This window comes from Fontimonas sp. FW305-C-3, from assembly GCF_058783185.1.
In genome coordinates, this window is record NZ_JBYSYK010000001.1 from 1,189,165 (window position 1) to 1,304,507 (window position 115,343).

General features: G+C 65.3%; 93 protein-coding genes and 1 riboswitch (2 of these 94 only partly in view). Of the genes, 45 read left to right on the forward strand and 48 right to left on the reverse strand.

Annotated elements, in window-relative coordinates:
• The 3 genes from AC3WUF_RS05510 to AC3WUF_RS05520 all read left to right on the forward strand — a co-directional run.
• Positions 1-160: the 3' portion of a response regulator gene (locus AC3WUF_RS05510; protein ID WP_492423219.1), read on the forward strand. It extends 215 nt beyond the left edge of the window; the window shows 160 of its 375 coding nt (coding positions 216-375); the start codon falls outside the window, past its left edge; its stop codon occupies positions 158-160.
• A 163-nt stretch (positions 161-323) separates the two neighbouring features.
• The gene (locus AC3WUF_RS05515) at positions 324-1,781 is read left to right on the forward strand and encodes a response regulator (protein ID WP_492423221.1); all 1,458 of its coding nucleotides are present in this window, start codon (positions 324-326) and stop codon (positions 1,779-1,781) included.
• The gene (locus AC3WUF_RS05520) at positions 1,778-4,909 is read left to right on the forward strand and encodes a hybrid sensor histidine kinase/response regulator (protein ID WP_492423223.1); all 3,132 of its coding nucleotides are present in this window, start codon (positions 1,778-1,780) and stop codon (positions 4,907-4,909) included. Before AC3WUF_RS05515 ends, AC3WUF_RS05520 begins: the two co-directional genes overlap by 4 nt.
• Here AC3WUF_RS05520 and AC3WUF_RS05525 read toward each other — a convergent pair.
• From AC3WUF_RS05525 to AC3WUF_RS05535, 3 genes are read right to left on the reverse strand one after another with little or no spacing between them, the layout of a single operon-like run.
• The gene (locus tag AC3WUF_RS05525) at positions 4,901-6,004 is read right to left on the reverse strand and encodes a hybrid sensor histidine kinase/response regulator (RefSeq protein ID WP_492423225.1); all 1,104 of its coding nucleotides are present in this window, start codon (positions 6,002-6,004) and stop codon (positions 4,901-4,903) included. The two genes, AC3WUF_RS05520 and AC3WUF_RS05525, sit on opposite strands and share 9 nt — an antisense overlap.
• A gap of 59 nt (positions 6,005-6,063) precedes the next feature.
• Positions 6,064-6,912 carry a CheR family methyltransferase gene (locus AC3WUF_RS05530; RefSeq protein WP_492423227.1) on the reverse strand — a complete coding sequence of 283 codons (849 nt, stop codon included), beginning with the start codon at positions 6,910-6,912 and terminating at the stop codon, positions 6,064-6,066.
• Positions 6,909-9,983 (reverse strand): hybrid sensor histidine kinase/response regulator, encoded by a 3,075-nt coding sequence (locus AC3WUF_RS05535; protein WP_492423229.1) that lies wholly within the window; start codon positions 9,981-9,983, stop codon positions 6,909-6,911. The genes AC3WUF_RS05530 and AC3WUF_RS05535 overlap by 4 nt, the downstream gene beginning before the upstream one ends.
• Positions 9,984-10,173: 190 nt before the next feature.
• Here AC3WUF_RS05535 and AC3WUF_RS05540 point away from each other — a divergent pair, with 190 nt between their 5' ends.
• Both AC3WUF_RS05540 and AC3WUF_RS05545 read left to right on the forward strand, forming a co-directional pair.
• The gene (locus tag AC3WUF_RS05540; protein WP_492423231.1) at positions 10,174-12,084 is read left to right on the forward strand and encodes a translocation/assembly module TamB domain-containing protein; all 1,911 of its coding nucleotides are present in this window, start codon (positions 10,174-10,176) and stop codon (positions 12,082-12,084) included.
• Between the two features lie 58 nt (positions 12,085-12,142).
• On the forward strand, positions 12,143-12,730 hold the full coding sequence (locus AC3WUF_RS05545; RefSeq protein WP_492423233.1) for a YdbL family probable chaperone protein: 588 nt from the start codon (positions 12,143-12,145) through the stop codon (positions 12,728-12,730).
• An 85-nt stretch (positions 12,731-12,815) separates the two neighbouring features.
• On the opposite strand, the gene AC3WUF_RS05550 is transcribed toward AC3WUF_RS05545, so the two are convergent.
• Positions 12,816-13,394 (reverse strand): TMEM165/GDT1 family protein, encoded by a 579-nt coding sequence (locus AC3WUF_RS05550; protein WP_492423235.1) that lies wholly within the window; start codon positions 13,392-13,394, stop codon positions 12,816-12,818.
• Positions 13,395-13,397: 3 nt separating this feature from the next.
• A riboswitch (yybP-ykoY riboswitch) is annotated at positions 13,398-13,571 on the reverse strand.
• Positions 13,572-13,634: 63 nt separating this feature from the next.
• Positions 13,635-14,054: a hypothetical protein gene (locus tag AC3WUF_RS05555; RefSeq protein WP_492423237.1), complete on the reverse strand. Its 420-nt coding sequence runs from the start codon at positions 14,052-14,054 to the stop codon at positions 13,635-13,637.
• A gap of 45 nt (positions 14,055-14,099) precedes the next feature.
• On the opposite strand from AC3WUF_RS05555, the gene AC3WUF_RS05560 reads away from it, so the two are divergent.
• On the forward strand, positions 14,100-14,660 hold the full coding sequence (locus tag AC3WUF_RS05560) for a DinB family protein (RefSeq protein WP_492423239.1): 561 nt from the start codon (positions 14,100-14,102) through the stop codon (positions 14,658-14,660).
• Positions 14,661-14,666: 6 nt separating this feature from the next.
• On the opposite strand, the gene AC3WUF_RS05565 is transcribed toward AC3WUF_RS05560, so the two are convergent.
• The 5 genes from AC3WUF_RS05565 to rpoZ all read right to left on the reverse strand — a co-directional run bounded on the left by AC3WUF_RS05565 (position 14,667) and on the right by rpoZ (position 16,774).
• The gene (locus AC3WUF_RS05565) at positions 14,667-14,825 is read right to left on the reverse strand and encodes a hypothetical protein (protein WP_492423241.1); all 159 of its coding nucleotides are present in this window, start codon (positions 14,823-14,825) and stop codon (positions 14,667-14,669) included.
• Between the two features lie 48 nt (positions 14,826-14,873).
• Positions 14,874-15,737, reverse strand: coding sequence for a transglutaminase family protein (locus AC3WUF_RS05570; RefSeq protein ID WP_492423243.1), 864 nt, complete (start codon positions 15,735-15,737; stop codon positions 14,874-14,876).
• 14 nt (positions 15,738-15,751) lie between these two features.
• The gene (locus AC3WUF_RS05575) at positions 15,752-16,138 is read right to left on the reverse strand and encodes a hypothetical protein (protein ID WP_492423245.1); all 387 of its coding nucleotides are present in this window, start codon (positions 16,136-16,138) and stop codon (positions 15,752-15,754) included.
• Between the two features lie 24 nt (positions 16,139-16,162).
• Positions 16,163-16,396, reverse strand: a complete 234-nt coding sequence (locus AC3WUF_RS05580; protein WP_492423247.1) for a hypothetical protein — start codon at positions 16,394-16,396, stop codon at positions 16,163-16,165.
• A gap of 114 nt (positions 16,397-16,510) precedes the next feature.
• On the reverse strand, positions 16,511-16,774 hold the full coding sequence (rpoZ, locus tag AC3WUF_RS05585) for a DNA-directed RNA polymerase subunit omega (protein ID WP_492423249.1): 264 nt from the start codon (positions 16,772-16,774) through the stop codon (positions 16,511-16,513).
• A 302-nt stretch (positions 16,775-17,076) separates the two neighbouring features.
• Between rpoZ and AC3WUF_RS05590 the strand changes: the two genes are divergently transcribed.
• The 3 genes from AC3WUF_RS05590 to AC3WUF_RS05600 all read left to right on the forward strand — a co-directional run bounded on the left by AC3WUF_RS05590 (position 17,077) and on the right by AC3WUF_RS05600 (position 19,219).
• Positions 17,077-18,186 carry a helix-turn-helix domain-containing protein gene (locus AC3WUF_RS05590; RefSeq protein ID WP_492423251.1) on the forward strand — a complete coding sequence of 370 codons (1,110 nt, stop codon included), beginning with the start codon at positions 17,077-17,079 and terminating at the stop codon, positions 18,184-18,186.
• 152 nt (positions 18,187-18,338) lie between these two features.
• Entirely contained in the window at positions 18,339-18,731 is a 393-nt protein-coding gene (locus AC3WUF_RS05595; RefSeq protein ID WP_492423253.1) for a hypothetical protein, read from the forward strand.
• Positions 18,732-18,808: 77 nt separating this feature from the next.
• The gene (locus AC3WUF_RS05600; RefSeq protein ID WP_492423255.1) at positions 18,809-19,219 is read left to right on the forward strand and encodes a DCC1-like thiol-disulfide oxidoreductase family protein; all 411 of its coding nucleotides are present in this window, start codon (positions 18,809-18,811) and stop codon (positions 19,217-19,219) included.
• A gap of 20 nt (positions 19,220-19,239) precedes the next feature.
• Here the strand turns inward: AC3WUF_RS05600 and AC3WUF_RS05605 are convergent, their stop codons facing one another.
• Positions 19,240-20,004: a TetR/AcrR family transcriptional regulator gene (locus tag AC3WUF_RS05605; RefSeq protein WP_492423257.1), complete on the reverse strand. Its 765-nt coding sequence runs from the start codon at positions 20,002-20,004 to the stop codon at positions 19,240-19,242.
• A 213-nt stretch (positions 20,005-20,217) separates the two neighbouring features.
• Here AC3WUF_RS05605 and AC3WUF_RS05610 point away from each other — a divergent pair, with 213 nt between their 5' ends.
• The 3 genes from AC3WUF_RS05610 (at position 20,218) to AC3WUF_RS05620 (ending at position 27,536) form a co-directional block, all read left to right on the forward strand.
• Positions 20,218-22,626 carry a TonB-dependent receptor gene (locus AC3WUF_RS05610; RefSeq protein ID WP_492423259.1) on the forward strand — a complete coding sequence of 803 codons (2,409 nt, stop codon included), beginning with the start codon at positions 20,218-20,220 and terminating at the stop codon, positions 22,624-22,626.
• A gap of 95 nt (positions 22,627-22,721) precedes the next feature.
• Positions 22,722-23,957, forward strand: a complete 1,236-nt coding sequence (locus AC3WUF_RS05615; protein ID WP_492423261.1) for a serine hydrolase domain-containing protein — start codon at positions 22,722-22,724, stop codon at positions 23,955-23,957.
• Positions 23,958-24,173: 216 nt separating this feature from the next.
• The gene (locus tag AC3WUF_RS05620) at positions 24,174-27,536 is read left to right on the forward strand and encodes a choice-of-anchor Q domain-containing protein (protein ID WP_492423263.1); all 3,363 of its coding nucleotides are present in this window, start codon (positions 24,174-24,176) and stop codon (positions 27,534-27,536) included.
• 154 nt (positions 27,537-27,690) lie between these two features.
• Here AC3WUF_RS05620 and AC3WUF_RS05625 read toward each other — a convergent pair whose 3' ends face one another.
• A complete protein-coding gene (locus AC3WUF_RS05625) occupies positions 27,691-28,131 on the reverse strand; it encodes a YqaA family protein (RefSeq protein WP_492423265.1) in 441 nt (146 codons plus the stop codon).
• Positions 28,132-28,374: 243 nt separating this feature from the next.
• On the opposite strand from AC3WUF_RS05625, the gene AC3WUF_RS05630 reads away from it, so the two are divergent.
• Together AC3WUF_RS05630 and AC3WUF_RS05635 are read left to right on the forward strand one after the other, a co-directional pair.
• A complete protein-coding gene (locus tag AC3WUF_RS05630; RefSeq protein ID WP_492423267.1) occupies positions 28,375-28,581 on the forward strand; it encodes a hypothetical protein in 207 nt (68 codons plus the stop codon).
• Entirely contained in the window at positions 28,568-31,660 is a 3,093-nt protein-coding gene (locus tag AC3WUF_RS05635) for a choice-of-anchor Q domain-containing protein (RefSeq protein WP_492423269.1), read from the forward strand. Before AC3WUF_RS05630 ends, AC3WUF_RS05635 begins: the two co-directional genes overlap by 14 nt.
• 127 nt (positions 31,661-31,787) lie before the next feature.
• On the opposite strand, the gene AC3WUF_RS05640 is transcribed toward AC3WUF_RS05635, so the two are convergent.
• Together AC3WUF_RS05640 and AC3WUF_RS05645 are read right to left on the reverse strand one after the other, a co-directional pair.
• Entirely contained in the window at positions 31,788-32,243 is a 456-nt protein-coding gene (locus AC3WUF_RS05640; RefSeq protein ID WP_492423271.1) for a carboxymuconolactone decarboxylase family protein, read from the reverse strand.
• A 57-nt stretch (positions 32,244-32,300) separates the two neighbouring features.
• Positions 32,301-33,056, reverse strand: coding sequence for an SDR family oxidoreductase (locus AC3WUF_RS05645; protein WP_492423273.1), 756 nt, complete (start codon positions 33,054-33,056; stop codon positions 32,301-32,303).
• Between the two features lie 147 nt (positions 33,057-33,203).
• Between AC3WUF_RS05645 and AC3WUF_RS05650 the strand changes: the two genes are divergently transcribed.
• Positions 33,204-34,787, forward strand: coding sequence for a winged helix-turn-helix domain-containing tetratricopeptide repeat protein (locus tag AC3WUF_RS05650; RefSeq protein WP_492423275.1), 1,584 nt, complete (start codon positions 33,204-33,206; stop codon positions 34,785-34,787).
• Between the two features lie 461 nt (positions 34,788-35,248).
• Here the strand turns inward: AC3WUF_RS05650 and AC3WUF_RS05655 are convergent, their stop codons facing one another.
• From AC3WUF_RS05655 to AC3WUF_RS05675, 5 genes are all read right to left on the reverse strand, one after another.
• Positions 35,249-35,551, reverse strand: coding sequence for a putative quinol monooxygenase (locus AC3WUF_RS05655; protein WP_492423277.1), 303 nt, complete (start codon positions 35,549-35,551; stop codon positions 35,249-35,251).
• 441 nt (positions 35,552-35,992) lie between these two features.
• Positions 35,993-36,292, reverse strand: a complete 300-nt coding sequence (locus tag AC3WUF_RS05660; protein WP_492423279.1) for a hypothetical protein — start codon at positions 36,290-36,292, stop codon at positions 35,993-35,995.
• Positions 36,293-36,663: 371 nt separating this feature from the next.
• Positions 36,664-37,194: a hypothetical protein gene (locus tag AC3WUF_RS05665; protein WP_492423281.1), complete on the reverse strand. Its 531-nt coding sequence runs from the start codon at positions 37,192-37,194 to the stop codon at positions 36,664-36,666.
• A gap of 336 nt (positions 37,195-37,530) precedes the next feature.
• On the reverse strand, positions 37,531-38,994 hold the full coding sequence (locus AC3WUF_RS05670) for an adenylate/guanylate cyclase domain-containing protein (protein ID WP_492423283.1): 1,464 nt from the start codon (positions 38,992-38,994) through the stop codon (positions 37,531-37,533).
• Between the two features lie 217 nt (positions 38,995-39,211).
• Positions 39,212-39,691, reverse strand: a complete 480-nt coding sequence (locus AC3WUF_RS05675) for a lipocalin family protein (RefSeq protein ID WP_492423285.1) — start codon at positions 39,689-39,691, stop codon at positions 39,212-39,214.
• A 550-nt stretch (positions 39,692-40,241) separates the two neighbouring features.
• Between AC3WUF_RS05675 and AC3WUF_RS05680 the strand changes: the two genes are divergently transcribed.
• From AC3WUF_RS05680 to AC3WUF_RS05690, 3 genes are all read left to right on the forward strand, one after another.
• A complete protein-coding gene (locus AC3WUF_RS05680) occupies positions 40,242-41,642 on the forward strand; it encodes a thrombospondin type 3 repeat-containing protein (protein WP_492423286.1) in 1,401 nt (466 codons plus the stop codon).
• A 271-nt stretch (positions 41,643-41,913) separates the two neighbouring features.
• Positions 41,914-42,609, forward strand: coding sequence for a 2OG-Fe(II) oxygenase (locus tag AC3WUF_RS05685; RefSeq protein WP_492423288.1), 696 nt, complete (start codon positions 41,914-41,916; stop codon positions 42,607-42,609).
• A 107-nt stretch (positions 42,610-42,716) separates the two neighbouring features.
• On the forward strand, positions 42,717-43,580 hold the full coding sequence (locus AC3WUF_RS05690) for a dihydrodipicolinate synthase family protein (RefSeq protein ID WP_492423290.1): 864 nt from the start codon (positions 42,717-42,719) through the stop codon (positions 43,578-43,580).
• 39 nt (positions 43,581-43,619) lie between these two features.
• On the opposite strand, the gene AC3WUF_RS05695 is transcribed toward AC3WUF_RS05690, so the two are convergent.
• Positions 43,620-44,993 carry a flavin monoamine oxidase family protein gene (locus tag AC3WUF_RS05695; protein ID WP_492423292.1) on the reverse strand — a complete coding sequence of 458 codons (1,374 nt, stop codon included), beginning with the start codon at positions 44,991-44,993 and terminating at the stop codon, positions 43,620-43,622.
• A 155-nt stretch (positions 44,994-45,148) separates the two neighbouring features.
• Here AC3WUF_RS05695 and AC3WUF_RS05700 point away from each other — a divergent pair, with 155 nt between their 5' ends.
• On the forward strand, positions 45,149-45,712 hold the full coding sequence (locus AC3WUF_RS05700) for a TetR/AcrR family transcriptional regulator (protein ID WP_492423294.1): 564 nt from the start codon (positions 45,149-45,151) through the stop codon (positions 45,710-45,712).
• 33 nt (positions 45,713-45,745) lie between these two features.
• Here the strand turns inward: AC3WUF_RS05700 and AC3WUF_RS05705 are convergent, their stop codons facing one another.
• Together AC3WUF_RS05705 and AC3WUF_RS05710 are read right to left on the reverse strand one after the other, a co-directional pair.
• Entirely contained in the window at positions 45,746-46,768 is a 1,023-nt protein-coding gene (locus AC3WUF_RS05705) for an alpha/beta hydrolase (protein WP_492423296.1), read from the reverse strand.
• Positions 46,769-46,893: 125 nt separating this feature from the next.
• On the reverse strand, positions 46,894-48,069 hold the full coding sequence (locus tag AC3WUF_RS05710) for a glycoside hydrolase family 1 protein (protein WP_492423298.1): 1,176 nt from the start codon (positions 48,067-48,069) through the stop codon (positions 46,894-46,896).
• Positions 48,070-48,312: 243 nt separating this feature from the next.
• Here AC3WUF_RS05710 and AC3WUF_RS05715 point away from each other — a divergent pair, with 243 nt between their 5' ends.
• The 11 genes from AC3WUF_RS05715 (at position 48,313) to AC3WUF_RS05765 (ending at position 62,360) form a co-directional block, all read left to right on the forward strand.
• On the forward strand, positions 48,313-49,500 hold the full coding sequence (locus tag AC3WUF_RS05715; protein WP_492423300.1) for a lipid-transfer protein: 1,188 nt from the start codon (positions 48,313-48,315) through the stop codon (positions 49,498-49,500).
• 20 nt (positions 49,501-49,520) lie between these two features.
• Positions 49,521-49,967 (forward strand): MaoC family dehydratase N-terminal domain-containing protein, encoded by a 447-nt coding sequence (locus tag AC3WUF_RS05720; RefSeq protein ID WP_492423302.1) that lies wholly within the window; start codon positions 49,521-49,523, stop codon positions 49,965-49,967.
• Positions 49,968-49,976: 9 nt separating this feature from the next.
• Positions 49,977-50,396, forward strand: coding sequence for a MaoC/PaaZ C-terminal domain-containing protein (locus tag AC3WUF_RS05725; RefSeq protein WP_492423304.1), 420 nt, complete (start codon positions 49,977-49,979; stop codon positions 50,394-50,396).
• A gap of 27 nt (positions 50,397-50,423) precedes the next feature.
• Complete coding sequence (locus AC3WUF_RS05730) at positions 50,424-51,248, forward strand: SDR family NAD(P)-dependent oxidoreductase (protein WP_492423306.1); 825 nt, start codon at positions 50,424-50,426, stop codon at positions 51,246-51,248.
• 65 nt (positions 51,249-51,313) lie between these two features.
• Complete coding sequence (locus AC3WUF_RS05735) at positions 51,314-52,984, forward strand: tannase/feruloyl esterase family alpha/beta hydrolase (RefSeq protein ID WP_492423308.1); 1,671 nt, start codon at positions 51,314-51,316, stop codon at positions 52,982-52,984.
• Entirely contained in the window at positions 52,981-55,452 is a 2,472-nt protein-coding gene (locus AC3WUF_RS05740) for a TonB-dependent receptor (protein WP_492423310.1), read from the forward strand. Before AC3WUF_RS05735 ends, AC3WUF_RS05740 begins: the two co-directional genes overlap by 4 nt.
• 26 nt (positions 55,453-55,478) lie before the next feature.
• Positions 55,479-56,498: a helix-turn-helix domain-containing protein gene (locus AC3WUF_RS05745; RefSeq protein WP_492423312.1), complete on the forward strand. Its 1,020-nt coding sequence runs from the start codon at positions 55,479-55,481 to the stop codon at positions 56,496-56,498.
• A 229-nt stretch (positions 56,499-56,727) separates the two neighbouring features.
• Positions 56,728-57,903: a serine hydrolase domain-containing protein gene (locus AC3WUF_RS05750; protein ID WP_492423314.1), complete on the forward strand. Its 1,176-nt coding sequence runs from the start codon at positions 56,728-56,730 to the stop codon at positions 57,901-57,903.
• A 144-nt stretch (positions 57,904-58,047) separates the two neighbouring features.
• Positions 58,048-58,734, forward strand: a complete 687-nt coding sequence (locus AC3WUF_RS05755; protein ID WP_492423316.1) for an Hpt domain-containing protein — start codon at positions 58,048-58,050, stop codon at positions 58,732-58,734.
• Positions 58,724-61,657: a response regulator gene (locus tag AC3WUF_RS05760; RefSeq protein ID WP_492423318.1), complete on the forward strand. Its 2,934-nt coding sequence runs from the start codon at positions 58,724-58,726 to the stop codon at positions 61,655-61,657. Before AC3WUF_RS05755 ends, AC3WUF_RS05760 begins: the two co-directional genes overlap by 11 nt.
• A 67-nt stretch (positions 61,658-61,724) precedes the next feature.
• Positions 61,725-62,360 (forward strand): LuxR C-terminal-related transcriptional regulator, encoded by a 636-nt coding sequence (locus AC3WUF_RS05765; protein WP_492423320.1) that lies wholly within the window; start codon positions 61,725-61,727, stop codon positions 62,358-62,360.
• On the opposite strand, the gene AC3WUF_RS05770 is transcribed toward AC3WUF_RS05765, so the two are convergent.
• Both AC3WUF_RS05770 and AC3WUF_RS05775 read right to left on the reverse strand, forming a co-directional pair.
• Positions 62,357-62,914, reverse strand: coding sequence for a winged helix-turn-helix domain-containing protein (locus tag AC3WUF_RS05770; protein WP_492423322.1), 558 nt, complete (start codon positions 62,912-62,914; stop codon positions 62,357-62,359). The two genes, AC3WUF_RS05765 and AC3WUF_RS05770, sit on opposite strands and share 4 nt — an antisense overlap.
• Before the next feature lie 6 nt (positions 62,915-62,920).
• The gene (locus AC3WUF_RS05775) at positions 62,921-67,066 is read right to left on the reverse strand and encodes a YadA family autotransporter adhesin (protein WP_492423324.1); all 4,146 of its coding nucleotides are present in this window, start codon (positions 67,064-67,066) and stop codon (positions 62,921-62,923) included.
• Positions 67,067-67,278: 212 nt separating this feature from the next.
• Here AC3WUF_RS05775 and AC3WUF_RS05780 point away from each other — a divergent pair, with 212 nt between their 5' ends.
• Both AC3WUF_RS05780 and dgcA read left to right on the forward strand, forming a co-directional pair.
• Positions 67,279-68,358: an N-acetyltransferase DgcN family protein gene (locus AC3WUF_RS05780; protein WP_492423326.1), complete on the forward strand. Its 1,080-nt coding sequence runs from the start codon at positions 67,279-67,281 to the stop codon at positions 68,356-68,358.
• The gene (gene dgcA, locus AC3WUF_RS05785; RefSeq protein ID WP_492423328.1) at positions 68,355-69,338 is read left to right on the forward strand and encodes an N-acetyl-D-Glu racemase DgcA; all 984 of its coding nucleotides are present in this window, start codon (positions 68,355-68,357) and stop codon (positions 69,336-69,338) included. The genes AC3WUF_RS05780 and dgcA overlap by 4 nt, the downstream gene beginning before the upstream one ends.
• Before the next feature lie 96 nt (positions 69,339-69,434).
• Here dgcA and AC3WUF_RS05790 read toward each other — a convergent pair whose 3' ends face one another.
• Positions 69,435-69,818 carry a RidA family protein gene (locus AC3WUF_RS05790; protein WP_492423330.1) on the reverse strand — a complete coding sequence of 128 codons (384 nt, stop codon included), beginning with the start codon at positions 69,816-69,818 and terminating at the stop codon, positions 69,435-69,437.
• A gap of 154 nt (positions 69,819-69,972) precedes the next feature.
• Between AC3WUF_RS05790 and AC3WUF_RS05795 the strand changes: the two genes are divergently transcribed.
• From AC3WUF_RS05795 to AC3WUF_RS05810, 4 genes are all read left to right on the forward strand, one after another.
• Complete coding sequence (locus AC3WUF_RS05795; protein WP_492423332.1) at positions 69,973-70,866, forward strand: alpha/beta fold hydrolase; 894 nt, start codon at positions 69,973-69,975, stop codon at positions 70,864-70,866.
• The gene (locus AC3WUF_RS05800) at positions 70,863-72,239 is read left to right on the forward strand and encodes an MFS transporter (RefSeq protein WP_492423334.1); all 1,377 of its coding nucleotides are present in this window, start codon (positions 70,863-70,865) and stop codon (positions 72,237-72,239) included. The genes AC3WUF_RS05795 and AC3WUF_RS05800 overlap by 4 nt, the downstream gene beginning before the upstream one ends.
• Before the next feature lie 193 nt (positions 72,240-72,432).
• On the forward strand, positions 72,433-73,782 hold the full coding sequence (locus tag AC3WUF_RS05805) for an MFS transporter (RefSeq protein ID WP_492423336.1): 1,350 nt from the start codon (positions 72,433-72,435) through the stop codon (positions 73,780-73,782).
• A 28-nt stretch (positions 73,783-73,810) separates the two neighbouring features.
• Positions 73,811-74,950 (forward strand): helix-turn-helix transcriptional regulator, encoded by a 1,140-nt coding sequence (locus AC3WUF_RS05810; RefSeq protein ID WP_492423338.1) that lies wholly within the window; start codon positions 73,811-73,813, stop codon positions 74,948-74,950.
• Between the two features lie 133 nt (positions 74,951-75,083).
• On the opposite strand, the gene AC3WUF_RS05815 is transcribed toward AC3WUF_RS05810, so the two are convergent.
• From AC3WUF_RS05815 to AC3WUF_RS05825, 3 genes are read right to left on the reverse strand one after another with little or no spacing between them, the layout of a single operon-like run.
• Entirely contained in the window at positions 75,084-76,583 is a 1,500-nt protein-coding gene (locus AC3WUF_RS05815) for a M81 family metallopeptidase (RefSeq protein WP_492423340.1), read from the reverse strand.
• Between the two features lie 14 nt (positions 76,584-76,597).
• Positions 76,598-77,737, reverse strand: coding sequence for an NAD(P)/FAD-dependent oxidoreductase (locus AC3WUF_RS05820; protein WP_492423342.1), 1,140 nt, complete (start codon positions 77,735-77,737; stop codon positions 76,598-76,600).
• 11 nt (positions 77,738-77,748) lie between these two features.
• Complete coding sequence (locus AC3WUF_RS05825; protein ID WP_492423344.1) at positions 77,749-80,196, reverse strand: TonB-dependent receptor; 2,448 nt, start codon at positions 80,194-80,196, stop codon at positions 77,749-77,751.
• A gap of 161 nt (positions 80,197-80,357) precedes the next feature.
• On the opposite strand from AC3WUF_RS05825, the gene AC3WUF_RS05830 reads away from it, so the two are divergent.
• Positions 80,358-81,503 carry an NAD(P)/FAD-dependent oxidoreductase gene (locus AC3WUF_RS05830; RefSeq protein WP_492423346.1) on the forward strand — a complete coding sequence of 382 codons (1,146 nt, stop codon included), beginning with the start codon at positions 80,358-80,360 and terminating at the stop codon, positions 81,501-81,503.
• Between the two features lie 90 nt (positions 81,504-81,593).
• Here the strand turns inward: AC3WUF_RS05830 and AC3WUF_RS05835 are convergent, their stop codons facing one another.
• A complete protein-coding gene (locus tag AC3WUF_RS05835; RefSeq protein WP_492423348.1) occupies positions 81,594-81,851 on the reverse strand; it encodes a hypothetical protein in 258 nt (85 codons plus the stop codon).
• A gap of 101 nt (positions 81,852-81,952) precedes the next feature.
• A complete protein-coding gene (locus AC3WUF_RS05840) occupies positions 81,953-82,603 on the reverse strand; it encodes a TetR/AcrR family transcriptional regulator (protein WP_492423350.1) in 651 nt (216 codons plus the stop codon).
• Between the two features lie 121 nt (positions 82,604-82,724).
• On the opposite strand from AC3WUF_RS05840, the gene AC3WUF_RS05845 reads away from it, so the two are divergent.
• Entirely contained in the window at positions 82,725-84,209 is a 1,485-nt protein-coding gene (locus AC3WUF_RS05845) for a flavin-containing monooxygenase (protein WP_492423352.1), read from the forward strand.
• Positions 84,210-84,341: 132 nt separating this feature from the next.
• On the opposite strand, the gene AC3WUF_RS05850 is transcribed toward AC3WUF_RS05845, so the two are convergent.
• Complete coding sequence (locus AC3WUF_RS05850; RefSeq protein ID WP_492423354.1) at positions 84,342-86,018, reverse strand: AMP-binding protein; 1,677 nt, start codon at positions 86,016-86,018, stop codon at positions 84,342-84,344.
• Positions 86,019-86,221: 203 nt separating this feature from the next.
• Here AC3WUF_RS05850 and AC3WUF_RS05855 point away from each other — a divergent pair, with 203 nt between their 5' ends.
• The 6 genes from AC3WUF_RS05855 (at position 86,222) to AC3WUF_RS05880 (ending at position 96,335) form a co-directional block, all read left to right on the forward strand.
• Positions 86,222-88,534, forward strand: a complete 2,313-nt coding sequence (locus AC3WUF_RS05855) for a TRAFs-binding domain-containing protein (RefSeq protein ID WP_492423356.1) — start codon at positions 86,222-86,224, stop codon at positions 88,532-88,534.
• Between the two features lie 56 nt (positions 88,535-88,590).
• The gene (locus tag AC3WUF_RS05860; protein WP_492423358.1) at positions 88,591-88,938 is read left to right on the forward strand and encodes a DUF1820 family protein; all 348 of its coding nucleotides are present in this window, start codon (positions 88,591-88,593) and stop codon (positions 88,936-88,938) included.
• A complete protein-coding gene (locus AC3WUF_RS05865) occupies positions 88,938-89,705 on the forward strand; it encodes an MBL fold metallo-hydrolase (RefSeq protein ID WP_492423360.1) in 768 nt (255 codons plus the stop codon). Before AC3WUF_RS05860 ends, AC3WUF_RS05865 begins: the two co-directional genes overlap by 1 nt.
• A 121-nt stretch (positions 89,706-89,826) precedes the next feature.
• Positions 89,827-91,578: a TonB family protein gene (locus AC3WUF_RS05870; RefSeq protein WP_492423362.1), complete on the forward strand. Its 1,752-nt coding sequence runs from the start codon at positions 89,827-89,829 to the stop codon at positions 91,576-91,578.
• Positions 91,579-91,729: 151 nt separating this feature from the next.
• Positions 91,730-95,596 carry a phosphoribosylformylglycinamidine synthase gene (gene purL / locus AC3WUF_RS05875; RefSeq protein ID WP_492423364.1) on the forward strand — a complete coding sequence of 1,289 codons (3,867 nt, stop codon included), beginning with the start codon at positions 91,730-91,732 and terminating at the stop codon, positions 95,594-95,596.
• 133 nt (positions 95,597-95,729) lie between these two features.
• The gene (locus AC3WUF_RS05880; RefSeq protein ID WP_492423366.1) at positions 95,730-96,335 is read left to right on the forward strand and encodes a hypothetical protein; all 606 of its coding nucleotides are present in this window, start codon (positions 95,730-95,732) and stop codon (positions 96,333-96,335) included.
• Between the two features lie 71 nt (positions 96,336-96,406).
• Here AC3WUF_RS05880 and AC3WUF_RS05885 read toward each other — a convergent pair whose 3' ends face one another.
• Both AC3WUF_RS05885 and AC3WUF_RS05890 read right to left on the reverse strand, forming a co-directional pair.
• Entirely contained in the window at positions 96,407-99,451 is a 3,045-nt protein-coding gene (locus tag AC3WUF_RS05885; RefSeq protein ID WP_492423368.1) for a toll/interleukin-1 receptor domain-containing protein, read from the reverse strand.
• Between the two features lie 95 nt (positions 99,452-99,546).
• Positions 99,547-99,888, reverse strand: a complete 342-nt coding sequence (locus AC3WUF_RS05890; RefSeq protein WP_492423370.1) for a hypothetical protein — start codon at positions 99,886-99,888, stop codon at positions 99,547-99,549.
• Positions 99,889-100,131: 243 nt separating this feature from the next.
• Here AC3WUF_RS05890 and AC3WUF_RS05895 point away from each other — a divergent pair, with 243 nt between their 5' ends.
• Entirely contained in the window at positions 100,132-100,755 is a 624-nt protein-coding gene (locus AC3WUF_RS05895; protein WP_492423372.1) for a cyclic nucleotide-binding domain-containing protein, read from the forward strand.
• Positions 100,756-100,761: 6 nt separating this feature from the next.
• On the opposite strand, the gene AC3WUF_RS05900 is transcribed toward AC3WUF_RS05895, so the two are convergent.
• From AC3WUF_RS05900 to mreD, 15 genes are all read right to left on the reverse strand, one after another.
• Complete coding sequence (locus tag AC3WUF_RS05900; RefSeq protein WP_492423575.1) at positions 100,762-102,468, reverse strand: tetratricopeptide repeat-containing protein; 1,707 nt, start codon at positions 102,466-102,468, stop codon at positions 100,762-100,764.
• Between the two features lie 164 nt (positions 102,469-102,632).
• The gene (locus AC3WUF_RS05905; protein WP_492423374.1) at positions 102,633-104,138 is read right to left on the reverse strand and encodes a ShlB/FhaC/HecB family hemolysin secretion/activation protein; all 1,506 of its coding nucleotides are present in this window, start codon (positions 104,136-104,138) and stop codon (positions 102,633-102,635) included.
• A 76-nt stretch (positions 104,139-104,214) separates the two neighbouring features.
• The gene (locus AC3WUF_RS05910; protein ID WP_492423376.1) at positions 104,215-104,922 is read right to left on the reverse strand and encodes an MlaA family lipoprotein; all 708 of its coding nucleotides are present in this window, start codon (positions 104,920-104,922) and stop codon (positions 104,215-104,217) included.
• Between the two features lie 23 nt (positions 104,923-104,945).
• On the reverse strand, positions 104,946-105,215 hold the full coding sequence (locus tag AC3WUF_RS05915; RefSeq protein ID WP_492423378.1) for an STAS domain-containing protein: 270 nt from the start codon (positions 105,213-105,215) through the stop codon (positions 104,946-104,948).
• 11 nt (positions 105,216-105,226) lie between these two features.
• Positions 105,227-105,862, reverse strand: coding sequence for an MlaC/ttg2D family ABC transporter substrate-binding protein (locus AC3WUF_RS05920; protein WP_492423380.1), 636 nt, complete (start codon positions 105,860-105,862; stop codon positions 105,227-105,229).
• Positions 105,859-106,404, reverse strand: coding sequence for an outer membrane lipid asymmetry maintenance protein MlaD (gene mlaD, locus AC3WUF_RS05925; RefSeq protein WP_492423381.1), 546 nt, complete (start codon positions 106,402-106,404; stop codon positions 105,859-105,861). The genes AC3WUF_RS05920 and mlaD overlap by 4 nt, the downstream gene beginning before the upstream one ends.
• 21 nt (positions 106,405-106,425) lie before the next feature.
• Positions 106,426-107,193 (reverse strand): lipid asymmetry maintenance ABC transporter permease subunit MlaE, encoded by a 768-nt coding sequence (gene mlaE / locus AC3WUF_RS05930; protein WP_492423383.1) that lies wholly within the window; start codon positions 107,191-107,193, stop codon positions 106,426-106,428.
• The gene (locus AC3WUF_RS05935) at positions 107,190-108,014 is read right to left on the reverse strand and encodes an ABC transporter ATP-binding protein (RefSeq protein WP_492423385.1); all 825 of its coding nucleotides are present in this window, start codon (positions 108,012-108,014) and stop codon (positions 107,190-107,192) included. Before AC3WUF_RS05935 ends, mlaE begins: the two co-directional genes overlap by 4 nt.
• A gap of 88 nt (positions 108,015-108,102) precedes the next feature.
• The gene (gene lipB / locus AC3WUF_RS05940) at positions 108,103-108,756 is read right to left on the reverse strand and encodes a lipoyl(octanoyl) transferase LipB (protein ID WP_492423387.1); all 654 of its coding nucleotides are present in this window, start codon (positions 108,754-108,756) and stop codon (positions 108,103-108,105) included.
• Complete coding sequence (locus AC3WUF_RS05945; protein ID WP_492423389.1) at positions 108,757-109,908, reverse strand: D-alanyl-D-alanine carboxypeptidase family protein; 1,152 nt, start codon at positions 109,906-109,908, stop codon at positions 108,757-108,759.
• 75 nt (positions 109,909-109,983) lie between these two features.
• Complete coding sequence (locus AC3WUF_RS05950) at positions 109,984-110,934, reverse strand: septal ring lytic transglycosylase RlpA family protein (protein ID WP_492423391.1); 951 nt, start codon at positions 110,932-110,934, stop codon at positions 109,984-109,986.
• Positions 110,931-111,950, reverse strand: coding sequence for a lytic murein transglycosylase (locus AC3WUF_RS05955; protein WP_492423393.1), 1,020 nt, complete (start codon positions 111,948-111,950; stop codon positions 110,931-110,933). The genes AC3WUF_RS05950 and AC3WUF_RS05955 overlap by 4 nt, the downstream gene beginning before the upstream one ends.
• A gap of 20 nt (positions 111,951-111,970) precedes the next feature.
• Positions 111,971-113,056, reverse strand: a complete 1,086-nt coding sequence (gene rodA / locus AC3WUF_RS05960; protein ID WP_492423395.1) for a rod shape-determining protein RodA — start codon at positions 113,054-113,056, stop codon at positions 111,971-111,973.
• A 47-nt stretch (positions 113,057-113,103) separates the two neighbouring features.
• The gene (gene mrdA, locus AC3WUF_RS05965) at positions 113,104-115,161 is read right to left on the reverse strand and encodes a penicillin-binding protein 2 (RefSeq protein ID WP_492423397.1); all 2,058 of its coding nucleotides are present in this window, start codon (positions 115,159-115,161) and stop codon (positions 113,104-113,106) included.
• A gap of 36 nt (positions 115,162-115,197) precedes the next feature.
• Positions 115,198-115,343, reverse strand: partial view of a rod shape-determining protein MreD gene (gene mreD, locus AC3WUF_RS05970; protein ID WP_492423399.1) — the end only. 340 nt of this gene lie beyond the right edge of the window; the window shows 146 of its 486 coding nt (coding positions 341-486); its start codon lies off the right edge, out of view; its stop codon occupies positions 115,198-115,200.

Here is a 115,343-nt window from a genome sequence, read left to right on the forward strand (position 1 = left end):
TCGCGGTATCCCGGCGATCGCGATCACCGAGCTGTCCCGCGCGCAGGATCGCGTCGCCTTGCTGCGCGCCGGTTTCCAGGCGCACCTGACCAAACCCATCGAGCCCGCCGAGCTGACGGCGCTCATCTCGGCGATCTCCCGCCAAGGATCGATCCGATGACGAGGGCCTGACTTCGCAGCACTGGCCGCAGTTCAGCCTCAGTTCAGGGCTTGAGTTGCCTCCTAATCGCAGTGATACCGAAAGCGATCAGCGCTTTCTCTGGGGGAGCAACGTGATTCCGGCGCAAGACCGACCTTCGCATGGCCCGACGGCGGAGCAGGCCGTGCCTGTGATTTGCCTGCCGGTGCTGCTGGACGCTCCCGCCGTGCGCACGCTCGCAGAGGCCTTGCGCAACTGCGCGCATCAGCCGGCCCTGCGGGATGCCGGTGTGGCCGAGACGGTTCGAGCGGCGGCAACGATCGTCCAGCAGCACAAGCCGGACGTGATCGTTGCTGGGTTCGCGCCGGACGACGCTACCGGTGCCGGACTGCTGGGCGCGCTGCACACGGCGGCGCCCGATGCGCAGATCATTTTCTACGTGCAGCAATGCAGCGATGCAGCGGCGGCATCCGCGCTGCGCGCGGGCGCGTTCGACGTGATCCAGGCGCCGGCGCCGGAACGCCTGGCCGCGGCGATCGACCGTGCGATCGATCGGGCTGCGATGCGGCGTTATCTGGAGCAGGCGCAGAGAGATCTCGTCGGCGCGCATCACGCTGAATTTCTGCCGATGATGATGGACGCATTGGCACACGATCTGCGCAACATGCTGCAGCCGCTCACTTACTCGGCGCAGATTCTCAAGCGATCTGCCGATGCCGGCATGCAATCTTTGCAGGAATCGCTCGAAGGCAGCACGCAGCGCGGCCTCGACGTCGTCGCGGCGATGCTTGCCTTTGGCAGCGACCGCTCGCGCGGTCGCGGCGTCATGGATGTGCAGGAGCTGATCCGCACGGTGCGCCTGCTGCTGCCGACCAGTTTGGCGCGCAGGGTCGCGATCTCCTGCGACTCGCCCCTGGTCACGGTCCGTTGTGGTCCGCACCAGATCGAGCTTGAGCAGTGTCTGCTGGCCTTGGCCAGGCGAGCGCTGCGGCATCTGCCCAACGGCAGCAAGCTCGCGATTCGAGTCGAACGACGCGAAGAGGCGGGCAAGCCTTTCGTCTGCTTTGGCGTCGAGGCGAGCGGGGCCGGCCCCGCCTGGCCTCCCGCCGCGGACAATCGCGAACTGTTGCTGTGCCGTGTGCTGGCGGCCCGCCATGGCGGCAGCGTGCGCGTGGACCAGACCTCGTCCGGCAAGGAGAGCATCGAAGTCCTGCTGCCGCAGCTGGAAAGGGCGCGCAGCGGCGAAGCGGGCGAGCGCAGGGTGCTCATCGCCGCCGACGATGAGACCGCTCCGGCACTGATGGAGGCCGGCGTCGCCGCCGGCTTCAAGGTTGCGCCCGTCGCCAACAGCGGGGCTGCGGAGGAATACCTGCTCGGCGCGTCGATGCCGGAGTTCGCGATCATCGATGCGGACCTGTCGCAGCTGGAAGGCGCCCGCGTGTTTTCCCTGCTTCGAGCGCGCGGCTTCAGCGGCCGCATGGTCCTGCTCACGTCGCCGGGTTCCGAGCTGGGCCTCAACAGCGCCGACGAGTCGGTCTTCTACATGACCAAGCCGGCGCATGGCGATCGCATATTCGGCGTCCTCGACGATGAGAACCTGACCTCACACGCCTCGCCGAAGGCCGACGGGGTCGTGGCGTGACGACCGGAGCCCCGCTGCGTCGGCGCATCTTGACGGTGGCGATTGTCGTCATCGTTCCGCTGCTGGCCGCGTCGGCTTACATGCTCTGGAAGAGCGACGAGGAACGCCAGGCTGAAGCACTGCGCACCAGCCTCGACGCCGCTCGCATGGTGGGTGCCGCCATGGACGTGGAAGTCGAGAAATCCCTGTCCGTGCTGCAGGGCCTCGCCGCGCTGCCCCAGCTCGACGACGCCGACCCCAGCGATCTCAGCGAGGTGCTCACCCGCACGCTCGCCAAGATGCCCAGCTGGTACGCCATCACGCTCGCCGCGCCGGATCGCAGTGCGCTGGTGCATGCCGTCGAGCCTGAAGGCGAATTCGTGTCGGATGGCGTGGAGACGTTCAGCCGTGTCATCGCGACGCAGAAGGCGGTTGTGGGTTTGCTGGCACGCGATGCGGATGGCCGCTGGGGCTTGCCGATTCGAGTGCCCGTCATCCGTGAGGGAACACTGCGCTACGTGCTGACCGCCGTCCTCAAACCCGATGCGGTGCAGGCCCTGCTGTTTGCCCAAGAACTGCCGCAGGACTGGATCGTCTCCATCTTCGATGGCGGCGACAACCGCCTCGCGAGGACGCGTGACCATCTGACGTCGATCGGTGGAATGCCGTCGCCCTCGCTCACGAAGCTGATGATCGGCGGGAAAAAGGAAGGAACCGGCGTTACCGAGTCGATCGACTCGGTCGAGATGGTCACCGCTTTCCGCCATCTTCCCGTTTCGGGCTGGACGGTCGCGGTCGGTATTCCCACCGAGCCCATCGCGCTGATCGCGCTGCAGGATGTCAGGCTGTTCGCGGCCGGTCTGGGCGGCTCGCTGCTCGCCATGTTGCTCGCGAGCTGGATTGTCGGCGGCGGCATCGGCCGACCGCTGAGTGCCCTGCGGCGGGCCGTGGAGCAGACCGGGCGCGACGAGCCGCCGTCGTTCCAGCCCTCCGGCATCCGCGAGATCGACGCGATCGGTGAAGCTCTCTTGCTGTCCTCGCACGGCCAGCGGCACATCCAGGCGGAACGCCTGCGCACCCAACAGGAACTCGTGTCCACGCAGGAAGGCCTGCGTCAGCAGCTCGACGATCTGCAGCGGGTTCATGGGCTCAGCAGCGAGCTGCTGCAGCACGACACGCTCGATGGTCAGCTCCTCGCCGTGCTGTATTCCATGTGCGAGCTGCACGGCAGTTCCCGCGGCCTCGCATCGCTTGCGGCACAGGGCGCCGACGGCCTGCAGCTGCGCGCCGTCCTCGGCTTCTCCGACACCCTGTCCGAGAAGCTTGCGCATGTGCGCGCCGGCAAGGGCGCGTGCGCACTCGCGCTGCTCAGCGGCCGGCGCATCATCATTTCGAATACCGAATCCGATCCGGCCTACGCCGATCTTCGCGACTGGTGTCAGGCTGAAGACGTCCGCGCCGTTCACAGCACGCCGATCCGCAGCAGCGACGATCGTGTGCTGGGCGTGCTCACCGTCTACCTGGACACGCCGCGCGCGCCGACCGCGCGCGAACGCCAGCTTTCCGACCTCTGTGCCCAGCTCAGCGCCCAGTTCGTCGAGCGCACGCTCGCGAGGGGTGAGGCGGTCCGATCGGAACAGAATCTGCACATCGCGCTCGATTCGGCGTCGGTGCCGTTCAGTATTTTGAGCCCGCAGCACGACGCCGATGGCGCGGTCACCGACTTCACCTGGGACTACGTCAATCTGGCCGCCGCCGAGATGCTGCAGAGCAGCGCGGCGGAGATCGCCGGGAAAGGCCTGCGTGAGGTGACCTCGGAGCACTGGCCGGATGCCGGCATCTTCGAATCCTGTGCCGACGTGGTCGCAAACGATGCGCCGCGCACCTGGGAATTCTCAACGACCACGAAGAACCAGCCGCAGTGGCTGCACATCGTCGCCACGCCGTTCAGCGGACGCATCGCCGTCTGGTGGTCGGATATCACCGAACGCAAGGCGCAGGAGCAGAATCTCCAGGAAGCGGATCGGCGAAAGGACGAGTTCATCGCGATCCTCGCGCATGAACTGCGCAATCCGCTGGCGCCGATCCAGCAGGCCACCAAGATTGCCCGTTCGACGGCTTCCAATGAAGCGCAGAAGCGCTGGAGCCACGATGTCATTGAGCGGCAGGTCGGCCAGATGGCGGTGCTCCTCGACGATCTGCTCGACGTTTCCCGGATCACGCGCGGGCATCTCGAGTTGAGGCGAGCGCGGATCGAGCTGCGCAGCGTCATCGACAGCGCGCTGGAAACCGCGATGCCGCACATCGACTCGCGCAAACATCAGATCCGGATCGACATCCCCGATCGTTCGATTCCGGTCGACGCGGACTCGATGCGGCTGGCGCAGGCGATCACCAATCTGCTGACCAATGCGGCGCGCTACACCGATGCCGGCGGCAAGATCGTTCTGTCCGTCACGGTCGACAACGACGAGGCCACTATCAGCGTCGAGGACAACGGTATCGGCATTCCCGCCGAGCACCTTGGCAAGTTGTTTGAAATGTTTTCGCAGGTGCACGCCAAGCGTTCGACGACCAACAGCGGCCTGGGCATCGGCCTCGCGCTTTCGCGCGCCGTTGTCACGATGCATGGCGGCACGCTGACCGCCGAAAGTCGGGGCAACGGGCTCGGCAGCCGCTTCCTGCTGAAGCTGCCGGTGGCCGCGACGGCCAAGGCGCCGCTTTCGCTGGTGAAGCCGCAGCGTGCGCGGGAACAGTTGCGCGTACTCGTTGCAGACGACAATCGCGACGCTGCGGATACGCTGATGAGCCTGCTGCAGCTCGAAGGCCACGACGTGATCGTTGCCTACGACGGCGAACAGGCCGCGACGCTGTACGAACAGACGTACCCCAACGTGGTACTGCTCGACATCGGCATGCCGCGGCTCAATGGCTACGAGGTCGCGCGCCGGATCCGGGCAGCCGTGCCGAAAGACGAACCGCCGGTGTTGATTGCATTGACCGGCTGGGGGCAGGATCAGGACAAGCAGCAGGCGCGCGACGCCGGCTTCGATCATCACCTGACCAAGCCGGTCGATCCCGACAAGCTGCTCGAACTGCTCGGCCGTCTGCGCGACGGCGACAGTCCGGGCCTGGCGCGCCTAGCCTGAAGCCCGCTTCGCGACCGCTTGCCGCGGCAGGAACAAGCTGAACTCGGTACCTTTCTCGGCATCGGAACTGACCTTCACCTCGCCGCCGTGCCGCTGCGTCAGTTCGCGCACGATATAGAGCCCCAGTCCGAGGCGTTCCGCCGAATCGCCGTCACCGCGGAACGGCTCGAAGATCTGCGGCAGCAGTTCCTTGCGGATGGTGCCCGCGTTGGCGACGCGAATCCGGATGGCTGCCGGATCCTGTCCGTCGATGACGACGCGGATCGGCTGCGACAGGTCGCCGTGATGCGCGGCATTGCCGAGCAGGTTGCCGAGGACTTGCCCCACGCGTGCGCGGTCCCAGGCACCGACGGTGTCGCCTCGCGCATCGAGTTCGATATGGCAGCGATAGACCTGCTGAACCTCGTCCAGCAGCGAGTCGGCGAGTTCGCGCATGTCCATCGTGTCGACGTTGAGCGCCATCGAACCGCTGCGCAGGCGCACCATTTCGAGCAGCTGCTCGATCATCTGCGACATGCGGCGCGTGCTGTTGCCGATTCGCTCGCCGGCTTCCTTGGCCTGCGGATCCGAAGCGGTGCGCGCGAGCAGGCGCGCGTTGAGTGCAATCGCGTTGAGCGGTCCGCGCAGGTCGTGGCCCAACGCGGCGGTGAAGATTTCGTTGAGGCGCAGGGACTCCTGCAGCGCGACCAGCTGTTCGCCCAGCACCGCCTGCTGCCGATAGAGCTTGACGAAGACATCGACCTTGCTGCGCAGCTCGTGAAGATCGAGCGGCTTATGCAGGAAATCGACGGCGCCGGCTTCGTAGCCGCGGAACGTGCGATGTTCGCTGGGCTCGCTGGCGGTGAGGAAGATGATCGGGATGTCGCGCGTGCGCGGGCTGCCGCGCATCAGCTCGGCGAGCTCGAAGCCATCCATCTCCGGCATCCGCACATCCACCAACGCCAGCGCGACCTGCTCCTGCAGCAGCAGCTCCAGCGCCTGGCGGCCGGATCTGGCCGTGATCAAACGCAGGTCCGGACGATCGAGCGCGGCGCCGAGCAGCAGCAGGTTCTGCTCCACGTCGTCGACGGCAAGTACCGACACTGTGCGTTTCATCGCCTCGTCCCCACCGGTCCCATGCAGCGCATCTTCTCCCCCTGTTCTGCCTTGTCTCTTCAGTGACGGCGGTACAGGCGCTCGCGCGCCGCCACCGTTTCGAATGCCGAGCCGTGCGCCGAAAGGCGCAGCGACTCGTGACTGCCCAACCCCAGAAAGCCGTGGCGCACCAGGGCTTCGCGAAACAGGCCGATCGCGCGATCCTGCAGCGAGCGGCCGAAATAGATCAGCACATTGCGACACGAGGTGAAATGCACCTCGGAGAAAACCGAGTCGGTCGCCAGGCTGTGATCGGCGAAGACCGCGCGGACCTGCAGGCTGCGTGCGAACGTCGCCGCGCCGTACGCCGCGACATAGTAGTCCGACAGCGAGCCGCGGCCGCCGGCAGCCAGATAATTGCGGCTGAAAGTCGCGACGCGATCGACCGGATAGATGCCGCTCTCCGCGGTGCGCAGGGCGTTCGCGTTGATGTCGGTGGCATAGAACCGCGTGCGGTCGAGCAGGCCTTCCTCATGAAACATGATCGCGAGCGACCAGAGCTCTTCGCCAGTGCTGCATCCGGCGACCCAGACCTTCACCGATGGATAGGTCTTCAAGGCCGGGACGACGTGCTTGCGCACGGCGGCGTAGTACTCGGGGTTGCGGAACATGTCGCTCACCTGGATGGTGAGATGGCGCAGCAGACGATCGAAGATGCCCGGTTCCGCCAGGACGCGATCCTGCAGCTGCCGCACGCTGTCCAGGCCCAGCGACGCCGACAGCATGTCGACGCGGCGCTGCAGCATCGCCGGTGCGTAGTCGCGGAAGTCGTGCTGATAACGCACGTACACGGCCTCGAGCAGGTCGCGGACGTCCGGAGCGATTTCCGGATCCATGGACGGATCGCTGCTCGACTCGGCACCGCTCATTGACGCAGCCACACCCGGCACAGCGACAGCAGCTTGTCGACGTCGATCGGCTTGGCGATGTAGTCGCTGGCGCCGGCATCGAGGCAGCGCTGGCGGTCCTCGGGCATCGCCTTCGCCGTCAGCGCGATGATGGGCAGCCGGGCCAATGCCGGCCGCGAACGGATTTCCTGTATCGCGGTGATGCCATCCATTTCCGGCATCATGATGTCCATCAGCACGAGGTCGTAGCCGCTGTCGTGCTCGAGCATCTCCAGCACCTCGCGCCCATTGCGCGCGATCTCGAGCTTGGCGCCGAGCGGTTCGATGACCTGCGAAAGCGCGAAGACATTGCGCACATCGTCCTCGGCGAGCAGCACCCGCCGGTTCTCGAAGGCGGCATCGCGCTGGCGTACTTCGCGCAGCATCGTTTGCTGATCCTGCGGCAGCTCGGCCTCGACGCTGTGCAGGAACAGGGTCACTTCGCTGAGCAGCCGCTCGGGCGACTTGGCGCCCTTGATGATGATCGACTTCGACAAGCGCCGGAGTTCCTGTTCGTCCGATTCCGACAGTGCCCTGCCGGTATAGACGATCACCGGCGGGAACGCGTGGCGGCCGCTGTCCGACATCTGCTGCAGCAGTTCGTAACCGGAACCGTCGGGCAGCGACAGGTCCATCACCACGCAATCGAACGGAGCTCCGGAGAGCTGCGTGAGCGCTTCGGCCATCGTGCCGGTGCCGACGATCTCGACATCGCTGCCGCGCAGCAGCAATGTCAGGGTCTCGCGCAGGGTGATGTCGTCCTCGACGAGCAGCAGGCGGCGCAGGCGCTTTTGCATGCGCCGCGTCAGGCCGAGTACCACGCGCTCGAGGTCTTCCCGCGCCGTCGGCTTGAAGGTGTAGCCGATCGCGCCGAGCTGCAGTGCCGTCTGCGCGTGGTCGGTCACCGAGATGATGTGCACCGGAATATGCCGCGTGTGCGGGTCCTGCTTCAGCCGGTCGAGCACGGTGAGTCCGGAGTCGTCCGGTAGACCCATGTCGAGCAGGATGCCGCAGGGGCGCATCTTGCGCGCGAGATTCAAGGCGTCGGCCGCGGTCGCGGCGAGGACGGCGTCGAAGTCGAGATCGTGGACCAGATCGTAGAGGATGCGCGCGAACGGCAGATCGTCCTCGACGATCAGGATCAGGCGGTCGCTGCGCGCATGCTCGCGATCGTCCGCGATCGGCGCGGCGTGCGTGATGACCGGCGCCGGCGAAGATTCCGCCGGCATCGCCGGCGCGGTCGGCGTACGCGAGCGCCATTGCGGCGGCGACAACACGCTGCTGTCTTCGATCGCCAATGGCAGCTCGAGACGGAAGCAACTGCCGCGGCCGACTTCGCTGCGGACATTGATCGTGCCCTGCAGGGCGCCGGCGAGTTGTCTGCAGATCGAAAGCCCCAGGCCGGTGCCGCCGTACTTGCGCGACGTCGTGCCGTCCGCCTGCATGAAAGCTTCGAAGATGACTTCCCGTTGTGAATCGGCAATGCCGATGCCGCTGTCCTGCACCTCGAAGGCGAGCATGCCGTCGCCGGCAGGCAGCACCCTCACGCGAATCTCGCCGCGTTCGGTGAACTTCAGCGCGTTGGACAGGAGATTGCGGAGAATCTGCTGCAGACAGCGGCGGTCGGAGACGAAGGATTGCGGCGCGGACGGCGCGGTCTCGAAGACCAGCGTCAGTTTCTTCTGCATCGCCAGCGGCCGGAACGTCATGTCCACTTCGTCGAACGCCGCGGCGATGTCGATCACTTCGACCTGCACGTCCAGACGCCCCGCCTCGATCTTGGACAGGTCGAGAATGTCGTTGATCAGCGTCAGCAACTCGGTGTTGGTGCTGTGGATCGACTGGGCATAGCGCACCTGTTCCGCGGTCAGCGTGCCGTGGCGGTTTTCCGCGAGCAGCTTGGCGAGGATCATCGAGCTATTGAGCGGCGTGCGCAGCTCATGCGACATGTTCGCCAGAAACTCGGACTTGTAGCGATTGGCCCGCTCGAGCAGATCGGCGTTCTCGGTCAGTCGCAGCTGAGCCGTCAGCAGCGCCTGCCGCTGCGCATCGAGATCGCTGGCGACCTCTTCAAGATTCCTGTTGCTCTGCTCCAGCTCGACCTGCTGCAGTTCGAGCCGCTCCTGCGAGGCCCGCAACTCCTGGCTCTGCGCTTCAAGCTCATCGAAGTTCTGCTCAAGCTCTGCCTGCTGGGCCTGCAGTTCTTCGCTCTGGCGCTGCGTCTCCTCCAGCAGTTCCTGCAGCCGCTGACGGTCGATGGCCGCGCGCATCGCCATGCCGATCGTCTCGGCCGACTGCGTCATCAGCTCGCTCGCCTCGCTGGTGGATGTGAGCGATGCGATGAAGCCCAGCTCGATCACGCCGACGACGCTGCCTTCGGCGGTCAGCGGCACGGCCAGTACGTTCTCTGGCGTGGATTGTCCCAACGCAGAGGCGACCTGCAGATGCCCCGAAGGCAGCCCCGCGGCGACCAGCACGCGCTTTTCGCGCAGGGCCTCGCCAAGCAGGCCCGCTGCGTCGACCGGCAAGCGTTCGCTCGGAACCTGATCCTCGCGCGCTCCCCAGACCGCCATCCGCAGCAGCTGGCCGCTTTCGAGGTTGTACAGCACGGCCGCACGCGCATCGAGATAACGGACCAGCGTCTTGAGGACCGCGGCCGCGACGACTTCGGGCGCCTGCTCGCCGCGTACGCCTTCGGACAGCGCCGATACGCCGGCCTGCAGCCAGGCGAAACGTCGCAGGCGTTCACGGTCGCGAAGCACGATGTACGCGGTGATGGCGACGAGCCAGACCGCCAGGACGCCCATCGAGCGGTTGACCGCGGCTGAAAATGGGTCGAGTCCCGGCGGCGAAAGCAGGAAGCCGAAGACGATCAGCGCCGTCGCGACTGCCGCCACCAGCAGTGGCGCCCGATGCTCGCGCGCGAACAGGCAAGCGGCACAAGGGACGAGATAGAGAACCCACTCGGTGGCCCCGAGCGGAGTCTGCAGATCAATCAAAAATACCGCCGCCAGCAGGCCGCTGACGATTCCAACAAAGAGACGGGTCGGCAACGGTTTCCCCCCTTGCAGAGGGGACATGGTACACAATTCCTTTTTTAGGACTCACGTGCCAGCGCGCGCTTTTTAGGTGCCGCGACGCTCCAGTTTTTTTGCACGAATGCGGGCTGCCGATCGTTGCGGCAACGATCGGGTTCTGCGTAGGAGAATTGAGAATCGCCGTGGACGCCGCCTGCAATATGCAATGAGCATCCCAACAATGCATGCGATTATCCCGACCATGTTGAGGCTCGCCGGACCGCTGCTTGCGCTGCTTGTCATGCTGGGACAGCCCGCGTTGGGTGCTGATCTGGGCCTGTCGGTCGGCGCCATCCGGGCATCGGGGTGGACGGTGCGCGGCGTGCAGTTCGACTTTGTTCCGCCCGACGATGTCGGTCTGACGATTGCGTCCATCGAAGTTGCCGGCCAGCCGCCGCTGCAAAAATTCCAGATGCGCTGCAAGCCGCTGCAATCGAGCGAAGGCATCCGGTGCGATCGCGCGGAGTTCACCGCGCTGCTGCCCGGCTGGGGCAAGGTGCAGGGAAAACTGCAAGGGCATTTCTACAGCGCCGAGCGCTGGCATGCCGAGCTGGAAATTCCGGCGCGCAAGCTGCGGGTGTCTCTGGATCAGAGCGGTGCGACATTGAGTGCGGCCTTGAGCGTCAAGGGGTTCACCTTCAGCGATGCCGCCGGCAAGTACGCCGCGGAAAACCTCGATCTCGACGCCAGGCTGCGCTGGCGCGGCGAACGCTGGGAGATTGATCTCGCGGCGCCGGGCGGGCAGGCGTACGCGGAGCCGCTGTTCTTCGATTTCGCGGCGCTGCCGCTGCGAGCGTCGGCCGTGCTCCGGCAGTTGCCGGACGGTTGGCGTATCGAGCAGGCGCATGCCACGCAGAGTGGGGTGGGCACGCTTGACGCCAATGGGCTGATCAACAAGCGCTACAAGCCGCGGCAGCTCGACGTCAATGTCGACGCGAGCGACCTGTCGGCAGCGCTGGCAACCTATGTGCAGCCCTTGCTCATCGGCACGAAGCTCGATGGCGCAGCCGCGAGCGGTCGGGCACAGGCACGGATTTCCTGGCGCGACGGTGCGCTGCAGAAGCTCGCCGCCAGGCTGGACAAGGTCGGCATCGGCTCCGACAAGCTCGGCCTGGAGATCGCCGGCCTCTCCGGCAACGTCGAGTGGGCGGGTGACACGGCTGCCGCGTCGAGGTTGAACTGGACCGGTGGCGCCTTGCGGCGCGTCCCGCTGGGGCCGTCGGAGATCGAGTTCCGCGCGCAGGCGAAGAGCCTCGAACTGCTGCAGGCCTGGCGCCAGCCGCTGCTCAACGGCGCACTCGGCGTGACCCGTCTGGCGCTGGACAATCTGGGGACGGCGCAGCTGAGCGCAGACTTCGAAGGGGAGGTCGAGCCGATCGATCTCGCGGCCCTGTGCAAGGCGCTGGGGTGGCCGGTGTTTTCCGGCACGCTCAGCGGCAAGCTGCCTGGCCTGAAGGTGCGCGACGACGTGTGGACCATCGATGGTGCACTGGAGGCGCGGGTCTTCGACGGCAACATCCGCATCGACAATCTGCGTGCGCTGCAGCCGATGGGCGCATTGCCGCGAGTGATGGCCGATCTGCAGATCCGGCGGCTCGATCTCGAACGTCTCACCAGTGCGTTCTCGTTCGGCCGCATCACCGGCAGGCTCGATGGCGACATCAGCGGCCTGCGCCTGCTCAACTGGAGCCCGGTGGCGTTCGATGGCCGCATCTATTCCACGCCGCGTGACAAGACCAGCAAGCGCATTTCGCAGCGCGCCATCGACAGCATCTCCTCGATCGGCGGCGGCCCTACCGGCGTGCTTGCGCGCGGCTTTCTGAGTGTGTTCGACGACTTCGCCTACGATCGCCTGGGCCTGAGCTGCGTCCTGCGCGACGGCGTCTGCACGATGGACGGCGTGGAACCTGCAGCGAGCAAAAGCGATCAAAGGGCCTACTACATCGTCAAAGGCCGGCTGCTGCCGCGCATCGACGTCGTCGGCTATGCTCAGAAGGTGTCGTGGGACAATCTGCTCTACCAGCTGAAAGCGGCGCAGGCCTCGGGTGGTCCGCAACTCGGACAGGAGGCGAAATGACTTGCTCGCCATGCGGGCGGCGAGTCTGCAATTTGATGAAGCTCAGAGGAGAAGTGACATGCTGAAGAAGACATCCGCCTGGCTTTTGGGCGCCACGTTCCTGGTCACGGCCTGCGTCACGATCAACGTCTACTTCCCGGCCGCCGCCGCGGAGAAGGCCGCGGACCGGATCATCGATGACGTCTGGCAGCAGCCTGCGGGCAAGGCCGCGACTCCGCCGCCGCCAACGTCGAGTCTTCCCGTTCGCGTGCTGGTCGCTGTCGCGGACTTCGTGATTCCGCGTGCCGAAGCGCAGCAGCCCAATATCGACATCAGCTCGCCGGAAGTGCAACGCATCACGGATTCGATGCAAACGCGCTTCGACCGGCTGAAGCCGTTCCTCGACTCCGGCGCCGCGGGATTGACGGGCGATGGCCTGATTGCCCTGCGCGACGCGAATGCCGTGCCGTTGGCACAGCGCAACGCCGCGAAGAGCGTCATCGCCGACGAGAACGCAGACCGCGCCGCGCTCTACCGGGAAATCGCCAGCGCCAACGGGCAGCCGCAGTGGGCCGGCCAGATCCAGAGCGTGTTCGCGCAGCGCTGGGTTGCCAAGGCACAGAGCGGTTGGTGGTATCAGGATTCGGCTGGCTGGAAGCAGAAGTAGCCGCCTGAAAAAAGCCCCGCGGAAGCGGGGCTTTTTCTTGCCGTGCGATCACGGCTGAATCCGGCAGCGAGTGGCGCGGCCTTGCTCAGAAACCCAAGCCGGCGCCAGCGCCCAGCAGCGTCGCGATGCCCAGCACCGCGAAGACTGCGGCGGCGATGGAATGCATCAGCCTCATCGGAATCTGCTTGGCCAGCCGCTCGCCGATGAATACCGCCGGCACGTCGGCGATCAGCATGCCCAGCGTCGTGCCGATCACGACCAGCAGCGGCGTTGCGTAGTGCGCCGCCATCGCGACCGTTGCGATCTGCGTCTTGTCGCCCATCTCGGCGAGGAAGAAGGTCACCAGCGTTGCTCCGAAGACGCCGAGGCGGGTCGCGACCCTGGCTTCGCTTTCTTCGAACTGGTCGGGGATCAGGGTCCAGGCTGCCATGCCGATGAACGAGATGCCGAGTACCCAGCGCAGCAACTCGGGACTCAAGGCCGTGGTGATCCAGGCGCCCAGCGCGCCGGCGATCCCGTGATTGACGATCGTCGCCAGCAGGATGCCGGCAATGATCGGCAAGGGCTTCTTGAATCGGGCGGCGAGGATGAACGCGAGGAGCTGGGTCTTGTCGCCGATTTCAGCGAGGGCGACGACACCGGTCGAGACGAATAGCGATTCCATCAGGGGTTCCACGGCCGGCTGCAGACGAATGACCACAACGCATCCCCGGCCAGCGGAGGCGATGTGGTCAAAGGTCTTGCCAAGCGAGAAACTGTTTACGCCATGACCTGCGGGTCAAGTGTGTTGACGTAAACCTCTTCGGGTCGAAGAGCGGCTACTCCCCAGTGACGGCGCAAGCATAACCGAACCGGCGGGAGCGGGGCCACCGGGGCCGTGGCCTTTGGCGGCGCCGTCGACAATCTAGTCTCTGCAGAATCCCTCGCCGGTCTTGACAGTCAGGCAATTGGATTTCTCCAGCAGCCACTTCATTCCGGTTTCCTTGCCGTCGGTGGCACGGATCAGTTCGGTCTGGCCGTTGCGCTCGAAGCTGAGCTGATCGCCCGCGGCCACGGCCTCGTAACGCTTGGGGCCGTCGAGATCGGCGATCTCCAGCGTGTAGCCGTTGCCGTTCTTCTCGATCGAGAGGTAGGTTCCTTCCGGACCGTTCCATCGGCCGATCCATTGGTCGACCGTGCTCGGCTTCTGCGCTTGCGCTTCGGCGCTGGGCAGTGGCGCCTCAGTCGCCAGTGGCGAGCGCACTTCAGCCGGCTCTCGCTGTTCGGTGCAGGCGCTCAGGAACAAGGCCGCCGCGAAAACTGCTTGCCATCTCTTGACGATCATCGGATTCTCGCTCTCGATTGCTCACACAGCCGTGAGGATATCGAGTTGCCGCTGTACCAGAGATTTACCAGAGCCGCAGCAGAGGGAGGTCGATCCGGGATGATCAATTGCGCTTACGTCCAGAAGATGGCCAGTTACAACGCCTGGATGAATGTCGGCATCTACGAGGCTTGCGCCAAATTGTCCGATGCAGATCGCAAGCGCGATATGGGCGCGTTCTTCAAGTCCATCCACGGAACCCTGAATCATCTGCTGCTCGCGGACAGCGTCTGGATCGCGCGATTCCGCAACCAGAGCTTGAATATTTCATCGCTCGATCAGGAGCTGCATTCGAGCTTCGAAACGCTCAGCGAGGAACGCAAGAAGACCGATCGGGAGATCGCAGCGTGGGCTGCCGGGCTGACCGAGAAGCAGCTCGCCGGCGTTTTTACCTACACGCCCATCACGAATCCGACGCCGCGCACGGCGTCCATGGCGCTCTCGGTGATGCATATGTTCAATCATCAGGCCCACCATCGCGGTCAGGTCACGACCTTGCTCATGCAGGCCGGTGTCGATCCGGGCGTGACGGATCTGCTCGCCATGCCGGCTTCAGCCAATCGATAACGCGCGCTAGCTGTCCGTCGCCTTCGGCGCAGCTTCGTCGTCGCTCGAGGCGGGGGTTGCCTCAGCGGCTTGCTGCGCCTGCTTCTTGAGCCGCTTCGCTTCCTGCTCTTTTGCTTTCTTCAGCTCGCGCTGGCGTTTGTCGAAACTGTAATTGGGTTTGGCCACGGTGAATTGTCCGATGTGGATTTGAGGGGAGTTTGGAAACGGGGTGCTTCACGAACCGACGGGCAGCTCGGTGACCCAGACACCGACTTCGAGGCGCGAGTCCGCGGTGCCGGAGAAGGAGCCCGATATCGGCGGCACGGCGTCCGCCGTGCGCCCGACGGCGACTGCAAAGTGATCCGGCCCCGCCAGCTGCGCAAGGGTCGGATCGAAACCCTTCCAGCCGGCGCCGGGCAGATAGACCTCCGCCCAGGCATGTGTCGCGCCGAGGTTGTCGATGGCGGCATCTGCGCGCAGGTAACCACTGACGAAGCGCGCCGCGAATCCCATGTCGCGCGCGGTGGCCATGAACAGTGCGGCGAAGTCGCGACAGGAGCCGCTGCCCAGGTTTACTGTGGATTGAGGATCCTGTACGCCGGCTTCATCGCGCACGCGGTAGGAGAGGCTGTTGCGGATCTTTTCATTGAGAGACTGCAGACGCGCAAAGGTCTCAGCGCCGGCTGTGTCAGCGCAGTCGCCGAGCCACTGCGACATGCTTGGCGAGTGCGCATGCGCATTGGAGGCCTGCAGATAGGGCGCCAGCACCGCAGCGTCGGTGGCCGAGTACTGAAACGGCCAGCGCGTCGCGGATTCGTCGAGCAGGAAGTCGTAGGGATTGACGTTCCACTGCTGGACGATGACGTCGCTCTCGATGGCGAGTTGCTGCGCCGGCTGGCTGAAAGCGGCGATCGCCACCGAGTTGTTTTCCGCGTCGCGCCGCCAGCGCAGCGAAGCCGCGGGTTCCACGTTCAAGGCCGACGCTTCGATGCGCAGCTCGTGGCTTTCTCGCGGACGCAGGCGCAACTCGTGCGCACCCAGGCTGACGGGCGCCGAGAAGTTGTAATAGGTTCGATGCAGGATCCGGAAGCGCTTCATGCGCAGCTTCGAGGCTAGTCGCGCCGGGCGCAGTCGATGTCGAAGCTCAGCGTTACCGGACAAGCATCGCCGCGCTTGGGAGAAACCGCGACCGCGCCGGTGCACGACGCTGTCCCGCTCGCGGTGCCGGAAGGGCTCTTCGCAGCGCCCGTAATCGCCTTGGTCAGGTCGAAGCCGCCGCCCTCGCAGTCTTTCGACGGACACTGCAGGATGAAATAAGCCTGCATGTCGCCGGTGTAGATCTGCGTGTACGGCGACAGGCGATCGGCACCGCTGAAACGCACCTTCAGGGAAATGTGCTCAAGCGCAGGAAAGCTGGACGAGATCGTTCGCGCCGTTTGATAGATCTGCAGGCGCTGCTCGCGCAGTTTCAGATCGACGGCGCGCGGTTTGTAGGCCATGACACTGTAGCTCGCATGAAGTGATTAGCCGGCGGTGCCGATGACCGGTGCCGAAGGGGGTGCCGTACGCAAGGCAAGCGCCCAGCCTGTGTTGAGGCCTTTGCGCAGTACCGTGCCGCAGGTGTTGCAGGCATACAGCTTCTGGTTTCCGGAGGATGCGTAACCAGAGGTGCTTGCCGAGCCGGGGCGCCCCAGGCGGGCGTGCGCATCCCAGGTCGAGGGAAGGCCGATCTGATCCGAGCATCTCTGACAGGTCACGGGGAATTCCTTCGATAGATGCCGCGTGATCGGAGATGCTGCGTTTACGAGTACACCGGGATGACGCGGCAATCGATCCAGGCCGGAACGGCCGATCGCCTCAGACCTGCCGCGTCAGACCTCGTTGCCGATCTCGGGGAAATCGAGCGTCGAGATCGTGGTGCGGACTTCGGGAAGGTCGGCTTCAACGAGCACGGACATTCCGACGAATCCAGCGGCCACTTCCTTGAGCGTCAGCACCGTCGACTTGTGATCCTGCCAGGGCAGGTGGGCAGGTGCGCCACGGGCCAGCTGGCGTGCGCGCTTGGACGCTACCAGACACAGGTCGAATTGATTGGGGATCCGGACGAGACAGTCTTCTACAGTGACGCGTGCCATGGGACTTGCCCTGATTTGCCGCAATAGCACGGTAAGCCACTATATAGCCATTTGCCCTTCTTCACCGGGCCCGGGCCGGAATCCTGCGCTTTGAGCGCGGTGCGCGGCAGCGCTTCCGCGGGACGGTTCTCCCCAGCTACAGCCTTCGGGCGGGCGGCGTTTCGTGGGCCGCGGTTTGGGTGCAGCAGACGCAGGGAAGTTCGCCAGCGCAGCGCTCGAGGTTGCGCATAACGAACCTCGGCCGGTGAAGTCGAGTCGATGCGCCATCCCGCCTGGCAAGACCTACGCCCGCTACACTTCCGATGCTGCGGCCAGCGGCCGAGGCCCGCCAAGCTGCAGGAATCTGCCCAAGGAACGGACCTGGATACATGATCGCTGTTCATGACGTGCTTCAGACGACGACGCTTCTGCTGATCGGGTTTTCTGTTTTCAGCCTCGCCATCCTGCTGGTTGCACACGTCTTCTATCTGAACTCGCGCAAGACAGCGCCGGGAATGTTCGCCTGCGCGATGCTGTGCGTCTCGCTCGCCGGCCTGCAGATGGCGCATCTCCAGCATTTGCAGACGGGATCGGATCTGTTCCAGTCGCTTGCGTATGTCGTCATGCTGTTCGCGACGCCGCCGGCGTTCTACTTTTTCAGTCGCGACCTGCTGTTGCCGGAGACCAGGTTCTCCGCGGTGGACCTGCTGCATCTGCTGCCGCCAGTGTGCGGGCTTCTGCTGCCGTCAGGCTGGATTGCCCCGATGGCTTTTGCCCTGGGCACGGCTTACTCGTTGTGGCTGGCGAGAATCGTCTATGGCATGCGGCGGCATGTCGGCCGCTTCAAGTTCGAGATGTTCTTTTTTGGATTGTTCGCGGCGCTGGCTGTCGTGGTGCTCGCACTCGTCTGTTCCGTGCCGTGGATTGGCGCGTCCGCCTTCCATATGGCGTATGCGAACGCCATCGGCATTGCCTTGGTGCTGATCACTGCGGCGCTGCTGATCTTCCCGGAGATCGTCGCCGACATTGCCGAAACCGCCAAGCTGGCCTACGCCAACTCGACGCTCAAGAGCGTCAATGCGCAAGCCAAGCTGGCGATGCTCGACGCCTTGATGAGCACCGACAAGCTCTACACGAATGAAAACCTGAGCCTAGCGCTGCTCGCGGAAACCATGGAGCTGAGCCCTCATCAGCTGTCGGAGCTGATCAACTCCAAATTCGGTGTCGGCTTCTCGCGATACATCCGCGAGCGGCGGGTGGAGGAAGCCAAGCGCATTCTGAGCGAGGATCAGCGATCCTCGGCGCTGTCGGTCGGGATGATGTGCGGGTTCGGGTCTCAATCGAACTTCTACGCGGCTTTCCGGGAAGTCACCGGAATGTCGCCCGCCGCCTTCCGCAAAGGCCGGCTCAAGCCGGGATCGATTCCCGAATGATGATTCCGGAAACCCACAAGTCCCTGATAACAAAGGATCGAAAAAATATCTGTTCCAGATTGATGAGCCTGGAAGATTGAGCCGCATCGGCGCTCCACAGTGGCCTGGCGAATCCGCGCCGCGGGTTCACCCAGCCCATCAGGAGACAGGTCGTGCTCAACTCAATCACCTACATCATTTATCTCGGTCTCAGCATCTTCGTCACGGTCTTTGTGTCGCGCACCCTCAGCAGGAACGGCCTGCCGTTCCTGGTGCGGGGGTTCAAGGGCGACGAGGAACTGGCGGCTTCGATCAACCACTTGCTGGTCGTCGGCTTCTACTTGGTCAATCTGGGCTTCGTCTTGCTGAAGATGAAGACCGGTGTCGACATCGACGGCATCGAGCAGCTCATCATCTACCTGGCTTCGGGCATCGGCGTCGTCTTGTTCGTCCTGGGCCTGGCGCACTTCTTCAACATGTACGTCATCCATCGGCTGGGGCGCAGCGGCATCCAGTTCGGCAGCCCGGCGGCGGAGGTTCAGCCGGTGCGCCCGACGGGCAAGTAAGCATCGCTCTCGATCACAAGGGGCGCAGCTCGCCAGACCAGCGGGCTGTCGCCCCGGAGACACAAAGGAATATCGCTATGAACAGCCATGCTGAAGTCTTGGTGATCTACGACAAGGAATGCCCCGCGTGCAATTTCTACTGCAACATGGTGCGCATCCGCGAATCTGTCGGCCGGCTTGTCCTCGTCGATGCGCGGGCCGGCGGCCCGGTCATGGCGGATATCTCGGCCCGCGGCCTGGATGTCGATCAGGGCATGATCGTGATCGTCGGCAAGCAGATGTACTACGGCGCCGACGCGATTCATGCGCTGGCGCTCATGGGCACAAATCAAGGCGCCTTCAATCGGCTGGCCTACTGGTCCTTCCGGTCACGCGCGCTCTCCAGGGTTCTTTATCCCCTGCTGAGAGGCTGCCGAAATCTGCTGCTCAAGATCCTGCGCAAGAGCAAGATCAACAATCTTCAAGTCGCCGGGAACGATCGCTTCTGAGGCTCAATCCTGCGCTGAGATCAGCTTGCGGTTCTGCGACGAGCCGGTCGCTTTGCGACTTTCCGCGCGGCCTTGGTCTTCGCATGGCGCGCGCGCAGATCCTTGAAGCTGCTGGTGTAGGCCTGCATCATGGATTCGAGAATCGACGGAAGGTCCGAGGAGTTGCAGCGTCCTTCCGAGAGTTCGTCGATGCGTCCGGTCTGCGCGAAGCTCAAGGTCAGGCTGCCGGAGATCAGGTGGTAGAACCAGTAGATCTTCGCCTTAGGGACTTCTGGTGCCAGCTGGATCAGCAGCTCGATGAAGCGATGCACCGTGCTGTTGAAGGTGTAGCTCATGTAGTCGCGGCTGTGCGCGCGCGAGGAGTTGATGCTGCTGACGATGGCCGCGTAGTGCCCCCAGTAGGCCGTGTTGCCATGAATCGTTTCGAACGCCGGCCGCAGGAACACATCGAACGCGCCGTCGATCGTCGGCCGGCCGCCATGCGCGGCGAGGTAAGCGTCCATGGCCTTGTTGCGGATTGCGTTGATCTCCGCCGACTTGCGCAGCAGCACTGCACGGAACACGCCCTCCAGATCGCCGAAGTAGTAATGCACCAGTGAAGTGTCGACGTGCGACTCGACGGCGATCGCCCGCAGCGTGACCCCCTCGCGGCCATGCAGTGCAAAAAGCTGCTCCGCCACATCGAGAATGGCGGCCATCGTCTCTTCGCGCCGCTCGGCTTTGGGGCGGTTTCGAGGCTTCTTCGCCTTGGGGGTTCGGGCGGTACGCAGATCGTTGAGATCCATTTCAGGCAGGGCGGACAGTCGGTGAAGTAGGGCGATTTACAGTAGCAGCAGCCTGGCGCGCATGCCGCATCGTGCCTCGCCGGCGCGGGCCGGCGCGGCGGCTTTGCTTTTGCCAGCCTTGGCATTATATTAATAATTGATTCATTAATAAATAAACATCGCGTCCGGCAGCCCGCCATGACAGTGATGGAACCGCGGATCGAGGAGAGTGCAGTGCGCAGTTCAATCACCCAGGGCAGCGCGTGGCTGCTGGTTGCGATGGCGGTCGTCGTCGGCCCCGCCGTTGCGCAAGAGGCCGTCGAGCCTGCAGAACCTGCTGCGGAAGACACGCAGCCCGTCAACGCTCCACTGCCTGTCGAAGCCACGGTGGATACCATCGACGTGGATCCGCTGCGTGCCCCTGAGCCCCAGGCCGATCTGGCCGAGAACAGCGACGTCGTGAGGATCGAGGAGATCGTCGTCACCGCGACCAAACGCGAAAAGCCGCTGCGCGACATTCCCGCCTCCATCAGCGCGATCAGCGGTGAGAAACTCGAGCACGAGGGTCACCTGAACCTGATCGACTACATCCAGGACACGCCGGGGGTCACCGTCACCCAGTCGACGCCGGGCCTGACCCGGTTTTCGATGCGCGGCGTCAGTACCGACACCGCGCCGAGCTCGATCATTCCTTCCGCGGTCGGCTTCTTCATCGGCGATACGTCCTTCACCGATCCCTACGTCGCCAATGTCATTCCCGACCTGTCAGCGTTCGATCTGTTCGGCGTGCAGGTGCTCAAGGGGCCGCAGGGCACCCTGTTCGGCGGCTCGGCATTGTCCGGTGCCCTGCGCTATGAACTGCAGGACCCGGTTCTCGGCGAGTGGCAGCTGCGTGCCTTCGGCCAGGTGAGCCAGCCCAAGGGCGGCAGCCAGGCAGTCACCGAAGGTCTGGCGGTCAATGTTCCACTGTTCGGCAATGACGAGATGGCGATGCGCCTGACCTATCTGCGCCGCCAGTATCCGGGCACGATCGACGATACCTACGGCGATCAGGAAGACGTCAACGAAGGCGACGGTGATCAGATCCGCGGCATCCTGCTCTGGCAGCCGGGCAACTGGAAGATGAAGTTCACGCACCTCAGCCAGGACTACGACGCGGAGAACGAGATCAACGCGACGGATGCGATCGACGATTCGCGCAGCAACGGCCTCAACGTGATCGCGTCACCCGCCTCCAATGAGTTCGGTCTGGACTCGCTGGAACTGGGGTACGACTTCGACAGCATGCGCCTCGTGTCGCTCAGCTCGCGGCTGTTCAAGAGCTACAACGCAGTGAGCGACGGAACCTCGGCGCTGTTCGGGCCTCCGCCGCGCGGCTATCCGCCGGCGCTGACGGTTTTCAACAGCGTCGATGTCGATTCTCGGCAGTTCTCCCAGGAGCTGCGTCTGCAGTCGACGGATTCGGGTCCGTTCGAATGGCTGGTGGGCGCCTACTACTACACCTACAAGATCGATTTCGCGCTGGGCAACGAGCTTTCGTTGCTGCGCGACCTGACCAACGACGACACGCTGCTCATTACGCTGCTGAACCAGATCGGACTTGGCGAGCCGCTGACCAGCAACACGACACTGCTCAACGCGACGACGCATTCGAAGTCCGATGAAAAAGCCCTCTTCTTCGATCTAACCTGGAAGCCCTGGGAACCGCTGGAACTGGAAGCCGGCGCGCGCCTTTACGAAACCTCGGTGGACGGCGACCTCTACGGCTACGGCATTCTGGTGCGCGCGATCAACCAGGGGCCGAACGTCAATCAGAGTGCCGATATCGTCGAGCGCGGCGTCAATCCGCGCTTCACCGCGACCTGGCACTTCAGCGACAGTGCACTGACCTACGCGCAGGTGGCCAAGGGTTTCCGCTTCGGCGGCATCCAGATCGCGCCGTCCACCGCGACCAACGGCATTCCGCCAACCTTCAAATCCGATTCGCTGTGGAACTACGAACTCGGTCTGCGCACCAGCTGGCTGGACCGCACGCTCAACGCCGACATCACCGCTTTCTATATCCAGTACAAGAATCCGATCCTGCAGCAGAACGCGCAGAGCTCGCAGGGCGGCCTGCCCACCGGCTACCTGGACAACGTTGCCTCGTCGACCAGCAAGGGACTGGAGACCAGCCTGCTGTGGTACACGCCGATCAACGGATTGAGCCTGTCGCTCAGTGCCGCCTTCACGACCGCATTCAACACGGCGCCCTACACAGCGGCGAACGGTGAGTTGATCGAGCCGGGCGACCAGATGCCGGGCGTTGCTCCGCAGCAATACAACGGCAGCATCCAGTACGTGCGGCCGATGGGCGCGTTCACCCTCGGCATGAGCACCGGCTACAACTACATCGGCAAGGGCTACAGCAATCTGCAGCACGACGTGGAGATCAATGGCTACGGCACGCTCAAGGCCGGTGTCATTCTCAGCAGCGATGCCTGGCGCTGGCGCCCCAAGCTGGCGTTCAATGTCGACAATCTGCTGGACACCGTTGCCGCGACCGGCGGGCAGATCAACATGCCGGTGGCGGCTTCGCCGTTCTACACTTACTTTCTCAATGCGCCGCGCACCTACACGGTGCGCCTGAGCGTTGACTTCTAGCGCCTGAGCCTTGACTTCCAGTGCCAGGTCACTCGACGCTGGCCCTGGATCGATATCATCGCGGACTCGTTACACAAGCGCAGAAGAGGTCAGGGATGGGCAAGGTTGAAGGCTGGGTTGCACCGGGTTTCGAGCGGGTCCGAGAGACCATCGAGGCGATGCCCGCACCGTGGGCGCGTGGCGGCGGCAGCCTCGCGGCCTACGTCCGCGGCAAACCGGTCGTGGACCTGTGGGGCGGCCAGGCGCGGCCGGGCCAGGCCTGGCAGCAGGATTCGCTGGCTTGTGTCGCGTCGATCACCAAGGCCTGGGCCGCCATTGTCGTCGAGCGACTCGTCGAACAAGGTCTGCTTGATCACACGAGCCCGGTCAGCACCTGGTGGCCGGAGTTCGCCGCCAACGGCAAGGAGCGGGTCACGCTCCACCAACTCTTCACCCACTCGTCCGGCGTCCTCGGCTTTGACGGCAGCCAGGCGTTTCTTGACGCCGACAGCTGCAATGGCTGGAAAGACCTCGACGGCATTGCCGCGCGCCTCGCCGCCTCGACACCGTCATGGACGCCTGGAACGCGCACCGGCTACCACGCGGTCTCGTACGGCTGGTTGCTCAACGAACTGGTGCGGCGCGTGTCGGGCAGCACCATCGGCGAATTGTTCGATCGCGACATCGCCAAGCCGCTCGGCCTCGACCTGCACCTCGGGACTTCGATCGCAGACCAGCAGCGCGTTGCCTTTGCGATATCGCCCGACCCTAGCAAGGGGCCCTGGTTGATGCGCAAGTTGCTCGCCTCCGCCAGGCGCAACGGCTCCGACCCGCAGACCCTGTTCGGGCGGGCGCTGATCGGCGATGGGGAAACGACCATCCTCGACCGCGCCCCTGCATACATCCAGATTCCGGCGTGGCTAGAGTCCGAGGTGCCGGCCAGCAACGGCACGGCGACGGCCCGCTCGCTGGCGCGGCTGTTCGCGACACTCGCCGGTGGTGGCGAACTCGACGGCGTGCGCATTCTCAAGCCGGCAACGATCGAGGTCATGCGCGAAGTGCGCGGGCACGTCGCCGATTTCGTGATGAGCGAGCCGCTACCCGCGTTTCTCAAGCCGCTGCTGCCCAAGGTGAAGACGACGTACGGCCTGTACCCGAACAACAAGCGCCAGCGCAAGCTCCAGCTGGGACCGAATCCCGCGTCCTTCGCGGCAATGGGCTTCGGCGGTCAGCTCGTGATGGGCGATCCCGACGCGCAGCTGTCTCTTGCGAGCGTCGTCACCGACTTCACCCCCGGCGTCGACGCCGCGCTGCAGCAGCCGGCGCTGGCGGCGCTCTATCGCTGTCTGTAAGCGGGCAAAAGCGGCTGTTCTGCTCAGGGTTTACTAAGGACTCGACCGGCAATCCCGTATCTACTGCGTACCTGCATGCTGCGCCGCGCCATCCGCACCCGGCTCTGATGGTTTCGTGACAACATCCGCAGGGTGCGCGGGGGGACTCGCGTATCGGCGTCGGCGGCTTATAAGCCGGTTCAGTTGTATCGCGCGGGTTCAGAAGTGGGGCTCAACATGTTTCGCAATCCATGCCGGATGCTGCTGGCTGTCGTTTTGTTTTCGGGCGCAGTGCCCACGGTAACGGCGGCAACAACGACGACGTTCAATTTCACGACGGCCAACGCGATCCAGACCTGGACAGTGCCGGCCGGCGCCACGCAGGCGGTCTTCAACGTACAAGGCGCCGCGGGCGGTGAGCGTGCGGGTGGCTTCGCCGGCGCGGTGGGCGGACATACCCGGGCTACGCTGACGGTGACGCCGGGGCAGGTCTTCCGGATCGTTGTCGGCCAACAGGGCTTCAGCAACATCAGTTCCAATCCAAGGGCGGGTGGTGTGCCCGGGGGCGGCGCCGGCGGCGTGACCTGTCAGCAGTCAGGCGACGGAGCCATCTGCTCGGAAAGCGGTGGTGGCGGCGGTGCGTCGATCGTCAGTGTTCCCAACACGACGCTCGTCCTGACGTCGGCCGGCTCCGCGAGCTGGGCCATCGTCGCCGGTGGTGGCGGCGGCGGGGCAGGCGAGGGATCTGCAGGTGCCGGTGGCGGTCTGACCGGCGGCAATGGCACCGGTGCGGCTTGCCTGCATGCCGGCGGCAACCAGAATGGCAGCACGGGCAGCGGCAGCCGACTCGACGGTAGCGGCAACGCCAGCGACGGCGGCGGCGGCGGCGGCGGTTACTACGGCGGGGCCGGCGGCGCAGGCAGCTGCGGCGGCGGCGGCGGCTCCGGGTTTGCGACGCCTGCGGCATCGTCTGCCAGTTTCCCGACGCCCGCGCGAACCGGCAACGGCTTGGTGACCGTCACCTACAACTCGCCGTATGTGGTCAACAGCCTGGCCGATACGGACGACGGCACCTGCAATGCGTCCAACTGCACCCTGCGCGAGGCGATCACCGCTGCCGTCGCGGACTCGGCGAGCGACACCATCAACTTCAGTGTCAGCGGCACGATCGCGCTCGGCAGCCGCCTGCCGGACATTGTCAGCAGCGGCGGCGCGCTGACGATCGACGGCTCGGGGCAGGCCATTACGATCGATGGGCAGTCGCTGTATCGCCCCATCACGACTTTCCCTGGTGGTGCGCCGACGCTGACGCTGATCGAGCTGACGTTTGCCAACGGCAATGCCAATGGGGCCGGCAACGACGGAACCGGTGGCGTGATCTTCTGCACAGGCTCCGAGCCGCTGACGATCCGTCGCAGTACCTTCCGCAATAACAACGCAAGCGCCTCAGGCGGAGCAATCCGCACCATTTGCCCGACCACCATCGAGCAATCCACGTTTGTAGGCAACAGCAGCCAAACCGGCGGAGCGATTACCGGAAGCACATACTCGTTGATCGTGAGCAACAGCACGTTCAGCGGCAACAGCGCTGCGTTAAGGGGCGCGGCGATCTCGTACTCGTACGCCGTAAATTTCACCGGCGCGCTGGAGCTGTACAACAACAGCTTCGTGAACCATTCGGGCAGCAGATTGCTCGATATCGAAGGGTCCGCGACCTTGCGCAACAACCTGATCAGCGGAAGCCCAGCGGGCACGAACTGCGTCAGCGTGAGGGACTCGAATGATCCGGCGTACAACTCGGGTGCATCCTCCCTGATCGACGCCGGCGGCAACATCGCCGACAACGCGACCGGCTGCAACTTCACAACGAGCCAAGTCAGGACCAACGCGCAGATCAAGGTCGGCCCGCTGGCCAACAACGGCGGGCTGACGCTGACGCATGCGCTGCTGCCGGGCAGTGCGGCGATCGACGCCGGGCTGAACTGCAGCACGGCGCCGGTCAATGACGTGGACCAACGCGGTATCGCACGCACGCAGAATGGCATCGGTGCCGGCGCGCCGGACGAGACCGACAGCAGCTGCGACGTCGGCGCTTACGAAGCCAACGAGTCTTACGACTTCGGCGATGCGCCGGACACCGTGGCGACCCCGCGTTACCCGACGCTGGTCGTCAACGACGGCGCTGCGCACGCCATTGGCTCAGGCGCTCCGTACCTGGGCGACACCGCCCCGGACGCGGATGACGGCCTCGAAGCGGACGACGAAGCGAACGGCGATGACGTCAACCAGGCGAGCAACGACGAGGACGGCATCGTCGGCACGCCGACGCTGGTTGCCGGCGCCACGGCCTCGATCGACGTGGACGTTACCGGCAGCGGCCGGCTCAACGCCTGGATCGATTTCGATCGCGATGGCAGCTGGTCCGACAGCGGCGAACAGATTGCGAGCGACCAGAGCGTCACGTCGGGAACGGTGACGCTGACGCCGGCTGTGCCGCTGACGGCCGGCGTGGGTGACAGCTACCTGCGCCTGCGCGTCTGCTCGGCGGTCGATGCCTGCGATACGCCGAACGGTGTCGCCGCCAATGGTGAAGTCGAGGACCACGAGGTCACGATTGCGCAACCGACGATCACCTTGTCGGCAAACCCGACAACGATCACCGAAGGCGGCACCGCCACGATCACGGCGACGACCTCGACGGCGATCGGCAGTAGCATCACGGTGGCGCTCGGCACCAGCGGTTCGGCCTCTGCGGGTTCTGATTTCAGCCTGCCGGCGAATATCGTCATTCCGGCGAACCAGACGCAGGCCAGCGTGACGCTGACGGCGGTCAACAACTTTGTCGTCGAACCTATCGAATCGCTGACGATAGAAATCACCGGTGTGACCAATGCGGTCGAGTCGGGCACGCAGCAGGTGACGATCACGATCAATGACAACGATGTCGCCTCCACGCCGCTACCCAGCGCAACACCGACGCCGACCCCGACCCCGACACCCACCGCGACGCCAACGGTGATCCCGAGCCCGACGCCGACCGCGACGCCAACGGCCAGTCCGACCGCCACCGTTGCGCCGACCCCGAGTGCAACGCCGACGCCAACGCCCGCTCCGACGCCGACGCCAGGCCCGAGCACCGCGGTAACGACCGATCCCGACGGCCGCGAAGTCGTGCTGAATCTCTCGGGTGGTCGTATCGAGCGCTTCGAGCGCACGCCGCCGCCGGCGGGCACTGAAGAGGATTTCCGCAACGGCTTCTATGCGCTTGAGATCGATCGCCTGACGCCGGGATCGAGCGTGACGGCGATCATCGACTTCCCGGAAGGTGTCGACATTCGCGACTACCTCGGCTGCACGAACGACGCGTGCGACGAGATTCCCGGCATCGACATCGACGGCAACACGGTGACCGTGACGCTGACCGATGGCGGCGTCGGCGACAGTGACGGCGTCGCCAATGGCGTGATCGTGTTCGAAGGCGGACCGGATGTGCGTCGCGGCGGTGGCGGCGGTGCGATCGATCCCCGGCTCCTGATGCTGCTCGCCGCGTTCGCCGCACTTCGACGGCGCGGCTTCCAGCGGGTCGGGCAGGAGTCTTGATGCGCGCGGCCTGAGCGAATTGCGAGAGCGCTCAGTTCGGATGCTAATGGCCGCCTTCGGGCGGCCGTTTGGCGACATCGGTCGACGACTCCGGGCTGGTCGTCGTTCGCCGATCCAGAAGCGGAAGTTCACCAGTTCAGCGGATCGAGGACGGCTAGGTTGCCGTTGACAGCATCGCCATGAGCGCAAGGTAGCGTCCAGCCTTCGCTGCAACAACCAAGGGCAAGAAAATCGACAGCGGTGTTCGCATCAAGCCGGCGGCAAGGGTCAAGGCGTCGCCGATGACAGGAACCCAGGACAGCAGAAGCGACCATTTGCCCCATTTCGCATACCAACGTCTACCGCGCTCGACGGACGCTTCGCTGAAGGGAAACCAACGACGCGTTCCGAGATGCTCGAAGAACCGTCCCAGCAGCCAATTCACCGTCGAACCCAGGCTGTTTCCCGTCGTTGCCGCGAGAAGCAACAGCCACGGATCGTAACGATCGCTGACGAGCATCGCGGCCATCACGACCTCGGATTGGCCTGGCAAGAGCGTGGCGGATGCAAACGCCGTAATGAACATCCCGGCATAGGGTGTGAGTGACGAAAGCATCAACTGCGAAGTCCGGCGCCGAGGGTGGCGATGTCAATGTATCAGCTTGGCGGGATTGCTCCGGCGCGCCCACCGCGGATGAAGTCTGCATTCGGGCGGCCATTTCTCATTTCCGAGCCGGCCGATTCGGACGGCATGCCAATCCGCGAGTTCGAGTGCGCCGGGCATTGCCCGATGCACATCAATTGCCCGATCTAAGAGTTTGCTAAGGACTCGCCGCTGCGCAGTGGGCTAAATAGCAGCGTGAACCACAAGCCCATGGATGGACTGACGCCGGATCGGGCGTTCGTCGTGCAACTGCGGGAAAACGCCAGCCTGGAGGCTGGCGTGATCGCGAGGCGCGTCGAGCACGTCGTCTCCGGGCGTTCCGCGCGGTTCAGCACGCTCGCCGAACTGGCGGGATTCATGGGCGCAGTGATCGAGGGGCGTCAACGTGATGACGAGCAATGAAACCCGTGGCCTGATCGCAGTCCTCGTCGGACTGGCCGGCATCACGACAGCGTCGGCCGGTACGCAGACCTACAACTTCAACGGCAGCACGCCGCAGACCTGGACCGTCCCGGACGGCGTGACCCGTGCGACATTCGCACTGCAGGGCGGTGGCGGAGGAAGTGGCGGCAGCGGGGGCGGCGCAGGCGGTCTCGCGGGACGTACGACGGCAACATTCGCGGTCAGCGCGGGCCAGGTGTACCAGATCGCGGTCGCCGGGAAGGGCCAGGACGGGACGGCCTCCGGTCGTGGTGACAGCACGCTGGGTGGATGGCCCGGCGGCGGCAGGGGCTACTGCTCGACCAATATCGCCACCGGGACGTGCATCGCGAACAGCGGCGGCGGTGGTGGTGGCGGCGCGTCGATCGTCAGTGTCGCCGACACGGCACTCGGTCTGGTGCCGGCGGTGCCGGCCACTTGGCTGATCGTCGCTGGCGGTGGCGGTGCAGGCGGTGGTGGCAACACGAGTACTTCGGGCGGTGATGGGGGTGGCCTGGCGGGCAACGCTGCAGCGGATGCCGGTGCGGGCTGTGCGTCTGCCGGCACCGGAGGAGGCGCCGTCGGTGGTGGCAGCGGGGTGCCGCTTCAAGGTGGCGACGGACAGCCGGGTTTCGGGTCGAAGGCCGGCGGCGGCGGCGGCTGGTACGGCGGTGGGCTGGGAGGCAGCGGCTGTGGCGCCGGTGGCGGCTCCGGTTTTGTCCGCGATACGGCAGAGACATCGAGTTTTCCGACGCCGTCCGGCACCGGCAACGGCAGCGTGACGATCACCTGGGACAATCCGCCGCTGGTCGTCAACAGCACGGCGGACAGCGACGACGGAAGTTGCGATACGACGAACTGCACGCTGCGCGAGGCGATCCTGGCAGCCAACGCCTCTGCCGGCGATGACGAGATCCGGTTCGACCTTCCTGCAGGGGCGACGATCGCGCTGGCGAGCGATCTGCCCGTTGCCTCCGGCGGCTATGCGCCGACTGGCACCGACACCCTGACGATCGACGGCAGTGGCAAGCGCGTCACGATCGACGGCGTCGACAGCCATTCCATGTTCGGCGTTAGCTCGGGCAGCTTGTCGTTGATCGAACTGACGATGACCAGAGCATTCGCACCGGGCATCGGCGCCGCGCTGAACACGGGCGCCGGTGCAGTGAGAGTCGACATCGACCGTTGCAGTTTCGTGAACAATCGAGCGACGGTTCAGGGCGGTGCGATCGGCCATCTGGGCCCCGAGCTTTTCATTTCGAACAGCAGCTTCGTCGGCAATGTCAGCGACTTCGGTGGCGCGATCCAGTCCTACAGCCCGCTGACTATCAGCAACACGACGTTCTATGCGAATCGGGCCGAGGGTACGGTCAACAAAGCGGGCGGCGCGTTGCTGCTGACGGGCGCTACCAGCATTTCGAATTCGACATTCGTCGACAACACTGCAGAGAACGGCGGCGCCATGCGCAGTATCTCCGGTACCGACCTGGTTCTGCGCAATGTACTGTTCTCGGGCAACACCGCGATCTCAGGCCCGACTTGCGATTTCCTTTATGCGTCAGGCCCCACAGATCAGGGCGGCAACCTTGCGAGCGACGCGAGCTGCGGATTCACGGCGCCAACGTCGCGTGTCAAGAGCGTTGCCGAAATCAATGTCGCCGCGCTGGCCGACAATGGCGGTCCGACGCAGACCGTAGCGCTGCTGCCCGGCAGCACTGCGATCGACGCGGGAGTGAGTTGCAGCGCCGCGCCTGTCGGCAATCTCGATCAGCGTGGCGTGCCGCGTCCGAGGGACAGCGTCGGTGCCGGCAGCGGCGAGGTAGACAACACTTGCGACATCGGTGCGTTCGAAGCAGGCCCGTACGATTTTGGCGATGCGTCGGACGACGCGACGACACCCGGCTATCCGACCCTGCTCGTGAACAACGGCGCGCTGCACGCCATCGTCGCGGGCGCCCCGTACCTGGGCAGCACTGCCCCCGATGGCGAAAGCAGCATCAACGCCGCCGCGGGCGCGGTCGGCGACGACAACAACCAGACGGTGAACGACGAGGACGGCATGGGCAGCCCACTCGTGTTGCGGGTGGGGCAGAACGCGAGCATCCCGGTGATCGTCAGCGGCGTTGGCGTGCTCAATGCCTGGCTCGACAAGGACCGTGGCGGCAGCTTTGGCGCCGGCGAGCAGATCGCCAGCGACCGTGCGGCGAACAACCAGACGGTGACACTCACGCCGAGCCTGATCGGCGCGACGGCGGGCACCAGCATCCTGCGCATGCGGGTTTGCAGCACGGCGGGACAGTGCAACACGCCGGGCGGCGTCGCCGCGGATGGCGAGGTCGAGGATCATCAGGTCACGCTGACGACGCCAACGCCGGCTCCGACGGTGGCACCGACACCAGTGCCCACCGCGACGCCAACCGCGGCGGCGAGTCCAACTCCAGTACCGACCGCGACGCCAACAGCCACGATCGTCCCGACTACGGTACCGACACCGACACCGACACCGACTGCGACACCGAACGTGACGGCCAGCCCATCGCCGACACCGACCGCCACATCAAGCGCTACACCGACGGCCGGCCCGACGCCAGGCCCGAGCACGGCGGTGACCACGGATCCCGACGGTCGCGAAGTCGTGCTGACGCTCTCCGGCGGCCGCATCGAGCGCTTCGAGCGCACGCCGCCGCCGGCAAGTGAAGACTTCCCGAGTGGCTTTTACACGCTTGAGATCGATCGTCTCACGCCGGGATCAAGTGTGACCGCGATCTTCGATTTTCCGGAAGGCACCGACATCCGCGAATACATCGGCTGCACGAACGACGAGTGCGACGAGATTCCCGGTATCGACATCGACGGCAGCACGGTGACCGTGACGCTGACCGATGGCGGCGTCGGTGACAGCGACGGCATCGCCAACGGCGCGATCGGCCTCCGCGGCGGACCTTCGGTTCGACGCGGCGATGGGGGTGGCGCGCTCGACTTGCTTGGCTTGCTGCTATTGCTCAGCGCGGCAGCGACACGTTGTCGTACGACGCGCTGGCGCGACATATCGCCGCGGTAGACCCCTGACCAGGTGTTCCGCGCGCTCGCCGGGCCGCTTTGTGCCAGAAGCGGTCTCCCACGATTGACCGCTCTCGGGCGCCCTAGTCAGACTAGGCTGAGCCACCCCATCAGCAATCGTCAGCGCACTAGGCGTCGGCCTTGGCGCGCGGCTTCAAACGGAAGCTGATACCCAAACGATTAATGGCATTCATCGCTGAAATGGTCAGAGTGAGGTCCACCAGATCTCTTTCTGAGAAGGCTGCAGCCGCAGCCGAGTAGGCTTCGTCGGAGGCGTGTGTTTCGCTCACACGGGTCACTTCTTCAGACCAGGCCAGCGCGGCGCGCTCCTGATCCGAAAACAGATACGCCGCCTCATGCCACACCGGCACAAGTACGACTGTGTCGATCGACATGCCTTCCTTAATAAGATCGCGTGTATGAATGTCGATGCAATGAGCGCAGCCGTTGATCTGCGAAACCCGCAGGAAAACGAGGTGGATCAACCTGGCCGGCAGTGCCGTACCTGTCGTGACGAAGTGATGGAGGGCGCCCACCGCCTTAGCTCCCTCTGGAGAAACTGCAAACCAGTTAGCACGTTTCATGATTTCATGGTCCTTTCTGAGAATTTGATTGCCAGCGATTCAGGCTGCGACAAAGACTCAGCGCTTCGTCGAGGCGAGGCTGAGCCAGTTGTGGAAGCGGGTCGGGCCGATCAGTGCGCCATCGCTCGTTACCAGCGAACGATCATCGAGCTTGGCCCCGAAGTATCCCGCGCGCACATCCGCGATGACCTCACGCTGATCGGCACGCGAAGACAGGAACTTGCGCGCCAGCTCGTCAAGCGGGAAGCGATCCGGCCCCCCAAGCTCTGCAACCCGATTCAGCGCCGCCCCCACCGTTAGGTCGGCAAGCACCGCGGACACATCATCAGCAGCAATGGGTTGGATCAGCGCAGGGGACAGCCGAAACTTGTCGCCGTCGGCGCTCGATTGCACGATCGCTTCGACAAACTCGAAGAACTGAGTTGCCCGCAAGATCGTGTAGGGGATTTTCGAGGCCTTGATCAATGCCTCCTGCGCCAATTTGGCGCGAAAGTAGCCGCTGTCCGGCAGCCTCTCTAGACCGACGACAGATAGTGCAACATGGTGCTCGACGCCGGCCGCCAGCTCAGCCCGGTTCAGATTGCGACCCGAGGCTTCGAAGAACTCCAGCACCGCACGGTCCTCGAATGAAGGCGCGTTCGAGACGTCAACAACGACCTGAGCCCCGCTCAGTGCTTCGGCAAGCCCCTCTCCGGTGACGGTATTGACGCCCGTTCTCGGCGACGCTGGCAGGACCTCGTGGCCGTTGCCGCGCAGCCTGCCTACAATGTTTGAGCCGATCAGCCCGTTGCCACCAATAACGACGATTTTCATGTCCTGCTCCCCGGTTCGGTTTGTCATCGGAGACTGCTGCTGCCGATAGATGCAGGATGCTGTTTGCTGATGGACGATACTTTCCCGATACCTTGGGTTTTCCTTGTTTTTTCCTTGGGTCTCTGCCCAGGCCCCGCGGAGCGCTGAATGCAGCTGGTCTTCAACGACTGCGTAATCGACCTGGCCCGCCGCGAACTCACTCGGGGTTCCAAGGTTGTCGCAACGCCTCCCCAGGTTTTCGACCTGCTCGCTCATCTCGTGCAGAGCCGTGAGCGTGTCGTCAGCAGGGATGATCTGATGCGCGTGATTTGGGCCGGCCGGATTGTTTCGGATTCGACCCTGGACAGCCACATCAATGCAGTGCGCAAGTCGGTCGGCGACAGCGGCCAGGCACAACAGATCATCAAGACGGTCGCCCGAAAGGGATTTCGCTTCGTCGCCGAGGTCAGCGAGTTAGCCGCGCCAGAAGCGATCGCGGACGCCGTTGCCGAACCTGCAGCGGTGCCGCAAATTGACGCTCCGCTGCCGACCTTGCCGACCAAGCCCTCGATCGCAGTTCTGCCGTTCGTGAATCTCAGCGGCGACCCCGAGCAGGATTACCTTTGCGACGGCGTCGTCGAGGATGTTATCGCTGCGTTATCGCGACATCGTTGGCTGTTCGTCGTCGCACGGAATTCAAGCTTCACTTACAAGGGCCGCTCCGTCGATGTAAAGCAGGTCGGTCGCGAACTCGGTGTGCGCTATGTACTGGAGGGTAGCTGGCGCACTTCCAATCAGCGCGTCCGCATCACCGGTCAGCTCATCGACGCAGCCACCGGCGCCCACCACTGGGCTGGTCGTTTCGAAGGCGTGCTCGGCGACATTTTCGAGCTACAGGACCAGATCACCTCGAGCGTGGTCGGAACCATTGCGCCGGAGCTTGAGCGTGCAGAACTTGAGCGCGCAATCCGCAAGCCAACCGAGAGCCTCGACGCCTACGACTATTACCTGCGTGGAACAGCCCAGCTGCATCGCGGCACGCGCGATGCCATCGATGAGGCGCTGCCGCTGCTCCAGAAAGCGATGGAGATCGATCCCGGTTTCGCATCGGCATACGCGATGGCCGCCTGGTGCCATTGCTGGCGAAAGATCAATGGCTGGTTGGCGAACCCATCGTTCGAGATAGCCGAGGGCATGCGACTCGCGCGCCGCGCAGCTGATCTCGACAGAGGTGATGCCGTTGCCCTCACGCGCAGCGGCCATGCTCTTGCCTACTTGTCCAACGACATTCCAGGCGGCCTTGCGCTGATCGACAAAGCACTCGCACTCAATCCCAATCTCGCCGCAGCCTGGTTTCTGGGCGGGTTCCTCAAGATATGGCACGGCGAACCGGCGTTCGCGCTCGACTACCTTGAACGCGCGATGCGATTGAGTCCGGTCGATCCCGAGCTGTACAGGATGCAGGCCGGCATGGCCGTAGCGAATCTTCTCCTGGGTCGTCTGGACGCTTCTTCCTCATGGGCTGAGAAAGCGCTTCGGGAGCTTCCGAGTTTCCTGCTGGCTGCTGCTGTCCTATCTGCGAGCTACGCGCTGGCCGAAAAGACCGCCGAAGCGCATCGGGCAATGAAGAGACTGCGGCTACTCGACCCCAATCTGCGTCTCAACAACATCAATGAGTGGCTGCCGATTCAGTTGCCGACGCATCTCGACACCATTCTTGACGGACTGCGCAAAGCGGGTCTGCCAGGGTAAGTCCGTTCCGTGCCAGAAGCAGCCCATCGCGAGTGGCCACTATCGGGACTGTTATCGCCCGAACTGGGGTGCAGCGGAGTTACGCGCACACGTTCGTTGAAGTGTGCTGGATCCGGTTAGCATTTTCTGCAGCTCGGACACGCTGCGGTTGACTCTTGGGCAACCGGCCTATTCCAGCCCCGCAGACCAATGCATGCTGAAGAGTGATTGCGTCTGGCGGATCAATCGGAAGTGAGACCGTCGCTGGTGTACTAAAAGTCGTCCATCGCGACTGTCGACCTACGTGTAGCTCAACGCACAGGCTCGAACGCCCGCTTGCCTTCTCTTAGCTACGGCAAGACGGTCGGCTGGAATGTTGGAATGGACTGCTCCCGTTTTAGCTGATGATCACTAACCACCAACCTGGCACTTCGATGTTGCCTAAACAGCGGGAGGAGTCATATACGTCTTGTTGAGCTTGGTTAGCCGGGTAGCTTTGCCGCAAGCACGTCGATCTTCTCGATGGACGGCGGTTCAGAGAACAGTTCTGCGGCCCTTGCCATCAAGGCCGCCGCAACCTTGCCAGAGAGGTGCGCTTGCCGGCCCGCGTCATCGGGGAAGACATCAAAAATTCCGAAGGTCGTTGGCCCAAGGCGAATCCCAAACCACGCAGTCGTTGCGGGCTCCTCCATAACGAGGGGGAGACCACTTTTAAGGAAGCTCTCAACCTCGCTCTCTTTTCCTGGTTTTGCTTCGAGGCGAACGAACAATGCGACTTTGACCATGATGTGTCTCCTGCTGTTACAGCGGGATCACGAGCCTACACGCTTTATCGGTCTGCGCCGGTTTAAGGGAAAAGATAGTTCAGAGGCTCCTCAGACCGCTCAATGGAGGACTTCCTTAGCAGAGGCTCATTCTCGAACGTCCACGCTACCTGTGCAGTTGCTCCGGTCAATTCTCTAAACGGCGTCCACACGCCTGGTCGATAGAAAGCGCCTTCCCACGCCTTTGGTGATGCTTGCTTGCCAAGTCAGGGGTCGTCATGTGCATTGGAATCTCAGGAGCAATTCGTAGGTAGCAGGCTGTCGCGCCTTGCGAACCCTGATGACGACCCAAACTGTTCCACCCGGCAGCAAAGTGCCAGTTGCAGTCTGTCGCGAACGGCCGCTCTTGCGAAAACCGACGTGAGGGCTCAGCTGCGTGGGATGTTCCGCTGAAGAGAGGTGTCAGCCGTCCTCCTTGCAAACACGAAACTCGCCAACCTTAGCGACCTTGTACTTAGTGGCAAAGTTGCCCATGGAGTCTGTGCCGCCATCAATTCTCACGTAAACACTCTGAACCCCGACGGTTGCAGGAGCAGATATGCACTTCCCATCTTTCAGCAGCTCGGGAGGCACATTAAAAATTTTTGTAAGGCAACTGTGATCGCCATCGAGGCACGCTGGAATGTTGAAAGAGATACCACCGTCGAAAGGCGCAGCTACCTCTGCCTCCGGGCCGATAAACGTAGGAAGCGTGTCGTACATTGGATCGTTCTGTATGACGATCTCTCCTGAGTACGTTGCGGACCCAGAGAAAAGGAAATCTCCTTGCGCCTTCTCGATATCCCCATCCTCCGCGAGATAGTCGCAAGCGGCTACGAGTTTCAGTCCGGGGTAAGGAGATTGGAGCTGGAGTGCATCCGCACTATCCCCGCATTTACACGACTCGGGAGGGGCGGCGGTTAGGGGCACATTTGCAGGGACACTTATCTCAGGACACGCCCCGGTTCCCGCTTGCGCAAACGCCGGAAGGACCGCTACACAGAAGGCGACTAGGCTGGATGCATTTCTCATAGATAAGGCAAAGCGAAGGAGTGGGCTCGCGGCGGCCATCCAGCCTGAGCGTGTTGTGGGCATCATCCGTCCCACCACTTGGACCAGGCGATGGATACGATCGTGGCGTCTGCATAGCAGAAAGTCACTTCGTCCTGAGTCTCTTCGCTCGCATAGTCGGCGCAGGAGGCAGCCGCCGGCCTGGAGCCCAGTAAGCGCTCAACGTCGGTTCGCTTGCTGCCGACACGCAGCCCGTGCATCACAGGCCAGCGCGCGTCAGTGACGACGACGTGCACGATATGAGGATGCGAGTAGGGATTGGAGTGAGGCTTCCCGGCATAGGCGAGCGTATACACAAGACCTACTTCCAGTCCGTCGAATGTAAGTTGACGCTCTTCGACCAGATTGTCGTTGCCAGTTTCTCGGGTTTCCTTCTCGGATCTAAGCGCCGGATGTCCTCCGCACTGCTTTGGAAGCTCGCAGCCGGCCAAGGTGATTGCGAATCCATCCGCTGCGAACTGAGCCGCGGCATTTGGGTCAGCTGCCTCCTCGCCGGAAGCGGCTCCGCACACACACGTAAGGCCGAACAATATGATGGTGCTCAGGCGATTCATCTCATTGTCCTGTCAGACGCCAGTACTGAGTTGAGTAGGTCGACCATGAGGCTCTCACTTCCCCGAGTCGCAGCCAATCCTAGCCGAATGTCCGGTTTAGAGAGGCATTTCAGCGAGGTTGTACGACTGCTATGGGCTGAAAGCTGAACCCGCTTTCAGCGCTGGCACTCAAATCGCCAATCCGCTGTGCACTTGCTTCAGGCGATCCGCCGCTCCATTCGCCGAAGCGCTCGTCACAAACGAACTTGGCGAGATCGACCCCTTTCTCACCGATGCGTGTGGACGTCGTCCAGAGACAGGTGTGGTAAGTCGGCGGGTACGGTGATTCACTCTTGGCTAGTTGACTGCCGGCACATCCACAACAGCTGTCACCGGTGCTGCAAGGCTGCCGGCCTGCTGATCCGGCAATTCGTGACGTCGTGCATGTGGCGCTTCTGCGGCGTGGTCAGCGTTGCCGGTCACGAGGGCATAGACCGACACCGGGTAATGCACGCCTTTGCACTCGACTTCTCCGCGCGGTTCCAAGGCGAATGCGTATCTCGCCAGGTGATAGGTTGATTCGCTGACCAGAACGGTTCCCGGCTCGGCCACCTTCTCGATTCTCGAGGTGATGTTGGTCTGCAGGCCAAGCGCGGTATAGGTCATGCGACCGCGGGAGCCGTAACTGCCGACGCTGACAGTCCCGGTGTTGATGCCGACGCGCATCCGCAGCGGTCTGGCGATGCCGAGTCTCAGCCAGCGTGCGTTGAGCTGCAGCATATGGGCCTGCATTGCGCGCGCGGCCGAGATGGCCTGCCGGGCTTGCAGCTCGGGTTCCATAACGTCGGGCGCACCGAACAGGGCCATCACGCCATCGCCGGCGAACTCATTGAGAGTGCCGCCGAACTCCTCGACTTTCTCGGCCATGCCCGAGAGGTATTCGCCCAGCAAGGCTGTCAGATCTTCGGGGTCGAGGCGATCCGACACTTCGGTAAAGCCGACGATGTCGGCAAACAGGATGGTGACGCGCCGTCGCACCGGCGTATTGAGGCCCTGCGCCTGACCCTTGATGATCAGGTCGGCCACGGACGGCGGTACATAGCAGCGGATCGCATCCCGGCTCTCTTCGAGCTGGACGCGTTGCTGCTCGATAATCTGGTCCTTGCGGAAGGTGCGTCGATTGTTGAACTCGATCACCGACGATACAAACACGCCGGTATTGCATGCGATGAACTGCATCGCAGCCAGGCTCCCGGCGATCGTGACTGAAATCTGGCCCAACTTGAAGTCGTGGTACAGGAGGCTCAGGGACACGGCAATGAAGGGCATGGTCGCAAGCACTGCGAGCGTCGGCCGGAGCTGGTAGACGCAGTAGCCGAACATCACTGGAATCAGGACCGCGGTCGCTGCCAGCGCGAATCGATCGGGTGAGTCCGGAACCTCGTGGATTTGCCAGGCCAGAAGCAGGCCCGAAATGCAGTTCGCCGCGACGGTCATGGGCACCCAAAGCAGACGCAGTTTTGCGAAATAAGTCGACAGGAAGATGATCGTCAGGAGACCAAGGAAGGCAAACACCGCATGAGAGATGCTGCCCAGGCTCGCGGGCTGAAGCAGGAAGAATGCGAGCAGGTACACAGCGTATCCCGCCGCCGAAGCGATCATCCCCACGCGAATGAGCGGAATTCTGCGGCCGATGATCCAGTCGTGATAGACGCGTTCGACGCCTGCATCGGCAAACCGGAATCCAAAGCCTTGTAGCCTCAGGTTCGGCATGCCATTGCCCAGGAACGGTGGAACGAAAGCGTCTTCGTGACGAGTCATGGCTCGTGGGCGAATTCCTTGTAGCCCTTGTGGAATCTAAAGTTGCTTGCCGGTCTGCACTGAATGTGTTTTCAGGAATACACGGTGCACTTTATGTGCCAGAAGAACTGTGATGCGTTCGCTACATCCGGTGAATAGTGTCAAGCAGTTGGCAAATATCGCACCGTATCCGCCGTTGTCCCTTGCTTGAGGGGGCGTCGCAGTTTGCGTGAAGCCGTCAGCGAGCCGCGGTGCCACCCGCCCTTACCATGTGAATCTTGCGAGTGTCGTATCCCATGAGCTCGATCCGCCGCTTCGCCGTTGCGATCTGCTCGGGACTGGCGCCGGGCTTGCGGGTCATGTACCAGACATAGTCCCTCTTGTTGCGCGCAACAATGACTTCCGAATAGTCATCGGCAAGCCATGCAATCAGATACTCCGACTTGAAGGGCTGGAACCAGAAGAACTTCACGCCCCATTCGGCATTGGACTCGCGGTTAACGACATAGGCTTTGGATTCGAGCGTTTTGAGCTCTCCGTTCGCCGAACCTTTGTTATAGGTAAACCGGGTCGGAATGTTGCCGTCCTTGTCGAGCTCGTAGTGCTCCACCGAGTTGTAGGCGTCTTTTTCGACCGAGGGTGGAATGTTCATGATGGGATACCAAGTCCCGACATAGCGCGCCAGATCGACGTGTTCCACGGTCTTGATGTCAGTCATCGCGGATGGCGCCGAAGCGCACCCCGAAAGCACTGCACCGACGAGGATGACGAGGTACTTCGATCTTGTATTCATGGAGCTCTGTCGGTCGCCTGGGAGTCGGACTCTGCTGCGCTTGTTGGCCTGCACCAAACATCGGAGTCATGGCTATTCTCCGTTCTGTTCCGGCGAGTGCCGGCATGCCTGCCGCCGCAAGCGCCGTGCCCGAACGCTCCAGGTCACCGATCCGCGTGCATCTTCAGGAGAGCCGTTCGAGAGCGCTTGCGCTTCTAGGCGCAATCCGAGCGTGTGACTTCCGCATCTTGCAATTGTCCCGACCGTTCCATCAGCAGCCGTGGATCATCGTCTGACGGATGTGGCCATCCGACAAATCGTGCCATCATCGCTTGCAGGGGGAGCGCGAAGCCGGTGCAGGGACTCGCGCTTCACACAGGGATTGTGAACCGGGGGCTCTATGTTTCGTGCAGTGATTGGATTTGTCGGATGCTTGGTCATCGGCGGCTTCGTAACCGCTTGCGACAACGGCGGCGAGAGAGATACCCGCGTATCGATGGATCGCGGATTCGAAGTGATGGTGGACGAGGTGCCGGCTGCCAGTGACGTCGTCGGACAGCCGCAGCTTGCCGGCCCCAGCGAGGCCGTCTCAATGAATGCCGCGGGGGTTGTCCGCATCCCGGTGACCGTGAATCTGTCGCCCGGCGCGGTGCTGGATTCCCTGTACGTCAAGTTCAATGGCCGCGCGTTCCGAGTGGCCCCGCGGCAGCGCAGCGTGGCAAAGGATGACGCCGAAGCGCCGCAGACCATCAGCGAGGACGTGGAATTTTCCATCGCCGATGTCGCAGCCCTGACGCCTGACGACGATGAGGAAGAAGTCGAGATCGAAATCCAGGCCACGGACAGTCTCGGCCTCACTTCGACCAGCGAGAGCACGGACGTCAAGGTCAACAATTCATTCGGGTTCGACTTCGGAGCTGCTTCACTCAACCCTCTGCCCTCGCAGACTGTGCAGCAGCAGCAGATTTTTTTCTTCACGCCCAGCTTCTCGTCGCCGCCCTATAGCGGCGCCAATTCAAATCCTTTCGTGGCCTACAACGTTCAGCAGGTCGGGTTTCCGACGCGCTACTCGCCGTTTGCTGACGTCGTTTATTCCAAGAGCGCGGCAGCCGGCCAGGGCAAGGCAGAAGTCGGCGACACATTTTCCTTTGTTGCCCCCGACGTAACGGCGGAAGCGGAATTGACCTTCCAGGTCACGGCCACGGCGCTCAACGGTGCGTTCAGCACGCAAACCGTCACGGTGACGGTGACGAATCCCAATTCCGCCCCGTCGGTCACGATTGCCGCGCAGCCTTTCGACGCCAGCGGTCTGCAGCTCGAATTGCGCGGCACAGGGCAGGATGCCGACACGGATTCGCTCGCATTTGAATGGCAGCGGCGGCTCGGCCCCACCGAGGCGACGATCGAATCGCCCAACGCGCCGACGACGATGGTCAGCTTCCCGGCAGAGGCGCGCGGCGAAGACTTTGTCTTCACGCTGACGGCGACCGATCCGAGCGGCGCGCAGGGGAGTGCGAATGTCGTGGTCCGCGTACCGGCACCGGCCGCAACGCCGACACCATCGCCCACGCCGACTGCGACCGCGACGCCTACGGCGGCGCCGACTGCAACGCCCACGTCGACTCCGTCCGCAACACCCGCTCCGGCCACGCCGACGCCGACGCCCACTGCGACGGCAACTCCGGAGCCTACCGCTACGCCGACGCCAACACCGACGTTGATGCCGACATCAACGCCGACTCCGACGCCAACCCCAACACCGGAAGACACGCCGCCGCCTTCACAGGACGAGGACGGCGATGATGTTCCCAACGACATCGACAACTGCCCGACCGTTTCCAATCCCGGCCAGGAAGACGGTGACGATGACGGCGTGGGTGACGCTTGCGAGATTTAGTACCGGCGTTGGCGCGTTGATCGAACGACTCGTGCGTCCGCTCCGCTGCGGTGCGTCCGACGCCTTGTTCCCGCGACCGGTGATCGGAACAGAAAGGCCCGCCGCAAGGCGGGCCTTTCGAGCGTGTTCGCAAGAACCGGATAGGTCCCACGGACGGTGATCCCGGACACTGAGTCCCTTCCACAAGACGGACCCGGCCTATGTCTACGCTCACGCTGCATCACCGCTGCCTGACGATCGCTTCGCCAGTTCCGAATCTGCGGACACTGGCATGAACATCGCGGATATCGACTGGGCCGCAGTCGGTGCTCAACTCGACAGCGATGGCGTTGCGGTGATCCCGCAGCTGATCGACGAGGCGCGGTGCGCCGAGCTGCGTGCCTGCTACGACGATGGCGGAAGATTTCGTTCGCGCGTCGTCATGCAAAGGCACAACTTCGGACGCGGCGAGTATCAGTATTTTTCCTATCCACTGCCCGACGAGGTCGAGCGGTTGCGCACCTCGGTGTATCCAAAGCTGCAGCCGATCGCGACTGCCTGGGAAGTGAGGATGGGCGGCAACTCGGTTTATCCGGCGACCCACGCAGCGTATATCGCGCAGTGCCATACGGCCGGACAAAACCGTCCAACGCCGCTGCTGTTGCGTTACCGGGCGCACGACTACAACTGCCTGCATCAGGACCTGTACGGCGATCTGCACTTTCCGTTTCAGATGGTGATTCTGCTCAGTGAGCCGGGCACGGACTTTCAGGGCGGCGAACTGGTGCTCGTGGAGCAGCGGCCGCGGATGCAGTCGCGCCCGCAGGTCGTGCCGCTGCGTCGTGGCGATGCCGCGATCTTCGCCGTCCGCCATCGTCCGGTCGCGGGTACACGCGGCGATTACAAGGTGGCGCTCCGGCACGGTGTCAGCCGGATCACCTCCGGGGAGCGCTACACGCTGGGAATCGTGTTCCACGATGCTTCGTGAGGTCTGGGCCGCATTCGGGCACTCTGCCGTTCAGGCTTTCCGCCATCGCCGGAGAGGCCGCACGCCGTTGCTATACTCCGGGCCTCGCTCACGTCAGGGAGATTCGCATGATCAAGGGCAGCATCGTCGAACTGGTTGCACCGACCGATCCCAACGGCGCGATCAAGTATGAAAGCCTGGAAGCCTTGGTCGACTGGCATGTGGTCGAAGGCAGCGCGGCGCTGCTGGTGGGCGATATGCTCGATGCCGGGCTGAATCTGAGCGCGGAAGAGCGCCTGGAGCTGTGGCGCCGGGTGATCTGGCAGGCCGAGGGCCGCATTGCGGTCATTGCCGGCATCAGTGCCGACCGCTTCGAGACCTCGCTTGAGTTCGCGCAGATCGCCGACGAGGCAGGCACCCAGGCGGTGCTGCTCACGCTGCCGGCCGGGTCTTCTCTGTCCGCCGACAAGCTGCTGCATCACGTGCAGGCCATTGCCAGTGAAGTGAAGCAGCCGCTGCTCGTGCGCTCGCCCGCCGAGCGGATTGCGCCGGCCGTCGTCGAAGCGCTCGCGCAGATCGACGGCATCAGCGGCTTCGTCGATTACGCGCCGGACGTCGCGCGGGCGCGCGAGCTGCTTGCGCTGCGACTGCCGGCGGGTTTCGCGTTGTACGCCAGCGACTTCACCGCGGCGCACTTCGTTCTGGAAGGCTTCGCGGGCGGTATATCGACCGCCGGCAATCTGGTTCCGCGTCTGGTCAGAACGCTGCATGACGCGGCGCTGTCGGGCGATCGCGCGGCAGCCGAGGCATTGCAGCCGCGCTTGCGGGCGCTGCTGGAGGCGCAGCCGGAGAACAACCTGCCCCGAGCGGTGCAGTGGGCGCTGATCGAAATGGGCCGGGTGGAAGAAAGCACACCGCCGCTCGCGCTGTCGCAGGCGCGCGACTACTCCAATCTGCGGCGCGCCCTGCGTTCGGCCGGCTGCGGGATCTGACGGCGGAGCGGCAAGCCCGATGCGGGCGTTGCTGTCAGATCAGCTTCTCGGTGCGTTGTGCAGTGAGATCACTTCGCCAGCCGCGCGCTCTGCCGATTCGATGGCGCCATCGATATAGGCAGTCCAGCGCGTCGCGGTTTCGGCGCCGGCCCAGTGGATGCGTCCGCAGGGCGCGCGCAACGCTGAGCCGCAAGCGGTCAGGGTGCCTGGCGCGGTGATCCCCGCGTAACCGCCCAGGCTCCAGGGATCGGAGATCCAATCCTTGTCCACATATCCGATCGGCGCGGCCGCGGCTGCGCCGAAGTAACGTTGCAGCGAGCGCACCGCCGCATCGCGCCGCACCGACATCTCGGCGCCCGCCAAGGCGCGACCATGCTTGCCGGCGAAGAAGCCGACGAGGAAGCCGCGCGAACTGCCCGCCGGCGTGGCATCGGCGATGGGGCCGAAGGGTCCTTCGTCGCTGATCGCTTCGCCGGAGTAACCCTGTTCCTTCCAGAACGGCCGCTCGTAAGCGACCAATGCCTTGATCACCGATCCCATCGGCATGCGCGAGTGCAGTTGCAGCCGCGCCGGTGGCAGCGCCGGGCCGAAATCGATGCGAGCGGCGAGCGCGGGCGGCAAGGCAACGATCAGGCGCGAAGCCCGCACGTCGCCACGCGCATGCCGCACGACGATGCCGGACTCGGACTGTTCGACGGCATGTACCGGAGCATTCAGCATCAGGCTGTCGGGCGGCAGACGTTGCGCCAGGCCTTGCGCGATCTGGAAGGCGCCGCCGCGCACGCGCAGCCGCTGCGCGCCATCGCCGCGCACTTCAACCTGGTTCTCGAGGCTGCCCGCGGCCGCGACGTGCGTCAGCACGCAGAGCAGCGACACTTCATGCGGCTCGCTGGTGTAAAGCGCCCGCATGACGATGTCCATCAGGCGCCGTGCGCCGCGGGTATGCAGCGTGCGCTGCAGCCATTGGTCCATGGTCATCCGGTCCCAGCCTGCCGCTTTGGCACTTGCCCAGGCTGCCGCCGGATCGACCTGCTTCGCCGCCTGATTGAGGCGATGCATCGCCCAGCCCGAGTCCAGCAAGCCCAGCAGCGACATCGGCGGCACGGTGCCTGTGTAGCTGCGCAGCTTGCCGGCGATCTCCATCAGCCGCCGACCGTCGGCGTATTGCTCGTAGGTCTCCAGGCCGAGTTCCTTGCACACCGCCAGTGCGCGGGTCTGCCCCAGGCCCAGCCATTGGCCGCCCAGATCGACCGCTTCGCCGCAGAGCGTGCCGCCGAAGGTGCGGCCGCCGGTCCGGTCGCGCGCTTCAAGTATGCGGACGCTCAGGCCCTGGGCCGTCAGGCGCTGGGCGGCTCTGAGCCCAGATACGCCGGCGCCGATGATGCAGACATCGGTGTTTTCCGAGAGGCTCATGCTAGGGTCTCGGCCTGTCGCGGGACTCGTCGAAAAACGCGGCTTGTCACAAGGAACTCCATTAATTCATATACGCGTATATATTAATATACATGACTCGACCCGAAAGCAAACCCCGCGGGCGCCCGCGTCAAGCCGCCGCCGACGAAAGCGAGATGAAAGGGCGCATCGTCGCGGCCGCGCGCAAGCTGTTTCTGCGCGATGGCGTGGAAGCCGTTTCGATGCGCAATCTTGCGAGCGAGGTCGGCTGCACGCCGATGTGGCTGTACCGCTATTTCGGCAACAAGCAGGAGATCCTCGCGCAGGTCTGGGATGTGTTTTTCGACGAGCTGTTCGCGCGCCTGCAGCGCATCAAGGCGACGTCGCCGAAGGCTCGTCTCGAAAAACTGGCGCTGAGCTACTTCGGATACTGGATGGAGCATCCCGACCGTTTCATGATCGTCTTCCTGCAGAAGGATCTCGTGCCCGGCGGCACGCGCAACTACGTGGAAGGGTCCGAGACGGTCAAGCGCTTCGATCTGTTCACGCAGGTTGTGGAAGAGGCGAAGGCGAAGGGCGAAATCGCCGGCCCCGATGCGGCAGCCATCGCGCAGGGGCTGCTATGCATCGTCCAGGGCCTGGCGCTGAACCTGATCACGGTCAGCGAATACCCCTGGCGCGATGCGACCTCGCTCAGCCGCCTGACCGTGAGGAGCTATCTGGCCGGATTGGCGGCCTGACGCGAGCGTCGCGTCAGCGCCTCGCGTCGCACGCTACGGCGAAACAGCTTCGATGCCGAAGCCTCTTGCGATGTAGTCGTCCCTGGCCTTGAGCGCCTGCTGCGAGATCTGCGCTTCGGGGATCAGGTATTCGAATCCGTGAATACCGCCCGGGAAAACATGCGACTCGGTAGGCACGCCGGCATCGACCAATTTTTGCGCGAAGCCGACGTCCTCGACCATGAACAGGTCCAGCGAACCTACCGAGATGAAGGTCGGCGGCAGGCCGGAAAGATCTTTCACGCGCATCGGTACCGCAGCGCTGGGAACGTTGTCGCCACCGGGCTTCATGCCAAGCAAGGCCGTCCAGCCTTCGCGGTTGCTGTCGCGCGTCCAGACCAGATGGCCGAGCGTCGGCCCTGGGTCCAAGGTCGAACCGGTGCGGTCGTCGAGCATGGGACACAGCAGCAGCTGGAAACGGATGGGAATCTCGCCGCGGTCGCGGGCCAGTATTCCCAGTGCCGCGGCGTGGCCGCCGCCCGCGCTGATGCCCATGATGGCGATGCGCGCCGGGTCCACGCCCATGTCATTGGCATTGGCGTGGAACCATTTGAGCGCGGCATAGTTGTCGTGGAGCGATCCGGGATAGCGGGTGCCGGGAGCGAGGCGATAGTCCACCGACACGATGGTGATCCCGAATTTGACGACGAGCTTCTTCAGGTACGTCGCCGACATCTCCGGCGAGCCGTACATGTAGCCGCCGCCATGCATGTCGAGGATGCCGGGCCTGCCGGCTGCCGGTTTCCTCGGTTCGATGATCAGCACCCGCACCGCCGGTTCGCCGTCCATTCCGGGAACGAACCGTTCGCTGTAACTCAGCGGACCATCTTCATTCTGAAGCTCGGCCAAGGAGGGCGGCGGAGCGAGGATGCCGCCGATGGCTCCAGGGATTCTGTTCCGGAAGTCGGCATCGATCAGCTTGTAGGTGTCGGTCGTCATCGCATAGCCGGTCAGGCCGATGCAGGCGACGACGAGAAGTCCGATCAACCAACAGGCCGCGCGTATCAATGTCTTCACTGGATGCCTGCTTCGGTGCTGTCGCTGATGTGGGACGTCTCCGCATGCATTCTGCCGGTCGTTGCGTCTTCGAGCGAAGCTAATACTTCTTATGGCTCATATAACGCCGCTTTATGGGCGGCCTGTCAGCCAGCCACCGGCCGGTAGCCCGCTTCGACGCCGCCGTTGCGAATGATCTCCCGGTACGCGGCGACGGCCGCAGTGGGAATGCGCGTCAGCGCCGGGTCGGTCAGCACGTTGACGGTGAACAGGCCGAAGCGTGGTGAGTAGCGGCCCCACTCGAAATTGTCGGTCAGGCTCCAGTACATGTAGCCGATGACATTGACGCCCTTCGCAGCCGCCTGCTGCGTCCAGTACAGGCTGTCGCGCAACACGGCCTCGCGGGTGAGGCCATCCGCTCTGGGTTTGGCGTCCTGCGTCGGCATGCCGTTTTCCGCGATCAGGATCGGCAACTTCGGGAAACGCCGCGACAGCTTCATCAGCGCGCGCCCCAGGCCTTCCGGGTGGGGTTCGGCGTCCCAGAGATTGCCGCTCAGAACGTCGGTCGATATTCCGCGGTAGTAGTAGTCGAAAGCCAGGCAATCGATCTTGTCGGTGACTGAATTCAGGAACAGCCAGTCCGTGAAAAGCTGCAACGCCCACGAACGAAAGCCGCGGCCCATCCAGACGATGTTTGACGAAACCATGGCCTGCGGATCCAGCGCATGTATCAGGTCGTAGATCTCGCGATGCGCGCCGACGATGTGCTTCTTGCACAGCCGGACCTGCTTCCACGACAGCTTGCGATATCCCTGTTCGATCAGGATGAAGAAGGCAGCTTCGTTGAAGGTCAGCCACAGCTTCACGTCCGCTCGATACCGCTGCGCAACCATCCGCGAGAAGGCGACAAAGTCGGCCTGCGTCTTCGGATTCGTCCAGCCGCCCTGGTCGGCCACCCAGCCGGGATACACGAAGTGATCGAGTGTGATCAGCGGGGCGATCCCCGCTTCCTTCATGGCCAGTATCAGGTCGTCGTAGTAAGCCAACTCGGCGGCATCGAACTCGCCTTCCTTCTGCTCGACGCGCGCCCAGTTGATGCCGATTCGAAACGTGTTGACGCCCATCTCGCGTGCCAGATTCACGTCCTCGCGATAGCGATGACGGAAATCGACCGACGTGCCGTAGCGATCCTGGGTCGGCGTCGCGGCGTTGTAGCGATCCCAGTTGGAATCTACATTGCCGCCCTCGCTTTGATAGCCGGATGCGGAAACGCCCCAGATAAAGCTGGCGGGGAATGGCGAGAGCCGGTGGCTGTTGGTCATCGTGTCACGCTCGGGAGTTGGAGCTGAAGGCGGCGATTAGATCACGCGAGAAATGCCGCACCTGTCAAAACCGCGACACTGCGCGCGCCGTTTCGACCGGCTGCCCCGATTTCCCCTCCCTGCTGGACAGGGTGGGGCGGGCCATCGATGCGATCCGGCCTCCACCCCTGTCTTCCGGGCAGGGACACAGCACCGGTGCCGCTCGCCACAATCGGTCCGTCCCCATTCAATCTGGAGCACAGCATGTCCAATCGCGTCATCGTCGCAGGCGTGGGGATGATCCCCTTCGCCAAGCCGGGAGCCAGCGAACCGTACGACGTCATGGGTGCCAGTGCCGCGGCTAAGGCGCTGGAAGATGCCGGGCTCTCGCATGCGGACGTCCAGCAGGCCGTCGTCGGCTACGTCTACGGCGATTCGACCTGCGGCCAGGCGGCGGTCTATCGCGTCGGCATGAGCGGCATTCCGATCGTCAACGTCAACAACAACTGCTCGACCGGTTCGTCGGCGCTGTACCTCGCGCGCCAGATGGTCGAGTCCGGCATGGCCGACTGCGTGATGGCGCTCGGCTTCGAGCAGATGCTGCCCGGCGCGCTGGGTTCGCACTGGAGCGACCGGCCGTCGCCGTTCGCGCGCTTCGACGAGATCGTCGATCGCCTGCTCGGCCATGACGCACCGCTCGCGCTGAAGTATTTCGGCGGCGCCGGCAAGGAATACATGGACACCTACGGCACGACGCCGAACCTGTTCGCCAAGGTCCGCGCCAAGGCCAGCCGCCACGCGGCGAACAATCCGCTCGCGCTGTTCCGCAAGGTCGTCACCGAGGAAGAAGTCATGGCGGCGCCAATGGTCTTTGCCGAAGTCGGCATGACGCGCCTGATGGCCTGCCCGCCGACCTGCGGCGCCGCCGCCGCGATCCTGGTGTCCGAAGACTTCGCGCGCCGTCGCGGCATCGACCGCAGCGTCGCGATCGTCGCGCAGGCGATGACGACCGATCGCGACGAGGTCTTCGGCACGCCGAGCCTGATCGGCCTGGTCGGCGCCGGCATGGCGCATGACGCCGCGCAGCAGGTCTACCAGCGCGCCGGCATCGGCCCCGAGGAGATCGATGTCGTCGAACTGCACGACTGCTTCGCGCAGAACGAAGTGCTGAGCTACGAGGCGCTGGGCCTGTGCCCGGTCGGCGGTGCCGAGAAGTTTGTCGCCGACGGCGACAACACCTACGGCGGACGCTACGTGACCAATCCTTCCGGCGGTCTGCTGTCGAAGGGGCATCCGCTCGGCGCCACCGGCCTCGCGCAATGCACCGAACTGGTCCAGCAGCTGCGCGGCACTTCCGGTGCGCGTCAGGTCGCCGGCGCCAAGGTCGCGCTGCAGCACAACCTCGGCCTCGGCGGCGCCTGCGTCGTGACGATGTACCAGCGCAACGCCTGAATCCAGACAAAGAGAATCCCATGATCGACAAGAAATGGATCGGCCACAAATTCCCCTCGGTGCAGTGGGAGGTCGAGAAGGGCCGCCTGCGCTTCTTCGCCAAGGCGATGGGTGAGACCCGCCCGGAGTACATCGATGAAGCGGCAGCCAAGGCCGCCGGCTATCCATCGCTGCTCGCGCCGCCGACGATCTTCTTCAGCGGCCCGCTCGACAACGGCTCCATCGAAGGGATGCTCGAGCTGATGAGCATCAACATCAACAACATCCTGCACGGCGAGCAGGGCTATACCTATCACGCGCCGGTGTTTGCCGGCGACGTGCTGACCTTCGAAGAGCAGGTCACCGACATCGTTTCGAAGAAGGGCGGCGCGCTGGAACTGGTGACGCGCGAGGCGCGCGTGACCAATCAGCGCGGTGAACTGGTCGCGGTGGCGCGCAACGTCGTCGCCGTCGTCAACAAGTCCTAGGAACATCTCATGACCATGCCAGAGAAAATCCCCGTCCAGCTGGGCGACGTGCTGCCCGAGATGCGCCTGCCGCCGGTCAGCCGCGCGATGCTCGCGCTGTATGCCGGCGCTTCCGGCGATCACGTGCCGCTGCATATCGATACCGACTTCGCGCGCGCCGCCGGCATGCCCGATGTGTTTGCCCAAGGCATGCTCGGCATGGCCTGGCTGTCGCGCTTGCTGACCCACTGGGCGCCGCAGAGCGCACTGCGCAGCTACAACGTGCGCTTCATGGCGATCACGCACCTCGGCAATGCGCCGATCCTGAGCGGCAAGGTCATCGAGCTGTTCGAGCACGACGGCGAGCGTCGCGCGCGGCTCGAAGTGCAGATGGCCAACCAGTACGGCCAGGTCAAGATTCTCGGCGAAGCGGTTGTCGCGCTCGCCTGATCACGTTCATTCAAACAGGGAACTCAGATGGCAAAGCTGCAGGGAAAAATCGCATTGATCACGGGCTCGGGTCGCGGCATCGGCCGTGAGGTTGCGCTCAAGCTCGCATCGGAAGGCGCAGCGATCGTCGTCAACGATCTCGACATCGCGCCGGCCGAAGAAACCGTCGCGGCGATCCAGGCCGCCGGCGGCAAGGCCGTCGCCTGCGTCGGCAGCGTGACGGCAGTGGATTTCGCTGAGCGCTTCGTCAAGACCGCGCTCGATCATTTCGGCGGCATCGACATCATCGTCAACAACGCCGGCTACACCTGGGACAGCACCGTCCAGAAGATGACCGACGAGCAGTGGTACGCCATGATCGACGTACATCTGACGGCACCGTTCCGCATCCTGCGCGCCGCTGCCGGCTTCATCCGCGAAGCCGCGAAGAAGGAAGCCGAGGCGGGCATCGAGAACTTCCGCAAGGTCGTCAACATCTCGTCGATCGCCGGCACCAGCGGCAATCCCGGCCAGATCAACTACTCGGCCGGCAAGGCCGGCATCCTCGGCATGACCAAGACCATGGCCAAGGAGTGGGGCCGCTTCAAGGTCAACGTCAACGCGGTCGCCTTCGGCCTGATCAAGACGCGCTTGACCGAAGCGCAGGCCGGCACTGGCGCGGCGGTGGATATCGAAGGCCGCAAGATCAAGGTCGGCGTCAGCGCCGATCTGATGAAGGCGCTCGAAACGCAGATTCCGCTGGGCCGCGGCGGCACGCCGGCGGAAGCGGCCGGCGCGGTCGCGCTGTTCTGCTATCCGGAATCGAACTACGTCAGCGGTGAAACCCTGGTCTGCGGCGGCGGCTTCCGTTGATCTCGTTGTGAACGGCATCGCCTGTCGCAAAGCACGGCAGGCGACCGTCAATCTGGAGAAGAACGATGCGCGGAAATCCGTCGAGGATGATCCTTGTGCTGGCCAGCCTGTGGTGCGTGAGCGCCCAGGCTGCGCCCGAGTGTTCGGTGGCGGCGCTGGCCAAGGCTTCTCCGGAAGGCGTGCGAGTACTGGCCGCGAAGCTGGACAGCTTCGAGGGTGCCGGCTTCTGCAACGTCGAAGGCACGATGCAGACCTTGGGCAACAGCCTGCGCTTCGTGCTCGGCCTGCCGGAAAAATGGAACGGCAAGTTCCTTTTCGAGGCGACCGGCGGCGGCGTCGGTGTGCTCACCGACGTGCGCACCGCGGTGAAGCGCGGCTACGCCACCGCAACGACTGACGCAGGACACACGGCGGCTTTCGCCAGTGACTTCTCGTACTGGTTCAATCCCGAGCAGCTGACCGACTGGATTCACCGCGGCGTGCACACCGCCACGGTCGGCTCCAAGGCGCTCGTCTCCGCCTACTACGATCGTGCCGCGGAGAAATCCTACTTGCGCGGTTGCTCCAACGGTGGACGCGCCGGCCTGATGGAGGCACAGCGCTATCCCGAGGACTACGACGGCATCCTCTCCGGCGCACCGGCGGCCGACGCCGGCACGATCACGCTCAACTGGATCTGGAACTCGCAGACGCTGATCGACACGCCGCTGTCGGAAGACGAGTGGAAGCTGATCGGCCGCACGGTGCGCGAGGCCTGCGATGCCAAGGACGGCCTCAAGGATGGACTGATCCAGGACGATCGCCGCTGCGAATTGCCGCGCGATCAGCTTCTCTGCAAGTCCGACGGCCAGAGCGATTGCCTGGACACCGCCAGGTTCAAGATCTACGAGCGCATCTGGAACAAGCCGGTGCTCAGCGATGGCAGCGTGCTGCCGCCGGAGGGCCGTGGTTACGAGGACACGATGGCGTCGCGCGCCTTCTACGCCGGTGCATCGCAGACGACCCTGGTGCGGGAGATGATCGCCGGACGCCATGGCTCGGGCCGGGAGCTGGAGATGCGCGCGCCGGAGCCGGGGCCACCGGTCGGCATGCTGCTGAAGTGGTTGCTGCTCGGGGCGCCGTCGGCGGTCGAGCAGATGTCGGCCGCCTATGCGCAGGGCATCCTGCTGCCGCCCGACCGTCGCGTCGACGTGCGCAGCTTCGATGTCGTCAAGGACGGCCCGGAACTGGCGCGGCAGGTTCGCGCGCTGATCGACGTCACCCACCAGCCCGATCTGAACGCCTTTCTTCAGCGCGGCTCGAAGCTGCTGCTGTGGCACGGACTCGCCGATACCACGCTGGCCCCCGGCGGCACCTACCGCTATTTCGATCTCGCCCGCGACAAGGCGCTGCAGGCCGGCCAGGCCGCGGAGGCCTTCGATCAGGCAGTGCGCCTCTACACCTCGCCGACGATCGGCCACTGCACCGGCGGTGGCGGCCCCAACGAAGCGGACCTGCTGGGCGTGCTCGACGAGTGGGTTACGCAGAACAAGACGCCAGGTGCGATCACGGTCGTGCGTCGCGACGAAGAGCGCCGCGTCGTGCGCTCGCGACTGATCTGTCCGATGCCTGAAGAGCCGCGTTACAACGGCCAGGGTCCGGTCGACGATGCGGGTTCGTTCGTCTGCGCGGTGCCGGCCGACCGCATCGGCATCACCGGACTGGCATCGCCGTCAGCGACGGGGTCCGCACAATGAGGACGACACTGACCACCACGCTGTTGCTGCTGGCGCTGAACGGTACGGTCGCCGCGCAGGACTCGCCGGGACCGGACGCCGCCGGCGACAAGGCGGGCGATGCGGAGGTGCTCGAGTTCGATCTCGACGCGCTGCTCGCCGATGAGGACGGCCCTGTCTCTGAGCAAGCCGACGCAAGCGCCGAAGCCGCGCAACCGGCGGACGCCCCACTACCGAGTCCGACACCGTCTGCGGCGCCTGTCGAAGTCCCAGCTGCCGATGAAGTGCTGCCGACGATTGCCGTCGCACAGCAGCCGGAGCCGGTACCCGAACTCAAGGAGCGCAGGCCGCCGGCGCAGATCGAGGAGATCGTCGTCACGGCGACCAAGCGCGAGCAGTCGCTGCGCGAGATTCCGGCGAGCATCTCGGCGCTGACCGGCGACGCGCTGGAGCGCAGCGGCGCGCAGGGCGTGCAGGACATGACGCGCATGGTGCCCGGCATGACCTTCAGCGCCGATGCGACCAATGCATCGAAGGTGACGATCCGCGGCATCTCGACGACCACGCTCGGCAATCCGACGACCGGCGTGCTGTTCAACGACGTGTCGTTCACCGATGCCTACCTTCCGCGCGTGACACTGGACCCCAATCCCTTCGACATGCAGACCGTCGAAGTGCTGAAGGGGCCGCAGGGCACGCTGTTCGGTTCATCGGCGCTCAATGGCGCGGTGCGCTATGTGCCGCAGGCGCCGAAGTTCGGCGAATGGGAAACCCGCTGGTTCGCGCAGTACAGCGCGGTTGAGCAGGGCGGTGAAGGTTCGATGTACGGCGCGGCGCTGAACGTGCCGTTCGGCGAGGAGCTGGCGTTCCGCGGTATGGCCTTCAGCAGCGAAGCGCCGGGCTGGATCGACAACACCCGCACCGGCAAGCGCGACGTCAACAGCATCGACCAGCGTGGCGCGCGCGGTCAGCTCGGCTGGCGCCCCGACGAGGCCTGGGATATCCGCCTGACCTACGTCTGGCAGCAGACCGAGGTCAACGACGTGCCGTATGCCGACAATCCCGATGGCGAGCTGTCGCGCGACCTCAATCGATTCGGCGGTTTCAGCGACAGTGAATACCAGCTCGCCGATCTGGTCGTGCGCTACGCCTTCGACAGTGTCGAACTGGTATCGGACACCGCCTGGGTCAACAAGAACGCGCACAAGCTCAACGATGCGTCGAACGATCTGCTCGGCGACATCGGGCCGATCCTGCTGCTCGACGACATCAGCGACTCCGACACGCTGAGCCAGGAGTTACGCCTGGTGTCGAAGGACAGCGGCTCGCCGTGGCGCTGGGTCATCGGCGCCGTCGGCTCGACGCAAGATCTGTTCTTCGTGCCGGAGTACTCGACGGACCCGCTGCCAGGCGTCGACCTGTCCGCCCTTGCCGACCTGTTCGGCCCGCTCGGCCGCCTGATCTTCGCGCAGCAGGACTCGGTGAACGTGCTGCGTGTCGTCACCGATGTCCAGGTCGAGGATGTCGCGCTGTTCGGCGACCTCACGCGCGAACTCGGCGACTCGGTCGAGCTGAGCATCGGCGGACGCTATTACCGGTCGCGTCTCGAAGGCAGTGCCGTGCAGAACGGCGCGCTGGTGCTGCTGAAGGGCAGTCCGGAGGTGGTGATCGCCGGCATCGTCAGGGACAGCGGCTTCAATCCCAAGGCATCGCTGCTGTGGCGCTACAGCGATGACGTTACCTACTACGCTGCCACCTCGCGCGGCTTCCGCAGCGGCGGCCTGCAGCCCGGCTTCACCAGCGCCCTGTCGGCCAAGCAGGCGCCGGAGCGATTCACGTCGGATACCTTGTGGAACTACGAGATCGGCACGCGCACGCAGTGGCTCGACAACACACTGCATGCGGACGCAACGGTGTTCTACATCGACTGGACCGATCCGCAGATCCTGCTCGCCGATTCGGTGCTCGGCATTCCGTATCTCGACAACACCGGCAGCGTCACGAGTACCGGCGTCGAGGGTTCGCTGATGTGGTTGCCACCGGTCGTCGAAGGCCTGTCCTTGAATGTGTCGGCCGCCTGGATTCGCACCGAGACCGCGGAACCGTTTGTCGGACAGTCGGGAGACACGATTCCGGAAGGCACGCAGTGGCCCTACGCGGCGCGCTGGCAGACGGCGGCGACGCTGGCATATACGCACGGCTTCGGCAACTGGGTCGCCGGTGCCAGCCTGAGTCACAGCTCGCTGAGCGGCGCCTATGGTGATCTTGAACAGACGAAACCCTTGTTCGACTACCAGCAGTGGGATACGCAGCTGACCCTCGCGAATCCGGCGATCCGCTGGCTGCCGGAAATGAGCGTGACCGTGAACAACCTGAGCGATGAACGCGGCATCACCAACTACGACAGGGCCGGCGTTGTGACCAAGGTCGACAAGTACGTCTATAACCAGCCGCGCACCTTGTTGCTGCGCCTGAGCGGCAGTTTCTGATCGGCGGCAAGGACGCGGAACCGACAATGAGAACACAGCACGTCTTCGACCGGCGCAATCTCGACCGCGGCAGGAATGCCTGCTGCGGTCCCTGGAATCACGAGTCCTACAAGGGCGACTACCTGATCGAGCTTGCCTCGGTCATCGACGTGCAGATGCATCGCAAGGCGATCGGCGCCTGCTCGGTCATCCACGCGCGTTCGCGTACGCGCCAGTCCTTCCGCCGCTCTCGTGCGCACATCCGCGAGGACGCCACCGATGTCGTCGTACTGTGCTTCATCAAGCACGGGCGCCTGCGGCTGGAACACGAGGGTGGCGAAGTCGAGGCCAAGCCCGGCGACTTCCTGGTCGCGACGTCGATCGCGCCGTTCTTTGTCGAATGCGGCGTCGATCATGAAGAGACCTACGAAGCGCTGCACCTGATCGTTCCGACGCATGTCGTGCGCGAGCACCTCGGCCGCGACCTGGCCGCCGGCTTCTGCATTCCGGCCGCCGGGCGCAACTTCGGCATTGCCGCGCGCATCCTCGCCGAACTGGTCGAGGACCAGGGCGACATCGGCGAGATCGCCGCGCAGCGCCTGGTCGACGCGGCGCTGGCGACGATTGCCGATGCGATCAGGCGCGATGGTTCCTGCAGCCTGCAGCCGCCCAGTCGCGCCGATCTGCGGATGCGCGCGGTGCTGCGTCATATCGAACTGCATCTGTCCGATCCCGCATTGAGCGTCAGCTCGGTTGCCCGCGCATGCTGCGTGTCGCCGCGCTACATCTTCTCGCTGTTCCAGCGGCAGGGCATGACGTTCTCCACCGTGCTCTGGAGCAAGCGCCTGAATGCCGCCGCGCAGCGCCTGTCAACATCCAGCGCGGCGAGCACGACGATCAGCGAGATCGCCTATCGCGCCGGCTTCAAGAGCGCCGCGCATTTCACGCGGATGTTCAAGCGCGAATACAAGAAGTCTCCACGGGCGTTTCGCGCCAGTGCGGTGCGAACGGACGACGCGCACAGCGCGCCGGTGCGCGTGCAGCCGGCCAGCATGTCGCGCCACTGACCGGCCTCGGTCGCGTACCTGCGATATGCAGGTATGGCGCGACGGACAATGCAGGCTGCACGCAACGCTGCGGTCTCATCGCAATTGCCTGGATGAAACCAGGGCGCATAGCACGACGTTGCGCGCAGATCGGGCGCGAAGCCTGATCGGCCCCATTTTCCTGCATCGACGGCACGTCGCTTGCTGCCCGCCAACATCGAGCGCCGAGGCGCGGATATTGGAGAATGCAATGAAGGCGAATGCTTTCAATGCCGCGGGCGAGGGCCAGAGCGACGCCGGCGTTGGGCGTTGTCTGATGAAGATGCGATCGCTGCTGCTGGTGCTGAGTCTCGGGCTGGCCTCGGGGTGCGGTGGTGGTGGCGGAGGCGATGTCGATGAGGACGTCGGCGTCGATCCCGGTCAGGGTGGTTCCGGCAGTGCCTCGCTATCGCCGGTCTGCGACACGTTGGATGAATTCGTCGCCGCCAGCCCGGACACTGCGGCATTGCAGGTCAGCGGCTACAGCTTCGTGCTCTTCAATCGCGAGCGCACTGTGCTCACCTGCAGTGGCGGCGATCAGACGCAGTCGACCGCATTGCCGATCGCATCCGCGAGCAAGCTGGCTTCGGCCTCCGCGATCATGAGCCTCGTCGGCGAAGGCGCGCTCGACCTCGACGTGCCTGTGGCCACCTATCTTTCCGCGGGCGATGTGAGCCTGCCGGCGGACAAGGCGACGATCACGATGCGCATGCTGTTGTCGCACACCTCGGGCCTGCCGGGCCTGGCGGACGCCTCGAATCCGGCCTGCTCGTATACGGCAACCCAGTTGACGCTGCAGGCCTGCGCACAGCAGATCGCCGATACGCCGCTGGTCAGGACACCCGGCACCGCGTTCAACTATGGCGCGGCGGGCTATCAGCTCGCCGGCTACATCGCGACCGTCATCTCGGGCCAGAACTGGCAGGTTTTCTTCCGCACGCGCATCGCCGGCCCTCTGAACATGCCGACGTTCACCTACGGCGATCCGTCGACAGTGACCAATCCCGGCGTTTCCGGCGGCGCCTACAGCAATGCCGCGGACTACGCGAAGCTGCTCAAGGTGCTTCTGGCGGGCGGCGATGAGAGCGTGCTGCCGGCCTCGTCGGTCGAGAAGATGCAGACCGACCAGGTCAGCGGAGTGCCGCGCAGCTACACGCCGGTGACGCCGCGTCTGTATCCGGGATACACCCTCGGATTCTTCGTCTCCTCGCCATCGCTGCATCCCGGCAGCCTCGGCCCCGAGCTCAGCGATCCCGGGCTGTATGGCACGGTTCCCTGGATCGATCTCGATACGGGCTATGGCGCGGTGCTGCTGATCCGCAGCGATACGGCAACCGGTCTGGCGATGTGGAACGCGGTGCGCCCGCTGATCATCGAGGCCATGTAGGCGCGGCTGTTTCAGCGGCGCGGATTCTTGCAAAACTGACGGCCCGGCAAGGCGGCGCTTGCCGGGATGTTAAGCTCGCGACCGACGGTCCGGCAGTGGTTCGGGGGCATGGGGGCAACAACAGACAGGGATGTCGTAACAGGCGTGCAGCCGGATGCCGCGCGGGTGGCTATCGTGTGCTCCGATCCGGTTACACGAGTCCTCGCTTTGCGCTCGATCGAACGCTTGGGCCGGCCCTCGCCGCAACTGTGCGCGAGCCTGTCCGAGGCCTTGGCGAGTTCCTGCGGCACGCTGCTGATCGACGACGGCGATCTGCCGGATGGCAGCGATGCGCTGCTGGCCGCGGCACCGCGTCGGCCCTATCTGATCGTGATGTCGGCGCAGGATGACGGGACGACGGCCGGTGCCGATACATCCCTGCGCAAACCGCTGACCCAGCCTGCGCTCGCCGCCGCTCTTGAAGCGGCCGACGGGTCCGGAGCCGGGCGCGGATTCGATCCCGCAATATGGGATGAGCTGCTGCGCCTGTTCGGCTGCGATGGGATTGCCGAGATGGTCGCCGCCCTTGAAGGCGATCTGCCGCAACAACGCCAACGCCTTGCCGATGCACTGCCTGCGCAGGATCGTGTCGCGATCAAGCGTCTGGCGCACAGCCTGCGCGGCGTCGCGCTGCAGTTCGGCGCCAACCAGCTGGCGGACGACTTTGCCGCGCTCGAGCGCGCCGCAGTGGGCGACGAGCCAATGGCATCGCTGGGCCGCAACGCCGCGGCGATGCTCGATCGTCAGGCCCGCTTGATCCGGCAACTCAGGAGCGCGCTGGGTGACGCCTGACATCCGCACGCCGAAATACAGCCTGGCGCTGTGCGCGCTGGTGTTTTCCGGCAGCCTGCTGTTCGCCTGGCAGACGGCGAGCAGTATCGAGCAGCACCAGCAGGCGCGCTTCGACTACGAGGTGCGGCGCATCGAGGCCGCGATCGAACAGCGCGCGAACGCCTATATGCAGATTCTTCGCGGCGGCCGTGGCCTGTTCGATGCCTCGACCGAAGTCACCCGCGAAGACTGGCGCTTCTATACGGGCCAGCTGCAGCTGAAGGCCCGCTATCCCGGCATCCGCTCGATGACGTTCGCGCCGAAGGTGCCGCTGGACGAGTTGCCGGCGTTCATCGAGCGCGTGCGCAGCGAAGACGCGAGCGCGTTCACGAATCCGCTGGTGCTCAGGAACTTCGAGCTGCGTGCGCCGCCTTCGCCGATCAAGCCCAGCGTTCCGGCGGTGCATGCACCGGTGCTTTACACCGAGCCGATGAACGCCGAGAACGAACGCGCGGTCGGCATCGACATGATGCGCGACGTTGACCGCCGCCTGGCGATGGAAGGGGCGCTCGCGATCGACGACGCGGTGCTGACGCCGCGCCTGCGAATTCTGCGCCCGGGCGGAACGCAGGTCGGCTTCATCGCCTACATGCCGGTGCATCGGCAACAGAAAAATCTGGGTTGGCTGACCGCGACCTTCTATGCCGAGGGCTTCATGCAGGACCTGCTCGGCGATGACGACAGCCCGCTGGCCTTTGAAGTGTTCTGCGATACCACGACGAATCCCGATGCCATGCTGTATTCGACCGCGGGCGTGACGGAGGACGGCGCGCCGGTGCCGCTGCCGGAAATCGATTACCCGGTGCGACGGACCGTCATGACACTGGCGATGCCCGGCCGGCAGTGGACTGCACAGTTTCGTACCAAGCCTGGTTTCGCGACGCTGAGCGAGCGGGCGATGCCCTGGCTGGTGGCCTTCGGCGGTTTGATGGCGAGCCTGCTGCTGTACGTTTTTGCGCGTGGCGGCGCGCGCTGGCGCGCGCAGGCGGCGGCGCTCGAGAGCGCGCAGGCCGCGGTGGAATCCGCCAATCGCGCGAAGAGCGATTTCCTCGCCAACATGAGTCACGAGATCCGCACGCCGCTCAACGCCATCCTCGGCACCGCGGAACTGCTCGGCGATACCCGGCTCGATGCCGATCAGCGCCAGAGCCTGGACACGATCCAGCAGAGCGGCGATCACCTGCTCGGCGTCATCAACGACATTCTCGACTTCACCAAGGTCGAGGCCGGACTGCTGGAACTGGAAGACGAAATCTTCGATCTGCGTCGCGTGATCGAAGAGGCGCTGGAGCTGGTGGCCTACCGCGCCGCGCAGAAGCGCCTCGACCTCAGCTGCGATTTCGCGCCGGGTGCCCCGGAAATGGCGCGCGGCGACGCGGCCCGCGTCCGCCAGATTCTCGTCAACTATCTGTCGAACGCGATCAAGTTCACCGAGCGCGGCGATGTCGCGGTCGAAGTCAGCGCGCAGCCGATCGACGGCGGCAAGCACCGCTTCCGCATCGCGGTGCGCGACACCGGCATCGGCATTCCGCACGAACGCATCGATCGCCTGTTCAAGTCCTTCAGCCAGGTCGATGCCTCGACGACGCGCCGTTATGGCGGCAGCGGGCTCGGCCTGGCGATCTGCAAGCGGCTCGCCGAGCACATGGGCGGCGAGGTCGGCGTCGACAGTCATCCGGGGCGCGGTTCGACTTTCCGTTTCAGCTTCGTCGCCGCGACCGATCCGGCTTGGCAGCCGCCGCAGCGGCCGGACCTCGGCGTGCTGCAGGGCAAGCGCGTGCTGATCGTCGACGACAACGACACCAACCGCCGCATCCTGCGCGTCACCGCGGGCGACTGGGGCATGCAGGTCGTCGACACGCCGTCGCCGATCGAAGCGCTGGCGCTGATCGAGCGGGGCGATCATTTCGACCTGGCAGTGCTCGACTACCTGATGCCGGAGATGGACGGCCTTGCGCTGGCCGCCGGCATCCGCCGTCATCGCGACAACGCCAGGTTGCCGCTGCTGCTGCTGAGCAGCGCGCGCCAGCAGGGCGATGCGCTCGGCGATTTCAATCTCGTCCGCGTCAAGCCCTTGCGGCGCAGCGGTCTGCTCGACGCGTTTCTCGATCTGCTGGCGCCGACGCTGGAGCGTGTCAGCAAGCCCTCGCTGCCGGCCTTGGCGCGCCCCGGCGATATTGCGCCGCTGCGGATCCTGCTGATCGAGGACAACGCGGTGAACCGCCAGGTCGGCACCCGCATGCTCGAATCCCTGGGCTATCGCGCCGATGTGGTCGAGAACGGCGCCGAGGCCGTCGATGCCGTGCGGCGCAAGCCTTACGACTTGCTGTTGATGGATATCCACATGCCGGTGATGGACGGCCTGGAAGCGACGCGGCAGATCCGCGCGATGGCCGACATCCGCCAGCCGCGCATCTTCGCGATGACCGCCAGCGTGCTCGACGACGAACGACAGGCTTGCAGCGACGCCGGCATGGACCGGCACCTGCCCAAGCCGCTGCGGCGTCATGAGCTGGCTGCCGCGCTCGCAAGCGCCGTCGTCAAGGATGGCGAACCCGATCCGTTGCAGGGCATGGTCGATGAGCTTGGCGTCGAGGCGGTTGGCGAGATCGTCGCCGCGATGACGCAGGGCGCGGACGCGCTGCTCGCCGAGCTGCACGCCGCGATCGATGCGCAGGATCAGGCGAGGCTGCGGCGCGTTGCGGCGACCGTCCGCGCCAACTGCGAGCTGGTCGGCGCCCAGGCATTGGGCGCGCGCAGCGCCGCGGTGGTCGACGCTGCAGACGCGGATGTCGCGCGCACCGCCGCGCGGCTGCTCGACGAGCGATATCGTGCATTGTGCAGCGAGCTGGCGCAGTGGCGCGTCAGATCCGGCGCCGCTTGATACACACTACGCTGCGGCGGGCTTGAAGCCGGCCTGGCATGCAGGACCATTGGGGGCAACACAGCAGATGGGCAACGCCGTAACAACCGTCATCATCGCGGATGACCATCCGCTGTTCAGCGTGGCCCTGCGCCTCGGCGTGCAGCGTGTCGCGCCGGACGCGGCTGTGATCGAGGTTGCCTCGTTCGCCGCCCTGCGCGAGGCGGTGCGCAGCCATCCGCAGGCCAGTCTGGTGCTGCTGGATCTGATGATGCCGGACGTCGAGGGTCTGTCGGCGCTGCAGTTCCTGCGCGACGAATTCAACACGCTGCGGGTCTCGATCGTCTCCGGCGCGCCGGCGCGGACCTGGGTGCGCGCCGCCGAGGCGCTCGGCGCGGTCGGCTTCATTCCCAAGTCGACATCGCCCGAACAGATACAGCAGATCCTCGGCTCCTTGCTGCGCGGCGGGACCTGGTGGCCGTTGCCGGAACCGGGCGCGGCGCAGGACGACAGCGTCGATGCACGCATCGAACGCCTGTCGCCCCAGGAACTGCGCATCCTGCTGCGCATCAAGGACGGCCGGCTCAACAAGCAGATTGCCGACGAACTCGGCATTGCCGAGTCCACCGTAAAGACCCATATCACGATGCTGCTGCGCAAGCTCGACCTGCAGAGCCGTACGCAGGCCGCGGTCCTCGCGCAGAAGGTGATGACCGGCGGTTAGCCGGTCACGTCCGCCGCGGCGTTGAACACGTAGCCGTGGCCGCGCGCGGATGCCAGCGGCAGCCGCATGCCGCACAGCGACTCAACCTTCTTGCGCAGGCGCGAGATCGTGACGTCGAGATTGCGCCGGAACGATTCCAGCTGCGGCCGGCTCAGCGCGACCAGCAGTTCCTCGCGGCTGACCACCTCGCGCTTGCGGCTGAACAGGCAGCGGATCAGCTGCGATTCCGCCAGCGAAAGCTGCGCTTCGCGACCGTTCGGCGCTAGCAGGCGCCAGCGCGCCTGATCGTAGCTCCACAGTTCGACCGGTGCCGGCTGGAATTCCGCCGTCAGCCGGCGTTGCAGGCCGTGCAGCAGATCGTTGAGCGTATTCGGATCGACGGTCTCGGCCTGATGATCCAGGCCGTTGACGTCGAGCCCCAGGCCGACGAGCAGCTTGTACAGCGTCGTGCGCAGGCTTTGGTTGTCGTCCATCGGCAGTAGGGGTTGCAGCGTGTCCCGGTCTGCCGCGTGCGTGGCGTAGTTGGAGGTATTCATGTTGGTCGTGGATTCCATGATGATTTACCAGCTGATTCCCATACCGGCACCGACCATGCTTTCTCCGCCTTCGGCGTAGGAACCGCCGATGCGTACGGAGCTGCGTTCGGTCAGCATGCCGCTGAATGTGGCGCCGATTGCCTGGCTGTCGGCGTAGTGACCGACGCCAACGTTCAACTGCATGCCACCCTGCAGTCGATAATCCGGTGAAGCCATTGCCAGCGCTGCGCTCATTGCGCCGACGGCGTTGGTCTGACGGTTCTGTGCACGCAGGCGCGCATCTGTGTTCTCGCGATAGGCGTCGAGCTGGCCCAGATTCACCGCATCGGTGGGATCGATGCCGGCGGCCACATTCGTGATGCGCCGCTGCTGCGTCGACGAGCCGACCGAGACCGTGTTGGCCTGATCCGCGACCGAGCCGTTGCCGAGTGCAACGCTGTTGCTTGCGCTGGCCTGCGCGCCGTTGCCCAGAGCGACGGCGAACTCACCCGCGGCAGCGGCGTTGTCGCCGACGGCGGTCGTGTTGGTGCCGGTGGCCTGCGCGCCGGTGCCGACGGCAACCGAGGAGCGTGCGACCGCGCCGGCGCCGATCGCCACCGAGTTGGCCTGCACCGCGGTGGCGTTCTGACCCAGCGCAATGCCGCCGGCGGACTGCGCCAGCGCGCCGCTGCCGATTGCGATGGCGTTCGCCGCGCCGCTGCTGACCTCGGCGTCGTGGCCGATCGCGAGGCCGTTGTCGGCACCGCTGCCGACGCGCGCCGAGCTGTTCGCATCGTCGCCGGCGCCGATGGCGATCGCGTTGGTGGCACTGGCGGTGCTGTTGACACCGATCGCGCTGGCGTTGCGACCGTTCGCCAGATTGCCGGCGCCAACGGCGACACTGCTGAGAGACGTCGACAGGTTCAGCCGGCCGACCGCCGTGCTGCCGCTGCCGCTGGCGCGGTTGTCGGTGCCGATCGCGTTGGCCGCGGTGCCGCTGGCTTGGTTGCGCACACCGCAGCGCATCGCATCGGTCGCACCGGACGGACCGCAGAAAGCGATTGCTTCCTCGGCGCGCGCCAACGCGGTATCGGCAGTGGCCTGTGCACCGGTGACGCGAACGTCGAGCTCGGCGATGTCGGCGGTGTTCGTCGCAACGGTCGCCTCGACGCCGTCCACGCGGTTGTCGAGCGCCGCGATGGCGACGGTGTTCTGGCCGGACTGGACCAGTGCGGCGTTGGCGTCCTGCTGCGCTTCGGCAACGCCGCTGTCGAGGCTTTCGAGCGCCGAGCCGACGTTGCTGAAGTTCTGTCCCTGCACCGCGTAGCTCGGCGCGGTGACATTGCCCTGCGCATCGACGGCGGCACCGCCGCCCAGTGCCGCGGCAAAGCCGGTGCCCTGGTTGTTGGCCTGGGTCTGCACTGCATCGATATCGGCCTCCGCCGTATCGAGGCGGTCTTCGGCGTCATCGAGGCGGCCTTCCGTTGCATCGACGCGGGTGTCGAGCGTCGCGATGTCGGTCTCCGCCGTATCGAGCCGGTCCTCGGCATCGTCGAGACGGCCTTCGGTTGCATCGACGCGGGTGTCGAGTGCAGCGATGTCGGTCTCCGCTGTATCGAGGCGGTCCTCGGCATCGTCGAGGCGGCCTTCGGTTGCGTCGACGCGGGTGTCGAGTGCAGCGATATCGGTCTCCGCTGTATCGAGGCGGTCTTCGGCATCGTCGAGGCGGCCTTCGGTTGCATCGACGCGGGTGCCGAGTGCATCGATGTCCGCTTCGGCGGTGTCGAGGCGATCCTCTGCGGCATCGGCCCGATCGCCGAGCGTGTCGATCGCGGTCTCGGCAGTATCCAGGCGGTCTTCCGTTGCATCGACGCGATCATCGAGCGCATCGATATCCGCTTCGGCGCCATCCAGGCGGCCGTCCAGTCCGCTGATCAGTGTTGTCTGGTTGGCGAGGGTGGCTTCGGCCGTGTCCAGGCGATCGTCGAGCGCGCCGATCTGCGAGGTGTGCGTGGTCAGCGTGGTTTCAGCAGTATCAAGACGACCATCGAGCGCATTGATCTGCGAGGTATGCGTCGTCAGCGTGGCTTCGGCGGTATCGAGGCGACCGTCGAGTGCATTGATCTGCGAGGTGTGCGTCGTCAGTGTTGCCTCGGCAGTGTCGAGCCGGCCATCGAGCGCGCCGATCGCATTGGTATTCGCCGTGACGTTCGCGTTGGTCGCAAACAGCTGCGAGCCATTGACGGCAGCGGTGCTGGTCGCGCTCAACGTGCCGGCGGCGACATTGACGATGCTGCGCTCGGCGCCGACGGCGCCGACCGACACGGTGTTGGCGACGCTGGCGAGCGAGCCCGCGCCGATCGCGACGCTGTTGGTGGCCGTCACGCGGGCGTCCGTGCCCAGCGAGATGCTGTCGACGCCGGCCGCGGTGACCGAGGCGTTGCGGCCGATCGCGATGCCGTTGGTGGCGCCAGCGGCGACGCGCGTGCCGGCATCGCTGTTGTTGGAATTGCCGATCGCGAGCGAGTAGTCGCCCGCCGCAAAGCCGTTGGCGCCGACGGCGGTGGCGTAGTCGCCGCTCGCATCGCTCTGGTAGCCGATGGCGCTGCTCGCGGTGCCGCTGGCGGCGTTCTGGTGACCCATCGCGCTGCTGTCGACGCCGGAGGCGGTGTTGTCGAAGCCCATCGCACTGCTGTCTTCGCCGGAGGCGCTGTTGCTGATGCCGACCGCGGTGGAGTCGTCTCCGGAGGCGCTGTTGCTGACGCCGACCGCGGTGGAGTCGTCGCCGGTCGCGCGGTTGTTGCTGCCGACCGCCGTGCTCTGCTCCTGAGAGGCGAGGTTGTAGGCGCCGAGCGCGGTGCTGCCGATGCCGGATGCGGTGTTGGTGGCTCCGAGGGCGGTGCTTTCGATGGCGGAAGCGATGCTGTCGCTGCCGATCGCCGTGCTGTCGTTGCCGTCCGCGGTGTTGTTGTAGCCCATACTCGTGCTTCGCTCGCCGTTGGACTCGCCGGAGCGGCCGATAGCCGTGCTGTCGACCGCGGTCGCGCGGGTTTCGCTGCCGATGGCGGTGCTGCTGGCGCCCGATGCGACGTTGCCGAAGCCCAGCGCCGTGCTGCGTGAAGCGGTGGCGTTGCTGATGTGGCCGATCGCGGTGCTGGAGTCGCCGGTTGCCTGGCTCGAGCGGCCGACGGCGGTGCTGTCCGCGCGGGTGGCATGGGTGTCGTAGCCGATCGCGGTGCTGTAGGCGCCGCTCGCGACGTTCGCGCGGCCGAAGGCACCGCTGGCCAGGCCCGATGCGGTGTTCTGGTGGCCGACGGCCGTGCTGAGGCCGCCGCTCGCGGCATTGTCGAAACCGACCGCGGTGCTGCTGTCGCCGGTGGCGCGACTGCCGCGGCCAAAGGCGCTGCTGTCGTTCGCCGACGCCGTGTTGTCGTGACCGACGGCGGTCGAACGATCGCCCTCGGCAAGATTCGAGTATCCGGTGGCGGTGCTTTCAGCGCCGGAGGCAATGTTGCTGACGCCGATCGACGTGGCGCGGTCGGCGGTGGCCTGGCTGCTGGAGCCGAAGGCGTTGCTGAAAAGATGGCTCGCGACATTGCCGGCGCCGAACGCCGAGCTGTTGTCGCCGCTCGCGTTGCTGCCGTAGCCGACCGCGGTGCTGCGATCGCCGGTGGCGTTGCTGCCAAGGCCGAAGGCACTGCTGTCGTGCCCTGACGCCGTGTTGTCGTAACCGACAGCGCTCGAATGAGTGCCCTGGGCGAGGTTCGAGTATCCAATGGCGTTGCTCTCGACGCCGGAGGCAATGTTGCTGACGCCGATCGACGTGGTGCGGTCGGCGGTGGCCTGGCTGCTGGAGCCGAACGCATTGCTGAACAGGCCGGCGGCGTCATTGTCGTAACCGAACGCACTGCTGTTGGCGCCCGACGTGAAGTTGCCGAAACCGATCGCTGAACTGTTGGTGGCCGACGCGTTGTTGCTGTTGCCGACCGCCGCGCCGCCGGCGCCGTTGGCGATGTTGAAGTGCCCGCAACCGAGGGAATTGGCGCCCGTTCCGGTCGTGCTGCCGGTGCCGCCGCCAGACAGTTCACAGGTGCTCGCCTGCACCGTCGGCATCCCCAGCAACAGGATCGCGCTGGCGTAAAGGGTGCGGACAAAGACCGGGCGGGGCGATTCGTTGAACTTGCGCTTCATGGGGGCTTCCTTGCGTTCGATGCGTGAACGCAAGAATCCGCCAGCCCGGCAATGGCCGGTATCCATGAGTAGGACTACGACTTTGGTCGGAGGTCTTTGGTCGGAGTGACAGCGGCGGCGGGCTGCTGGCCGGTTTCCGGCATTTTTACGGATGTAGGGCTGGCGGCCCGGCTGGTCTACTACGCCGGTCGAATATCACTGCCGAGACTGAAATGAGCACGCTGCCTTCCACGCTGCAAACCACTGCGGAAACGCCCGCAGGCAACAGCGAGAAGTTTGCCACGACGGTGGTGCTGCGCCAGCCGTACCTGCTGTTTCTCGGCGAGGCCACGCATTTCTCCCAGGCCAAGACCGCCTTCGGCCTGCGCGACTGGGCGCCCGAGGCCTGTGTCGGCCAGTGGAGCCTGCCGGGCTGCGCGGTGACGCTGGACCTGCCGGAGATGACGCCGGCGCAGGCCGTCGCCAAGGGTGCGGGTTCGCTGCTGATCGGTATCGCGCCGGTCGGCGGCCGTGTGGCGCCGAGCTGGATCGCCAGCCTGTTCGCCGGCATCGAGGCCGGCCTCGACATCGTCAGCGGCATGCATACGCCGCTGGCGGAGATTCCCGGCCTGGCCGATGCCGCCAAGGCGCGCGGCGTGCGTCTGGTCGATGTGCGCCGGCCGCCGGCGAACCTGCCGATCGGCACCGGCCGCAAGCGCAGCGGCAAGCGCGTGCTGACCGTTGGCACCGACTGCGCGCTCGGCAAGAAGTACACCGCACTGGCGCTGACTCAGGCGCTGCGCGGCAAGGGTATTGCCGCGGATTTCCGCGCCAGCGGCCAGACCGGCATCATGATCGCCGGCAGCGGCATCCCGATGGATTCCGTCGTTGCCGACTTCACCGCCGGCGCCGCCGAATGCCTGTCGCCGGATGCGGCAGCCGATCACTGGGACGTCGTCGAGGGCCAGGGCTCGCTGTTCCATCCCGCCTACGCCGGCGTGACCCTGGGCCTGCTGCACGGTTCGCAGCCGGATGCGATGGTGCTGTGTCACGACCCGCATCGCACGCATATCTTCGCCGCACCGACATTCCCGACGCCGACGCTGAAGGTCGCCATCGAACAGTATCTGCAGGCCGCGCGCCTGACCAATCCGGACGCGCGCATGGTCGGCATCAGCTTCAACACCTCGGCACTCAACGACGGCGAACGCGCCAAGCTGTTTGCCGACACCGAGCGCGAACTCGGCCTGCCGTGCTTCGATCCGCTGAAGACGCCGCTCGACGCCGTGATTGACCGGATGCTCGCAGCATGAGGCACACGCTCAAGGCTTACGCGCAGTCCTGGCCGATGATCGAGCCGTTCACGATCGCGCGCGGCACGCAGACCACGGCCGATGTCGTTGCCGTCGAGATCTCGGCCAACGGCGTCACCGGTCGCGGCGAAGCAGCCGGCGTGCCGTATGCCGGCGAGACGCAGGAAACGCTGCTGCGCGACATCGAAGGCGTGCGCGCCGCGGTCGAGGCCGGCGTCACGCGTCAGGATCTGCTCACGCTGCTGCCGGCCGGCGGCGCACGCAACGCGCTGGATGGTGCGCTGTGGGATCTCGAGGCCAAGCTCAGCGGCGTGCCGGTCTGGCAGCGCGCCGGAGTTGAGCGCGGCGGCGCGATCACGACGGCGATCACGATCGGCATCCGCGGCATCGCCGAGTACGAGAAGGCCGCGCTCGCCCTCGCCAACAATCCCTGGATCAAGATCAAGGTCGACAAGACCGAGCCGCTGGCCGCCGTGCGCGCCGTGCGCCGTGTCGCGCCGCACGCGAAGCTCGTCGTCGATGCCAACCAGGCCTGGACGGTGGAAGACCTGAAGCGCCTCATGCCGGAACTCGTCGAGATCGGCGTCGATCTGCTGGAACAGCCGGTCAAGGTCGGTCACGACGACGGCCTGCAGGGCTACGACAGCCCGATCCCGATCTGCGCCGACGAGTCGATCAACACCGCGGCGGACCTGCCGGGTCTGGTCGGCCGCTACAGCTTCATCAACATCAAGCTCGACAAGACCGGCGGCCTGACGACCGCGCTGGAACTTGCACGCGCCGCGCAGAAGCTCGGCCTGCGCCTGATGAGCGGCTGCATGTGCGGCGGCTCGCTGGCGATGGCGCCGGCGATGGTGCTCGGCCAGCTCTGCGAGATCAACGACCTCGACGGCCCGATGCTGCAGGTCGGCGACTGGGACGGCGGCATCGTCTACAACCGCGGCGTGATGACCCCGCCGTGGCCGGCATTCTGGGGCTAAGCGCTGCAGCCGTAGCCCGGGTGAAACCCGGGGGCCGCAGGCCTCATTCCTGGCAAGCCCCCGGGTTTCACCCGGGCTACGTGGCCTGATTCGTGATTACCCGACGTATGCGATCGCGTCGATCTCGACCTTCGCGCCCGGAATCAGCAGATCACTGACGACGGTCGAGCGCGCCGGCGGACGATCCGGGAAGAACTCGCGATAGGCGGCGTTGAACGCGGCGAAGTCGGCCTTGTCGGTGATCCACACAGAAACCTTCACGATGGAGTTCAGATCCGTGCCGGCCTGCTGCAGAATCGCGCGGATGTTGGCAATCGCCTGACGCGCCTGCGCCGCGATGTCTTCGGAGACGACGGCGCGCTGCTCGTTGATGCCGAGCTGGCCGGAGACGAAGACGAAGTCGCCGGCGCGGATCGCCGGGGTGAGGGGAATGGTCGCGCCGTTGGCGAGGACCATGGGCTTGCCGATGGACTGGATCATGCTGGGCTCCGATGATGAGTCGGCGCATCCTAGTCGCCCGTCAGGCGCTGCAAAAGCCGCCGCGTGCGGACTTCGGGCATTCAGGTGGTTTCACTGACTCCGCAGTTCATCGTGGACTGTTGTACTCGCTGCCGTGCTTTTACTCGACCAACGCATGAACACGATTGCCAGCGAAGGAACCATTGCCGAGCTCGGCGCCAGCCGGATTCTCTACCGGGTTTCCGGAACCCCGAGCGCGTTGCCGGACTTCGTCCTCGAGCACGGCGGCGCCGGCAGCGCCGACCACTGGAGCGAACTGGCGCCGATGCTGGCCCGGCATGCACGCGTGCTGAGCTACGACCGCGCCGGCATGGGCGAGAGCCCGGCGGACGGGCTCGGTTACGGTGCGCCGGCCGTCAACCAACGTCTCGCGCAGCTGGTCGATCATGTCGGCGTGCGCAAGCCTTTCATCCTCGTCGGCTATTCGCTCGGCGGCCTGTATGCGCGGCACTACGCGTACACGCATGCCGAGGATCTGGCGGGACTGGTGCTGGTGGATGCCAGCCCGACCGCGATGGAAATTCCGCCGGATGCGCATCGCAAGCTGATGCGGCTGTTGCGCAAGTTTCACTGGCTGGCACGCTCGGGCCTCGGCGCGCTGTATCTGCGCTTTCTGGGCCAGCGCAGCGACACGGCGAAGGCGAAACGCGGCCTGCGGCGCTTTGCCGAGCGCGACTTCCTCGAATGCATGAGCGCCGAGTTCCTGGCGATCCCGGTCATCCAGGCCGAGGTCGAACGCGTTGCGGCGCAACCGCGCCATCCGACGCTGGCCGTGCTCGCCGGCACCGCGCCTGCGGGCATGCCGCCCAAGGTGTTTGCCGGCTTGCGCCGCATGCATGACGCGCTGGCGCAGAGCGCGCCGGCGCCGCTGAGCCGGCAGTTGGTCATCGAAGAAGCGCATCACGGCAACATCGTCGGCGATGCGGCGAATGCAGCGCAGCTTGCCGATCACATTCTCGCGTTCGCGCGCAGCCTGGGTCAGAGACCGGATGCGGGGCGCGCCGCTTGAGCGCGACCGCAACGGCGGTTGGCGCCGCGCCGCCTCTGCGCCGCGGCCTGCTGGTCCTCTTCGCACTGCCGGCGATCCTGCAGGCGTTCATGCTCGCGCCGGCGGGCGCCATCCTGCAGACCGTGTACGCGAAGGAGTCGGGCATCGCGCTCGTGACGCTGGGTCTGGCGATCATGGCGGTGAGGCTGCTGGATATCTGCAGCGATCTGCTGATCGGCTACCTGTCCGACTACACCGCACAGCGCGGTACCAGCCGCAAGCTCTGGATGGTGGCCGGCACCTTCGTCACCGTGCTGGCGCTGTGGTTCCTGTTCCGCCCGGCCGTGCCGGTGTCGGTCTGGTACTTCGGCTTCTGGTTCTGGCTGGCGAACATCGGCTGGTCGCTGGTCGAGATTCCGTACCGGTCATGGACCATCGAGTTCACGTCGGACGCGGCGCAACGCACGCGCATCGTGACGTACACCGCGGCGTTCTCGTTCATCGGCGGCATGCTGTTCTACGGCGTGGCCCCGATCGGCAAGGCGGTGGGTCTGCTGGAGACCGCCGAACTCAATCTGCAGATGCTCGGCCTGACCGCGATCCTGATCCTGCTGTTCCTGCCGGCGCTGAGCTTCCTCAGCTTTGCGCGCGTGCCGGACACGCAGTTTCCGCAGCCAGTGCAGCCAGCCAGTACGCTGCCCAGGGAAAGCTGGTCCTTGCTGTGGCGGACCATCATCGGCAACACGCTGCTGTTGCGCCTGATGGGCTGCGTCGTGATGGCCAATCTGGTGGTCGGCCTGGGCGGCAGCGTCTCGCTGCTCTACATGACCAACTATCTGCTGCTCGGCAGTGCCGCCAACACGGTCATGGCGATGAGCCTGCCGCTGACCATGCTCGGCATTCCGTTCTGGGGCTGGGTGGCAACGAAGTATCCGCGGCAGAAGATCTGGGCGGTCGGCATGGCGCTCAGCGGCCTGGCCTACGGCGCGCTGGGCCTGTTTCCGCCGCAGCCGAATCTCGTCCTGTTCTCGATGACCATCTCGCTGATGCTGTTCTGCGTGCTGTCCGGTCTGGTGGCGGTGCCAGTGCTGATGGGCGATGTCATCGACCACGGCCGGGCGAAATTCGGCGTCGAACGCGCCGGCCTCTACCAGGCGGTCCGCGTCCAGGTGATGAAGGGCGTTGCCGCGGTGTCCGCGGGCAGCGGCCTGATCCTGCTGGGCTGGCTGGGTTTCGACGCCGCGAAGTCCGGTGCCGATCTGACGCCGCAGGCGGTGTTCGCGCTGAAGTCGGTGGCGGCCTGGGTGCCGGCGCTTGGCTTTCTCGTCAGTGCCGCGCTGATCTGGCTGGTGCCCATCGGCAGCGGCATGCAGAAGCCGCCGGCGCGCCGCTGATTCAGAATCGTCGCCCGGATGCAATCCGGGGCTTGTGCCTTGTGGCGAGCTTGGATCGCGGATTGCATCCGGGCTACGCTCATTCTGGTGGTTTCACTGAGGGTGCCGGGCGCTGCGGGCTGTTGTACTGCGACCGTACCCATCCATAGCCTCAGGTCCGCGATTGAGCCAGGAAGCCGCTTTGAAGCGCAGCATGCTGTTCGCGTTCGCGCTGCCGGCGATCATGCTCGGTTTCACGCACGCGCCGGAATCCAGCGTGCAGGGCATCTACGCCAAGCACACGGGCCTGTCGCTGTCGGCGCTGGCCGGCGCGTATCTGATCTCGCGGCTGTTCGATGCGATCACCTATCCGCTGATCGGCCATCTGTCCGATCTGACGTATCGCAGGACCGGCACGCGCAAGCCCTGGATCATCGCCGGCACGCTGGCGATGGTGGTCGGCCTGTGGTTCCTGTACCGGCCGCCGGCGGATGTGTCGATCGTCTATTACACGGCCTGGTTCACCGTCACCTACATCGGCTGGAAGCTCACCGAGATTCCTTACGCCGCCTGGAGCTTCAACCTGTCGGGCGACTACGTGCAGCGGGCGCGCATCCAGCTGTGGCGCAGCATGGCGATGGTCATCGGCGGCATGGTCTTCTTCGTCGTTCCTTATCTCGCGAAGCAGCTGGGGCTGACGATGACGACGGAACTGAATCTGGAGACGCTGGGGATCACCGCCATCGTCATCGCCGTCTGCGTGCCGTTGCTCAATGCCTATGCGCTGGCGCGGGTGCCGGATGGCGCGGCGCCGCTGCCGTCCAGCAACAGCACCGGATTCGGCGACTGGCGCGGCATGGTGCAGGCGGTCACGCAGAGCCGCGCGATGCTGCAGCTGATGGCGGCCTATGTGCCGATCACCTTCCTCGCCGGCATGGCGGCGGGCGTCAACTACCTGTTCATCGATCGCTACCTGGGTCTGTCCGAACAGCTGCCGATGATCATGCTGGTGTCCGCGCCTTGCGCCTTGCTCGGCCTGCCGTTCTGGGGTTGGCTGTTCCTGAAGTTTGAACGCCACCGGGTGCTGGCGATTTCGCTGGTGCTGAGTGCGCTGGCCTACAGCTGCATCGGCTTTGCGCCGGTCGGCCAGGAAGGGTTCTGGCTGGTGATCGTCATGAACGCGCTGGCCACCTTCGGCCTGATGGGTCTGCCGATCGCCGCGCCGGCAATGACCGGCGATGTCGCCGACGACGAGCGCCTGCGCACCGGCGAGGATCGCGGCGGCCTGTACTCCGGCATGCTTGCGTTCACCGCCAAGTCGCTGGCCGGCGTTGCCGGCGCGACCGGCCTGTTCATGCTCGATGTGCTCGGCTTCGACGCCAAGGCCGCCGTTCAGAGCGGCGAGGGTGCATTGGCGATCCGCCTGATCGGCGCCTGGCTGCCGGCCGTCGGCATTGCCTTCGGCGTCGGCCTGATCTGGAACTTCCCCATCACACGCGCCAGACAGGAGGCCACGCATGCCGCACTCAAGGCCCGCGAAGCTGCAGCAACGAACGCCGGCTAGGCCGCGCGCCGCTTGTTATCCTTGCGGCATGAGTCCGCTGAGTCCGCTGAGTCCGCAGAACCTTCCCGCAAGCGATCCCGATCACGCGCTGATCGTCGATCTGCAGAGCGCGCTGGACCTCGAAAGCGTCTGGAAGACCTGCCTGAAGCTGGTCGCCAGCAAGCTGCCGCATCGCTCGTGCAGCCTGATGTTCAACATCATCAACTACGAGCCGACCGACGCGCGCCATCACGTGACGACGCCGCGCAATCCGGACTATGTGCCAGCGACCAGCCTGACGATTTCCGGGCCGTATCTGGCGCGCCATCCGCAGATCAAGCTGTATACCTACTCGCAGATCGTCTCCGAGGATCCGGACGCGCACCGCCGGCGCCTCGACCAGGAGCCCGATCCGGAATGGACCGAGTTCATCCATCTGGCGTTCTGGCATGACGCGACGCCGGAAGCGGTGCTGAGCATTCACCGGCCGCCGGAGCAGTCGCACATCAGCGCCGAGGAGCATGCGTTTCTCGAGCAGCTGCACCCGATGATCGAAGCCGCGCTGCGTCGCGTGCGCGCGGTCGAGGGCGAGCGCTCGCGGCGCGCGAGCTACGAGCACTTCCTGCGCCAGGTGCCGCTGACCCTGATGTTCGTCAACGCCGACGGCGAGACGCTGTTCGCCAACAACGAGGCGGAGAAGCAGTGCGGGCGCTGGAATCGCGGCCTGCGCAGCGCCGTCGTCGCCGACGCGGAATTCCGGCTGCCGGAGAGCGTCGGCGCGATGTTCGAGAACGTCACGCGCCGCGCTGGCGGCACGGAAGTGGTGTTGAGCGGCCGCCCCGGCAGCGTGCGCCTCGCGCATCCGACGCTCGAAGGCCTGTCGGTGAAGATCGACTGCAACTGGCAGTTCTCCGGGCTGCGGATGAGCCCGAGCTATGTCGTGACCTTCCTCGACGAGCCGACCGCCGGCGAGGAGTCCGCCGAACTGTCGCCGGCGGCGCTGCTGGTGCTGCAGAAGCTGACGCCGACCGAACGCCGCGTCGCGCAGCTGGTCGCCAAGGGTCTGCGCAACGACAAGATCGCCGAGCATCTGTCGCGTTCGCGGCGGACGATCGAGTTCCAGCTGAACTCGATTTATCGCAAGCTGGATATCAGTTCGCGGACGGAACTGGTGCGGGCGTTGAGCTGAAATTCTCCTCCCTCTCCCCGCGAGCGGGGAGAGGGCCGGGGTGAGGGGCGGTCCCGACACGAAAACGCTGGAACTCTGCAGAACTGCAGGACGACGTTCAGTCGATGCGGAGCACCGTCTGAAAAGACGCCCCTCACCCCAACCCTCTCCCCGCAGGCGGGGAGAGGGAGACCGTAGCAGCCCAGGGATCCGCGACCCGCGGCCAGTAATTCAGATCCCGCTTCCTGAACGGCACATTCGCAAAATCCTGTGCCGTCGACCCCGGCGTCGCGACGTACAGCACCTCCGCCGCGATCGGCGCGAACGTCGCATGAAAATGCTGCGTCGATTTCACGACGATCAGCCGTTTGCCGCTCAAGCGGATACCCAGATCTTCAAACGCACCCGGCGCAAGCACCTGCGCTCTCTGGGTGATCAGCACGATGTCGACGCCGTTGACGGCTTCCACCCAGACGCCGGTGCCGAGCGCATAGCGACTGCCGAGGCCGAGCTGCGTGTGCTGGTCGACGATCGCGCGCACCGTGACGCGCACATCGACCGGCGCGCCGGATAGCGGGCCGCATTTGCCGCCGATGCGCAGGGCTAGCGTCGCGCCGACCCCGGCGCTGCGGCACAGGGCCACTGCGCCGAGATCCCAGAACAGCCCGATCGCAAAGTTGCCGATGCCGGCATCGAGCAGCGCGCGCAGCAGGTAGGTGCTGTCGCCCATCGCGCCGCCGCCGGGGTTGTCGCCAGTGTCGGCCATGACCAGCGGCCCAGTTCCGGCGGCGCGCGCCTTGGAGATAGCTTCGTCGACGCTCAGCATTCCGTGCGCGCTCTGATCGCGCATCGCCCAGAACTCGCGGCCCAGCTGCTGGGCGAGCGCGGCCGCCTTCGCAGGATCGTTGTCGGTGATGACCCAGACCTTGGCGCCGCTGTCGGCAACGTCGCCGCGCGGGAAGCCGTGGCCCAGCGAGACCGACAGCACGCCATCTTTGCCTTCCAGCGCCTGCATGCGGGCGACGAAGGATTTCAGCGGATCGCGCGTCGTGTGCCAGAGACCGACCATGCGGCAGTCGTAGACCGCGGTGACGGGGCGGATCGTGCCGGCCGCGATCTGCATCGTCAGTCGATACAGCTCGCGCAGACGATCGATGCCGTCGACGTGCGGATATTCCTTGAAGCAGATGATCAGGTTGGCGCTGCTGCGCATCCGCTCGGTGAAATGGCAGTGCAGATCGAGCTCGACGCCGATCGGCACCGCGGCGCCGACGATCTCGCGGATCGCCTGGCACAGATCGCCTTCGCAGTCGTCGTAGCCCTGCGCGACCATCGCGCCATGCAGGTAGAGCTGCACCGCGTCGACCGGTGACGCGGCACGCAGGTCTTCGAGAATCTGATGGCGATAGTCCTCGTACAGCGCACGCTGGGTCGGCCCGGCGGGCTGGGCGAAGGCCGCGAGGCTTTCGACGACGCTGTGGCCGTCGCGCTCGGCGAGCTTCCGCAGTTCGGCATGCGAGGCGCCGATGCCGGCAACGCCCCGGGTGCCGCCGTCGCCGCGATAGACGCCGTTGGATTCGAAATCGACCCTGCCGGTCGGCACCGCGGTGAAGGTGTTGGTTTCGGTGACCAGCGTCGCGGCGAAGATCTTCATGGCGAGGGCTCGCGTCAGGCGGGACCGCTTGCCCCTGAATCTACCGCAGCGCGTAGCCGTTGCGGGGCGAACGCCGCGGCATCGATGCCGGCGTCGATGAAGTCGCGGCTTGCCGCCTGGCGCAGCGCCAGTGTTGCGGCCAGCATCGACAGCGCCGGCGCGGTCTGCACGCCGTAACCGCCGAGTCCGGCGAGCCAGAAGAAATCGTCGCGGGTGTCGTCGTAGCCGACCACCGGCGAGCGGTCCGCGGCAAACGAGCGCAGGCCGGCCCAGGAACGCGTGACGCGGCGGATGTCGAGGGTGGTCACCGTCTCGATGCGATCGACCGCGATGGCGATATCCAGCTCCTCCGGCTGCGCATCGCAAGGCGGTGTCAGCGTTTCGTCGCAGGGCGACGCGAGGATCAGCCCGGCGTCCGGCTTGAAGTAGTAGGACGCATCGGCGGCGATGACCGCCGGCCAGTCGGCGCTGCCGACGGCATTCGGACAGTCCATCAGAATCGCAGTGCGCCGCAGCGGCTGGATGTCGAGCGGTGCAATGCCGGCCAGCCCGGCAACGCGATCCGCCCAGGCGCCCGCTGCATTGACGATGACGCGCGCACGAAACTCAGCATGCGCGGTGACGATGCGCCAACCCTGCGACGGCTCCAGCGCCTGCACGTCGGCATTGCAGACCAGCGTCGCGCCGGCGGCCTTGGCCATGCGCAGGAAACCGAGGTGCAGTGCGTTGACGTCGATGTCCTGCGCGCTGGTGTCGAGCACCGCATGCGCCGCAGCCTCCGGCCGCAGAACCGGCACCCATTCACGCGCCTGCGTCGAGCTCATCGGCTTCGCCAGCGGCGACGCGCCGATGGCCTCGATGGTTTCGCGGTCCCGCTCGCTGCCGACATACAGACGGCCGCGCGGCTTGAGCAACGCGTAGTCGGCGAAACCCGGCGGCGGGTTTTCAAGAAAGCCGAGACTCGCGCGCGACAGCGCACGCACCCGGTCGTTGCCGTACAGCGAGGTGTACAGCGCGGCCGAGCGGCCGGTACTGTGGTAGCCGGGATGCGGTTCGCTCTCCAGCAGCAGGACGCTGGCGTGCGGCGCGAGGCGGGCGGCGAGGGCAGCGCCGGCAATGCCGGCGCCAATCACGGCGTAGTCGTAGCTGGACATCGGACTCGGCCCTAGAACTCCGCCGACAGACGCACGACAAACGAGCGCGGCTGGGTATACACGTACGATGAATTGCCGAGGATGTCGTCGATCGCGCCCTGGGCGCCGTTCGGGTCGGGACCGAAGCCGGCGACGACCTTCTGCACGTTGGTGATGTTGTTGACCGACAGGTTCAGCGACGGCGCCCACGACAGATCGCTGCGCGTGATGTTGAAGTTGAAGCCCAGCAGCGAGAAGTCGCCGACTTCGACACGGTGCGTGATGTCGGCAAAGTTCTTGTCGACCAGAGAATTGATCAGCGAGGTCTGCGTCATCCAGTTGCCGACCGGCCGCACGTAGGCCAGCGTTGTCACCGACTGCACGAGTGGCGAGCTCGGCATCAGCGTGCCCTTCGGCACGGTGACGCCAGAGGCGTCGTCGAAGGCCTCGGTCGTGCGCGCTTCGATGTAGGAAGCGGCCTGCTCGATGCTCAGGCCGTCGATCGGCGTCAGCCAGCGGATGGTGGTTTCGACGCCGATGTTGTGCGTGCCGCCGACGTTGTCGACATAACTGGTGGTGCCGATGCTGTCGATCTGCTTGACCTGCGGGTTCTTCCAGTCGATGAAGAAGGCCGTCAGGTCGAAGCGCAGCGTGCGGTCGAACCAGTCGGTGCGCGTGCCGATCTCGTAGTTCCACAGGGTGCTGGATTCGAAACTCAGCGGCACGTTCGGCGCCGGCAGGGTCGGCAGGTTGAAGCCGCCGAACTGGAAGCCGCGCGAGACCGTGGCGTAGAACATCAGGTCGTTCGACGGCTTGTAGGTCAGCGCGATCTTCGGGCTCCAGCCTTTCTCCTCGGTGCCCGGCGTCGCGCCGTTGTTGCCGGCGGTTGCGCCGCTGGACTCCAGCGTGCCGGTGACCTCGGTGCTGTACAGGCGGCTGCCGAGCGTCAGGCGCAGGCTGTCGGTGAAGTCGTAATTGGCTTCGCCGAACAGCGCCTGCTCGTTGGCTTCGAGCGGATCGTAGCCGCTGCTGGATGCCGCGATGCCGTCGCCGCCGAGCAGCGCCAGCAGGGGCGGCGGCAGCAGCGGAGTCAGCGGGCCGAGCGCGCCGATCTTCAGTAGAAGTTGCGACTGGATGGTGGCGTCGTAGGTGCTGTAGAAGCCGCCGATCAGCCAGCTCAGCTTGCTGCCATCGTCCGGCGAGACCAGCCGCAGTTCCTGCAGCACGCCCTCGGTCTGCACGCTGCGGGCCGCGCGCAGGTAGCTGATGCCCAGGCGCGCGACCGGCACCAGCAGGTTGCTGGCATCGATGTCGGTATCGCTGGATTTCTCCTGATAGCCCGTCAGCGACACCAGCGTCGCCCAGTCGAAGGCATAGCGCAGGTCGAGGGTGGCCAGCTTGTATTCGTTGGTCGTCGGCGATGCAGTGGGCGCGTCGTCGCGCGTGTAGTTGCCTTCGCGGAACGTCGTGAAGTTGATGTCGTCGGAGTTGCGTTCTTCCTGGGTGTACCAGGCGTTGACTGTCAGCCGGTCGCTGGCCTGCCAGAGGCCCATGACGCGGCCGTTCCAGCTGCGGCCGGTATCGATATCCTTTTCGCGGCGCGCCGGATTGTCGCTGTCGAGCAGACCCGGCAGTTCCTGGAAGATGCCCGAGGCGCGCAGCGCCACCGAGTCACCCAGCGGCACATTGAGCGCGGCGCCATAGGTCGAGGCCGTGCCGCCGCGATCGACTGAGGTGTAGTCGTAGAAGGCCTTGCCCTGCCACAGCCCGAGCTCCGGGTTGTTCGGCACGTAGCGGATCAGGCCGGCCAGCGAGGTCGCGCCGAACAGCGTGCCCTGCGGACCCTTGAGGATTTCGACCGTGCGCATGTCCCAGGGGTTGGGATCGACGACCGTCGATGCACCGTAGGGATCGGAGATCGGGATGTCGCCCATCACCGAGCCGACGGTCTGGTTGGTGCCGGTCTGCGGGCCGACGCCGCGCACCGAAATCTTGCGCTGGTGGCCGGCGATCTCGTCCTGCATGTTGACGCCGGGCACCAGCGTGAAGATGTCCTTGAGCTTGCGGATGCCGAGCTGTTCGAGCTTCTCGCCGCCGAGCACGGTCATGCTGCTCGGAATGTCGCGCGAGACCTGCGCGCGCTTGGTGACGGTGACGACGACGTCCTCGAGCTGCGTGGCGTCGGTGGGCGTTTCCGTCAGCGTGTCGGGATTCTCCGGGCGGCCGAGCGGCTCGACCGGAATCTCGGCGAGCGCCGGTTCGCTGTTTGCGTTGGCATCGGTCGTGATCGCGGCTTCGCTGCTCTCTGCCGCGGGCGGTTCGGCGAACAGTGCGTCGGCCGTTGCACCGGCATTGGTTTCTTCGGGCTGTTCTTCGAACTGAGCCGGCGGCTCGGCGACCGGTTCGTCGGACTGAGCGCTCAGCTGCAGCGGCAACAGGCCAAGCACGACCCACAGACTTCGGGTGCAAACGTTTTTCATGGCCCGTCCGGCAAGATGAACTGCGTGTTGCAGCTCCGTGTCCCGATTATTTCCGCATGACTGGCGCAATTGAGTCAGTGATATCACCTGAAACCGCTTGGGGATCGGGCTTCAGTGGAAGCACAGATATTTATGAACGGGGCCGTCGGCTAGCATGGGGCATGACCACATCTGTACAGAAATCCGACGTCATCGTCGTCGGTGCCGGCATGGCCGGCGTAGGCATCGCCGCCCAGCTCGGCGCTGCGCAGTGCGTTGTCGTGCTGGAGCAGGAATCCCAGCCTGGCTATCACACGACCGGACGTTCGGCGGCGGTGTTCGCCGAAAGTTATGGCGGCACGACGGTGCGCCAGCTGACGCGCGGCAGCCGCGGTTTCTTCGCGCAGCCGCCGGCGGGCTTTGCCGAGCATCCGCTGCTGACGCCGCGCGGCTTCCTGTTCATCGCCCGCCAGGATCAGCACGAGGCGCTCGATGCCTTCGCGTCGTTGCCGGACATGCGCGCGACCGCGCGCAGACTCGACTCCGCGGCAGCCTGCGAACACATGCCGCTGTTGCGGCGCGAATACGTTGCCGACGCGCTGCTCGATCATGGCGCCAGCGATATCGATGTGCATGCCTTGCTGCAGGGTTATGCGGCGATGCTGCGGCGTAACGGCGGCCGCATCGTCGGCAACGCGCGCGTGACCGCGATCGAGAAGCAGCCGGGCGGCTGGCTGGTGCGCAGCGAGGCGGGGCTTTTCGAAGCCCCGCTGATCGTCAACGCCGCCGGCGCCTGGGCCGACGAGCTGGCAGTGCTGGCCGGCGTCGCGAAGATCGGCCTGCAGCCGCTGCGTCGCACCGCGGCGCTGGTCGATGTGCCGTCGAGCGAAGGCATGGCGCAGTGGCCGCTGACGATCGATATCGACGAGACGTTCTACTTCAAGCCGGACGCCGGGCGTCTGATGATTTCGCCGGGCGATGAAACGCCCAGCGAGCCCTGCGATGCGACGCCGGACGATCTGGACCTGGCGATCGCGGTCGAGCGCATCGAAACCGCGACCACGCTGGACATCCGCCGCATGCACAGTCGCTGGGCCGGACTGCGCAGCTTCGTCGGCGATCGCTCGCCGGTGGCCGGCTTTGCGCCCGATGCCCCGGGATTCTTCTGGCTGGCCGGGCAGGGCGGTTACGGCATCCAGACCGCACCGGCCTTGTCGCGCGCCGCCGCGGCGTTGTTGCTGGGTGATGCCTTGCCTGCGGATTTGATCGACCTGGGGGTCACCGCCGAAGCGCTTTCCGCGCAGCGGCTCCAGACCGTCGATTCTTAGGGTCCGGCCGTCGTTTTCTATTCGCGGCGAGAGGCATCTTTCCAGCACGCAAAAAAAGAGCCCCATCCGGGGCTCTCGTTTCGCGGGCTGTTAATGCCTGCGGTCCTTGCGGTCGTTCTGGACCCTCGAACCCGAAGGCCCAAGCGTGGTTGCCGAGCTGTGCGACGGCGGATCGGAGGCCGGGAAGGATTCGTCGATCGCTTCGTCCATTTCCTCCTGCTTCTTCGCATTGGCCGGTGGTTGGCGCTTTTCCTGCGACTGATTCGGCTGGGCCGGGCGTGCCTTGATGGCATCTTCCGGCTTGCGCTGATCCGGCGTCTGCGGCTTGCTCTGTTGTCTCTGTGTCATCACTCACCTCCTTGGTGGGACGTTCACAGTAGGCCGTGCTCGCTGGCGCTGGCCTGAACTCGCAACCGGCGTGCGCGCATTGCATCCCGTACGTCTGCGGTTCAGCTTTGCCTAGCGGTTTGCGCAGACGGCGTGACGATCTGACGCTCCAGAAAATCGATGATCGTGCTGGTTGCGATATCGATGTAAGCCGCTGTGATGCGGCCATGCCTTTGCAGCGACTGCCGCAGGCAGGTCGTCGCCAGGTCGACCGCGAGCGTGGGGACGTCGAGCGCACTGGTCGCCAGCGCATGGCCGCGGCGCTGCAACACGGCTTCGACCAGCAGCCCGAGCTGCTGGATCGTCGACGCATAGATGCGATTCGCCTCGTCGGTCGTCGCGCCGCCGAGCGACAGCATCATGCCGACCGGATGCGCGTTGTGGACCTTGGCCGCCAGTTTCACCATGCGTCCGGTTTGCGCCTGCCAGCTTTCCTCCGCCCAACGCCCGGCCTCGTCGCGCAGCGCCTCCTGCAGCAGGTCGAAATGACGGCGTACCAGTTCGTTGAGAATCGCGTAGGGCGTCGGGAAGAACTTGTAGATGCTCGCGCGCGTATAGCCCAGCCGCTCCGCCACCGCCGGAATCGAGAAGCCCTCGAGCCCCGATTCGGCGAGGATGGCCTGGGTTGCTTCAAGCACGGCCTCGAAGCGATCGATGGCGCGGTTCTGCTTGGGTTGCCGTGCCAGCGCCAGCGGATTCATGGTGTCATTCATGCGGGCATGATCCGCTTGACTTGAAAAAGATACAAGTGTAACTTTACGAAAGTGACTTAAGTTACTATTCTTCAGCTGCGCCGCATCGGACGGTCGGCGAACAGGCGAAACGGAGCGAGCAATGGACGCATCAACGAGCGGCGGCGAACACCGGGTGATCATCATCGGTGCCGGCTTCGGCGGCATCGGCCTGGCGTACTACCTGCGTCAGGCGGGCATCAGCGATTTCGTGATTCTCGAGAAGGCCGACGACCTCGGCGGCACCTGGCGCGAGAACACGTATCCAGGGGCTGCCTGCGATGTGCCCTCGCACCTCTATTCGTATTCGTTCGAGCCGCACTATCCCTGGGCCAGCCGCTACGGCTCGCAGGCGGAAATCCTCGAGTACATCCGCCACTGCGCGACGAAGTACGACCTGACGCGGCACATCCGTTACCAGGCCGAGGTCAAGGCATCGGCCTTCGACGCCCGCAGCGGCTACTGGACCGTCACGCTGGCCGACGGCAGCAGCCTGCGCACCCGCTCGCTCGTCAGCGGCGTTGGGCAGCTGCACCGGCCCATGATCCCGAACATTCCCGGCCTCGAATCCTTCACCGGCACCCAATTCCACTCGGCGCGCTGGGACCACGGCTACGACTTCAACGGCAAGACGGTCGCCGTGATCGGCACCGGTGCGAGCGCCGTGCAGTTCGTGCCGATCGTCGCGCAGCAGGCGGCGCGGCTGGATCTCTACCAGCGCTCGCCGGGCTGGGTGATTCCCAAGGTCGAGCGGCGCTTCTCGCGCTTCGAGCGCTGGCTGCTGGATACCTTTCCGATCATTCACGATCTCGATCGTCTGCGCGTCTATCTGTTCACCGAAGCGCTGGCCTACGCCTACGACGGCCACAAATGGGCCGAGAAGCTGATCACCTGGTTCTCCAAGGCGCAGCTGCATATCCAGGTCCGCGATCCGGCGCTGCGCAAGAAGCTGACGCCGGACTTTCCGATCGGCTGCAAGCGCATCCTGCTGAGCCTCGACTGGCTGCGCACGATGGCGCGGCCGAACGTCGATGTCGTCACCGACGCCATCGCCGAAGTCACGCCCGAAGGCGTACGCACGATCGACGGCCGCGAGCGCAAGGTCGATGCAATCCTGTTCGGCACCGGTTTCGCGGCGACGCAGTTCCTGACGCCGATGCAGGTGACCGGTCGCGACGGTCTGGATCTGCATGCGCAGTGGCAGAAGGGCGCCGAAGCCTACCTCGGCATGAGCGTCAACGGCTTCCCGAATTTCTACATGCTGTATGGCCCGAACACCAACGTCGGTTCGGGCTCGATCATCTACATGCTCGAATGCCAGCAGCGCTACATCGTGCAGATGATCGAAGCGGGCAGCCGGCAAGGCTGGACCTACGCCGAGGTGCGTGAGGATGCGCACGACAAGTACGTGGCGGAGATGCGTCAGCGCAGCGCGCAGACCACCTTCGAGGGCGGTTGCCAGAGCTGGTATACGACGGCCGAGGGTCGCAACACCAACAACTGGGTGGGTTCGATGCGCGAGTTCAAGCAGCGCACGGCGAAGCCGGAGTTGATCGACTATCGGGTGACGACGGTGCCCGCGAGCTGAATCAGATGACGTAGCCCGGGTGAAACCCGGGGTTCTGCGCGTGCGGATGGCGCGAGTCCCGGGTTTCACCCGGGCTACGGTTGAAACAAGAACGCCGGCGATCAAGCCGGCGTTCTTGTTTGCCGATTGGCCTCAGCCTTCCCAGATCACTGGCTGCTTCTTCTTGAACCAGCCGGAGATGCGCGGCTCGTAATGCGCCTCGACGATATTGCGGCGCAGCTTCATCGTCGGCGTCAAGAAGCCGTTGTCGATGGTCCAGGGCTCGTTGACGATGACGGTGAACGCCATCTGCTCGTGCGGGTCGAGACCTTCGTTGACCTCGTTCATCAACGTCGCCAGTTCATTCGCCACTTCATCGCGACGGCCTTCGTTGCCCAGGCCATTGCGGGTTTCTTCCGACAGCAGCACCAGCGCGAAGGTCTCGCTCTGGTTGGCGCCGCCGACGCAGACCGCTTCGATCAGCGGACTGGCGCCGAGCTTGTTCTCGATCGGCACCGGCGCGACGTACTTGCCCTTGCTGGTCTTGAACAGGTCCTTCACGCGGCCGGTGATCTTCAGGCGCTGCTGCTTGTCGACCTCGCCCATGTCGCCGGTCATGAAGAAGCCGTCGTTGGTGTAGCTCTCCGCGGTCTTTGCCGGTTCCTTGTAGTAGCCCATCATCTTCGCCGGGCTCTTCACCAGCACTTCGCCGTTGTCGCCGATGCGGCATTCGACCTGCGGATTCGGTGGGCCGACATAGCCGATCTTCGAATCGCCGGGGCGGGTGAAATGCGAGTACGCGAAGTTCTCGCTCATGCCATAGGCCTCGAGCAGATCGAGACCGAGCGTGCGATACCAGTCGACGATCGCCGGCGGCAGCGGCGCCGCGCCGGTGAAGGCAACACGCACGTGCTGCAGGCCGAGCTGGGTCAGGATCTTTTGCTTGACCTTCTTGCCGAGCACCGGAATCTTGAACAGCACGCGCTGCTTCTTCAGCGGCAGCTTGTCGCAGACGCCGAGGTGGAATTTGGTCCACAGGCGCGGCACCGAGAAGAACATCGTCGGCCGTGCGCGGCGCAGGTCGTTGACGAAGGTCGCCAGCGATTCCGCGAAGTAAACATGGAAGCCGACATAGGTCGAGTTGTTCTCGACGACCAGACGCTCGGCGACGTGCGCCAGCGGCAGATACGACAGCATGCGGTCGTTGGTATCCAGCGCGAACAGCTTGTTCAGCAGCGTGCCGCAGACATTGAACGAACGGAAGCTCTGCATCACGCCCTTCGGCTGGCCGGTGCTGCCCGAGGTGTAGACGATGGTCGCGAGTTCATCGAAGCCGCGATCCGGGTTGCCCTGCAGCGGCGCGGAATTCGCAACGAGTTCGTCCCAGCGCTGGCCTTCGGTCTCAGGGGCCAGCGGCAGCGTGACGACCGGCAGACCGGCCGGCACGCCGGGCTTCATCGCCTGCCAGTCGTCGAGCTTGCCGATGAACACCAGCTTGGCTTCGCTGTGCTCGAGGATGTAGCGCACGGTGTCCGCGGCGAGCGTCGGATAGAGCGGCACGCTGACGTGGCCGGCCATCCAGATCGCCCAGTCGGCCATGATCCAGTGCGCGCTGTTCTTGCCGAGGATCGCAATGTGGCTGCCTGCCGGCAGGCCCAGCGACTTGAGGTGCGTCGCCATGCGTCGCACCTGATCGAGAATCTGTGCCCAGGTGTAATCGACGACCTGTCCGTTGCCGATCGGCTGCGTGAAATGCACCGCGTCCGGACGTGTCTTCTCCCAGTGATACAGGCACGCAAGTGGTGTGCGCGTATCCAGTACTGCCGCCATGCAAAGCTCTCCTTCGTTGTTCTGGTCGTCCTAGTCATGGACGCCTTGATGACCCCTCGGGCGCATTTACAGGGAAACCGCGCCGGAAAACAAGCGCAGCCGACCCTTCCTGCAGTCGCTCCGCAATCGCCTGGGAGCCGGCAGTCTAGCGGCGCTATGATCGGGTAGGGACATTACCTGCGAAGAGAAAGGGGAGCTGGCGCATGAGTGCTGGAGACGGTCAGGCCGAGTTCCCGCAGCCGATGATCGGCGTGACCGGGCATCTGATCCTGTCGAGCATCGAGCGTGGCAATGTCGAGCGGCAGGCCCGCGCGTGGTTGCGCCAGTTGCTGGCCGCCGAGCGCAGCTGGACCGGCGTGCGTCTGCTGTCAGGACTCGCTCCCGGTGCCGACCTTGTGCTGACCCAGGCCGTGCTCGAGGCCTGCCAGCAGGCCAACATTCCCTGTCACCTGACCGCGGCCATCGTCGGTTCGGTCGAGCAGCTGCTGGCCGACTGGCGCAATCGCATGCGCTCGCTGGAAATCCGCATCGATGCCGCGACCGAGCAGCGCGTGGAGACCGCCGTGCGCGATCTGCTGGCGCGCGCGGACCGCCAGCTGTTCCTGGTATCGAGCGAAGGAGACGGCGCCAACCGTTACCGCGAACTGGCGGCGCTGCTGGCGGAGTCGACCGACGTGCTGCTCGCCGTGGTGCGGCCCGACCATGCCGGCCAGCCCGGCGGTTCCAAGGAAGTGCTGGCCTGGTGGCGCCAGCCGCAGCGGATTCCGGCGCATTACCGGCTGGGCCGCGGCACCGCGACCACCACCGGGCGCAAGGTTTTCGTCATCGACCCTGGCGCTGGCGGCGCCGTCGACGAACGCGCGATCGCGCAGAGCACCGAAAGCTCCGCCGTCGAAGAGGTTCGCAATCGCCTGCGCGCCGGCAACCCGTTGTCGGCCAGCGATGCGGCAGCACGCGCGCTGGAGAAGACCGATGACAGCCTCGCGGTGCGTTACTGGTATCTGCTGAGCCTCGCCGCGAGCGGCGCGACCGGCCGCGCGCTGCGCGGCTACGACGAACTTGCGCCGGCGGAAGCCGAGCGCAACGAGGACTGGCGCGCGCTGAAGGGGCGTCTGCACAAGGATCTGGCTTTCGCCGGTATCGATGTCGATCGAAACCTGCGTCTTGCCGCCCGCCACTACGCGGACGCCTTCGAGCATTCGTCGGGCGAGTTTTCCGGCATCAACGCGGCCAGCCTGTCGCTGCTCGCGGGGCAGAAGGCACAGGCCCTGCGCCTGGCGCGTGAGATCCGCGCGATGACGCAGACGCCGCCCGTCACCGCCGACGAGCGCGCGCTGTATTACTTCTGGGCCAGCGCGGCGGAAGCCAGCGCCGTGCTCGGCGACCTGCCGGCCTGTGCCGAAGCATTGAGCGCAGCCGACCCGCTGCTGCGCGGCGACCTGATGACGCGCAGCCGCACGCGCGACCAGATTTCGCGGGTGCTGCGCGCGCGCGGCGCATCGACCGACGTCATCGAGCATCTGGCGATGCCGCAGGTCTATGTGCTGGAGCCTTCGTCGAGCCGCAATGCACCGCCGCTGCCGGATGAACTCGTCGACGCGCTGAAGGATTCGCCGGTCTACGTGATGCTGGCCGAGCGCATGACCGTGAAGGCATCCGGCACCGATCCGCTGAACCGGCTGCTGGCTGCCGGCGTGCGGCTGAATCTGGTGCACCCGGGCACGCCGCATCTGCGGGTGGCCGCCGCACTGCGCGAGCGCGCCGAGCACATCACGCAGATGGCGGGCTTTCTCGCCGACGAGACGCCATGGCGCCTGCGCTGCGCGCAGCGCCTGATGTCCGGTCTGGCGCGGCTCAATGCGCAGCGTCTCGGCGTCGGCGTGCGGACCTTGCAGCTCAGGGAGACGACGCGCGGCCGGCGCTGGCTGGTCGATGGCGAGCCGCCGCAGCACAAGCCGCGGCCGCCGGCGAAGCGCTGCATGGTCGGTCTGGTGTTTACCGACATGGTCGGCTTCAGCGTGCTCGACGACGATGAGATCCTTGCCTTCTGGACCATCGTCGTTCCGGCGCTGCAGAAATGCCTGCGGCCTTTTGCGGACAAGATCCTGTTGCAGCGGACCTGGGGCGACGCGCTGCATCTGGTGACGGTCGACGCCGAAAGCTCGGCTCTGGCCGCGGATGCGTTGCTGCGCACCGTGATCGAACTGCGGCGTCGCCTCAGCGGCAAGCTGGCCAGGCTCGAGATCCGCGTCGGCGTGCACTTCGCACCGGCCTGGCGCGGCCAGGACGCGGTGCAGGCCGCGCGCACCTATTACGGATCGCAGCTGTCGTTCGCCGCGCGCGTCGAGCCGGTGACGCCGCCGGGAACCGCCTACGTGACCGAGGCCTGCGCGGCGGAACTGGCGGTGGCCGGCGCCGCCGAGTTTCGTGTCGAGTACGCCGGCGAGGTGCCGCTTGCCAAGCGCTACGGCATCTTCCGCCTCTACAGCCTGCACCGGAATCCCGCGGGCGCCTGAGTAAATCGAGGCGGGCTCCCTTAGAATTGCGCTCTGCAGTTTCTCGCTTCCCTGCCATGCCGACCAAGAATCGCCTCTACCGCATCACGTTCATGAATCAGGGCCAGGTCTACGACCTGTACGCGCGCGAAGTCAGCCATGGCGGCATGCTCGGATTCGTCGAGGTCGGCAAGCTGGTGTTCGGCGAGCAGACCACGGTCGTCGTCGACACCAGCGAAGAGCGCCTCAAGCAGGAGTTCGAAGGCGTCGAGCGCTTCTACGTCCCCGTGCACGCGGTCATCCGGATCGACGAGGTGACCAAGCGCGGCCCCGCGCGCATCGTCGGCGGCACCGACGGCGGTTCCAAGGTCATGCCGTTCCCGGCGACCTACAACTTCGGCGGCGGGGGCGACGGCCGCAAGTGATGCGTTTCTCGATGCTCGGGTCCGGCTCCAAAGGCAACGCGACCCTGATCGAAGCCGGCGGCACGCGGATTCTCATCGATTGCGGATTCACGCTGGCCGAGACCGAGCTGCGCCTGACCCGGCTCGGCGTCGAGCCCGGCAGCATCGATGCGATCCTCGTCACCCACGAACACAGCGATCATCTCAGCGGCGTCGGCAAGCTGGCGCGCCGCCATCGCATCCCGGTGTGGATGACGCACGGCAGCTACGCGGTCTGGAAGGACAGCGAAGTGCCGCACAGCCTCAGATTCAGTCCGCACCAGTCGTTCGAGATCGGCGCGATCCGGGTCGAGCCCTATCCGGTGCCGCACGACGCCCGCGAGCCCTGCCAGTACGTCCTCAGCGCCGCCGGCCTGCGCCTCGGCGTGCTATCCGACGCCGGCCATATCACGCCGCACATGCGCGCCGTGCTGGCCGACTGCGATGGCCTGATGCTGGAATGCAACCACGATCCGCTCATGCTGCAGGCCGGGCCCTACCCGGACATGCTCAAGCGCCGCGTCGGCGGCCACATCGGCCACCTGTCGAACGCCCAGGCCGCCGGCCTGATGCGCGGCTACTGCTTCGAGCGCCTGCAGCATCTGGTGCTGACCCACCTGTCCGAGTCCAACAACACGCCGCAGCTGGCGCGCCAGGCCATCGTCGAGGCGCTGGAGCAGGATTCGGAGCGCATCGTCTGCGCCCAGCAGTCGCAGGGGCTGGACTGGCGGGAACTGGTGCGCGTCTAATGGATGTGTGAGGGGATGAACCCGGAAGCTTGACGATTGCGTGCCGGATTCCATGCAGGGAGAGTGCGTTGATTCCATTCCCGGGGTGCGCAAGATGACCCATGTTGCGATACGTGGAGTCATGCTTGCAGTCTGTGCACTGGGCAGTGCGTGCGTCAGTTTGCCAACGACGGCGCCGGTCGTCCGGACGACACAAACCACAGTGCTTGCTGCGCCGAGTCATCAGACCCTGCGCACCATGCTGAGCCAGTTCCAGTTCGATGAACTGGACTACCTGCTCGAGCAATACCGCTTGGCTTTCCTCTCCAATGTCGAAAAGGGTGAAGACCCGTTGGTCTGGGCGTACCGCGCCTTCGAGGAACCTGACAACAAGGTGCTTGCCCAGCTCGACGCCTGGGTCGAGGCGAGGCCGCAGTCCTATCAGGCCCTGACAGCTCGTGCCTTCTGCTACACCGCGATGGGGCACGACGCTCGCGGCACGAAGTGGCGGCAGGACACCAAGCCTGAACAGTTCGGCCTGATGTTTCGCTTCTTCGGATTGGCTGAGAAGGATGCGAATGCGGCCTTGAAGCGGCAGCCGCGGAACGTCGCTCCGCATCTGATCCGGCTATGGCACACAAAACATCGTGCTTCGAGCCAGCTTCCGGAAGTTGCCTTGCCGGCGCTTCAGGAATTCCCGACCAGCTATGACGTGCACGAGAGCATCATCGACAACATGCAACCCCGATGGGGCGGATCCCACGAACAGGTCGAAGCCTTTGCCCGGGCTTCGCAGGAGCGGGTCGCGCTGAATCCGAGGTTGCGGGCGTTGCTGGGTTTGCCGGACTGGGCAAAAGGACAGGACCTGATGGTGGAAAACCGCTTCGAGGAAGCCTACGAGGCATACAGCAAGGCGCTGCAATACAGTGAGGAAGCCAGATTCCTGGCAGCCAGAATTGACGCCGCGCGCATGATGCAGCGGTACGATCTTGCCCTGCGTGACGCCAATCGCCGTCATGAACTTGCACCTCACCTCGACGAGGACGAGGACACACGCCTCGTCGTGCAGCTGTCTGCCTGGCTTGCCGTCGATGCCAGCTTCAAGCAGGGGGACACGGGGAAGGCGCTGTCTGTCCTCGATGCCATCGTGGAGTCGTCGCCTGACAAGAAGCGGGCTTATCAGGTCCGCGGCATGGCGCACTGCCGCCTGAAGCAGATGGAGCCGGCGGCAGCGGATTTCAGGCGCGCGCTGGAGATCGAGCCCGCGAATGCGGAGACGCTTGCACAGTTCAGCTACTGCCTGACGAGCCAGGGGCGACTGACGCAGGCGATTCGTCTATTGCAGGATCATGTGCTGTCCGTGCCCGGCGATGCCAATGCCCGGATGGAACTGGTTCGTCTCTACTCAAGTGCAGGGGATCAGGCATCGGCGAACGCCGCGGCCAAAGTTGCCTGCGCCGCAGGTAGTGCCGATGCGTGCGCGGAGGCGAATCAGGAGCGACTGCAGCTGCACCCGCAATGGCAGGCAAGAACTGCCGAAGGACAAAAGGAGCACCTGCAGACCCTGGCGGAGGCTGAGCGTTACGCCGAGTTGCAGCCCGGCGATGGCCGGCCCTCGGCGATCCTCGCGAGGCAGCCGGCACTTCCCCGTTGGGCGCAGGCAGAAGTGCCGCGCGGCGAGGTCAGCGTGCGGGTTTACGTCAATGCGGATGGTTCCGTGGCTGGAGCCCAAGCGCTGGATGCGACGCCGGAAGGGTATTTTGAACTGCTGGCGGTCGATACCGTGCTGGCCTGGAAATTTCAGCCGTCATCGAAAGCCTGGCGCGCAAATCACAAGGTCCATATCGGGCAGGGATCGGCCCTCCGCGACCGCAGTGCGGGGTCTAAGCCCTGAAGTCCGGTCAGGCGTTGGCTGAATCCTGCAAGAAACTGCAACCAGGGCAAAAACTCTTGTAGCTCACTGCGCCTTTGATCTCCCGGCCATGCGAAAATGGCGCCCCAAAAATGGGCCGCCCGCCTCCAGCGGCCCTGTCACCAGGAATCTCATGGCCGTCACCGTCCTGCCCGGCGCCGAATCCCTCTCGGCATTCCGTATCGCCCGCCTGCTGGAGAATCTGCGCCAGCACGCACCCGGCCTGCAGGCGGTGGCCGTGCAGGATCTGTATCTGGTCGACCTGGCCGATGCCCAAACCGTGCCGCACAGCGCGCTGCGCCAGCTGCTCGGCGATGGGCCGGAGCAGATCGCACCGGCTGATCTGACGCTTTACGTCGTACCGCGCGTCGGCACGACCTCGCCGTGGTCGAGCAAGGCGACCGACATCGCCCGTGTCTGCGGCCTGAGCGGCGTGCGCCGCATCGAGCAGGGCCGGGCGATCCGCCTCAGCGGTGTCCGCGAACTGCCGAAGGCAGCCTGGTCTGCGCTGCACGACCCGATGATGGAATCGGTACTGGCCAGCACCGAGCAGCTGCAGCATGTGTTCGACGGCCAGCCGCGCCGCGCGCTGCGGACGGTCGATGTGCTCGGCGGCGGTGCCGCGGCGCTGGCCACGGCGAATCGCGAATGGGGCCTGGCGCTGTCGGAAGACGAGCAGCAGTACCTTGCCGCGCATTACCAGTCGGTCGGCGCCAACCCGACCGATGCCGAGCTGATGATGTTCGCCCAGGTCAACAGCGAGCACTGCCGGCACAAGATCTTCAACGCCGACTTCGAGGTTGACGGCCAGCCGCAGCCGCATTCGCTGTTCGGCATGATCCGCCTGACCCATGCCGCGTCGCCGGACGGCGTGCTGTCGGCGTACAAGGACAACGCCGCGGTCATCGAAGGGCCGACCGCGATGCGCTGGTTTGCCGACAGCGACCACAGCTGGAACGGCCGCGAAGAGCCGGTCCACATCCTGATGAAGGTCGAGACGCACAACCATCCGACCGGTATCTCGCCGCATCCGGGCGCCGGCACCGGCGCCGGCGGCGAGATCCGCGACGAGGCGGCGACCGGCCGCGGCGGCAAGCCCAAGGCCGGCCTGTCCGGCTTCTCGGTGTCGAACCTACGCATTCCCGGTTTCGAGCAGCCCTGGGAAACCACGGCCGAGCTCCAGCAGCAGGGCACGCCGTCGCGGATGGCGAGCGCGCTGCAGATCATGCTCGACGGCCCGATCGGCGCCGCGGCGTACAGCAACGAATTCGGCCGGCCGACCTTGAACGGCTATTTCCGCAGCTACGAGCAGGTCACGCCGGACGGCCGCAACCGCGGCTATCACAAGCCGATCATGATCGCCGGCGGCTACGGCAACATCCGCGGCGGCCATGTCGAGAAGCTGGAAGTCACCGAGGGCTCGAAGCTGATCGTGCTCGGCGGCCCGGCGATGCTGATCGGCCTGGGCGGCGGTGCGGCTTCTTCGATGGCGACCGGCAGCAGTACGGAAGCATTGGATTTCGCGTCGGTGCAGCGCGCGAACCCTGAACTCGAGCGGCGCTGCCAGGAAGTCGTCGACGCCTGCTGGGCGCTCGGCGATGCGAATCCGATCCTGTCGATCCACGACGTCGGCGCCGGCGGCATCTCCAATGCATTGCCGGAGATCGTCCACGCCGACGATCGCGGCGGTCGCATCCAGTTGCGTGACGTGCTGTCGGCCGATGCCGCGCTGTCGCCGATGGAAATCTGGTGCAACGAATCGCAGGAGCGCTATGTGCTCGCGATTGCGGCGGAGAACGTCGAACGCTTCGCCGCGCTGTGCGCGCGCGAGCGCTGCCCGTATGCGGTCGTTGGCACCGCGACCGCCGAACGCACGCTGCTCGTCGAGGACGCGCTCGGCACGCAGCCGGCGGTCAACATGCCGATGCCGGTGCTGCTCGGCAAGCCGCCGCGCATGCAGCGCAAGACGCAGCGTGCGAAGACTTCATTCCCGAAGCTCGACACGTCCGGCATCAAGATGGCCGATGCGGTCGCGCGCCTGATGGCGCTGCCGGCGGTCGCGTCGAAGAACTTCCTGATCACGATCGGCGATCGCAGCGTCGGTGGCCTGACCGTGCGCGACCAGATGGTCGGGCCGTGGCAGGTGCCGGTCGCCGACTGCGCGGTCACCGCAACCGGCTACGAAGCCACGACCGGCGAAGCGATGGCGATGGGCGAGCGCACGCCGCTGGCGCTGCTCGACGGCCCGGCGTCCGGCCGCATGGCGGTCGCCGAAGCGGTGCTCAACATCGCCGCCGCGCCGATCGCGAAGATCGGCGACATCCGCCTGTCCGCGAACTGGATGGCCGCCTGCGGCCAGTACGACGAAGACGCACGCCTGTTCGACACCGTGAAAGCGGTCGGCGCTGAACTGTGCCCGCAGCTCGGCATCGCGATTCCGGTTGGCAAGGACTCGCTGTCGATGAAGAGCGTGTGGACGAAGAACGAGCAGCAGCAGGCGCAGACCGCGCCGCTGTCGCTGATCGTCACCGCGTTCGCGCCGGTCAGCGATGTGCGTCGCAGCCTGACGCCGCAGCTGACCGCCAATGCCGGCGACACGCGCCTGCTGCTCGTCGACCTCGGCGGCGGCAAGAACCGCATGGGCGGTTCGGCGTTCGCGCAGGTCTACGCGAAGACCGGCGATGTGCCGCCGGATCTCGACAGCCCCGCTGTGCTCAAGGCGGCGTTTGAGCTGGTCCAGCAGCTCAATGTCGAAGGCAAGCTGCTCGCCTATCACGACCGTAGCGACGGCGGCCTGTTCGTCACCGTCGCCGAGATGGCCTTCGCCGGACATTGCGGCGTGTCGCTGGATCTCGGCACCAACGCCGGCGACGGCATTGCCGCGCTGTTCAACGAAGAGCTGGGTTACGTCATCCAGGTTCGCGCTGCAGACGCCGCCGCGATCCTGAAGAGCGGCACGGCCGCCGGTCTGGCGATCAGCGACATCGGAACGCTCAACGCCGCCGATCGCATCGAAGTCAGCGCCGATGGCAACGAGCTGTTCGTGCAGCCGCGCGAATCGCTGCAGCGCGCGTGGTCGGAAATCAGCTATCGCATCGCCTCGCTGCGCGACAACCCGGAGTGCACGAAGGAAGAGTACGAAGGCTTCGGCGCCGCCAACGATCCGGGCCTGATCGTTCTGGCGCCCGCCAAGCCGGCGCGGGTCGAGATCGGCAATGTCGGTCGCCGTCCGCGCGTCGCAATCCTGCGCGAGCAGGGCGTCAACAGCCACTACGAAATGGCCTGGGCCTTCCATGCCGCCGGCTTCGAGTCGGTCGACGTGCACATGACCGACGTGCTCGAAGGCCGCGTGCAACTGGCCGACTTCGCCGGCCTCGTCGCCTGCGGCGGCTTCTCCTACGGCGACGTGCTTGGCGCCGGCCAGGGCTGGGCGCGCACGATCCTGTTCAACGAACGCGCGCGCGACGAGTTCGCCGCGTTCTTCGCCAAGGACGACCGCTTCGCGCTCGGCGTCTGCAACGGCTGCCAGATGATGGCGGCGCTGAAGTCCATCGTGCCCGGCGCCGAGAACTGGCCCGCGTTCCGCCGCAACCGCAGCGAACAGTTCGAGGCGCGCTGGTCGCAGGTCGAGATCCTCGAATCGCGCTCGCTGTTCTTCGCCGACATGGCTGGTGCCAGGTTGCCGATCGCGGTCGCGCACGGCGAAGGCCGCGCGGTGTTCGAGTCCTCGACCCAGCAGGCGGCCATCGAAATGCATGGCCAGGTGTCGATGCGTTATCTGAATCCGCAGGGCCAGGTCGCCGAACGCTATCCGCACAACCCGAACGGCTCGCCTGGCGGCATCACGTCGATCTGCAACACCGACGGCCGCGTGACAATCCTGATGCCGCACCCCGAGCGCAGCGTGCACGGCGTCACCGGTTCCTGGTGGCCGGACCGCAAGGCCAGCAAGACGCCGTGGTTCCAGATGTTCAGCAACGCGCGGCGCTGGGTGGGCTAGACCAGCTGGCGGGTGGATTGCCGACGCGGCGTCGGAAATTGCCTACTGGTTGGCAGAACGCCCCGAGTCGCTCCCCGCTACTGTCAATATGCGTCGTAGTTACACGGCGTTATCAACAGTTTGGGGGTGTCTCATGGTTCGGAAAGGCTTGATCGCGGCTACGGTCGCGTTGATGTACGGCGCCACGGCGCAGGCCGGCGGGCCGCTGTTGCCGCGTGTGCAGGCGGGTCTGAAGCAGCTGCCGCTGGCGGCTCCGGTGGTTGCCACGACAAAGGGGCTGAACGTGCTCGCGCAGCCGGCGCTGGGCAAGTCGCTGACAGTGGCGGCGCTGCCGGGGCTGAACAGCGCGCAGGCCAAGGTCTATTACTACCCGCGCCCGGATCCGGGCCACGGTGCCGACTGGCTCACCTACAACTCGACCTGGTTCAAGCAGGACGTCGATCCGTTCTTCTGGAATGCCGTGCAGGTCAGCCTCGACCTGTCTGCGGATCTGGGAGCCCGGGTGTCCGCGGCCAGCAGCATCGTCAGTCCTTGCGATGCGTCGGCCTGCGTGGGTGCGTGGACGTTCAACACGCAGGAGTATGTGGCCGAGACGATCAGCTTTGGCACGGATCGAGCAGCTGGCCTGGGGACGAAGATCGGACCTCCGCCGATGCCGAAGCGCCCAGAGCTGTTGGGCAGCTTGACCCCCACCATCCGTCAGATCGGCATGTTGTTCGGCGGCTACGGCCCCACCTGAGCCGCGACGATCGACCGGCACGAACACTTGGCCTTGTGTTCGTGCCGGTGCTTCCGGGCAATAGCCCTCATCTACCGGCACTGCGCACTGGATTGCTGTCTGGGAGCCAGCGTCAAAGTCGCTGGATCGAGAGTCCAGGGTGAGTCGCAATCCAGGTGGCGGCCGACCTCTGCGCTGCTCCGGGATTCGGCCGCAATGTCCGCGATCGCAAAACTGCCCCATGCGCTGGCAGCCAACTGCTGGGTCGCTGTGCTGATGTCCATGCTGTTGACCCCGCGATCGAACGCCAGCAGAACTCCCAGTTCGCGTCCCGTCGTCGTTGCCCAGGCGCGGACACTGCCGTCGCGGCTGTCGGTAAAGAGCAGGGTGCCGTCGGCGGAGAAGAACAGGCGCTCCACCGACTGTTGGTGGCCTTTGAGAATCAGCTTGCCATCATGTGCCGGCGACCAGAGCCAGATCTCGCCGGATTGGACTGCGATGGCAACAGTCTGCCCGTCCGGTGAATAGACTGCGTCCTCGGGCAGGCCCAACGACGCGTCGCGCAGTTCGTGGATCGTGTTGCCGTTGCGGCTGCTGCTGATGCGTACGCTGCCGTCATGGCAGGTGATCAGCAGTTGTTGACCGTCGGCGCTGAATCGCGCGCTGCGAGCTCTCGCTCCGAGGTTCGGAAGCTCCAGTTCCAGCTTTCCATTCCGGGCGTCCCAGATGCGAACCGCGCCGTCGACACCCGCGGTGACGACGCGCTCACCGGCTGGGTCGAAATGTGCCGAGTACACCATCCCCTCATGTGCCAGAGAGGCTATGCGTGCTCCGCTGGTCATGTCCCAAAGCCCCGCCGCGTCCTGGTCGGCGAAAGTTTCGTACGGAGTGGTTGTGACGACACGATCTCCGGCCTTGTCCAGCTCCACGCGAAAGACGCCCAGCGAGTTATGTTCCAGCCGCGCGCTACGCAGCCCGGAATCCAGATTCCAGAGTCCCGCAGTGCCGTCGAGACTTGCTGTTGCCAGCGTGCGTTCGTCCGGGCTGATGGCCAGATCGAGCACGACGCCCTGATGGCCAGCGTAGGTTTGCAGAACCTCTTGCTTGCCAACGTCGAAGGTCTGGACTTGCCCGAGGCTGCTGCCGCCTCCGACATACAAGCGGTCTCCGGCAGGGTTGAAGCGCAGGCAGAACGGCAAGGTCTCGAAGGACTCCACTTGCCATACAGGCAGGGCAGGCCGGTGCCAGATTTCCGCCTTTCCGTCGCGACTGGAAACAAGGATACGTTTTCCATCCGCATCGAAAGCGGCGTTGCTGATGCCATCGCTGTGCAGGTCGAGCGTATAGAGCAGACGCTTCGAGGAAATATCCCAAGCTTCAGACGTCTTGTTGTCGAAGTCCGCAGTGACTAGGCTGCGACCATCGGGGCTGAATGCGCCGCCTGCATAAGGCGTCAGCGTTCGCGGTACGGAAAAAAGCAGGATGGCTCGACCGGTGCTCCAGACCTTGTAGCCTTCGCTGCCGACAGTCAGATAGGTTTCGCCTTTCCGATCGAACTGCAGATCGTTGAGGAATCCCCGATCAGCGGCAAATGCGATGCGCATTTCGCCGCTTTCTACGTCCCAGACGCGGATGTCGCCCAGCAGCAATGCGACGTCATCGCGACCAGAGAGCGCGATCAGGCGATTGTCCTGCGGTGTAAACATCAATGCGCCGACCCGGAAGCCGCTGGGGTCGCGCAGCGTCTCGATAACGTGCCCATCCCCGGCAGAGAGCACCTGCACGGTGCCACCTCCACGACCGACGGCAATGCGCTGGCCGTCAGAACTGTAGCTTGCCGCTTCGATCGCCTGTCCAGGCAGGAAGGTCCGCAGTAGCCTTCCAGTCAGCGGATCGCGAATTTCCAGTCCCTTTGCCGTCGCGATCAGCATGCCGCTGTCGTCGGCGTTGACCGAAAGGCCGGCCAAGCCGTTGATGCCATCGATGCGAATCGGCATATCCGGGGTCTTCATCGCCCAGATCCAGGTCTGTGGTGCGCCGATGCGACTGTCGTCGGGAAAGCCGGTGGCGAGCAGATGCGTGCCGCTGTTCAAGAATTTGATCGCCAGCGGCTGCGGCGGCGCATCGGCGAGCGTCGCGATCTGTGCGCCGGTGGTGGCGTCGTATAGCTTGAGAACGGCTTTCTGGTGGCTCGTGCCCTCGGTCAATACATGCAACACGAACTGCTTTCCGTCAGGGCTGAACGCCGATTTGTAGACCGCAACACCGCCGTGCTTGACCCGTACATCGGTCAGCGCTTCAACCGGCTTCATCGCCTGCGCGAGCATGAAGCGCAGTGGCACCGAATCATTGCCGCGCTTATAGGCTTCGTTGAGCAGCACGGCGGCGCGGGCCTGATGGCCGGCGAGCAGTTCGAGCCGTCCGCTTTCGGTCAGTTGCTCGACGACGATCTCGTGTTCACGCGCGGCGCGCTGCGTGGCGAACCATTGCCAGCCGCCGACGAACAAGCCGACGACAGCGGCCGCCAACGCGGTCTGTTGCAGGCGCTGCCAGAACTGGCGCTGGCGTTCGCGCTGGACGAGTTCGTCGTAGCCGACGCCGAGCAGACCGGACAGCAGCTTGAGCTTGGCGCCGCGCTTGCCGTCGGCGTGCTCGCGCGCATCGGCGGCGATCGGCTCGGCGATCTCGTGGGTGATCTGGCCGTTGCGGTCGACACGGTAGCGCAGCGCCGGCGCAAAGCATTCCTCGATGTCGCGGCCGGGGATGTCGAAGACGTTCGGCTCGCCGCCGACGATCAGGCACAGCACGCGGTCCTCGCGGCCGAGCGACTTGAAGTACTTGATCTCTTCGTTGACCCACTTCGACGCGGCCGCGCGCGGCGAGCAGATGACGATCTGGTAGCGCGATTCGCGCAGCGATTCGTTGAGCGCATCGCCAAGGTTCGCGGAGCTGGGCAGCTCGTCGCGGTCGCGGAAGATCGGGAACAGCCGCGCCGGCACCTGGCCGTCGCGCGAGGGCTGGCCGACAAGGCGGCGGGGGACGCGATAGGTTTCCAGCGTCTTGTGCAGCCAGTCGCCCCAGACGCGATCCTGGTGGCTGTAGCTGATGAAGGCCCAGTACTTGTACTGCTCAGCCACGTGCTCGAAACCTCCCCCCGAAGGTGGTTCGAGCTTAGCGCATCTTCACCGCCCGCCCGCCGCCGTCTTCAGCGACAGGCAACCGTCACGATCGATCAGGTGGACAGCACTGCGCGCCGATGAGGCGCGGTGCGGTGCTGCGCCAGCGCCGGCCGTGGCAGGCGGCGGTTGCGGCGAGGCTGGCGTAACGCAACCGACCCGGCGCTGGTCTGGACCTTGCGTGCGGTTGCAGGCGTACGCAGCAGCCAGAGCAAGGCGATCCCCAGGGCGAAGACCAGGACAACAATGGGGACCCAGACCAGGCTGGCGAGCGCGGCCGGCACGCCGGTATCGCCGACGCCTGGATAGATCTGGGCGGCGGTGTAGGCGTGGACGTCGGTCATTGCCATGCCAAGGCCGGCGGCACTGGTCAGGCGGTGGAGGTTGAAGGTCTGCATGTCGGTGCTCCGCTGTTCGGCCGTCTCGCTGCGAAACGCACGCCGCGGCGGCCATGAACACGGTATTCCCGTCCGCCGGGCAGGGTTTTGCCAACTGCTTGGCACAGTCGGCCGGGCCGGGCTCATGAATGATGGGGCACCCGGATCGCGGCCCTGGCAGAGGGGCGGGCCGGAGAGAGCGGGGATCGTTTTCTCTTAGTGGGGGTGCCGGTGTACATTAATTTCAGCTATCGGGGGGTAGCCATGCTGTTCGAGCAGCCTGTGATTCACCGGGTGATCGCGATGGCGGCCAAGCAGAGTTTCCGGCCGCGGCAGCTGATTGTGCGCGGCGCCGACGCACGCAATGTCCATCTGATGCTGGAAGGCACGGCTGCGCTGATCGTCGAGCACGAGGATGGCGAGCAGGCGATTCTCGATATTTTCCATCCGGGCGATTTCTTCGGCGAAAGCACCTTGTGCACGCCGCGCCTGTCGTCGGCGACGCTGGTGCGCGCACGCGGCAGTGCGCTCGTCGCCAGCATCAATGCCGAGGATTTCCGTCGGTTGGCCCAGCAGGAGCCGGACCTGGCGATGTGTCTCCTCGGCCAGCTGGCGACGCGCATCGAAGGCGGTTACCGCAAGACTGCGGATCACTTCTTCCTGGATGTCACCGCGCGCCTGTTGCGCACGCTGCGCTGGCTCAGCAGCAAGCCCGAAGCCCAGCACACGGCCGGCGGCATGGCCTTGCGCATCAACCGCCTGGAATTGGCGGCGATGCTCGGCTGTTCGCGCGAGATGATTGCGCGCGGCCTGCGCACGCTTGAAGCCGACGGCTTGGTGGCGATCGACGGCCACGACATCGTCGTGCGGCCCGCGCCGGCGAAATAGCGCGGCTCAGATTGCTGGCTTGAGGTTGAACAGCCGCTCCGCGCTGATCGTCGCCGACGACAGCGACTCGCCGACGTACTCAAGGCGGTACTGCGTGCTGCCGGCCAGGCCGAGCGCGGCCACGCAAGCTTCGGTGACGAACACGCCGCCCGGCGGCAGCTGGGCCGCATGGGTTTCGCAGAACGAGAGCTCGGTGCCGAACAGTCCCGGCTGAGCGTCGATCGGATCGTCGCCCAGGCTGACCGGCCCCATGTGAATCAGCAGGCGGACCTCCTGCGGCAGCGAAGTCTGCGCATCGGCACTGCCGACGGCGTCGTGATGAATCTGCGCGATGGCGAGTGCGCATTGCGCGGCGGTGTCCGGATCGTCGGTCGCGACCAGCAGGCTGCGATCGTGAAGTCTGCGCATGAGCACTTTCGCGCCGTGCTTGCCGAGGTGCTGGGCAACGGGCGCCAGGATGCGCGAGCGCAGACGTGCCAGCGCGGCGTCGTCGAGCGCCTGCTCGTCGCTGAAATGAGCGACCAGCAGTGCGCAGAGGCGGCGCTCCTTCATGCCGGCCTGCCGCGGTTGCTCGGATAGTGGGCAGTGCCGATCCGACAGCGTGCGCTCGATCGTGCGCAGCTGCGCATTGTCCAGGGCGCGCATCCTGAATCGCAGGGCACTGTTGTCGGGTTCGGCGATCATGCCCAGCCACTGCGAGCGGATGCCGTCCGGTGCATGGCGCGACAGGCCCAGTGACTTGCCGGCGATGTGCTGACGCAGCCAGCGGGTTTCGCTGTGCAGGAAGCCGCGCGTCGCGTTGATCTCGCCCGCGCGTTCCAGCGTGCGCGCCAGGCGCAGGGCCCAGCCGGCGTCATATTGCGCATGCCAGGCGGCACTGAGCATGTCGCGCGTGCCGGCAATGGTCAGCGAGACATGCACGCCGCGATCGATCAGCTGCTCGACGACGCAGAGGTCGATCGGATCGAGCAGGCCGACGTAGGCGGTCGCCCCGGCGAGTTCGATATCGGGGACGGCAAAGTTCTCGGCCATGCGCTGATGTGCGGGCGGCAGCTGGCTGACCGCAAAGTCCGCGTCGCGGTAGACGAAGATCTGCGGCGGCACCGTCAGCAAAGCCGGAATCGTCTTGCCGAGGCGCAAGTGCTGGCAGATCAGTTGCAGCTGCTGCACGGTTCTTGCGCGCGCCGTGCGGTGGCTGCGGGCCAGCTTGTCCGCATTGCGCAGCGCACGTTTGCTGGTCTCGACATCCTCGAGCAGCAACGCGGCTTCGGCCTGGCTGACGAGCAGGTTATAGCGCTCGAGTTCGTCCGCACCGGGCAGATCGTCGGTCTGCGCCAGCACTTCGCGCGCCAGGGTCTGCGCACGGCTGGCGTCGCCAGAGAGCATGAACATCGTCGCCGCGTTGATGGCGCTGAAGTAGCCGCCGGTCTGACGGAAAGCCAGCCAGTACGACTCGGCGGCGCGCGCGTACATGAACTGCGCGGCGGCGCCGCCCTGACGCGCCAGGTCCTTGAACATGCGGCCTTCGAGCGCGAGCCAATCCTGATCGCTGGCCGCCTTCGGGCGTTCCGCGGCGTGGTAACGGTTCAGCGCACGCTGCGTGCTGCCGCAGTGGGCGAGCGAGAGGATGGCGAGGTAATCGAGGCGCTGTGCCAGCTCGGCGGCGTAAGGCCCCAGCTGGTGGGCGGCATTGACGAGGTCGTAACACAGCAGGGCATTGCCGGTACGCAGCGCGCTCTCTGCCTTGGCGATGGTGTCGGCAATCGTTCCAATGCTGGCCATGGATGCCCCCGCATTCCGTCGCCTACTTTAGTGCAGATTGCGTACCGCATCCTGCGCAAGATGCCGTCGGCGCCGACAGTGGCCCGAAGCTTCGCTCAGTAACGCACCGTGACGCTGAAGTAGACATCCGCCCGGGCGTCGTCGAAGGCGGCATTGCGACCGCCGGACCCGGGCAGGGGGATTGCGGCGCTCACGCCGGCTTCCAGCCATTGGGCCGCCGCGAGCGTCAACTCTGCGCCGGTATCGGCAAGCCAGCCGCTTGGCTGGCGGGCGCTGGGCTGATCGCCATTGCGGTCCCAGCTGGCCGCTTCGACGAACAGGCGCGGCTTCAGGTCCAGACCATAGGCATCAAACGCATAACCGAGTTCCGCGCGGGCGAGTGCGCCGCTGTCGCCGACGGCCACGCCGGGCAGCCAGGCGCCGAGGCTGCGGTTGCCGCCGAGGACGAACTGCTGCTGCTGGGGCAGGGTGTCGGCGCTGTGCTGGCCGCCGAGTTCGACGGTGCCGGTCCAGTGCTTGGCCAGTTCGTGGCTCAGGCTGATCCGCGGCCGCAGCGACAGGAAACGATCATCGGCACTGATCAGCGCCGGTTCGCCCCGGCTATTGCCCTGGCCGGCATCGATCGACAAGGCGAGCTGCAACTCGGTGTTGTGGTCGCCCTCGGCCCAGACCCGCGAACGGCTCAGATCCGCGCCGAGCGAATCGAAACGCTCGTCGAGCAGGGTGGCGCCGGATGCATCGGCGAATCGGTCGTTGCTGGAGTCGACGCGCAGCGTCAGCAACCAGCGGGTGCTGAAATCGGCGTACGGCAGCACCGACCACTGCAGGCCGAGGTGGCGGGTCTGGCCTTCGAAGCCGCCGGCGCCGGCCCCCAGCGCGTAACGCAGCGTGCGCCCGGAGAAACCGAACAGGCCCTGCGGTGCGACCCAGCTGACGGCGACGGTCTGCTCGTCGTAGTCGCTCTCTCCGCCGAGTCCGCTGCGCTGGCTGCCGGTCCATTCGAGGGCGCCGCTGGTCAGGCGCGCCTCGGCTTCGGCGAACTCACGGCCGGCATACCGATTGCCCGGATTGCCGACATTGAAGCGTGCGCCAAAATGCTGCGGCTCGTCGGCGATCTCGTCGATTTCCAGCGTCAGTCCGCCGTCTGCCGGCGCAAAGCGCAGCTGGCCGTCAATGCCAAGGCGATCCGCTTCGATGCTCGCCAATGCGCGTGCAGGCTCCAGATCAGCGGCGTTGGGGTTTTCGAGGCCGACCAGCGGCGCGAAGTAGCGCGCGAGTTCCGGACGCCCCTGCACCGCCTGTATCGGCGCGGCGGTGGTCGCGATGTAGAGATCCTCGCCGATCAGCAGGTAGCGCAGCTGGGTCGCCGGGTGGCCCGCGAGGTAATGCGCGTAGGCGATGGCGCGGACGGCGTCCGACAGGGTTTCGGCGTCGGCCACCGCGGCCGCTTGTTGGTCGCTGGGCAGGCTGCCGTCGCCGACGGCATGAATCCGGTATCTGCCGAAGCTCAGTGCCGAAGCGGCGCTCGCCTGCTGTCTGAACTCCGCAGGGCTGCCGCTGTACAGCTGCGGCTCGAGCGGCGCCGGAATGTCGATGGCCATTCCACCCCCCGGTGGGCCGGTGCGGCAGGACGCCGCGTCACGCAAGAATGCCCAGCGCCTGCGCGCAGGGCAAGCGCTATTCCGGCAGCTCCGGTTCCATCAGCTCCGCCGGCGGATTGCCGTCGTAGACCTCGTTGAGGCGTTGCTGCAGATAGAACGTGCGCATGAACACGTAAGGGTCGAGCTGCTGGTCGAGGATGGAATCGAAGTCGAGCAGGCCGACGCGGGCATCGATGGCCTTGACGCCGGCGGCCATGACGCTGTGGCGGAACTCGGCGTTCTCCATGTACGTCATCGGATCGGTCCAGTTGTCGCCGACACGACCGAGCAGATCGCGGTTGGAGCTCGGGCCGTAGAACGGCAGCATCAGATACCAGCCGTCGCCGACGCCCCAGCGCCCGAAGGTCTGGCCGAGGTCTTCATCGTTCTTCTTCCAGCCAACGATCGTTGCCGGATCGAGGAAGCCGGCCAGGCCGAACGTCGAGTTCAGCAGCAGGCGGCCGGTGTCCTGCGAGGCCTGCACGAACTTGCCCTGCAGCAGATCGTTGATGATCACGCGCGGGTAGAAAAAGTTGTCGATGAAGTTGCTGACGCCAGTGCGGATCGGCGAAGGCACAACCTTCACATAACCTTTGGCCACCGGCCTCAGGACGTACTTGTCGGCAGTGATGTTGAAGCTGTAGATCGGCCGGTTGATGACTTCCAGCGGATCGTTCGGTTCGTACGGCGAATTGTGCGCGCAGGCGCCGAGCAGGGCCGCCGACAGCACGGCAGCGATGCGCATCCCCATGGTTCCCCCAAATCGCATCAGGTCGTCGTGCCTATGCCCAATAGTTGGCTGATGCCGAAGAACTTCAGCAGATCCTGCAGCTGCTGTGGCGGATTGCTGATGACCAACTTGCCGCCCTTGCGGCGCACGCGCCGCGCCAGTTCCAGCAGCAGCGCCGTGCCGGCGCTGTCGACCTGCTGGACCTGCGCCAGATCGATCTGGCCGGTGGCGGCCATTTCATCGAGCCGCGCATACCACTGCGCGGCTTTCTCGAAGCTCAGGGCGTCGGCGGCCAGCTGGATCGTCACCGGGAACTCCGTTACTGCGCCGCGCTGACGGGCGGCTCTTCGAGCTTCACTTCACCCTTGCGCAGGCGATCGATGACGGCCGGAATGCCCTTGCTCTTGATCTCGGAATCGAGCTGTGTGCGGTAGTTGAGCACCAGCGAGATGTTCTCGGCCTTGATGTCCCAGATCTTCCACTCGGTGCCGGAATCGCGCATCGAGAACTGGATCGGGATCGGCGGCTTGCCATCCTTGCGGACGATCGTCGTGTCGACGCTGGCCTTCTTGCCGTCGATGCGCGCCGGCTTGATCTCGATCTCGATGCCGTCGTAGTACTCGAGCAGCTTGTCGGCATAGGACTCGATCAGCATGTCCTTGAAGGCATCGCCGAACTGGGTGATCTGTTCCGGCGTCGCGGTCTTCAGATGCGTGCCGAGAATGACCTTGGCGATGTACTCGGTATCGAAGTGCGGAACGATGGTCTTGTCGACCATGGCGTACAGCGCCTTGTTGTCCTTCTGGTAGGTCGCGACATTCTTCGCAATGTCCGCGCGCGCCTCATCGATGGCCGTCCGGATGATCTTGTCCGGTGCGACGTTCTCGGCGTGTGCCGCGACGCTCAGCGTCGCTGCGATGAAAAGGCTTGCCAGTGTGCTCAGACGCTTGATCACGGTGTTGCTCCTTTAGGCTGCTCGCCACCCTTGTTGGTGACGGCGTCAGCCAGTTTTCCCAGTGCTTCGGCGAGTTTGTCATTCCCGTCGTTCTTGTCGGAGGCGAGGAACTGGCCGATCAGGTTTTCCAGCACCACTGCGCCCTGGGTCAGGGACAGTTCGCTGCCGTCTGCCAGATACTCGTCCATGCCGCCTGCTTCCAGACCGATGTATTGCTCACCGAGCAATCCAGCGGTCAGGATTTTCGCGCTCGAGTCTTCGGGAATCTTGTCGTAGCTCTTCGCGATGTCCAGCGCGACGACGGCCTGGAAGCTGGCGGGATCGATCTGGATGGATTCGACCCTTCCGATCTTGACGCCGGCGACCGTAACCGCCGAACCCGCCTTGAGACCGCCGATGTTGTTGAACTTGGCGGTGACGCGGTAGGTATCGCCCTTCCCGTAGGAATCCAGACTCGCGACGCGGAAGGTCAGTACGAAGACGGCAGCGACGCCCAGACAGACGAAGAAGCCGACCAGAATCTCCAAAGCTCTCGATTGCATCGTCGTTTTACCTTGTGGCGCTTAATTGAACATGAACGCTGTGAGGATGAAATCCAGCGCGAGTATCGACAGTGAGGAAACAACGACGGTCGATGTTGTCGCGCGCGATACACCTTCGGAAGTGGGTGCCGCGTGATAACCCTGATAGACCGCGATCCAGCTGATCGTCGCACCGAACACGGTGCTCTTCAGAAAGCTCTGGCGCAGATCTTCGGCGCCGACGCTGGCGCGGATCTGCGACCAGTAACTTCCGGCATCGACGCCGAGCAGATCGACACCGATCGCATGTCCGCCGGCAACGCCGATCGCCATGACGCAGAAGATGCCGGCAAGCAGCGGCATGGCGATCAGGCCGGCAATGAAACGCGGCGCAATGACGCGGCGCATCGGATCGACCGCCATCATCTCCATCGCCGACAGCTGATCGGTCGCGCGCATCAGGCCGATTTCGGCGGCAAGTGCAGAGCCTGCGCGGCCGGCGAACAGCAGCGCGGTAACGACCGGCCCGAGTTCGCGGACGATGACCATCGCGACGAAGACGCCCAGCGATTCCTCGGCGCCGAAGCGCACGAGCGTGCGATAGCCCTGCAGCGCCAGCACCATGCCGACGAAGCTGCCGGAGATGACGATGATGATCATCGACAGCACGCCGACGCTGTACAGCTGCTGGACCACGATGCGCGGACGCATCAGCGCCGCCGGTATCGCGGCGAGAATCGAGAACAGGAAGAACTGCGCGCGGCCGAGGCCGGCGAGAAAAGCCGACAGCACCTGCCAGATGCCGGTCATGCGACGCTCCCCATCAGATCCTGCTCCAGGCTCGCGCCCTTGTAGTGGAACGGCACCGGGCCATCCGGCCGGCCGTCGAGGAACTGCCGCACGAGCGGCGAATCCGACTGGCGAATCTCGTCGGGCGTGCCCTGCACCAGCACGCGGCCATCCGCGATCAGGTACGCGTAGTGGGCGATCGTCAGCACTTCCTCGACGTCGTGCGAGACGACGACGCTGGTGATGCCGAGCGATTCGTTGAGCGAACGGATCAGGCGCATCAGCACGCCCATGCTGATCGGATCCTGGCCGGTGAACGGCTCGTCGTACATGACCATGTCCGGATCGAGCGCGATCGCGCGTGCGAGCGCGACGCGGCGCGACATGCCGCCGGACAGTTGTTCGGGATAGAGATCGCGTGCGCCGCGCAGGCCGACGGCTTCCAGCTTGAGCAGTACGATGTCGCGGATCAGTTCCGGCGCAAGCTTGGTGTGTTCGCGCAGCGGATAGGCGACGTTCTCGAAGACGGTGAGATCGGTCAGCAATGCGCCGTTCTGGAACAGCATGCCCATGCGCTTGCGCAGCCGGTACAGACCGGCGCGGTTGAGCTTGTGCACTTCCTCGCCGTCGAACTTCACGCTGCCGGCGCTCGGCTTCCACTGGCCGCCGATGATGCGCAGCAGCGTGGTCTTGCCGGTGCCGGACGGCCCCATGATCGCGGTCACGAGGCCGCGACGGATGTCGACATCGATGCCGTCGTAGATTTTGCGATTGGCATAGCCAAACGACAGGTCGCGGACGCGAACCAGGACATCAGCATTCTGTTCAGTGCTGTCGGTCATTCGTTATTCGATCTGCAGACGGGACGACGGGACAAGCTCGATGGCGGCATTGTAGCGAACCCGCCTGTCCATGCCTTGAACGCCGCGGTCAGCCCGGTGCGGGTTGTGACGCAATGCGCAGCAGAACATGCGGAATCAGGTCACTCCCTACCGTCGCCACAGTGCCGGGGCCGCCCAGATCAGCGACTTGCGTCATCCGCTGGCCGATATACCCGCAGGGATTGATCCTTGAAAACGGCTCCAAGTTCATTTTTACGTTCAATGACAGGCCGTGATACGTGCAGCCGCGGCGTACGCGCAGGCCCAGCGAGCCGATCTTGGCGCGACCGGGCAGGTCGCCGGCGCGGTCGACATAGACGCCCGGCGCCTGAGGGTCGGCCTGTGCGCTGATCGCGTAGCCGGCGAGGGTGTCGATCATCGACTGCTCGATGCGCGTCACCAGGCTGCGGATGCCGTAGCCGAGGCGCTGCAGATCGAGCAGGAAGTAGACAACGAGCTGACCAGGGCCGTGATAGGTGATCTGGCCGCCACGGTCGGACTGCACGACGGGAATGTTACCGGCGGCCAGGATGTGCTCCGGCTTGCCGGCCTGACCCTGGGTGAAAACCGGCTCGTGCTCGAGCAGCCACAGCTCGTCTGGCGTATCGGCCGTGCGCGCATCGGTGAATGCGCGCATCTGCGCGAAGGTCTCGCCGTAGTCGCAGCGGCCCAGGTTCCTGATCAGGGGCGCTGCCGGGGGCACTTAGATGCCCAGCCAGAGACGGATGGTGTCGATCAGGCGGATGAAGAAACCGCCCTGTTCGATGGGCTGCAGCGCGACCAGATCGACCGTGCGCAGCACCTTGCCGTCGACCGACAAGGTCGCCGAGCCGAGCACCTGGCCGACGGTCACCGGCGCAATGACCGGCTCCGGCTTCAGCTGTGTCGTGACCTGGACGTTGCCGCCGGTGCCGCGTGGCAGCGCCAGCACCACGGCTTCCTGCACGCCGTAAGTGAGGCGGTCGGTGGCGCCCTTCCAGACGCGCAGATCGCCGGCCGGCTTGTCGGCGCCGAAGAACATGGCGTTCTCGTAGAAGCGGAAGCCGTAATCAAGCAGCGTCTTGGCCGCCTGCGCGCGCTGACGCGTGCCGGCAGTGCCCATGACAACCGCGATCAGGCGGCGGCCGTCGCGGACCGACGAGCCGGCGAGGCAGTAGCCCGCGGCATCGGTGTGGCCGGTCTTGATGCCGTCGGCGCCCGGATCCATGTCGAGCAGCAGGTTGCGGTTGCCCTGGCGGATCTGGCTGCCGTGGCCGAACGTGAACTCGCGCTCGCTGAACATCTTGTAGCCCTCGGGGAAGTCGCGGATCAGCGCCTGTCCGAGCAGCGCCACGTCATGGGCGGTCGTGTAGTGGTTCGGCGAGGGCAGGCCGGTCGCGTTCTCGTAGTTCGTGTTCTTCATGCCGATTGCCGCGGCATGCTTGTTCATCAGCTGCGCGAAGACAGACTCGTCGCCGGCGATGTGCTCGGCGATCGCGACGGTCGCATCGTTGCCGGACTGCACGATCGAACCCTGTTCGAGATCGCTGAGCTTCACCGTCTTGCCGACTTCGACAAACGTGCGCGAGCCCGGCGTGCGCCAGGCCTTCTCGCTGATCAGCACGTCGTCGGTGCCGTGGATGTTGCCCTTCTGCAGCTCATCGAAGGTGATGTACGACGTCATGATCTTCGTGATGCTGGCCGGCTCGACGCGCTGATCGCCGTTGAACTCGGCGAGCACCTGGCCGCTGGCGAAGTCGAGCAGTACGTAGCTGCGCGCTTCCAGGGCCGGCGGCGTGGGAATGTCGGCAACGGCCTGCGTGGCGGCGGACAGGGCGAGGACAGCCAGGCACAACGAGCGGATCAAGGGCTTCATATCGAACAGTGAACGCAGGGAGAATGGGTTTCGGCAGGCGCGCAGTTTATCGCAACAGCGCAGGCAGGCCCGCGCTCAATGCGCCGGGACCGTTGAGTAACCCAGCGAGCGTAGCGCCGCCTCGGCGTTGTGCAGGGCGGCCAGGTCGCTGAAGGGTCCGAACACGACCCGGTGCACCGCCAGGCCGTTGGACTCGCTGACGACGATCTGCGCGTCCTTGCGGCCGCGGCGCTTGAGCTCCTCGCGCATCTGCACCGCATTGATCGGATCGGCGAACGCGCCGACCTGCAGCCAGGCATTGTTCTTCGCGGTCGGCGGCAAGGCATCGACGGTCGCGGTGACCGGCACGCTGCTGCGCCCGCCGTCCGATGCGACGGCAGTCGGCGTATCCATCGGGTCTAGTGCGGTGACTTCGACCTGGGTGCTGCCGTGATCGAGCATGCCGAGCCGCGCCGCCGCCGCATAGGACAGGTCGATGACCCGATCGGAATGGAACGGCCCGCGATCGTTGATGCGGACGATGACGCTCTTGCCGCTGTCCAGGCGCGTGACGCGCGCGTAGGTCGGCAAGGGCAGCGACTTGTGTGCCGCGGTCATCTTGTACATGTCGTACTTTTCGCCGCTCGCGGTGTTGTGCCCCTGGAATTTCTTGCCGTACCAGGAAGCCCCGCCGCGCTCGCTGTAGCCTTCGGCGTCCGACAGCACACGGTAGGTCTTGCCGAAGACTTCGTAGACCGGTGAATTGCCGCTGCGCGAGCGAGGTTCTCGGCGGGGGATGGCGTCCGGCGTGTTCTCGATGCCATCCGGCACCTCCGAGCGATCCGGATAGGCATCCTTTTCCATGCTGTAGCGACCGGCATTGGTGACCGGCTTGCCGGATCGCTGCGACGGCAGATCAGGATGCGAGTTGGGTCCTCGCGGCGGATACGAGCTGGGTCCGCGGGGCGGCAGCGGACCGCAGGCGGTCAACGCCGCCAGCGTCAGCAGCGCAAACAGCCATGCGACTGGCCGTTGCCGGCAACTCAATCCGCGATCCTGTTGACGGCCGCGGCGTCGCTGGCGGCCTGCATGCTGTCTTCGATGCGCTGCGACAGCCGCGTCACCGCCATGCCGTAGAACACGCGCGGGTTGTAGGTCATCACCGAATAGAAGTTCGGCAGCGCCACCCAGTATTCGTTGCTGCCGTCGTCGAGCGGCAGTTCAAGAATGCCGAGCGCCTGGTCTTCCGGCAGCGTGACGGCAATCTCGATGCCGAGCTTCTTCAGCTCGGAGGCGCGGTAGTTGGTCTGCCGTCCGTTGACGACCGTGCCCTTCTTCAGCGCATCGCCGCGCAGCTGCGCGGGTATCGCGAGCGGCTCGCCGCGCCGCCAGGCGCGATTGCGGTCGTAGGCGGTGAGATAGCGTGCGATCGAGCCGATCGCGTCCGGCAGCGTCCACAGATCGCGCTTGCCGTCGCCGTCGAAATCGATCGCGAGCTTGCGGTAGTTGCTCGGCATGAACTGCGCGGCACCCATCGCGCCGGCGTAGGAGCCCTTCGGCCCGTCTGGCGGAAAGCCGAAATCGCGACAGAACGCAAAGTACTCGGTGAGCTCGCTGAAGAAGAACGTCTGCCGCGTCGGATGATCGAAGCCCTGCGTGCTCAGCGCATCGAGCACGCGCACCGAGCCGGTGATGCGGCCGAAGCGGGTTTCGATGCCGAGGATGCCGGCGATGACCGCCGGCGAAACGCCATACTCGAGTTCCGCACGCGCAAACCACGGCGCATACAGCGCAAGCGCTTCGATGCCGCCATTGATGCGGCTGTCGTCGATGCGACGCGAATACTGCGTCCAGGTTTCGGTCTTCTCCGGTGCCTTCTGTTCGCGCTCGACCAGCTGCGGCAGGCGTTCGGCGCTGAGCAGCGCCTGCCTGACGCTGTCGAGCTCGGCCGCGGTGAACGCGTAATCCGTGCTCAGCCGTTGCAGCAGCTCCGGCACGCGAGGGTGATTGCTGTAGTCGGCCTGCGCATTGACGCCAAACAGCATCATGGCAAGCGCCGCCATGGGGGCCTGCAGACGATTCGTCACTTTGAGAGCAGTTTTCGATGGGTATGGATCGACATCAGCATACCGAAGCACGCCAGCAACGACACGGCCGAGGTGCCGCCGTAGCTGATCAGCGGCAGCGGCACACCCACGACGGGCAGCAGGCCGATGACCATGCCGACGTTGATGAAGACGTAGATGAAGAAGGTCAGCGACAGCGCGCCGCCCAGCAGACGCTGATAGGTGTCCTGGGCGCGCAGCGAGATCCACATGCAGCGGCCGATGATGGCGACGTAGAGCAGCAGCAGCGCAATCACCGCGAGCAGGCCGAGTTCCTCGGCGAATACCGCGAAGATGAAATCGGTATGCGCTTCGGGGAGAAAATCGAGCTTGGCCTGTGTGCCGTTGAGCCAGCCCTTGCCGAACAGGCCGCCGGAGCCGATCGCGATCTTCGACTGCGTGATGTGATAGCCGGCGCCGAGCGGATCGCTCTCCGGATCGAGCAGGGTCAGGATGCGTTTCTGCTGGTACTCGTGCAGGCGCTCCCACAGCAGCGGTGCGGCGGCGCCGACGGCGGCCAGGCTGCCGATGATGTAACGCCATTGCAGGCCGGCGAGAAACAGCGCGAAGCCGCCGGCGGCGACGATCAGCAGTGCAGTGCCGAGATCGGGTTGATCGAGGATGAGGCCGACCGGGATGCCGATGATGATCAGCGTGATGAAGATCGTCATCAGGCTTGGCGGCAAGCGTCGGTGATGGAGGAATGCGGCGACCGTCATCGGCATTGCCAGCTTCATGATTTCCGAAGGCTGGAAGCGGATCACGCCAAGGTCGAGCCAGCGCTGCGCGCCCTTGGCATGATCGCCAAGCACCAGCACGAGCACGAGCAGCAGCGTGGTGAACAGGTAAGCCCACGGCGCCACGGTGCGATACAGATCCGGCGGTGCCTGCGCGACCGCAATCATCGCAAACACGCCCAGGGCGACGCGCTGCGCCTGGCTCCACACCGCCGGCATCGAATGTCCGGACGCGGAGTACTGCACGAACATGCCCAGGCCGGCGATGCCGAGCAGCATCAGCAGCAGCGGCAGGTCGATATGCCAGGTGAGGAACATGTCGCCCATGCCAGGTTCGGGGCGCCGCGACCGGTTGCCGTGTAGTACGTGCGAAATCACTGGGGCGCTCCGTTCGGCGTCGGCGCCGCTGTGGCCTTGGGCTTGGGCGTCGGGGTGGGGGCGGGGGCGGGCTTCGCCGTGGTCGCCGGCGCTGCCGCGCCTGGCGTCGCCGAGGGTGCTGACGCGGCGCCGGGCGTGGCGGGGATGACGCCGTCCGGTCCCGGAGTGGCGACAGGCACGCCGTAACGCACCTCGCCGAGCATGTACTGATCCAAGACCTTGCGTGCCATCGGACCGGCATTGGTACTGCCGCCACCGGCGTGTTCGGCAATCACCGCGATGGCGATGCGTGGCTCATCGACCGGCGCGAAGGCGATGAACAACGCGTGATCGCGCAGATGGACCGGAGTTTCTTCGAGCGTCGGCGCCTTCTTCTCGTCCTGGCGCAGGCCGGCGACCTGCGCGGTGCCGGTCTTGGCGGCCATCGTGTATGCCGCGTCCTTGCCGACCTTGAACGCCGTGCCGGTCGGCGACTGCGCGGTTTCGTGCATCGCTTCGATGACGGTTTCCCAAGTCTTGTTGTCCTTGAGCACAATCGGCTCCAGCGCCTTGGGCGTTTCGTCGACGCGTTGGCGCGTGATCGGGTCTTCCACCGAAGCCAGCAGGTGCGGCACGAAGCCGCCGCCGCGCATCGCGATGCGCGCGGTCATCTGTGCGAGCTGCACCGGCGTCACCAGCGTGAAGCCCTGGCCGATGCCGATGTTGAGCGTTTCGCCCGGATACCAGTTTTCCTTGCGCACGCGCTGCTTCCACTCGCGCGAAGGAAACAGGCCGTTCTTCTCCTGCGGCAAATCCAGGCCGGTGGCGACACCGAGACCGAAGCGGGTCATCGCGTCATGGATGCGATCGATGCCCAGCGACATCGCGAGCTGGTAGAAATAGATGTCACAGGAGCGCATGACGCCGGCCTTCATGTCGGCCCAGCCATGGCCGCTGCGCTTCCAGCAACGATATTTGCGCGAAGAGCCGGGCAGTGACATTTCGCCGCGGCAGAATTCGCTGTGGCCCGGATCGACGACGCCGTACTCGAGCCCGGCGAGCGCCATCGCCGGCTTGACCGTCGAGCCGGGCGGATAAGTGCCCTGCAGCGCGCGGTTGTAGAGCGGCCGGCCCGGATCGTCGAGCAACGCCTTGTAGGTCTTGCTGTCGATGCCGTCGACGAAGCCGTGCGGGTCGTAGCCGGGCTTGCTGACCAGCGCGATCACCTCGCCATTGCGCGGGTCGATCGCGACGATCGACCCGTTCAGCTCGCCGAGCGCGTCTTCGGCGACTTTCTGTACCTTGCTGTCCAGCGACAGAAACAGGTTGCGTCCCGGATAGCCGCGCCGGTACTCAAGCTCGCGCAGCGGCCGGCCATAGGCATTGGCTTCGATGATCTTGGCGCCGGGTTCGCCGCGCAGCAAGTCTTCATGGCTCTTCTCGATGCCGACCTTGCCGATCTGGTCGATGCCCTGATAGGCCTTCTCGTCGATCGTCTGCAGTTCTTTTTCGGTGATGCCGCTGACGTAGCCGATGACGTGCACCGCGCTGGCGCCCATCGGATAGTTGCGCGACAGGCCGGCGATCACTTCGGCGCCGCGATACTCGTGACGGTTGATCTCGTAGCGCGCCACCTCCTCGATCGACAGGTTGGCGCGCAGCGGCACGCCGCGATAGCGCGGTGTCTTGCGGACGCGGTCCTTGAAGCGCTCGATGTCGTTGTCGTTGAGGCTGACGACCTTGCCGATCTCGCTCAGCAGCAAATCGACGTTATCGACCTGTTCCGAGGTCACCTCGAGCACGAACGACGGCTGGTTCTGCGCGAGGATGACTCCGTTGCGGTCGTAGATCAGACCGCGGACCGGCGCGACCGGCACGACGCGCATGCGGTTCTCGTCGGCGCGCGTGGAGAAGTAGGCGTAGTCGGTGACTTGCAGATCGATCAGGCGCGTGATCAGCGCAACAAGGCCGAACGCGGCGAGGATCGCCGCGGTGATGCTGCGGGTCAGGAAGGTGTTGCGCTCAGCCTGGATGTTCTTGAGCGCGTCGCGCCGCCGCCGCGGTCCGAAGATCATCGGCCGGCACTGCGCGGTTGATGCTGGCGGCGGGCGTCAGTCATCCTCTTCGGGTCTGCGCACCGCTTCCATCACGCTGAACAGCAGCGGCCAGAACAGCGTGGTCGACAGCACCGGCAGCCAGCGCAGCCAGTCGTCGGCCTGATGGCGCGTCACGCCGTCGATCCAGAACATCACGAAGC

Bases quoted from the DNA above. Each gene is read 5' to 3' on its own strand.
- AC3WUF_RS05525 (WP_492423225.1), bottom strand. From the start codon at position 6,004: ATGAAACGCACAGTGTCGGTACTTGCCGTCGACGACGTGGAGCAGAAC.
- AC3WUF_RS05530 (WP_492423227.1), bottom strand. From the start codon at position 6,912: ATGAGCGGTGCCGAGTCGAGCAGCGATCCGTCCATGGATCCGGAAATC.
- AC3WUF_RS05540 (WP_492423231.1), top strand. From the start codon at position 10,174: ATGAGCATCCCAACAATGCATGCGATTATCCCGACCATGTTGAGGCTC.
- AC3WUF_RS05545 (WP_492423233.1), top strand. From the start codon at position 12,143: ATGCTGAAGAAGACATCCGCCTGGCTTTTGGGCGCCACGTTCCTGGTC.
- AC3WUF_RS05550 (WP_492423235.1), bottom strand. From the start codon at position 13,394: ATGGAATCGCTATTCGTCTCGACCGGTGTCGTCGCCCTCGCTGAAATC.
- AC3WUF_RS05555 (WP_492423237.1), bottom strand. From the start codon at position 14,054: ATGATCGTCAAGAGATGGCAAGCAGTTTTCGCGGCGGCCTTGTTCCTG.
- AC3WUF_RS05570 (WP_492423243.1), bottom strand. From the start codon at position 15,737: ATGAAGCGCTTCCGGATCCTGCATCGAACCTATTACAACTTCTCGGCG.
- AC3WUF_RS05575 (WP_492423245.1), bottom strand. From the start codon at position 16,138: ATGGCCTACAAACCGCGCGCCGTCGATCTGAAACTGCGCGAGCAGCGC.
- rpoZ (WP_492423249.1), bottom strand. From the start codon at position 16,774: ATGGCACGCGTCACTGTAGAAGACTGTCTCGTCCGGATCCCCAATCAA.
- AC3WUF_RS05590 (WP_492423251.1), top strand. From the start codon at position 17,077: ATGCTGCGGCCAGCGGCCGAGGCCCGCCAAGCTGCAGGAATCTGCCCA.
- AC3WUF_RS05600 (WP_492423255.1), top strand. From the start codon at position 18,809: ATGAACAGCCATGCTGAAGTCTTGGTGATCTACGACAAGGAATGCCCC.
- AC3WUF_RS05605 (WP_492423257.1), bottom strand. From the start codon at position 20,004: ATGGATCTCAACGATCTGCGTACCGCCCGAACCCCCAAGGCGAAGAAG.
- AC3WUF_RS05615 (WP_492423261.1), top strand. From the start codon at position 22,722: ATGGGCAAGGTTGAAGGCTGGGTTGCACCGGGTTTCGAGCGGGTCCGA.
- AC3WUF_RS05620 (WP_492423263.1), top strand. From the start codon at position 24,174: ATGTTTCGCAATCCATGCCGGATGCTGCTGGCTGTCGTTTTGTTTTCG.
- AC3WUF_RS05625 (WP_492423265.1), bottom strand. From the start codon at position 28,131: ATGCTTTCGTCACTCACACCCTATGCCGGGATGTTCATTACGGCGTTT.
- AC3WUF_RS05635 (WP_492423269.1), top strand. From the start codon at position 28,568: ATGACGAGCAATGAAACCCGTGGCCTGATCGCAGTCCTCGTCGGACTG.
- AC3WUF_RS05640 (WP_492423271.1), bottom strand. From the start codon at position 32,243: ATGAAACGTGCTAACTGGTTTGCAGTTTCTCCAGAGGGAGCTAAGGCG.
- AC3WUF_RS05645 (WP_492423273.1), bottom strand. From the start codon at position 33,056: ATGAAAATCGTCGTTATTGGTGGCAACGGGCTGATCGGCTCAAACATT.
- AC3WUF_RS05650 (WP_492423275.1), top strand. From the start codon at position 33,204: ATGCAGCTGGTCTTCAACGACTGCGTAATCGACCTGGCCCGCCGCGAA.
- AC3WUF_RS05655 (WP_492423277.1), bottom strand. From the start codon at position 35,551: ATGGTCAAAGTCGCATTGTTCGTTCGCCTCGAAGCAAAACCAGGAAAA.
- AC3WUF_RS05660 (WP_492423279.1), bottom strand. From the start codon at position 36,292: ATGTACGACACGCTTCCTACGTTTATCGGCCCGGAGGCAGAGGTAGCT.
- AC3WUF_RS05665 (WP_492423281.1), bottom strand. From the start codon at position 37,194: ATGAATCGCCTGAGCACCATCATATTGTTCGGCCTTACGTGTGTGTGC.
- AC3WUF_RS05670 (WP_492423283.1), bottom strand. From the start codon at position 38,994: ATGACTCGTCACGAAGACGCTTTCGTTCCACCGTTCCTGGGCAATGGC.
- AC3WUF_RS05675 (WP_492423285.1), bottom strand. From the start codon at position 39,691: ATGACTGACATCAAGACCGTGGAACACGTCGATCTGGCGCGCTATGTC.
- AC3WUF_RS05680 (WP_492423286.1), top strand. From the start codon at position 40,242: ATGGATCGCGGATTCGAAGTGATGGTGGACGAGGTGCCGGCTGCCAGT.
- AC3WUF_RS05685 (WP_492423288.1), top strand. From the start codon at position 41,914: ATGAACATCGCGGATATCGACTGGGCCGCAGTCGGTGCTCAACTCGAC.
- AC3WUF_RS05690 (WP_492423290.1), top strand. From the start codon at position 42,717: ATGATCAAGGGCAGCATCGTCGAACTGGTTGCACCGACCGATCCCAAC.
- AC3WUF_RS05695 (WP_492423292.1), bottom strand. From the start codon at position 44,993: ATGAGCCTCTCGGAAAACACCGATGTCTGCATCATCGGCGCCGGCGTA.
- AC3WUF_RS05700 (WP_492423294.1), top strand. From the start codon at position 45,149: ATGAAAGGGCGCATCGTCGCGGCCGCGCGCAAGCTGTTTCTGCGCGAT.
- AC3WUF_RS05710 (WP_492423298.1), bottom strand. From the start codon at position 48,069: ATGACCAACAGCCACCGGCTCTCGCCATTCCCCGCCAGCTTTATCTGG.
- AC3WUF_RS05715 (WP_492423300.1), top strand. From the start codon at position 48,313: ATGTCCAATCGCGTCATCGTCGCAGGCGTGGGGATGATCCCCTTCGCC.
- AC3WUF_RS05720 (WP_492423302.1), top strand. From the start codon at position 49,521: ATGATCGACAAGAAATGGATCGGCCACAAATTCCCCTCGGTGCAGTGG.
- AC3WUF_RS05725 (WP_492423304.1), top strand. From the start codon at position 49,977: ATGACCATGCCAGAGAAAATCCCCGTCCAGCTGGGCGACGTGCTGCCC.
- AC3WUF_RS05730 (WP_492423306.1), top strand. From the start codon at position 50,424: ATGGCAAAGCTGCAGGGAAAAATCGCATTGATCACGGGCTCGGGTCGC.
- AC3WUF_RS05735 (WP_492423308.1), top strand. From the start codon at position 51,314: ATGCGCGGAAATCCGTCGAGGATGATCCTTGTGCTGGCCAGCCTGTGG.
- AC3WUF_RS05740 (WP_492423310.1), top strand. From the start codon at position 52,981: ATGAGGACGACACTGACCACCACGCTGTTGCTGCTGGCGCTGAACGGT.
- AC3WUF_RS05745 (WP_492423312.1), top strand. From the start codon at position 55,479: ATGAGAACACAGCACGTCTTCGACCGGCGCAATCTCGACCGCGGCAGG.
- AC3WUF_RS05750 (WP_492423314.1), top strand. From the start codon at position 56,728: ATGAAGGCGAATGCTTTCAATGCCGCGGGCGAGGGCCAGAGCGACGCC.
- AC3WUF_RS05765 (WP_492423320.1), top strand. From the start codon at position 61,725: ATGGGCAACGCCGTAACAACCGTCATCATCGCGGATGACCATCCGCTG.
- AC3WUF_RS05770 (WP_492423322.1), bottom strand. From the start codon at position 62,914: ATGGAATCCACGACCAACATGAATACCTCCAACTACGCCACGCACGCG.
- AC3WUF_RS05775 (WP_492423324.1), bottom strand. From the start codon at position 67,066: ATGAAGCGCAAGTTCAACGAATCGCCCCGCCCGGTCTTTGTCCGCACC.
- AC3WUF_RS05780 (WP_492423326.1), top strand. From the start codon at position 67,279: ATGAGCACGCTGCCTTCCACGCTGCAAACCACTGCGGAAACGCCCGCA.
- dgcA (WP_492423328.1), top strand. From the start codon at position 68,355: ATGAGGCACACGCTCAAGGCTTACGCGCAGTCCTGGCCGATGATCGAG.
- AC3WUF_RS05790 (WP_492423330.1), bottom strand. From the start codon at position 69,818: ATGATCCAGTCCATCGGCAAGCCCATGGTCCTCGCCAACGGCGCGACC.
- AC3WUF_RS05795 (WP_492423332.1), top strand. From the start codon at position 69,973: ATGAACACGATTGCCAGCGAAGGAACCATTGCCGAGCTCGGCGCCAGC.
- AC3WUF_RS05805 (WP_492423336.1), top strand. From the start codon at position 72,433: ATGCTGTTCGCGTTCGCGCTGCCGGCGATCATGCTCGGTTTCACGCAC.
- AC3WUF_RS05810 (WP_492423338.1), top strand. From the start codon at position 73,811: ATGAGTCCGCTGAGTCCGCTGAGTCCGCAGAACCTTCCCGCAAGCGAT.
- AC3WUF_RS05815 (WP_492423340.1), bottom strand. From the start codon at position 76,583: ATGAAGATCTTCGCCGCGACGCTGGTCACCGAAACCAACACCTTCACC.
- AC3WUF_RS05820 (WP_492423342.1), bottom strand. From the start codon at position 77,737: ATGTCCAGCTACGACTACGCCGTGATTGGCGCCGGCATTGCCGGCGCT.
- AC3WUF_RS05825 (WP_492423344.1), bottom strand. From the start codon at position 80,196: ATGAAAAACGTTTGCACCCGAAGTCTGTGGGTCGTGCTTGGCCTGTTG.
- AC3WUF_RS05830 (WP_492423346.1), top strand. From the start codon at position 80,358: ATGACCACATCTGTACAGAAATCCGACGTCATCGTCGTCGGTGCCGGC.
- AC3WUF_RS05835 (WP_492423348.1), bottom strand. From the start codon at position 81,851: ATGACACAGAGACAACAGAGCAAGCCGCAGACGCCGGATCAGCGCAAG.
- AC3WUF_RS05840 (WP_492423350.1), bottom strand. From the start codon at position 82,603: ATGAATGACACCATGAATCCGCTGGCGCTGGCACGGCAACCCAAGCAG.
- AC3WUF_RS05845 (WP_492423352.1), top strand. From the start codon at position 82,725: ATGGACGCATCAACGAGCGGCGGCGAACACCGGGTGATCATCATCGGT.
- AC3WUF_RS05850 (WP_492423354.1), bottom strand. From the start codon at position 86,018: ATGGCGGCAGTACTGGATACGCGCACACCACTTGCGTGCCTGTATCAC.
- AC3WUF_RS05855 (WP_492423356.1), top strand. From the start codon at position 86,222: ATGAGTGCTGGAGACGGTCAGGCCGAGTTCCCGCAGCCGATGATCGGC.
- AC3WUF_RS05860 (WP_492423358.1), top strand. From the start codon at position 88,591: ATGCCGACCAAGAATCGCCTCTACCGCATCACGTTCATGAATCAGGGC.
- AC3WUF_RS05865 (WP_492423360.1), top strand. From the start codon at position 88,938: ATGCGTTTCTCGATGCTCGGGTCCGGCTCCAAAGGCAACGCGACCCTG.
- AC3WUF_RS05870 (WP_492423362.1), top strand. From the start codon at position 89,827: ATGCTTGCAGTCTGTGCACTGGGCAGTGCGTGCGTCAGTTTGCCAACG.
- purL (WP_492423364.1), top strand. From the start codon at position 91,730: ATGGCCGTCACCGTCCTGCCCGGCGCCGAATCCCTCTCGGCATTCCGT.
- AC3WUF_RS05880 (WP_492423366.1), top strand. From the start codon at position 95,730: ATGGTTCGGAAAGGCTTGATCGCGGCTACGGTCGCGTTGATGTACGGC.
- AC3WUF_RS05890 (WP_492423370.1), bottom strand. From the start codon at position 99,888: ATGCAGACCTTCAACCTCCACCGCCTGACCAGTGCCGCCGGCCTTGGC.
- AC3WUF_RS05895 (WP_492423372.1), top strand. From the start codon at position 100,132: ATGCTGTTCGAGCAGCCTGTGATTCACCGGGTGATCGCGATGGCGGCC.
- AC3WUF_RS05905 (WP_492423374.1), bottom strand. From the start codon at position 104,138: ATGGCCATCGACATTCCGGCGCCGCTCGAGCCGCAGCTGTACAGCGGC.
- AC3WUF_RS05910 (WP_492423376.1), bottom strand. From the start codon at position 104,922: ATGCGCATCGCTGCCGTGCTGTCGGCGGCCCTGCTCGGCGCCTGCGCG.
- mlaD (WP_492423381.1), bottom strand. From the start codon at position 106,404: ATGCAATCGAGAGCTTTGGAGATTCTGGTCGGCTTCTTCGTCTGTCTG.
- mlaE (WP_492423383.1), bottom strand. From the start codon at position 107,193: ATGACCGGCATCTGGCAGGTGCTGTCGGCTTTTCTCGCCGGCCTCGGC.
- AC3WUF_RS05935 (WP_492423385.1), bottom strand. From the start codon at position 108,014: ATGACCGACAGCACTGAACAGAATGCTGATGTCCTGGTTCGCGTCCGC.
- AC3WUF_RS05945 (WP_492423389.1), bottom strand. From the start codon at position 109,908: ATGAAGCCCTTGATCCGCTCGTTGTGCCTGGCTGTCCTCGCCCTGTCC.
- AC3WUF_RS05955 (WP_492423393.1), bottom strand. From the start codon at position 111,950: ATGGCGGCGCTTGCCATGATGCTGTTTGGCGTCAATGCGCAGGCCGAC.
- rodA (WP_492423395.1), bottom strand. From the start codon at position 113,056: ATGGGCGACATGTTCCTCACCTGGCATATCGACCTGCCGCTGCTGCTG.
- mrdA (WP_492423397.1), bottom strand. From the start codon at position 115,161: ATGATCTTCGGACCGCGGCGGCGGCGCGACGCGCTCAAGAACATCCAG.